The organism is Pseudomonas sp. SDO52101_S400 (assembly GCF_054071635.1).
Window position 1 is genome coordinate 1 of record NZ_JBSVWF010000015.1, and the last position, 108,632, is coordinate 108,632.

110 protein-coding genes and 3 pseudogenes are annotated in these 108,632 nt (G+C 60.5%); 56 read left to right on the plus strand and 57 right to left on the minus strand.

Annotation, left to right across the window (positions count from 1 at the left end; translation table 11 throughout):
• Positions 1 to 130 precede the first annotated feature (130 nt).
• The gene (locus ACW9HX_RS09685) at positions 131 to 1,012 is read left to right on the plus strand and encodes a carboxylate/amino acid/amine transporter (RefSeq protein ID WP_457380418.1); all 882 of its coding nucleotides are present in this window, start codon (positions 131 to 133) and stop codon (positions 1,010 to 1,012) included.
• Here the strand turns inward: ACW9HX_RS09685 and ACW9HX_RS09690 are convergent.
• Positions 957 to 1,862 (minus strand): LysR family transcriptional regulator, encoded by a 906-nt coding sequence (locus ACW9HX_RS09690; protein ID WP_085605645.1) that lies wholly within the window; start codon positions 1,860 to 1,862, stop codon positions 957 to 959. The genes ACW9HX_RS09685 and ACW9HX_RS09690 overlap by 56 nt on opposite strands.
• Before the next feature lie 169 nt (positions 1,863 to 2,031).
• On the opposite strand from ACW9HX_RS09690, the gene ACW9HX_RS09695 reads away from it, so the two are divergent.
• Entirely contained in the window at positions 2,032 to 2,673 is a 642-nt protein-coding gene (locus ACW9HX_RS09695) for a hydrolase (RefSeq protein ID WP_007956548.1), read from the plus strand.
• A 63-nt stretch (positions 2,674 to 2,736) separates the two neighbouring features.
• Here the strand turns inward: ACW9HX_RS09695 and ACW9HX_RS09700 are convergent.
• Positions 2,737 to 3,072: pseudogene (locus ACW9HX_RS09700) on the minus strand (mechanosensitive ion channel family protein); the annotation flags it as partial.
• A gap of 288 nt (positions 3,073 to 3,360) precedes the next feature.
• Between ACW9HX_RS09700 and ACW9HX_RS09705 the strand changes: the two are divergent.
• From ACW9HX_RS09705 to ACW9HX_RS09715, 3 genes and pseudogenes are all read left to right on the plus strand, one after another.
• A complete protein-coding gene (locus ACW9HX_RS09705) occupies positions 3,361 to 4,413 on the plus strand; it encodes a hypothetical protein (protein ID WP_457380419.1) in 1,053 nt (350 codons plus the stop codon).
• Positions 4,382 to 5,929: a hypothetical protein gene (locus ACW9HX_RS09710; RefSeq protein ID WP_457380420.1), complete on the plus strand. Its 1,548-nt coding sequence runs from the start codon at positions 4,382 to 4,384 to the stop codon at positions 5,927 to 5,929. Before ACW9HX_RS09705 ends, ACW9HX_RS09710 begins: the two co-directional genes overlap by 32 nt.
• 82 nt (positions 5,930 to 6,011) lie before the next feature.
• Positions 6,012 to 6,149 (plus strand): annotated as a pseudogene (locus tag ACW9HX_RS09715) (hydrolase); the annotation flags it as partial.
• Positions 6,150 to 6,297: 148 nt separating this feature from the next.
• Here ACW9HX_RS09715 and ACW9HX_RS09720 read toward each other — a convergent pair.
• On the minus strand, positions 6,298 to 7,596 hold the full coding sequence (locus ACW9HX_RS09720) for a mechanosensitive ion channel family protein (protein ID WP_457380421.1): 1,299 nt from the start codon (positions 7,594 to 7,596) through the stop codon (positions 6,298 to 6,300).
• A gap of 191 nt (positions 7,597 to 7,787) precedes the next feature.
• On the opposite strand from ACW9HX_RS09720, the gene ACW9HX_RS09725 reads away from it, so the two are divergent.
• On the plus strand, positions 7,788 to 9,128 hold the full coding sequence (locus ACW9HX_RS09725; RefSeq protein ID WP_457380422.1) for a DEAD/DEAH box helicase: 1,341 nt from the start codon (positions 7,788 to 7,790) through the stop codon (positions 9,126 to 9,128).
• Between the two features lie 60 nt (positions 9,129 to 9,188).
• Here the strand turns inward: ACW9HX_RS09725 and ACW9HX_RS09730 are convergent, their stop codons facing one another.
• The 4 genes from ACW9HX_RS09730 to ACW9HX_RS09745 all read right to left on the minus strand — a co-directional run bounded on the left by ACW9HX_RS09730 (position 9,189) and on the right by ACW9HX_RS09745 (position 11,727).
• Positions 9,189 to 9,788, minus strand: coding sequence for a hypothetical protein (locus ACW9HX_RS09730; RefSeq protein ID WP_457380423.1), 600 nt, complete (start codon positions 9,786 to 9,788; stop codon positions 9,189 to 9,191).
• A 12-nt stretch (positions 9,789 to 9,800) separates the two neighbouring features.
• Positions 9,801 to 10,385, minus strand: a complete 585-nt coding sequence (locus ACW9HX_RS09735) for a papain-like cysteine protease family protein (protein WP_457380424.1) — start codon at positions 10,383 to 10,385, stop codon at positions 9,801 to 9,803.
• Positions 10,386 to 10,635: 250 nt separating this feature from the next.
• The gene (locus ACW9HX_RS09740; protein WP_457380425.1) at positions 10,636 to 10,911 is read right to left on the minus strand and encodes a hypothetical protein; all 276 of its coding nucleotides are present in this window, start codon (positions 10,909 to 10,911) and stop codon (positions 10,636 to 10,638) included.
• A gap of 81 nt (positions 10,912 to 10,992) precedes the next feature.
• A complete protein-coding gene (locus tag ACW9HX_RS09745; RefSeq protein WP_457380426.1) occupies positions 10,993 to 11,727 on the minus strand; it encodes a DUF899 domain-containing protein in 735 nt (244 codons plus the stop codon).
• Between the two features lie 175 nt (positions 11,728 to 11,902).
• Here ACW9HX_RS09745 and ACW9HX_RS09750 point away from each other — a divergent pair, with 175 nt between their 5' ends.
• Positions 11,903 to 12,295: a transcriptional regulator gene (locus ACW9HX_RS09750; protein WP_457380427.1), complete on the plus strand. Its 393-nt coding sequence runs from the start codon at positions 11,903 to 11,905 to the stop codon at positions 12,293 to 12,295.
• An 82-nt stretch (positions 12,296 to 12,377) separates the two neighbouring features.
• Here the strand turns inward: ACW9HX_RS09750 and ACW9HX_RS09755 are convergent, their stop codons facing one another.
• From ACW9HX_RS09755 to ACW9HX_RS09765, 3 genes are all read right to left on the minus strand, one after another.
• Positions 12,378 to 13,247 carry a DUF6279 family lipoprotein gene (locus ACW9HX_RS09755; RefSeq protein WP_457380428.1) on the minus strand — a complete coding sequence of 290 codons (870 nt, stop codon included), beginning with the start codon at positions 13,245 to 13,247 and terminating at the stop codon, positions 12,378 to 12,380.
• Positions 13,248 to 13,318: 71 nt separating this feature from the next.
• Positions 13,319 to 14,035: a TorF family putative porin gene (locus ACW9HX_RS09760; RefSeq protein WP_457380429.1), complete on the minus strand. Its 717-nt coding sequence runs from the start codon at positions 14,033 to 14,035 to the stop codon at positions 13,319 to 13,321.
• A 215-nt stretch (positions 14,036 to 14,250) separates the two neighbouring features.
• Positions 14,251 to 14,439 (minus strand): hypothetical protein, encoded by a 189-nt coding sequence (locus tag ACW9HX_RS09765; RefSeq protein WP_016985943.1) that lies wholly within the window; start codon positions 14,437 to 14,439, stop codon positions 14,251 to 14,253.
• Positions 14,440 to 14,790: 351 nt separating this feature from the next.
• Here ACW9HX_RS09765 and ACW9HX_RS09770 point away from each other — a divergent pair, with 351 nt between their 5' ends.
• The 3 genes from ACW9HX_RS09770 to ACW9HX_RS09780 all read left to right on the plus strand — a co-directional run bounded on the left by ACW9HX_RS09770 (position 14,791) and on the right by ACW9HX_RS09780 (position 17,212).
• Positions 14,791 to 15,627: a CvfB family protein gene (locus tag ACW9HX_RS09770; RefSeq protein WP_096819341.1), complete on the plus strand. Its 837-nt coding sequence runs from the start codon at positions 14,791 to 14,793 to the stop codon at positions 15,625 to 15,627.
• Positions 15,628 to 15,672: 45 nt separating this feature from the next.
• On the plus strand, positions 15,673 to 16,077 hold the full coding sequence (locus ACW9HX_RS09775; RefSeq protein ID WP_457380430.1) for a DUF2177 family protein: 405 nt from the start codon (positions 15,673 to 15,675) through the stop codon (positions 16,075 to 16,077).
• A 202-nt stretch (positions 16,078 to 16,279) separates the two neighbouring features.
• Positions 16,280 to 17,212, plus strand: a complete 933-nt coding sequence (locus ACW9HX_RS09780) for a DMT family transporter (protein ID WP_457380431.1) — start codon at positions 16,280 to 16,282, stop codon at positions 17,210 to 17,212.
• Here ACW9HX_RS09780 and ACW9HX_RS09785 read toward each other — a convergent pair.
• Complete coding sequence (locus ACW9HX_RS09785; RefSeq protein WP_457380432.1) at positions 17,157 to 18,338, minus strand: MFS transporter; 1,182 nt, start codon at positions 18,336 to 18,338, stop codon at positions 17,157 to 17,159. The two genes, ACW9HX_RS09780 and ACW9HX_RS09785, sit on opposite strands and share 56 nt — an antisense overlap.
• Positions 18,339 to 18,442: 104 nt before the next feature.
• On the opposite strand from ACW9HX_RS09785, the gene ptrR reads away from it, so the two are divergent.
• Together ptrR and ACW9HX_RS09795 are read left to right on the plus strand one after the other, a co-directional pair.
• On the plus strand, positions 18,443 to 19,336 hold the full coding sequence (ptrR, locus tag ACW9HX_RS09790; protein WP_457380433.1) for a putrescine utilization regulator PtrR: 894 nt from the start codon (positions 18,443 to 18,445) through the stop codon (positions 19,334 to 19,336).
• Between the two features lie 142 nt (positions 19,337 to 19,478).
• Entirely contained in the window at positions 19,479 to 19,607 is a 129-nt protein-coding gene (locus ACW9HX_RS09795; protein WP_007914492.1) for a PA1414 family protein, read from the plus strand.
• A 106-nt stretch (positions 19,608 to 19,713) separates the two neighbouring features.
• Here ACW9HX_RS09795 and ACW9HX_RS09800 read toward each other — a convergent pair whose 3' ends face one another.
• From ACW9HX_RS09800 to speB, 6 genes are all read right to left on the minus strand, one after another.
• Entirely contained in the window at positions 19,714 to 19,962 is a 249-nt protein-coding gene (locus ACW9HX_RS09800; protein ID WP_096819337.1) for a phosphopantetheine-containing protein, read from the minus strand.
• Between the two features lie 43 nt (positions 19,963 to 20,005).
• Positions 20,006 to 20,731, minus strand: a complete 726-nt coding sequence (locus tag ACW9HX_RS09805; RefSeq protein WP_457380434.1) for an MBL fold metallo-hydrolase — start codon at positions 20,729 to 20,731, stop codon at positions 20,006 to 20,008.
• 84 nt (positions 20,732 to 20,815) lie between these two features.
• The gene (locus tag ACW9HX_RS09810) at positions 20,816 to 22,195 is read right to left on the minus strand and encodes a sodium:solute symporter (RefSeq protein WP_192563935.1); all 1,380 of its coding nucleotides are present in this window, start codon (positions 22,193 to 22,195) and stop codon (positions 20,816 to 20,818) included.
• Between the two features lie 158 nt (positions 22,196 to 22,353).
• On the minus strand, positions 22,354 to 23,865 hold the full coding sequence (locus tag ACW9HX_RS09815) for a purine-cytosine permease family protein (RefSeq protein WP_457380435.1): 1,512 nt from the start codon (positions 23,863 to 23,865) through the stop codon (positions 22,354 to 22,356).
• 55 nt (positions 23,866 to 23,920) lie between these two features.
• On the minus strand, positions 23,921 to 24,343 hold the full coding sequence (locus tag ACW9HX_RS09820; protein ID WP_457380436.1) for a YybH family protein: 423 nt from the start codon (positions 24,341 to 24,343) through the stop codon (positions 23,921 to 23,923).
• Positions 24,344 to 24,352: 9 nt separating this feature from the next.
• Positions 24,353 to 25,303, minus strand: a complete 951-nt coding sequence (gene speB, locus ACW9HX_RS09825) for an agmatinase (RefSeq protein ID WP_457380437.1) — start codon at positions 25,301 to 25,303, stop codon at positions 24,353 to 24,355.
• Between the two features lie 420 nt (positions 25,304 to 25,723).
• Here speB and ACW9HX_RS09830 point away from each other — a divergent pair, with 420 nt between their 5' ends.
• Together ACW9HX_RS09830 and ACW9HX_RS09835 are read left to right on the plus strand one after the other, a co-directional pair.
• On the plus strand, positions 25,724 to 26,617 hold the full coding sequence (locus ACW9HX_RS09830; RefSeq protein ID WP_039772530.1) for a LysR family transcriptional regulator: 894 nt from the start codon (positions 25,724 to 25,726) through the stop codon (positions 26,615 to 26,617).
• Between the two features lie 4 nt (positions 26,618 to 26,621).
• Entirely contained in the window at positions 26,622 to 27,218 is a 597-nt protein-coding gene (locus tag ACW9HX_RS09835) for a tRNA-uridine aminocarboxypropyltransferase (protein WP_457380438.1), read from the plus strand.
• Between the two features lie 110 nt (positions 27,219 to 27,328).
• On the opposite strand, the gene ACW9HX_RS09840 is transcribed toward ACW9HX_RS09835, so the two are convergent.
• The 3 genes from ACW9HX_RS09840 to ACW9HX_RS09850 form a co-directional block, all read right to left on the minus strand.
• Positions 27,329 to 28,612, minus strand: a complete 1,284-nt coding sequence (locus ACW9HX_RS09840) for an NAD(P)/FAD-dependent oxidoreductase (protein ID WP_457380439.1) — start codon at positions 28,610 to 28,612, stop codon at positions 27,329 to 27,331.
• 52 nt (positions 28,613 to 28,664) lie between these two features.
• Positions 28,665 to 30,155 (minus strand): aldehyde dehydrogenase, encoded by a 1,491-nt coding sequence (locus ACW9HX_RS09845; RefSeq protein WP_457380440.1) that lies wholly within the window; start codon positions 30,153 to 30,155, stop codon positions 28,665 to 28,667.
• Between the two features lie 391 nt (positions 30,156 to 30,546).
• Positions 30,547 to 31,923, minus strand: a complete 1,377-nt coding sequence (locus tag ACW9HX_RS09850) for a glutamine synthetase family protein (protein ID WP_457380441.1) — start codon at positions 31,921 to 31,923, stop codon at positions 30,547 to 30,549.
• A gap of 282 nt (positions 31,924 to 32,205) precedes the next feature.
• Here ACW9HX_RS09850 and ACW9HX_RS09855 point away from each other — a divergent pair, with 282 nt between their 5' ends.
• The 5 genes from ACW9HX_RS09855 (at position 32,206) to ACW9HX_RS09875 (ending at position 37,288) form a co-directional block, all read left to right on the plus strand.
• Complete coding sequence (locus ACW9HX_RS09855; RefSeq protein WP_457380442.1) at positions 32,206 to 32,967, plus strand: gamma-glutamyl-gamma-aminobutyrate hydrolase family protein; 762 nt, start codon at positions 32,206 to 32,208, stop codon at positions 32,965 to 32,967.
• 219 nt (positions 32,968 to 33,186) lie between these two features.
• Positions 33,187 to 34,329 (plus strand): polyamine ABC transporter ATP-binding protein, encoded by a 1,143-nt coding sequence (gene potA / locus ACW9HX_RS09860; RefSeq protein WP_323160936.1) that lies wholly within the window; start codon positions 33,187 to 33,189, stop codon positions 34,327 to 34,329.
• Between the two features lie 29 nt (positions 34,330 to 34,358).
• Entirely contained in the window at positions 34,359 to 35,240 is an 882-nt protein-coding gene (locus ACW9HX_RS09865; RefSeq protein WP_409318040.1) for an ABC transporter permease subunit, read from the plus strand.
• Entirely contained in the window at positions 35,237 to 36,121 is an 885-nt protein-coding gene (locus tag ACW9HX_RS09870) for an ABC transporter permease subunit (RefSeq protein ID WP_011333555.1), read from the plus strand. The genes ACW9HX_RS09865 and ACW9HX_RS09870 overlap by 4 nt, the downstream gene beginning before the upstream one ends.
• 69 nt (positions 36,122 to 36,190) lie before the next feature.
• The gene (locus tag ACW9HX_RS09875; RefSeq protein ID WP_457380443.1) at positions 36,191 to 37,288 is read left to right on the plus strand and encodes a polyamine ABC transporter substrate-binding protein; all 1,098 of its coding nucleotides are present in this window, start codon (positions 36,191 to 36,193) and stop codon (positions 37,286 to 37,288) included.
• A 253-nt stretch (positions 37,289 to 37,541) separates the two neighbouring features.
• Here the strand turns inward: ACW9HX_RS09875 and thpR are convergent, their stop codons facing one another.
• The gene (gene thpR, locus ACW9HX_RS09880) at positions 37,542 to 38,081 is read right to left on the minus strand and encodes an RNA 2',3'-cyclic phosphodiesterase (protein ID WP_457380444.1); all 540 of its coding nucleotides are present in this window, start codon (positions 38,079 to 38,081) and stop codon (positions 37,542 to 37,544) included.
• 107 nt (positions 38,082 to 38,188) lie between these two features.
• On the opposite strand from thpR, the gene ACW9HX_RS09885 reads away from it, so the two are divergent.
• A complete protein-coding gene (locus ACW9HX_RS09885) occupies positions 38,189 to 38,383 on the plus strand; it encodes a hypothetical protein (protein WP_457380445.1) in 195 nt (64 codons plus the stop codon).
• 15 nt (positions 38,384 to 38,398) lie between these two features.
• Here the strand turns inward: ACW9HX_RS09885 and ACW9HX_RS09890 are convergent, their stop codons facing one another.
• A complete protein-coding gene (locus ACW9HX_RS09890) occupies positions 38,399 to 38,752 on the minus strand; it encodes a DUF1428 domain-containing protein (RefSeq protein ID WP_457380446.1) in 354 nt (117 codons plus the stop codon).
• A gap of 18 nt (positions 38,753 to 38,770) precedes the next feature.
• Positions 38,771 to 39,835, minus strand: a complete 1,065-nt coding sequence (locus ACW9HX_RS09895; RefSeq protein ID WP_457380447.1) for a hypothetical protein — start codon at positions 39,833 to 39,835, stop codon at positions 38,771 to 38,773.
• A gap of 230 nt (positions 39,836 to 40,065) precedes the next feature.
• Between ACW9HX_RS09895 and ACW9HX_RS09900 the strand changes: the two genes are divergently transcribed.
• Complete coding sequence (locus ACW9HX_RS09900) at positions 40,066 to 40,338, plus strand: hypothetical protein (RefSeq protein ID WP_457380448.1); 273 nt, start codon at positions 40,066 to 40,068, stop codon at positions 40,336 to 40,338.
• Between the two features lie 95 nt (positions 40,339 to 40,433).
• Here ACW9HX_RS09900 and ACW9HX_RS09905 read toward each other — a convergent pair whose 3' ends face one another.
• The 3 genes from ACW9HX_RS09905 to ACW9HX_RS09915 form a co-directional block, all read right to left on the minus strand.
• A complete protein-coding gene (locus tag ACW9HX_RS09905) occupies positions 40,434 to 41,489 on the minus strand; it encodes a hypothetical protein (RefSeq protein WP_457380449.1) in 1,056 nt (351 codons plus the stop codon).
• Positions 41,490 to 41,610: 121 nt separating this feature from the next.
• Positions 41,611 to 41,817 carry a hypothetical protein gene (locus tag ACW9HX_RS09910; protein ID WP_457380450.1) on the minus strand — a complete coding sequence of 69 codons (207 nt, stop codon included), beginning with the start codon at positions 41,815 to 41,817 and terminating at the stop codon, positions 41,611 to 41,613.
• A gap of 167 nt (positions 41,818 to 41,984) precedes the next feature.
• Positions 41,985 to 42,929: an aldo/keto reductase gene (locus ACW9HX_RS09915; RefSeq protein WP_457380451.1), complete on the minus strand. Its 945-nt coding sequence runs from the start codon at positions 42,927 to 42,929 to the stop codon at positions 41,985 to 41,987.
• 112 nt (positions 42,930 to 43,041) lie between these two features.
• Between ACW9HX_RS09915 and ACW9HX_RS09920 the strand changes: the two genes are divergently transcribed.
• Together ACW9HX_RS09920 and ACW9HX_RS09925 are read left to right on the plus strand one after the other, a co-directional pair.
• Positions 43,042 to 43,812 carry an alpha/beta hydrolase gene (locus ACW9HX_RS09920; RefSeq protein WP_457380452.1) on the plus strand — a complete coding sequence of 257 codons (771 nt, stop codon included), beginning with the start codon at positions 43,042 to 43,044 and terminating at the stop codon, positions 43,810 to 43,812.
• A gap of 140 nt (positions 43,813 to 43,952) precedes the next feature.
• Positions 43,953 to 44,819: a CAP domain-containing protein gene (locus ACW9HX_RS09925; protein ID WP_457380453.1), complete on the plus strand. Its 867-nt coding sequence runs from the start codon at positions 43,953 to 43,955 to the stop codon at positions 44,817 to 44,819.
• Positions 44,820 to 44,824: 5 nt separating this feature from the next.
• Here the strand turns inward: ACW9HX_RS09925 and ACW9HX_RS09930 are convergent, their stop codons facing one another.
• From ACW9HX_RS09930 to ACW9HX_RS09940, 3 genes are all read right to left on the minus strand, one after another.
• Positions 44,825 to 45,457 carry a Vgb family protein gene (locus ACW9HX_RS09930; RefSeq protein ID WP_457380454.1) on the minus strand — a complete coding sequence of 211 codons (633 nt, stop codon included), beginning with the start codon at positions 45,455 to 45,457 and terminating at the stop codon, positions 44,825 to 44,827.
• Between the two features lie 31 nt (positions 45,458 to 45,488).
• On the minus strand, positions 45,489 to 46,700 hold the full coding sequence (locus ACW9HX_RS09935; protein WP_457380455.1) for a helix-turn-helix domain-containing protein: 1,212 nt from the start codon (positions 46,698 to 46,700) through the stop codon (positions 45,489 to 45,491).
• Between the two features lie 95 nt (positions 46,701 to 46,795).
• Positions 46,796 to 47,242 (minus strand): NUDIX hydrolase, encoded by a 447-nt coding sequence (locus ACW9HX_RS09940; protein WP_457380456.1) that lies wholly within the window; start codon positions 47,240 to 47,242, stop codon positions 46,796 to 46,798.
• A 420-nt stretch (positions 47,243 to 47,662) separates the two neighbouring features.
• Here ACW9HX_RS09940 and ACW9HX_RS09945 point away from each other — a divergent pair, with 420 nt between their 5' ends.
• Complete coding sequence (locus ACW9HX_RS09945) at positions 47,663 to 48,091, plus strand: nuclear transport factor 2 family protein (protein WP_457380457.1); 429 nt, start codon at positions 47,663 to 47,665, stop codon at positions 48,089 to 48,091.
• A 67-nt stretch (positions 48,092 to 48,158) separates the two neighbouring features.
• Here ACW9HX_RS09945 and mqo read toward each other — a convergent pair whose 3' ends face one another.
• On the minus strand, positions 48,159 to 49,805 hold the full coding sequence (mqo, locus tag ACW9HX_RS09950) for a malate dehydrogenase (quinone) (RefSeq protein ID WP_096822874.1): 1,647 nt from the start codon (positions 49,803 to 49,805) through the stop codon (positions 48,159 to 48,161).
• 432 nt (positions 49,806 to 50,237) lie between these two features.
• Here mqo and ACW9HX_RS09955 point away from each other — a divergent pair, with 432 nt between their 5' ends.
• From ACW9HX_RS09955 to ACW9HX_RS09965, 3 genes are all read left to right on the plus strand, one after another.
• Entirely contained in the window at positions 50,238 to 50,663 is a 426-nt protein-coding gene (locus tag ACW9HX_RS09955) for a nuclear transport factor 2 family protein (protein WP_457380458.1), read from the plus strand.
• 164 nt (positions 50,664 to 50,827) lie between these two features.
• Positions 50,828 to 52,075 carry a hypothetical protein gene (locus tag ACW9HX_RS09960; RefSeq protein WP_457380459.1) on the plus strand — a complete coding sequence of 416 codons (1,248 nt, stop codon included), beginning with the start codon at positions 50,828 to 50,830 and terminating at the stop codon, positions 52,073 to 52,075.
• Positions 52,072 to 52,569: a hypothetical protein gene (locus ACW9HX_RS09965; protein ID WP_457380460.1), complete on the plus strand. Its 498-nt coding sequence runs from the start codon at positions 52,072 to 52,074 to the stop codon at positions 52,567 to 52,569. Before ACW9HX_RS09960 ends, ACW9HX_RS09965 begins: the two co-directional genes overlap by 4 nt.
• 55 nt (positions 52,570 to 52,624) lie before the next feature.
• On the opposite strand, the gene ACW9HX_RS09970 is transcribed toward ACW9HX_RS09965, so the two are convergent.
• Complete coding sequence (locus ACW9HX_RS09970; RefSeq protein ID WP_457380503.1) at positions 52,625 to 53,488, minus strand: methyl-accepting chemotaxis protein; 864 nt, start codon at positions 53,486 to 53,488, stop codon at positions 52,625 to 52,627.
• Positions 53,480 to 54,238: pseudogene (locus tag ACW9HX_RS09975) on the minus strand (MCP four helix bundle domain-containing protein); the annotation flags it as partial. The pseudogene ACW9HX_RS09975 and the gene ACW9HX_RS09970, both read right to left, overlap by 9 nt.
• A gap of 247 nt (positions 54,239 to 54,485) precedes the next feature.
• On the opposite strand from ACW9HX_RS09975, the gene ACW9HX_RS09980 reads away from it, so the two are divergent.
• Together ACW9HX_RS09980 and ACW9HX_RS09985 are read left to right on the plus strand one after the other, a co-directional pair.
• On the plus strand, positions 54,486 to 54,800 hold the full coding sequence (locus tag ACW9HX_RS09980) for a DUF2388 domain-containing protein (protein WP_096822876.1): 315 nt from the start codon (positions 54,486 to 54,488) through the stop codon (positions 54,798 to 54,800).
• A 96-nt stretch (positions 54,801 to 54,896) separates the two neighbouring features.
• Positions 54,897 to 55,298 carry a hypothetical protein gene (locus ACW9HX_RS09985; protein WP_457380461.1) on the plus strand — a complete coding sequence of 134 codons (402 nt, stop codon included), beginning with the start codon at positions 54,897 to 54,899 and terminating at the stop codon, positions 55,296 to 55,298.
• Here the strand turns inward: ACW9HX_RS09985 and ligD are convergent, their stop codons facing one another.
• The 4 genes from ligD to ACW9HX_RS10005 form a co-directional block, all read right to left on the minus strand.
• Positions 55,299 to 57,818 (minus strand): DNA ligase D, encoded by a 2,520-nt coding sequence (gene ligD / locus ACW9HX_RS09990; protein ID WP_457380462.1) that lies wholly within the window; start codon positions 57,816 to 57,818, stop codon positions 55,299 to 55,301.
• A gap of 17 nt (positions 57,819 to 57,835) precedes the next feature.
• Entirely contained in the window at positions 57,836 to 58,789 is a 954-nt protein-coding gene (locus ACW9HX_RS09995) for a methyltransferase (protein ID WP_457380463.1), read from the minus strand.
• An 11-nt stretch (positions 58,790 to 58,800) separates the two neighbouring features.
• Positions 58,801 to 60,177, minus strand: coding sequence for an iron-containing redox enzyme family protein (locus ACW9HX_RS10000; RefSeq protein WP_457380464.1), 1,377 nt, complete (start codon positions 60,175 to 60,177; stop codon positions 58,801 to 58,803).
• A 168-nt stretch (positions 60,178 to 60,345) separates the two neighbouring features.
• On the minus strand, positions 60,346 to 61,080 hold the full coding sequence (locus ACW9HX_RS10005; protein WP_457380465.1) for a tellurite resistance TerB family protein: 735 nt from the start codon (positions 61,078 to 61,080) through the stop codon (positions 60,346 to 60,348).
• Positions 61,081 to 61,338: 258 nt separating this feature from the next.
• Between ACW9HX_RS10005 and pcsA the strand changes: the two genes are divergently transcribed.
• Complete coding sequence (gene pcsA / locus ACW9HX_RS10010; RefSeq protein ID WP_096822879.1) at positions 61,339 to 62,061, plus strand: phosphatidylcholine synthase; 723 nt, start codon at positions 61,339 to 61,341, stop codon at positions 62,059 to 62,061.
• A 52-nt stretch (positions 62,062 to 62,113) separates the two neighbouring features.
• On the opposite strand, the gene ACW9HX_RS10015 is transcribed toward pcsA, so the two are convergent.
• Positions 62,114 to 62,926, minus strand: coding sequence for a class I SAM-dependent methyltransferase (locus ACW9HX_RS10015; RefSeq protein ID WP_457380466.1), 813 nt, complete (start codon positions 62,924 to 62,926; stop codon positions 62,114 to 62,116).
• Positions 62,927 to 62,959: 33 nt separating this feature from the next.
• Positions 62,960 to 63,232 (minus strand): DUF4242 domain-containing protein, encoded by a 273-nt coding sequence (locus ACW9HX_RS10020; protein ID WP_169429818.1) that lies wholly within the window; start codon positions 63,230 to 63,232, stop codon positions 62,960 to 62,962.
• A 230-nt stretch (positions 63,233 to 63,462) separates the two neighbouring features.
• Here ACW9HX_RS10020 and ACW9HX_RS10025 point away from each other — a divergent pair, with 230 nt between their 5' ends.
• Entirely contained in the window at positions 63,463 to 63,924 is a 462-nt protein-coding gene (locus ACW9HX_RS10025) for a GNAT family N-acetyltransferase (RefSeq protein ID WP_096822882.1), read from the plus strand.
• An 18-nt stretch (positions 63,925 to 63,942) separates the two neighbouring features.
• Here ACW9HX_RS10025 and ACW9HX_RS10030 read toward each other — a convergent pair whose 3' ends face one another.
• The 3 genes from ACW9HX_RS10030 to ACW9HX_RS10040 all read right to left on the minus strand — a co-directional run bounded on the left by ACW9HX_RS10030 (position 63,943) and on the right by ACW9HX_RS10040 (position 65,823).
• Positions 63,943 to 65,157: a cytochrome c biogenesis protein DipZ gene (locus tag ACW9HX_RS10030; protein WP_457380467.1), complete on the minus strand. Its 1,215-nt coding sequence runs from the start codon at positions 65,155 to 65,157 to the stop codon at positions 63,943 to 63,945.
• Between the two features lie 77 nt (positions 65,158 to 65,234).
• Positions 65,235 to 65,531 carry a hypothetical protein gene (locus ACW9HX_RS10035; RefSeq protein ID WP_457380468.1) on the minus strand — a complete coding sequence of 99 codons (297 nt, stop codon included), beginning with the start codon at positions 65,529 to 65,531 and terminating at the stop codon, positions 65,235 to 65,237.
• A 28-nt stretch (positions 65,532 to 65,559) separates the two neighbouring features.
• A complete protein-coding gene (locus ACW9HX_RS10040) occupies positions 65,560 to 65,823 on the minus strand; it encodes a DUF2790 domain-containing protein (RefSeq protein ID WP_457380469.1) in 264 nt (87 codons plus the stop codon).
• 307 nt (positions 65,824 to 66,130) lie between these two features.
• On the opposite strand from ACW9HX_RS10040, the gene ACW9HX_RS10045 reads away from it, so the two are divergent.
• The 5 genes from ACW9HX_RS10045 (at position 66,131) to ACW9HX_RS10065 (ending at position 71,610) form a co-directional block, all read left to right on the plus strand.
• A complete protein-coding gene (locus tag ACW9HX_RS10045) occupies positions 66,131 to 66,871 on the plus strand; it encodes a response regulator (protein ID WP_085708690.1) in 741 nt (246 codons plus the stop codon).
• The gene (locus tag ACW9HX_RS10050; RefSeq protein WP_457380470.1) at positions 66,868 to 68,175 is read left to right on the plus strand and encodes a sensor histidine kinase; all 1,308 of its coding nucleotides are present in this window, start codon (positions 66,868 to 66,870) and stop codon (positions 68,173 to 68,175) included. The genes ACW9HX_RS10045 and ACW9HX_RS10050 overlap by 4 nt, the downstream gene beginning before the upstream one ends.
• A 37-nt stretch (positions 68,176 to 68,212) precedes the next feature.
• Positions 68,213 to 68,341, plus strand: coding sequence for a hypothetical protein (locus ACW9HX_RS10055; protein WP_457380471.1), 129 nt, complete (start codon positions 68,213 to 68,215; stop codon positions 68,339 to 68,341).
• A gap of 64 nt (positions 68,342 to 68,405) precedes the next feature.
• Positions 68,406 to 70,589, plus strand: coding sequence for a hypothetical protein (locus tag ACW9HX_RS10060; RefSeq protein WP_457380472.1), 2,184 nt, complete (start codon positions 68,406 to 68,408; stop codon positions 70,587 to 70,589).
• Positions 70,576 to 71,610: an NAD(P)/FAD-dependent oxidoreductase gene (locus ACW9HX_RS10065; RefSeq protein ID WP_457380473.1), complete on the plus strand. Its 1,035-nt coding sequence runs from the start codon at positions 70,576 to 70,578 to the stop codon at positions 71,608 to 71,610. The genes ACW9HX_RS10060 and ACW9HX_RS10065 overlap by 14 nt, the downstream gene beginning before the upstream one ends.
• A 5-nt stretch (positions 71,611 to 71,615) precedes the next feature.
• Here ACW9HX_RS10065 and ACW9HX_RS10070 read toward each other — a convergent pair whose 3' ends face one another.
• Positions 71,616 to 72,365: an HvfC family RiPP maturation protein gene (locus tag ACW9HX_RS10070; RefSeq protein WP_457380474.1), complete on the minus strand. Its 750-nt coding sequence runs from the start codon at positions 72,363 to 72,365 to the stop codon at positions 71,616 to 71,618.
• Positions 72,358 to 73,197 (minus strand): HvfB family MNIO-type RiPP peptide maturase, encoded by an 840-nt coding sequence (locus ACW9HX_RS10075; protein WP_457380475.1) that lies wholly within the window; start codon positions 73,195 to 73,197, stop codon positions 72,358 to 72,360. Before ACW9HX_RS10075 ends, ACW9HX_RS10070 begins: the two co-directional genes overlap by 8 nt.
• 1,344 nt (positions 73,198 to 74,541) lie before the next feature.
• Between ACW9HX_RS10075 and ACW9HX_RS10080 the strand changes: the two genes are divergently transcribed.
• On the plus strand, positions 74,542 to 75,588 hold the full coding sequence (locus ACW9HX_RS10080) for a class I SAM-dependent methyltransferase (protein WP_457380476.1): 1,047 nt from the start codon (positions 74,542 to 74,544) through the stop codon (positions 75,586 to 75,588).
• An 80-nt stretch (positions 75,589 to 75,668) separates the two neighbouring features.
• Positions 75,669 to 76,511, plus strand: a complete 843-nt coding sequence (locus tag ACW9HX_RS10085) for an NAD-dependent protein deacetylase (protein WP_457380477.1) — start codon at positions 75,669 to 75,671, stop codon at positions 76,509 to 76,511.
• 236 nt (positions 76,512 to 76,747) lie between these two features.
• Here ACW9HX_RS10085 and ACW9HX_RS10090 read toward each other — a convergent pair whose 3' ends face one another.
• Positions 76,748 to 77,638 carry a LysR substrate-binding domain-containing protein gene (locus tag ACW9HX_RS10090; protein WP_457380478.1) on the minus strand — a complete coding sequence of 297 codons (891 nt, stop codon included), beginning with the start codon at positions 77,636 to 77,638 and terminating at the stop codon, positions 76,748 to 76,750.
• Positions 77,639 to 77,859: 221 nt separating this feature from the next.
• Between ACW9HX_RS10090 and ACW9HX_RS10095 the strand changes: the two genes are divergently transcribed.
• Genes ACW9HX_RS10095 through ACW9HX_RS10105 form a run of 3 tightly spaced genes read left to right on the plus strand, consistent with a single transcriptional unit; the run spans position 77,860 to position 80,441 of the window.
• A complete protein-coding gene (locus tag ACW9HX_RS10095; RefSeq protein WP_007956274.1) occupies positions 77,860 to 78,558 on the plus strand; it encodes a CoA transferase subunit A in 699 nt (232 codons plus the stop codon).
• 24 nt (positions 78,559 to 78,582) lie between these two features.
• Positions 78,583 to 79,248, plus strand: a complete 666-nt coding sequence (locus ACW9HX_RS10100; protein ID WP_007956272.1) for a CoA transferase subunit B — start codon at positions 78,583 to 78,585, stop codon at positions 79,246 to 79,248.
• A gap of 11 nt (positions 79,249 to 79,259) precedes the next feature.
• A complete protein-coding gene (locus ACW9HX_RS10105) occupies positions 79,260 to 80,441 on the plus strand; it encodes an acetyl-CoA C-acetyltransferase (protein WP_085733159.1) in 1,182 nt (393 codons plus the stop codon).
• Positions 80,442 to 80,571: 130 nt separating this feature from the next.
• Here ACW9HX_RS10105 and ACW9HX_RS10110 read toward each other — a convergent pair whose 3' ends face one another.
• Complete coding sequence (locus tag ACW9HX_RS10110) at positions 80,572 to 81,270, minus strand: NADPH-dependent F420 reductase (protein ID WP_457380479.1); 699 nt, start codon at positions 81,268 to 81,270, stop codon at positions 80,572 to 80,574.
• An 18-nt stretch (positions 81,271 to 81,288) separates the two neighbouring features.
• Between ACW9HX_RS10110 and ACW9HX_RS10115 the strand changes: the two genes are divergently transcribed.
• The gene (locus ACW9HX_RS10115) at positions 81,289 to 82,182 is read left to right on the plus strand and encodes a LysR family transcriptional regulator (protein WP_457380480.1); all 894 of its coding nucleotides are present in this window, start codon (positions 81,289 to 81,291) and stop codon (positions 82,180 to 82,182) included.
• On the opposite strand, the gene ACW9HX_RS10120 is transcribed toward ACW9HX_RS10115, so the two are convergent.
• Positions 82,179 to 83,498: an Nramp family divalent metal transporter gene (locus tag ACW9HX_RS10120; protein WP_457380481.1), complete on the minus strand. Its 1,320-nt coding sequence runs from the start codon at positions 83,496 to 83,498 to the stop codon at positions 82,179 to 82,181. The two genes, ACW9HX_RS10115 and ACW9HX_RS10120, sit on opposite strands and share 4 nt — an antisense overlap.
• A gap of 76 nt (positions 83,499 to 83,574) precedes the next feature.
• Positions 83,575 to 84,114 carry a chalcone isomerase family protein gene (locus tag ACW9HX_RS10125; RefSeq protein WP_457380482.1) on the minus strand — a complete coding sequence of 180 codons (540 nt, stop codon included), beginning with the start codon at positions 84,112 to 84,114 and terminating at the stop codon, positions 83,575 to 83,577.
• 147 nt (positions 84,115 to 84,261) lie between these two features.
• Here ACW9HX_RS10125 and ACW9HX_RS10130 point away from each other — a divergent pair, with 147 nt between their 5' ends.
• Both ACW9HX_RS10130 and ACW9HX_RS10135 read left to right on the plus strand, forming a co-directional pair.
• Positions 84,262 to 85,035: a hypothetical protein gene (locus ACW9HX_RS10130; protein WP_457380483.1), complete on the plus strand. Its 774-nt coding sequence runs from the start codon at positions 84,262 to 84,264 to the stop codon at positions 85,033 to 85,035.
• Between the two features lie 86 nt (positions 85,036 to 85,121).
• Positions 85,122 to 85,688, plus strand: a complete 567-nt coding sequence (locus ACW9HX_RS10135) for a hypothetical protein (RefSeq protein WP_457380484.1) — start codon at positions 85,122 to 85,124, stop codon at positions 85,686 to 85,688.
• Positions 85,689 to 85,691: 3 nt separating this feature from the next.
• Here the strand turns inward: ACW9HX_RS10135 and ACW9HX_RS10140 are convergent, their stop codons facing one another.
• The 4 genes from ACW9HX_RS10140 to ACW9HX_RS10155 all read right to left on the minus strand — a co-directional run bounded on the left by ACW9HX_RS10140 (position 85,692) and on the right by ACW9HX_RS10155 (position 89,184).
• Positions 85,692 to 86,408: an alpha/beta hydrolase gene (locus ACW9HX_RS10140; protein ID WP_457380485.1), complete on the minus strand. Its 717-nt coding sequence runs from the start codon at positions 86,406 to 86,408 to the stop codon at positions 85,692 to 85,694.
• Positions 86,409 to 86,475: 67 nt separating this feature from the next.
• The gene (locus tag ACW9HX_RS10145) at positions 86,476 to 87,588 is read right to left on the minus strand and encodes a succinylglutamate desuccinylase/aspartoacylase family protein (RefSeq protein ID WP_457380486.1); all 1,113 of its coding nucleotides are present in this window, start codon (positions 87,586 to 87,588) and stop codon (positions 86,476 to 86,478) included.
• A 126-nt stretch (positions 87,589 to 87,714) separates the two neighbouring features.
• The gene (locus ACW9HX_RS10150; RefSeq protein ID WP_011333505.1) at positions 87,715 to 88,494 is read right to left on the minus strand and encodes an ABC transporter substrate-binding protein; all 780 of its coding nucleotides are present in this window, start codon (positions 88,492 to 88,494) and stop codon (positions 87,715 to 87,717) included.
• Between the two features lie 255 nt (positions 88,495 to 88,749).
• The gene (locus ACW9HX_RS10155; protein WP_457380487.1) at positions 88,750 to 89,184 is read right to left on the minus strand and encodes a rhodanese-like domain-containing protein; all 435 of its coding nucleotides are present in this window, start codon (positions 89,182 to 89,184) and stop codon (positions 88,750 to 88,752) included.
• 102 nt (positions 89,185 to 89,286) lie between these two features.
• Between ACW9HX_RS10155 and ftrA the strand changes: the two genes are divergently transcribed.
• Positions 89,287 to 90,276 carry a transcriptional regulator FtrA gene (ftrA, locus tag ACW9HX_RS10160; RefSeq protein ID WP_457380488.1) on the plus strand — a complete coding sequence of 330 codons (990 nt, stop codon included), beginning with the start codon at positions 89,287 to 89,289 and terminating at the stop codon, positions 90,274 to 90,276.
• On the opposite strand, the gene cobF is transcribed toward ftrA, so the two are convergent.
• Together cobF and ACW9HX_RS10170 are read right to left on the minus strand one after the other, a co-directional pair.
• Positions 90,245 to 91,000 (minus strand): precorrin-6A synthase (deacetylating), encoded by a 756-nt coding sequence (gene cobF / locus ACW9HX_RS10165; RefSeq protein WP_457380489.1) that lies wholly within the window; start codon positions 90,998 to 91,000, stop codon positions 90,245 to 90,247. The two genes, ftrA and cobF, sit on opposite strands and share 32 nt — an antisense overlap.
• Entirely contained in the window at positions 90,997 to 91,569 is a 573-nt protein-coding gene (locus ACW9HX_RS10170) for a histidine phosphatase family protein (RefSeq protein ID WP_457380490.1), read from the minus strand. Before ACW9HX_RS10170 ends, cobF begins: the two co-directional genes overlap by 4 nt.
• 318 nt (positions 91,570 to 91,887) lie before the next feature.
• Between ACW9HX_RS10170 and ACW9HX_RS10175 the strand changes: the two genes are divergently transcribed.
• The 8 genes from ACW9HX_RS10175 (at position 91,888) to ACW9HX_RS10210 (ending at position 100,145) form a co-directional block, all read left to right on the plus strand.
• Positions 91,888 to 92,742: a MurR/RpiR family transcriptional regulator gene (locus tag ACW9HX_RS10175; protein WP_457380491.1), complete on the plus strand. Its 855-nt coding sequence runs from the start codon at positions 91,888 to 91,890 to the stop codon at positions 92,740 to 92,742.
• A gap of 2 nt (positions 92,743 to 92,744) precedes the next feature.
• Positions 92,745 to 93,389, plus strand: a complete 645-nt coding sequence (locus tag ACW9HX_RS10180; protein ID WP_457380492.1) for an isochorismatase family cysteine hydrolase — start codon at positions 92,745 to 92,747, stop codon at positions 93,387 to 93,389.
• Positions 93,386 to 94,717 carry a glutamine synthetase gene (locus tag ACW9HX_RS10185; protein WP_457380493.1) on the plus strand — a complete coding sequence of 444 codons (1,332 nt, stop codon included), beginning with the start codon at positions 93,386 to 93,388 and terminating at the stop codon, positions 94,715 to 94,717. The genes ACW9HX_RS10180 and ACW9HX_RS10185 overlap by 4 nt, the downstream gene beginning before the upstream one ends.
• Positions 94,701 to 95,453: an N-formylglutamate amidohydrolase gene (locus ACW9HX_RS10190; protein ID WP_457380494.1), complete on the plus strand. Its 753-nt coding sequence runs from the start codon at positions 94,701 to 94,703 to the stop codon at positions 95,451 to 95,453. The genes ACW9HX_RS10185 and ACW9HX_RS10190 overlap by 17 nt, the downstream gene beginning before the upstream one ends.
• An 87-nt stretch (positions 95,454 to 95,540) precedes the next feature.
• Complete coding sequence (locus tag ACW9HX_RS10195; protein ID WP_457380495.1) at positions 95,541 to 96,890, plus strand: APC family permease; 1,350 nt, start codon at positions 95,541 to 95,543, stop codon at positions 96,888 to 96,890.
• Between the two features lie 118 nt (positions 96,891 to 97,008).
• Entirely contained in the window at positions 97,009 to 98,025 is a 1,017-nt protein-coding gene (locus tag ACW9HX_RS10200) for an arginine N-succinyltransferase (protein WP_457380496.1), read from the plus strand.
• A gap of 55 nt (positions 98,026 to 98,080) precedes the next feature.
• Complete coding sequence (gene astA, locus ACW9HX_RS10205) at positions 98,081 to 99,115, plus strand: arginine N-succinyltransferase (protein WP_457380497.1); 1,035 nt, start codon at positions 98,081 to 98,083, stop codon at positions 99,113 to 99,115.
• A gap of 160 nt (positions 99,116 to 99,275) precedes the next feature.
• A complete protein-coding gene (locus ACW9HX_RS10210) occupies positions 99,276 to 100,145 on the plus strand; it encodes an isocitrate lyase/PEP mutase family protein (protein ID WP_085733177.1) in 870 nt (289 codons plus the stop codon).
• Positions 100,146 to 100,223: 78 nt separating this feature from the next.
• On the opposite strand, the gene ACW9HX_RS10215 is transcribed toward ACW9HX_RS10210, so the two are convergent.
• From ACW9HX_RS10215 to ACW9HX_RS10225, 3 genes are all read right to left on the minus strand, one after another.
• On the minus strand, positions 100,224 to 100,526 hold the full coding sequence (locus ACW9HX_RS10215) for a hypothetical protein (RefSeq protein ID WP_249490144.1): 303 nt from the start codon (positions 100,524 to 100,526) through the stop codon (positions 100,224 to 100,226).
• A gap of 671 nt (positions 100,527 to 101,197) precedes the next feature.
• Entirely contained in the window at positions 101,198 to 102,427 is a 1,230-nt protein-coding gene (locus ACW9HX_RS10220; RefSeq protein WP_457380498.1) for a M20/M25/M40 family metallo-hydrolase, read from the minus strand.
• An 83-nt stretch (positions 102,428 to 102,510) separates the two neighbouring features.
• Entirely contained in the window at positions 102,511 to 103,584 is a 1,074-nt protein-coding gene (locus ACW9HX_RS10225; protein WP_457380499.1) for a diguanylate cyclase, read from the minus strand.
• 171 nt (positions 103,585 to 103,755) lie between these two features.
• On the opposite strand from ACW9HX_RS10225, the gene ACW9HX_RS10230 reads away from it, so the two are divergent.
• The 3 genes from ACW9HX_RS10230 to hglS all read left to right on the plus strand — a co-directional run bounded on the left by ACW9HX_RS10230 (position 103,756) and on the right by hglS (position 107,656).
• Positions 103,756 to 105,210 (plus strand): flavin-containing monooxygenase, encoded by a 1,455-nt coding sequence (locus ACW9HX_RS10230; RefSeq protein WP_457380500.1) that lies wholly within the window; start codon positions 103,756 to 103,758, stop codon positions 105,208 to 105,210.
• Positions 105,211 to 105,226: 16 nt separating this feature from the next.
• Positions 105,227 to 106,165 (plus strand): alpha/beta fold hydrolase, encoded by a 939-nt coding sequence (locus ACW9HX_RS10235; protein WP_102619566.1) that lies wholly within the window; start codon positions 105,227 to 105,229, stop codon positions 106,163 to 106,165.
• 111 nt (positions 106,166 to 106,276) lie between these two features.
• A complete protein-coding gene (gene hglS / locus ACW9HX_RS10240; protein WP_457380501.1) occupies positions 106,277 to 107,656 on the plus strand; it encodes a 2-oxoadipate dioxygenase/decarboxylase HglS in 1,380 nt (459 codons plus the stop codon).
• Positions 107,657 to 107,701: 45 nt separating this feature from the next.
• Here hglS and ACW9HX_RS10245 read toward each other — a convergent pair whose 3' ends face one another.
• Complete coding sequence (locus ACW9HX_RS10245; protein ID WP_457380502.1) at positions 107,702 to 108,379, minus strand: type 1 glutamine amidotransferase domain-containing protein; 678 nt, start codon at positions 108,377 to 108,379, stop codon at positions 107,702 to 107,704.
• Between the last annotated feature and the right edge of the window lie 253 nt (positions 108,380 to 108,632).

The following is a 108,632-nucleotide window of genomic DNA, read 5'->3' on the forward strand; positions in this document are numbered from 1 at the left end:
AGCCATAGATTTGTGTGCTGACACGCCCTCATCGCGGGCAAGCCCACTCCCACAGGGTCACCGTTGTCTGAGGGTTCGCGGTCTGAAGCAAAAACCGCTATCGTCGCCGCCATTCGAAATCGAGGCGACCATGGGCTATCTACTTATTGTCACGCTGATCCAGGCGTTTTCCTTCAGTCTGATCGGCGAATACCTGGCCGGGCATGTCGACAGCTACTTCGCGGTGCTGGTGCGTGTGGTGCTGGCCGGGCTGGTGTTCATCCCACTGACGCGCTGGCGTTCGGTGGAACCGGCGTTCATGCGCGGCATGCTGCTGATCGGCGCGTTGCAGTTCGGCGTGACCTACGTCTGCCTGTACCTGAGCTTCCGGGTGCTGACGGTGCCGGAAGTGCTGCTGTTCACCATCCTCACGCCGTTGCATGTGACGCTGATCGAAGACGCGCTGAACCGCCGCTTCAATCCATGGGCGCTGATCGCGGCGCTGGTGGCCGTGTGCGGTGCTGCAGTGATTCGCTATGACCGGATCAACCCGGACTTCTTCATGGGCTTCCTGTTGCTGCAACTGGCCAACTTCACCTACGCCGCCGGGCAGGTGCTGTACAAGCATCTGGTGGCCAGGCACCCAAGTGATTTGCCGCACTACCGGCGTTTCGGCTTCTTCTACTTAGGCGCGCTGGCGGTTGCGTTGCCGGCGTTCCTGCTGTTCGGCAAATCCAATTTCCTGCCCGAAGCGCCGCTGCAATGGGGCGTGCTGGTGTTCCTGGGTCTGGTCTCGACCGCACTCGGTCTGTACTGGTGGAACAAGGGCGCGTGCCTGGTCAACGGCGGCACCCTGGCGGTGATGAACAACCTGCACGTGCCGGTGGGATTGCTGCTGAACCTGCTGATCTGGAATCAGCATGAGGAACTGGGGCGGTTGTTCCTCGGTGGCGGCGTGATTCTGGCGGCGGTGTGGATCAGCCGGTTGGGGATTCGCAAGCCGGCGCCAATTGCCCCACCAGAAACTCGATAAACGCGCGGGTTTTCTGCGGCACCCGCCGCGCCGACGAGTACACCGCGTTGATAGTGATCGCCGGGGCTTGCCATTCGCACAGCACCGGCACCAGTCGCCCGGCGGCCAGCGCTTCTTCGACGATGAAGTCCGGCAGCAGCGCAATGCCCATGCCGGCCTCGGCCGCTTGCGCCAGCAAGTCGCCGTTGTTGGCGTGCAGCGGCCCGGTGACGTTGACCCGCTGCGTCTCCTTGCCGTTGCACAGTTGCAGGCTGACGCCACTCTGCAGATAGCCGTAGTTCAAGCATTGATGTGAGCGCAGATCCTGCGGGGTCTGCGGCGTACCCGCGCGTTCGAGGTAAGCAGGGGAGGCGACCATGATCCGCGGCGCTGGCGCCAGTTGTCGGGCGATCATGGTCGAATCGGGCAGGCTGGCGATGCGGATGGTCACGTCGAACCCGCCGCGCACCGGATCGACCTGCTGATCGCTGAGCACCAATTGCAACTCGATGTTCGGGTGCTGCTCGTGGAACAGCGGGATCAGTTTGCCCAGGCGCCGCAAGCCAAACGACATCGGTGCGTTGACCCGCAACACACCGCGCAATTCGCCCACCCCGTCCCGCGCCCGCTGCTCGGCCTCGTCCAGCGCCGCAATCACTTCCCGCGCCGCTTCGAAATACTCGGCGCCGGCCTCGGTCAGGTGCAGGCTGCGGGTGGTGCGTTGCAGCAGCTGCACGCCGATGGCTTCTTCCAGCGCCTGAATCTGTTTGCTGACTTTCGACCGGGGCACGTCCATGGCCCGGGCGGCGGCTGCAAAGCCGTTCTCGCCGACCGTCACCACGAAGGCGCGCATGCATTCGATGCGATCCATGATTGTCCCTTTTTTGGAATCAATGATTCTCGATTTTATGGAATTGTCCCTTTATCGGCTAGCCCCTAAAGTGACATCCAAGCCGAGACAACAACGCCGCAGACGGCAAGCCACTCGACTCACCCATTACCCAATCGAAACTCTGAATCGACATCAAAAGGAACGCGCCATGTCTATCCGTGAACTGCTGAACCCAACCAACTCCGCCCTGATCCTGATCGACCACCAGCCGCAAATGGCTTTCGGCGTGCAGTCGATCGACCGTCAGACCCTGAAGAACAACACCGTCGGCCTGGCCAAGGCAGCGAAGATCTTCAACGTGCCGACCATCTACACCTCGGTCGAAACCGAAAGCTTCAGCGGCTACATCTGGCCGGAACTGCTGGCGGTGCACCCGGAGCAGAAGCCGATCGAGCGCACCTCGATGAACTCCTGGGAAGACAAGGCGCTGGTTGACGCGGTGAAGGCCACCGGCCGCAAAAAGCTGATCATCGCCGCGCTGTGGACCGAGGTCTGCCTGACCTTTCCGGCACTGGAAGCCCTGGCTGAAGGCTACGAGGTGTACATCGTCACCGACGCGTCCGGCGGCACCACCAAAGAAGCCCACGACATGTCGGTACAGCGGATGATTCAGGCCGGCGCAGTACCGGTGACCTGGCAGCAAGTACTGCTCGAGTACCAGCGTGACTGGGCGCACAAAGACACTTATCAAGCGGTGATGGACCTGGTGCTGGAACACAGCGGCGCGTACGGCATGGGCGTCGATTACGCCTACACCATGGTGCACAAGGCTCCGCAGCGGCAGGCCTGATAAATCGGCAGGACAAAAAAAGACGCAACCTGGTTGCGTCTTTTTTTTGCGCTGAAGAAAGCTCTACATCAAATGTTTTTCGGCTTCTGGAATGTGGCTCGCGCCAAGGACTGCCGGCAATATCCCGGAGCGCAAATCCCCACCGCTCGGCTGCTGATACAGACTCAACCCGAACTCCGGCAGCACCGCCAGCAGGTAATCGAAAATATCCCCCTGGATCCGCTCGTAGTCGGCCCATACCGTGGTGGTGGTAAAGCAGTAAATCTCCAGCGGAATGCCCTGAGCCGTGGTCTGCATCTGGCGGACCATGCAGGTCATGTTCGGCTGGATTTCCGGGTGGCTCTTCAGGTAAGCCAAGGCATAGGCGCGGAAGGTGCCGATGTTGGTCATGCGCCGGCGCGCAATCCAGATAGCCCCAGATGCTTTTTCTGTTTCGAATTGACGCCTTCTCGCCGCGGGTCCCCTCCAGCGGTCATCCCAGTCCAAATGACACACGGCCTGGCATACTGGCTGCTTGCCAGTCTTTACGTATATGCTCCGACCACTGCATCACGCCCGATCCCACGTTTACGGGTATGGCACCGGCCTGTGCAAGGCTGCAATTGATGCGTCATTGCCGCCTAGGTAGCTGCCGAGGCACTTGGTTCCTCTTGCCGGGCAGGAGGGTGCTGCTTACATGGAGATCGCATGAGTTTTTTTTCGGACGAAGAAATAGATTCACTTAAGATCACTCGGATGATCCTGCACGTGGTGGGTACCAAGAACTTCGAGTCTCAGCCAGAGCGCGCTTTGGAGGAGGAAGCATTCTTTATCGATAAAATTGTAGACATGGCTGCTGCGCCGGTCTTTATGTTCAAGGCTGTATCTACGACCCGGGACGAGATTGAAGCCATTGCGGCCGGGATCACTCCGTTCGTCGATGGTGCTCAGAGCTTAGCTGCCAGCTTTAACCGAGCACACGTTGGTGGCAGTGCTGATGGGGTTTTGTTGATGTTCGAGCTGTCGGTCAAAGACCCCACTGTGAAGATTTACAGCCTGATAAAGTACGACTACAAGTTGGCTCTGGAGCAAAACGATGGTGCTCCAGGCAACAAGCTGCGCCGAATCGTTAACGCCTTGGTAGACGAAAAGAAGGCTATCCAGAAGACGGCGCTCGTCCGTGTGGTCGATGCTGTTGCTGACAAGAATGTTTCGGCCACAGACCGTACAAAGCATGGCGTAGATCTGGCAGATTACTTCGCCGACTTCCTGTCGGTGGCCAGGGATGTTTCGGACACGGAGTTGAGCGAGCTTACCCGCAAGGTGCTCAAGGGGGCACTCCAGGCCTGTATCGAGCATCTCCCAGGCAAAGACGTGGCTAAGGCCCTGAAGAAAGCCCAAGCAAACCTCGGCACTCGTACGCTGATCGATGAAAATGCGATCGTGGAGGCGGTGATGCTGGCTGCTGGTCATCCTGAAGATGAAAAGATAGCTGGTCGCCTTGAGAAAGAGACCCGCACGCGCGTTAAAAAGAGCAAGTTGCATGAGCTCAGCTTCAAGCCCGATCGCAAGATCCTCCGGCAGCCCTACATGCGCAAGATCGTCACGACAGAAGGCGTTACCATCCTGTTCCCCGACAGGGCGGAAAACCCTAACGTCAAGGTGGTGGAGCTGAAAGGGGGCAAGAAGCAAATCATCGTGGATACAGACAGAGTCACGGAGGACAGCGTTGTCACACCAAAAGCTGGCCAGCCTACTTAACGACCTGTCACGTAAAGGTCAGGCGCTGATCACTGAGGGGAATGTCACCCTCATTGTGTCTGACTTATCTGCTGGTGCTGCTCGGTCAATTGCTCAGACCGCATCCGCTGCTGCTTGGTCGATCACCATGTATGACAGCGCTGGGGGCGAAACCGAGGTCGAAGAAGGGGATGAGGATTTCGGGCCATTTCGCGCAGAGCTCGTGAAGCCGCTTCCGCGGGAACATGATCAGACTGCGGCCTTGTACGTGGCTACAGAGGCGGGTTTTAAAATTTTCCTCGAAAACGGTCATTCCGCATTACGATGGTACGTACTTGGCCTCCTGAAGCCATTCAATACTCGGGCTCGCGCGTATAGTGACTGGGGCATAAACGAGCCCTTTGTCGAATCTCAAGCGACGAAGTCGCCCAGGCTTTTGGTGAAAGAGTCAGCTGACGTCCGGACTGTGCCCGAGGATGTCAGCCACTGGTTGCTCGCAGAGGGCTATGAGCTCGATGAAGCTGACACGTTGCACATGGTCTGGGCAACTCAAGCCTTTGACGCCCTGAGCCGCTGTTTCGCGAACGAGATCGACACGACGGGGAGCAAGCTCAGTTTCAAAGGGCCGCCCAAGCTTAATCTGACGCTCGTAGAAGCGGTCGATGGCGCCGCGCAGATCAAGCTGAATGACTTCAAGGCCGTACAGGATGCCGCAATTTGGGTGTTTGACAACGCACGTGAAGCCGAAGTGAAGCATATCCTGCTGTCCGCTGAGATCGCTCGATCGGGCAGAGCGGACGGAGAGGCACTTCAGTATTTCAGGGAGAACCTTGCTGCGGCGCTGGATTGCGGAAAGATCGCTTACCAAATGGCGATCTCGGAGATCACCAAGGACACTCTCAAATCCTTGGGAGATCTTCGAAAAGCTGTTACCGAGGAGACTTCAAAGGCGACAGATGCGACCCGGCAGGCGATTGCAGCGATCTCGACGGCTCTGACGTTAGGCTTGGGCTTAATCGTTGCGCGGCTCACTCTGCAGATCAATCCATACCTCATTTCACTTGTGATGGCGGTTGCATTCGGTTATGCGACTCTGAATGTGATGTCGGGACGTAAATTTATAAGCATTCAGCAGAAGCTGCGCCTGGATTGGCAATCGAAGCTGTATCGCTTCCTCTCTGAAGTCGAATTCAAAAAAATGGTAGGCGATCCGATTGAGCAAGCAGAGAGTTTCTTTTACAAGGTCAGTTGCCGAGGCCTATTAATGCTCGGCGGCGCATCGCTGGGAATTGCAGTCTTCGCCTTCGTTTACACCACTCAGCCCGTCGTCTCGGCGGCAGCCTCTAAAGCGCCTATTGCTCCAGCAACAGTTCCTGCAAGTCCGCAGCCACCAACCAGCGAACCGCCCCCCCAACCGAAGCCGCTGCCAAAACAGAGAACTCCAGCAAAGCCGTCTGAAAAAGGAGATGCCCCCTTTTTGAGCTTTGACCAAGGCATCCTTGCCATGCGCATAGAAACGCCAGAACGGCGAAATTAATCTGCCATGTAAGGGGGCACCGTTGGTGCCTATGCCAGCTAAGACTTGCTGGCAGATGCGCCCCCAATCCCTTTTGATCTGTTATCGGCGTGACTGGGCGCACAAAGACACTTATCAGGCGGTGATGGACCTGGTGCTGGAACACAGCGGCGCGTACGGCATGGGCGTCGACTACGCCTACACCATGGTGCACAAGGCACCGCAGCGGCAGGCCAAGTAACCCGCCACTTCTGAGCTGAATGCAATCCCTGTGGGAGCGGCGGTGCGACGACTCGACTTGCTCGCGAAGGCGTCATGTCAGTCGACATTTATGTTGAATGACCTGCTGCATTCGCGAGCAAGCTCGCTCCCACATTTGATCGGTGGTTTTACATCAGATGTTTTTCAGCCTCGGGTATGTGCGCCGAGCCCAACACTGCCGGCAATATCCCGGAACGCAAATCCCCACCGCTCGGCTGCTGATACAGACTCAACCCAAATTCCGGCAGCACCGCCAGCAGGTAATCGAAAATATCCCCCTGGATCCGCTCGTAATCGGCCCACACCGTGGTGGTGGTAAAGCAGTAGATTTCCAGCGGAATGCCCTGGGCCGTGGTCTGCATCTGGCGGACCATGCAGGTCATGTTCGGCTGGATTTCCGGGTGGCTCTTCAGGTAAGCCAAGGCATAGGCGCGGAAGGTGCCGATGTTGGTCATGCGCCGGCGGTTGGCCGACATCGCCGCGACGTTGCCCTGCGCCTCGTTCCAGGCCTTGAGCTCGGCTTTCTTGCGGCCCATGTAGGCGGTCAGCAGGTGTACCTGGGAGAGTTTTTCTTCTTCATCGTCGCGGATGAAACGCACGCCGCTGGCGTCGATGAACAGACTGCGCTTGATCCGCCGCCCGCCGGACTGCTGCATGCCGCGCCAGTTTCTGAACGACTCGGACATCAGGCGCCAGGTCGGGATCGAGACGATGGTCTTGTCGAAGTTCTGCACCTTGACCGTGTGCAGGGTGATGTCGACCACGTCGCCATCGGCGCCGACTTGCGGCATTTCGATCCAGTCGCCGACCCGCAGCATGTCGTTGCTGGTCAGTTGCACGCTGGCGACGAACGACAGCAGGGTGTCCTTGTAGACCAACAGGATCACCGCCGACATCGCACCCAGACCGGACAGCAGCAACAGCGGCGAACGGTCGATCAGGGTGGCAACGATGATGATCGCGCCGAACACGTACAAAACCATTTTCGCCAGTTGCACGTAACCCTTGATCGAGCGGGTGCGCGCGTGTTCGGTGCGGGCGTAGATGTCCAGCAGGGCGTTGAGCAGGGCGCTGACCGACAGCAGCAGGAACAAAATGGTGAACGCCAGCGCCACGTTGCCGAGAAACACCATGGCGGTCTTGCTCAGTTCCGGCACCAGGTGCAGGCCGAACTGGATCACCAGCGACGGCGTCATCTGCGCCAGGCGCTGGAACACCTTGTTATGGCGAAAGTCGTTGAGCCAGTGCAGCGCGGGCTGGCGACCGAGCATGCGGCTGGCATGCAGGATCAGGTAACGCGCCACTCGTCCGAGGACCAGTGCGATCACCAGCAGCAGGATCAGTGCCAGGCCGGCGTGCAGGAGCGGGTGCTGATCGAGGGCACCCCAGAGGTCTTGGGCGTTGAGCCAGAGCTGTTTGAAATCCATGAGGGAGACGATTCTTCTGTAAGACGCGACGGGGGATTAGAGCATTTAAGACGCTGTGTATTACCGTTGGAGACAAATCGAGCAACAAAAAAGCCACTGATTACGGCTGATTTCACAAAGAAACTCGGCCTGAGCGCTCGAAACCGGTAACCTATGCAGCTGATTTTTTGCATATCTTCGAGGTAGCACCCGTGTTTTCCCAATTCGCCCTGCACGAACGCCTGCTCAAAGCCGTGGCCGAGCTGAAATTTGTCGAGCCAACGCCTGTGCAAGCCGCGGCCATTCCGCTGGCGCTTCAGGGGCGTGACCTGCGGGTGACGGCGCAAACCGGTAGCGGCAAGACCGCCGCTTTCGTCCTGCCGATCCTCAACCGCCTGATCGGCCCGGCCAAGGTTCGCGTCAGCATCAAGACCCTGATCCTGCTGCCGACCCGCGAGCTGGCCCAGCAGACCCTGAAGGAAGTCGAGCGCTTTTCGCAGTTCACTTTTATCAAGTCCGGCCTGATCACCGGCGGCGAAGACTTCAAGGTCCAGGCTGCCATGCTGCGCAAGGTGCCGGATATCCTGATCGGCACCCCGGGCCGGATGATCGAGCAATTGAACGCCGGCAACCTCGACCTCAAGGAAGTCGAAGTGCTGGTACTCGACGAAGCCGACCGCATGCTCGACATGGGTTTCGCCGAAGACGTGCAGCGTCTGGTGGACGAATGCCCGAACCGTCAGCAGACCATGCTGTTCTCCGCCACCACCGGCGGTTCCGGCCTGCGCGAGATGATCGCCAAGGTCCTGAACAACCCTGAGCACCTGCAGCTCAACGCGGTCAGCCAGCTGAACTCGACCACCCGTCAGCAGATCATCACCGCCGACCACAACCAGCACAAAGAACAGATTGTGAACTGGCTGCTGGCCAACGAGACCTATCAGAAGGCCATCGTCTTCACCAACACCCGGGCCATGGCCGACCGCATCTACGGCCGCCTCGTGGCTCAGGAATACAAGGCGTTTGTGCTGCACGGCGAGAAAGACCAGAAGGATCGCAAACTGGCGATCGACCGTCTGAAGCAGGGCGGCGTGAAGATTCTGGTGGCCACCGACGTCGCGGCCCGTGGTCTGGACGTTGATGGTCTGGATCTGGTGATCAACTTCGACATGCCACGCAGCGGCGACGAATACGTACACCGCATCGGTCGTACCGGCCGTGCCGGCAATGACGGCCTGGCGATCTCGCTGATCTGCCACGGCGACTGGAACCTGATGTCGAGCATCGAGCGTTATCTGAAGCAGAGCTTCGAGCGCCGCACCATCAAGGAAGTCAAAGGCACCTACGGCGGACCGAAAAAGGTCAAGGCCTCGGGCAAGGCCGTTGGCGTGAAGAAGAAAAAGACCGACGCCAAGGGCGACAAGAAGAAAACCGCCGCCAAGACCCCGACCAAGCGCAAGAGCGCCAACCGTCCGAAGCCGGATTCTCTGGTGAGCAGCGACGGCATGGCCCCGCTCAAGCGCCGCAAGCCGGCAGCACCTGCGGCTGAGTAAGTCGTTTCAGGCAATAAAAAAACCCGGACAGTGTCCGGGTTTTTTTATTGCCTGCGTTTGTCAGCTTCCCAACTGCCCACGGGTGTCGGCGTCAAAGCGCTGCTTTGCCTGATCCGCCTTGGGTTTGAGCTGTGCGAGCAGGGCTGCCTCGCTGTACAGCCCGGGCAGCACCAACTCCTTGGGCGTTGGCTCGATCGGGATCAGCACATCTTCACCCGCCGCGTGCAGCCAGATCGCTACAACATGCAGCGCCGAAACGAACAACACGCGCAGTTCAACGGTTTTGCCCTGCAACTGTGGCGATTGCTCGGCCAGTTTCAACGCATCGACCGTGGCGGCCGCCAGATTGCCGTGGTTCAACGAGGCAAACTCGACGTGCCCGCGGACTTCGGCCAATTGCGCATCGGCAATCGACACACCGTCGGCAAACACCAGGTAATGCCAGTCGCCGACCCGGGCGTCCTTCAGGCCTTTGCCCTGGCTCAGATCCTCCAGGCTGAGCGAGTAGCCGCGATAGGCTTCGCTCAGGCTGATTTTCGCCGGTGCAGCGCTGGCGAACTGGCGATTGATGCCAAAGCCCTGGGTCTGCAATGCGGCTTGCAGTACCGGACGCAATGTCTGTACGCCGTTGGAGGGCGCCTTTGGATAAGTCAGTTGCATGATGTTGCCCTCCTAGTTTTTCGCCGTGAAGTAAGTGTGAGTCCAGTTGCCGCCACCGTTGTAGGAACCGGGGAACGAGTTCAGTGCGCGGGTCGAGTAGCCGTAGATCGAATCCGCGACCAGCACGTAATTGCCATTGGTGCCATAGATCGTCAGAAAGTGCGCACCGCCGCCGTACCAGGCACAACGCAGGCCGACAGGCCGGCCCATGTTGATCTGGTTCTGGATGGCCGACATCTGCAACGAACCCTGATTCATCCCGTTGTAGCTGCGGGTGGTTTGCAGGGCCGAATCCAGATAGCCGTAGACGTTGCACGGCCCCGGCTGACTGCAGCAGTTGCGGTCCAGTTGAGTGCTGGCCACGCCGCACTGGGTCCAGGACCCGGTGCCGTAATAGTTGCCGACCGAAGCGGAAACCGCGGCCCAGCACCAGTTGGTCTGGGTCTGTTGCTGCATCGTGAAGTTGAGGCTAGAGGCTGCCAGCGCCTCGACCTGTGGCGCTGCTTCGACCTCGACCAGTTGCGCGTCGAGCAGATGGCCGGTCAGGCACCCGGGCAGGGTGTTGCCGGTGTATTGCGTTGTTTCAGTGGTTAACATTTTTCAATCCTCCATGAATGAAAACAAACGTCCAGCGTTGTGGATGTAGCGATTTTTTGTGAGTGATCGGCAGTGAATGGGTTGCCATCTCCGATGGCCGGTTCCGATCAGGCTCGAAGTAACCCTAGGCCTGAATATGCATTGATGCAAATATAAAAATGCATTAATGCAATTATCCGGACGGAAGGACGCAGACTTTGGCATCGATTACGAGCGGTAGATGCCAAAGCCTGCGGTGTTGAGGGGGCTGTCAGCCCTCGGTTTTCTTCTCGGCCGAATCCAGTTCCTTCAGCCGCTGATCAATCAACTGGCATTTGTCCGGCAGGTCGGCGGATGCCGTACCCAGGTCCATCTTCTGCAACTCGGCGTTGATTTCCTTGGCCTTGGCCGGGTTTTGCTCGGTGAGTTTCGCGACTTCCCTGGCCAGTTGTTCGCGCTTGGCGGTGGCTTCTTCCGGGGTGCAGGCCCAGACGGGCAGGGCGCAGGCGAGTGTGGCGGCGAGTGTGAGTTTGAGCAGGGTTTTCATGGGGGCAGGCCTCAGATCCGGTTAAGGCGGGTTAACCGGTTGAGGGCTGTGGCCAATCAAAAGTTCAGTGTCTTTGCAGGCTCAGTCTCCGTGACAGCAACTGGATTTTTGCTCTCCGTCATACCGATCATGATGCCGCACCCACTCCATGATCTCGTCCTCATTCCGGCCCTTGGGCGTGAGGTCGAGGTAGTTGTAGGCACCGACCAGCATGTCGAGTCCGCGAGCGTAGGTTGAGTAGGTGTGGAAAATCTCGCCGTTATTGGCGCGGTAGAACACGCTCAGTCCCGGCATTTCCTCTTCGCCACTGTCGGTCTTTTCGTAGTTGTACGTAGCCTTTCCGGCTTCGGCGTCTTCAGCGTGGGCGCAAACGCCGAAGTCGTAGTTGAAATCGGAGCCGTCCGACGACACCCAGTCGAATTTCCAGCCCATCCGCCGCTTGAAGGCCTGGAATTCGGCGAATGGCGCGTGGGACACCACCACCAGCGCAATGTCGTGATGGGCCAGGTGTTGATTGGCGCCGTCGATGTGGTCGCTGAGGAACGAGCAGCCCGGGCAGCCTTCCTCCCAGCCTTTGGCGAACATGAAGTGGTAAACGACGAGTTGACTGTGTTTGCCAAACAGGTCGGCGAGTTTCAGTTCACCGTTCGGCCCCATGAAGCGGTAATCCTTGTCGACCTTCACCCAGGGCAGGGCGCGACGTTTGGCGCTGAGGCGGTCGCGTTCTTTGGTGAAGGCCTTTTCATCGGCCAGATGCTGCTTGCGGGCAGCGAGCCATTCTTCGCGCGACACCACCGGATGATTCTCAACGTTCATGATGATTTCTCCTGCGGGGTTGAAACCGTCTCTCTCAGACTAGTCGCTCAACGCTGTCGGAAATCGACAGACCGCCGGTCGGTCGGGGCCGTAAATGAAGCTGAACGGCTATTGCCCGCTTGGGTCACAACCTAAGACAGCGCCATTAATCACGCGCACCGGAGGTTGAATCAGGATGACGACTTATAACTGGGATTTGATTGAACGCCTGCTGCATGAAGTGCAGAACGGCGCGGGCCACAGCTTTGCACCGCGCTCTTATGCCGAAGACTATGCAGCGGAAAAAGCGGCGGCGGGCGAGCCTATCGGGAATCTGGATCATCTGAAAACCATCGCCTGTGAGTATGAGCAATTACTGCTCCTGCGCGGTTTTATCGGGCCCCGTGGCGACGATGAAGGCAGCACCGGCAACAACTTCAGTCTGACTCCTCGCGGATCGAGTCTGTTGAGCCTGATCGACAGCAGCATTCCCGGTAACGATCATCCGCGCCAGGTGCTGGATGAACAGCTGGATGCGCTGGATGAGGCGACGTTTGATCGGGTGGCGTCGAAGGCGCAAATTGCCTGAATCCTGGAACGCAAAAGATCGCAGCCCTCGGCAGCTCCGCATATTCTGCAGGAGCTGACGAGGGCTGCGATCCGGTGGTTTTCTAATTCTGTTTAACGGCCTTCAAACACTTCAAATCATTGAAGTCCTTGCGCACCCCTTCGATCTTCTTCAACAAGCGCTGGCGTTGTTGCAGTGTGCTTTGCGCCATCAGATCGACCGCCAGCGAGCGTGCCTGGGCTTCGGTGTCGGCGTAGGCTTTGCGGTAATCGTCTGTCCATAAACGCTCGCGATAGACCAGAAGCGTCTCGATCCGCTGTGGGAATTCCGGGCTCTTGCGCTGGGCGACGGCGGCACTGAACTGTTGTTGCCAGTGAGCACGGTTGGCGATCCATTGAGTGTTCTGGTCGCCCAGGGCTGTCGACCACGCCATCACGCGTTGTTCTTGGGTAGTACTTAGTGGCCCGAGCCAGTCATTGAGGCGTTTGTCCATGCGTGCGCCACGTTCGGCAATCTGCTGGGCCAGGGGTGGCTTCACATATTCTTGCTGACGTTTGCGCAGATCCTTGGCAAACGCGTCGTTCATTTCCGCGACCTGTTTGTCATCCAGCCCTTGCAGCAACTCGATGGCCGACGGCGTGATTTCCCGGGCGGTTTCGGCAATCGCCTGCTTGGCTTCCATGGTGCGGGCCTGGAGCGCGGCGTCGGTGACCTGATTGGTCTCGACCATGGTTTGCAGGCGATCCAGCCAATCCAGATACCCCGGCAACTGCGTGGTGCAGTGCCAGCTCAGGTGTTCCTTGAGGCGTTCGTTGAACCAGCCTTTCTGCTCGCCGGTCATGTCCAGGTAGTCGCCGAGCGTCCACGGAATGATCACATCGAGATTGCGATAGGCCAGGCCAACTCGACTGCACGCGTCGAGGGCGAGGGTGAAGATCAGCAGGGTGGCGCAGTGTTTGAACCAGCGAGACATGAGCGAGTCCTTGCGAAAGCCTGGCGTCTGATTCTTATGTGAACGCAGGATGCTCCCGGCAGTTCAGCCAATCAATAGAACGCGCGTTCGGCCTTGAGCGTGACCAGCCCGTCGCATTGGCTGTTGTGCCCGGAATAGGCAGAGCAATCGCTGCCGCTGAGGCTGGAGTTGCTGTAGATCAGGTCCAGATCGACGCCCATCACCGGCCGGGAAAATTTCACTGACCAATCGGTAAAACTACTGACGTACCCACCGTCCACTGAGACCGGAGTATTGAGCTGATGGGTGGTGTATTTCATGCTGATCCCGATGCCGAACGGCTGGTTGCCGCGCAGATCGGCAAACAAGGTGTTGTTCTGTTTGTCCGGATCGTTGCTCAGCGCGATGCCGAAGCGGTTGCCGAGCAGGGTCAGGCCACCGAACAGTTCCTGGCTGTCGAGGGTGTCGACCTTGGGGTAGCTGTAATGGATCATCCCGACTTCGTAGCCGAGGGTTTGATCGAAGGGTTGTTTGAAGCCGACGTAAGAGTCGATTTCCAGGTTTTTTCCGGGCGTCAGTCCCATGCTCGGCGCGTACTGGCCGACATAGAGGCCGCTGTCATGGGTCAGATCGAGGCCGCCGTGGAACGAGCCGGCGGCAGAAGGTTTGACCAGACCCTGGGCCATGCTGCGGCTGGGCGTGGTGCCGAGCTTGAGGTCGAAGTCGCCGAGTTCACGCTGGAAAATCTGCGCGTGCGCCACCGGACTCGCCAGCAGTCCTGCAAGAAATAAACAGAGGGGTTTGAGCATGCGTCACTCCTTGAACAGCGAGCGCAGGGCGACGTACCTGCTGAAACGCTTGATCCAGACGCGTGCAAGGATACCGGCGAATGATCGGCATCGAGGGCCGTTCGTCGATTTCTGATGTTTTGTTGATTTGATTAAACGCGAAAGAAGTCTTGCGAGGGTTCCGGTCCAGACGCTTCGAAGCTCAAAGCGCCTTGGGACTGGGGTGTTGCGGGGTGTTACTTCTTGCCCAGGCTGATCTGCTTGGACGGGCCGAACGTCTGGCCGCTGACGCCCTTGGCAATTTGCTGGATTTCGCCGCCGGACTTGAGGAATGCCGCGATCTGATCGTTGATCGATTCGCTGGTTTCAACGGCTGGAGCTGGCTTTGCTTTGCTGGTGGATGCTTTTACACGCATGGCGGCCATTAACCTGTAGAAAAGTAACTCGGCCAGGCATCGTACAGGAATAACTTGACAATTGCTTGGTAAATATCCCCCGGAATAACCCAGCGTGCGGGTGGATTATTCTCGATTAATTATTCGAAATATCCCGCTAAGCTGCTGTTTTAAATAACAACATTTATCGCTTTCGGTGCTCATGACGAAGGCTTGGCCCGCCACAGAATCGTTGGGTCGGTCTGACGAGTGGCGCCCGCTCGGCGGCAAACCAAGGAAAATCAAGGCTTCGCGCAAATTTTCAGTCGGCGGAAGGATCTGCCGGCCAACGAACCCGGCAAAACCGGGTAGAATGCCGCCCACGCAATGAGGGTATTGGAAATGGCTTTAGTCGGGCGCTACAACAGTTTGCAAGTGGTAAAACACACTAACTTCGGTTTATATCTGGACGGCGGTGCCGATGGCGAAATTCTTTTGCCCAACCGTTATATCCCTAAAGATATTCCCAGCGAAGATGAAGACTGGCTCAATGTTTTCATTTATCTGGACAGCGATGACAAACTTATTGCCACCACTGAAAAACCAAAAGTTCAGGTCGGTGAATTTGCCAGTTTGAAAGTTGTTGAAGTCAACAGTATCGGTGTCTTCCTCGATTGGGGCCTGCCGAAGGATCTGCTGCTGCCTTACTCCGAAGAAAAACGCCAGATGACCGCCGGCGAATACTGCGTGGTGCATGTCTACCTCGACAAACACACCCGCCGCATCACCGCCACCGCACGTCTTGATCGCTACCTCGACAAGACCCCGGCCAACTACAGCGTGGGCCAGGAAGTTGATCTGCTGGTGGCCGAATCCACCGACATGGGTTTCAAGGCCGTCATCAACAACAAGCACTGGGGTTTGATTCACAAGAACGAAATCTTCAAGTTCATGCGTTCCGGCATGCGCGAGAAAGGCTTCATCAAGGAAGTGCGCGCCGACGGCAAGATCAGCCTGAGCCTGCAACCGGTGGGTCAGGAAGCGGCCAGCAGCCTGAGTTCGAAGATCCTCGCCAAGTTGCGCGAAAACGATGGCACCCTGGCCGTCAGCGACAAGAGCGACCCGGCGTTGATCAGCAGCCTGTTCGGTGTCAGCAAGGGTAACTTCAAGAAGGCCATCGGTTCGCTGTACAAGGAAGGCAAGATCGTCATTCATGCCGATCGCATTGAACTAACCTGAGCCTGACGTGGCCCATGTTGCATGGGCTCACTTGAGGTCGGGCAGATGAAAAAAGCACTGATTGCCTACGTCGCCACGTTGCTGACGTTTCTACTGCTCGACGGCGTCTGGCTTGGCGTGTTGATGGCGCCGACCTATCGCGAACTGCTCGGTTCGCTGATGCTCGAAAAACCGTTGCTGGCGCCAGCAGCGGTTTTTTATTGCCTGTACGTTTTCGGTTGTGTGGCGTTTGTGGTGTTGCCGGCGATGACCTGGCAACGTGCCGCCCGCATGGGTGCGTTGCTCGGGCTGATCGCGTATGGCACCTATGACCTGACCAATTGGGCGACGTTGCGCGGCTGGTCGGTGCAGGTGACGTTGCTGGATTGGGCGTGGGGGACATTCGCCACGACTGTTGCCTGTTCGGTGGGATGGAGGGTGGCTAGAAGATTTGGCCAATCCGCCGGGTAATGTTGGTGACTGAACTGACGTCATCGCGAGCCGTCAGCCATTCAGCTCTGACGCTTCAGGAGAACGAAGTGTCTTTTCCAGACGGCTTTTTCTGGCCAACTGGTTAATAATCCCCGAGAGCATTTTTCGCCCCGGACGAAGAGCCGGGGCTTTGTGTTGACCATTGGAAAACTGCCATGACGTGTGTGTTCGAGGTGTTGCGGTGAGCGTCAGTCGGCGCAGTGCCGACGGCTTTGCCCTGCAAGTGATGATCGGCCTGTGCCTGATCTGGGGCGTGCAGCAGGTGATGATCAAGTGGGCGGCGACCGATATTGCGCCCGTGATGCAGGCGGCGGGGCGGTCGGGGATTTCCGCGCTGCTGGTAGGACTGCTCATCTGCTGGAAGGGTGGCTGGGATCAGGTCGGTGCTACATGGCGTGGCGGCTTGCTGGCCGGTGCCTTGTTCGGTCTGGAGTTCCTGTTTATCTCCGAAGGCCTGCAGTTGACCACCGCAGCGCACATGTCGGTGTTCCTTTACACCGCGCCGATCTTCACTGCGCTGGGCGTGCATTTCCTGTTGCCCAGCGAGCGTCTGCGGCCGGTGCAATGGCTGGGGATCTTCATGGCGTTCGTCGGGATTGCCGTGGCGTTTGCCGGCGGTGTGTCGTGGGACAATCTCGATCACCGCATGTTGATGGGTGATGCCCTCGGCGTGCTGGCCGGTGCCAGTTGGGGCGCGACCACCGTGGTGGTGCGCGCTTCGCGCCTGTCGGAAGCACCGGTGACGCTGACGCTTTTTTACCAGTTGATCGTCGGCTTCGTCGGCCTGCTGTTGATCGCGCTGCTCAGCGGCCAGATCACCCACATCAGCCTGACCGTCGTGGCAGTGGGCAGCGTGCTGTTCCAGGGGCTGGTGGTGTCGTTCTTCAGTTACCTGACCTGGTTCTGGCTGCTGCGCCGTTATCTGGCGGCCAACCTCGCGGTGTTTTCCTTCATGACGCCGTTGTTCGGCGTCACGTTCGGCGTGGTGCTGCTCGGCGAAAAACTCAGCATGAATTTCATCATCGGCGCCGTGCTGGTGTTGCTCGGCATCACCTTCGTCAGCGCGGAACAGTGGGTGCGTCGGCGTTTGCGCAAAGCACTCGGCCAGCCGTAAGCGGTTTCCACGCCAGGCCGCCGGCAATCAGCAGACCGCTGCCGGCGACCACCAGCGCCGGTTGCAGGCCACCGCTGAAGTGGCTGCTGACCGCCGCCAGCAACGGCCCGCTGAGCTGCCCGACAGCGAAGCACGCGGTGAGCAGGCCGGCGTTGCGCTGGGTGGCGTGGGGCGCCAGTTCCCGGGAGCGTTGCATCACCAGTTGCATGCAGGCCAGGAACGGCGTGCCGCACAGGATCACGCCCAAGGCCAGACCGAGGCCGCTGCCCAACAGGCAGGCAAACACCCCGGCGGCCTGCAGCCACAACGTCGCCATCAACCAGTGACGGGTGGTGTCCGGATCGTGCCGACGCAGACTCACCAACAACACGCCAATCGCGGCGCCGAGGCCGAAGCATGGCCAGAACAGATCCGCCTGCCATTGTCCGTGAAACTGCGCGTTGGCCATCTGCGACAGAAACGTGGCCGGAATGATGTAGCCCACGCCATACAAGGCATACACCACCGCCAACCGTCCAATGCCGCGATTCGAAGAATTGGCGGCGGCAGGTGCGACGCTTGCTCCGACGACCGGTTGCGGCAGGATCCGCACGATCCCCAACAACATCACCAGCGCCACGGCGGCGTAGATCAGCCACAGAGTGGCGGACGTCTGCTGCGCCAGATGTGAGAACAGCGCCAGCAACCCCGTCAGAAAGATCCCCAGCCCCGGCCCGGCGAATACCAGTGCGCCCAACCGTGGGCGACCAGCCGCCGCAGCCAGCGGCTGACTCAGCGCAGTAATCATCACCAGCACCCAGGCACTCGCCACGCCGGTGCCGAAACGCAGCAGCAGATGCGACCAGAAATCGTTGGCCCAGAACGACGCCAGCGTCAGCAGCACGCATAGCCACAAACCGCCGTGCAGGCGACGCTGTACCTGATCGGGTCTGCGGGAAAACATCGCGTCCACGGCGCCGAGCAGATAACCGAGGTAGTTGGCTGCCGCAATCAGACCGGCGGCGGTCAGGTCGATCTGCCCTTCGCTGATCAGGTGGGGAAGTTGCGGCGTGAGGGCGAAACGCCCGATGCCCATGGCCATCATCAGGGCAATGAAACTGGCGGATAAGCGAATCAGCGGCGACATGGTCTGGATTCCGTTGGAGGTTCAATGACCGTCAGGCTAGGACTGATTGACTTTCTTTAAAATTGAATAATAGTGAGTAACTTGTTCTGTTAAGGAGAAAGGTTGTGGAGTTCAGCCAACTGCGAATTTTCCAGGCCGTGGCGGAGGAGGGCTCGATAACCCGCGCCGCCGAGCGTTTGCACCGCGTGCCATCGAACCTGTCGACCCGACTCAAGCAGCTCGAAGAGCAATTGGGCGTCGAACTGTTCGTCCGCGAGCGTCAGCGTTTGCAGTTGTCGCCTGCCGGAAAAGTCCTGCTGGACTACACCGGGAAATTGTTCGCCCTGCGTGATCAGGCCAGTGCGGCGGTGATGGGCGGGCAACCGGCGGGGGATTTCGTGCTCGGCACCCTGTACAGCACCGCTGCGATTCATTTACCGGCGCTGTTGGCGCGGTATCACAAGCAGTATCCGGCGGTGAATTTGCAGGTGCAGTCCGGGCCCAGCGGCGAGTTGCTGGAAGGTTTGCTCACCGGGCGCCTCGATGCAGCACTGGTGGATGGCCCGCCGCAGTTGGCCGGGATCGACGGAGTGCCGCTGTGCAATGAACGGCTGGTGTTGATCAGCGAACCGGATCACCCGCCGGTGCGCAGTGCCAAGGATGTCGAGGGGCGGGCGGTGTTCACCTTTCGTCATGGCTGCGCCTACCGTGCGCGGCTGGAGTCGTGGTTCGCGCACTATCACGCGGCGATGGGCCGGGCGATGGAGATCGAGTCCTATCAAGGGATGCTGGCTTGCGTGATTGCTGGTAGCGGCGTGGCGCTGATGTCGGAGTCGATGCTCGCCAGCCTGCCAGGGCGTGAAAGTGTCGCGGTGCACCCGCTGGCCGAGCCGTTTGCCAGTGCGACAACCTGGCTCATGTGGCGCCGGGGCATGGTCGGCGCCAATCTCAATGCGTGGATCGAACAGCAGCAGGCGCTCTATCCCGTGGCTGGCGAAGACACTCGGGAAATCGCTTGAACGATCGGTCAGGGATTCTGATCAATCTGGTAACAGATCATTGCGGATTTCCCTGAGCATTGCGTAGGACTTCGGACTATTATCAGTGCGAAGCGGCCTCAGAATTCCGGACGCTCAGCACCACCCTGAAGGGGGCATGACGATGAAAGAGAAAATTCAAAACTGGCTGCACGATTTGGGTGTTGCCCTCGGCTTGATCGAACCGCCTCTGCAACCGGTCCCGATTCGCACTGATGACGAACAGCGTCGGCGTCAGCAGCGTCGGCGCTAATGCCCCGATCTGAATAGCAAGGATTTGAAGTTAAAGAGATCGCAGTCTTCGGCAGCGTCTGCATGAAAATGTGCAGGCGCTGCCGAAGACTGCGATCTTTTGCTTTTCAGTGTCGCCCGATCTCGATCAGAAACCGGCTCAAGTCGTTCGCGGTTTTCGCGGTCTTGAGCATGTGATCTTCTTCGGCGGTGAATGCCGTCAGTCCGAATTCATCTTCCAGATGGAAGATCAGGTCCTCGATATCCGCCTTCTCCAGGCCCAGCTCCGCCAGGCTGGTGCGGTCATTAAATTCGCGGTTTTCCAGCAGACGCTTGATGAACCTGTGCACGGCGGCACGCACGGCAGCTCTTCTCATGGCAGATCTTTTTTCGGTGGGTCTGACTGGAGTACAGCAGGCCTCAGGCGTGCCGGCGCAACCATTCGTCAATCATCGAGCGTAAATGCGTTCCGGAGAAACTGCCGAAATGCCCGCCATGCACCGTGCGGATCGGCAGCGCCTGCAAGCGTCGCAGACTGGTGGCGTAATCCTCGAGATTCGAGTGGTAAGCGTCCTCGATCAATGGCCCATCGTAGATGATGTCGCCGCTGAACAGGGTTTCGGTGGTGGCTTCGTAGAGGCTGATCCCTCCCGGCGAATGCCCCGGCGTGTGCAGCACCTGCAACGTGCGATTGCCCAGGTCGAGCACATCTCCGTCCTCGACAAATCCGGTGGCCGGCGCAGCCTTGACCCGGTATTCGGCGTAGCACAACGGGCAATCGGGGTGGGCTTCGAACATGTCGTCGCCGACAAAGGCGCGGCTCAAGTCATTCTCGCCATCCGGCGCCGCCAGAATGTCCGCCTCGGCAGGGTGTACCAGCCGTTCGGCAAACTCGTGATGCCCGGCAATGTGATCGAAATGGCAATGACTGGCCACCGCCACCAGCGGCCGTTCAGTCAGCCACGGCAGTTGCTCGCGCAGGCTGACCAGTCCGGAACCGCTGTCGAGCAACAGATCTTTGTCACGCCCCTGTACATGCCACAGGTTGCAGCGGTAGAAGGGCCGGATGTACGGCTCGTGAATCAGGCGAATTCCATCGCTCAGGTGCTGCACCTCGAACCACTGATTGCGAGAAACAATCTTCATAAAGCATTTTCTCCAGACGAAAAAAACGGGTGTGGCAACCGACGCCACACCCGCCGAAGAAAGCATCAAGTCGTTGTGTTCAGCTTAGATCGCGCTGGCCACCACGTTTGGGCGGCGGGACATCAGGCTGACCACCACAAAACTCACCAGACCCACAGCCAGGCTGTAGTAGATCGGCGTGTTGGCGTCCAGACCGTCCTTGAACATGAACAGCAGGGCAGTGGCGAAGCCCAGGCCCATGCTGGCGATGGCGCCGGCGGTGGTGGCGCGTTTCCAGAAGATCGCACCGATCAGCGGGATCAGCATGCCGCCCACCAGAAGGTTGTAAGCGAGGGTCAGGGCGCTGATCACGTCGTTCACCACCAGAGCGATACCCAGCACCACGACACCGGTCAGCAGGGTGAACAGACGGTTCACACCCAGGCTTGATTGCTTGCCGCCACGCAGTTTCGGCAGCAGGTCTTCGGTCAGGGTAGTGGCGGCGGCGAGCAGGCCGGCGCTGGCGGTGGACATCATCGCGGCCAGGGCAGCGGCGATCACCAGACCACGGATGCCGTCCGGCAGCGACAGTTTGACGATGGCGGCGAAGGCGTTGTTGACGTTGTCCAGATCCGGGATCAGCACATGTGCAGCCATGCCGATCAGGGCACAGGCCAGGCCGTAGAGGATGCAGTAGATGCCTGCGATGCTACCGGCGTACTGGGCGACTTTGGCAGTCTTGACGGTGAACACCCGTTGCCAGATGTCCTGACCGATCAGGATGCCGAAGAAGTAGATCATGAAGTAGGTGATGATCGTGTCCCAGCCGATGGTGGTGAAGCTGAAGGCGGTGGCCGGCAGTTTCAGCACCAGTTCGTCCCAGCCGCCGACTTTGTACAGGCAGATCGGCAACAGGATAAACATCAGGCCCACGGTCTTGATGATGAACTGAACGATGTCGGTCAGGGTCAGCGACCACATGCCGCCGATGGCCGAGTACACCACCACGACACCGCCGCCCAGCAGCACCGAAACCCAGAACGGCAGGCCGAACAGCACTTGCAGCACGGTGCCGATCGCGAGGATCGAGGTCACGCCGATCATCAGCGCGTAGGCCAGCATGATCGCCGCGCTCGCCGAGCGGGCCATCGGGTTGTAGCGTTTTTCCAGGACCTGGGTAACGGTGTAGATCTTCAGTTTCAGCAGCGGCTTGGCCAGGAACAGGTTCAGCGCCACGATGCCGCAACCCAGTGCCGCGCACAGCCAGAAACCGGAGATGCCGTGCACATAGCCCAGACGCACGGTGCCGACGGTGGAGGCGCCACCGAGAACGGTCGCGGCCATGGTGCCCATGTACAGGCTAGGGCCGAGGTTACGTCCGGCCACCAGGAAGTCCTCGTTGGTCTTGGCCTTGCGCATGCCGAAGTAGCCGAGCAAGAGCATGCCGGCGGCGTAGATGAGGACGACGAATAAATCCAAAGCCATGATGGCGTGTCTCCGATTGTCTTTTTTATGGTGAAACAAAATTGGTTCTATGAGGCTGCCCTTGTGGGAGCGGGCTTGCTCGCGAAGGCGTCGGCACATTCAAAAGTGATGTGACTGACAGATCGCATTCGCGGGCAAGCCCGCTCCCACAGGGTTAATCAGGCGGCCTGACGCAGCGCCGCTTCAGCCGGCGCATCGTCGCCTTTGCTCCGTGGATCCTTCGGGCCGTAGACCAGCGCCGGTTCCGGGAACAGGCTCAGCAGCATCAGGTACATCACCGAGGCCAGGCCGAGGGTCACCAGCAGGCTGATGTCGATGCCACCGGCCAACTCACCGAGCGGACCAACGAACTGCCCCGGCAGGTTGACGAAGCACAGGCCGACCGCCGCGCTCGGGATCCACGCGCCCAGGCCGCGCCAGTTCCAGCCGTGGCTGAACCAGTAGCGTCCGCCTTGCTCGCCGCGCGTGAACACTTGCAGGTCGTCCGGGCAGTAGAAGCCGCGACGCACCACCAGGCCGATGATCATGATCACCATCCACGGGGTGGTGCAGGTGATGATCAGCACGGCGAAGGTCGACACGCTCTGCACCAGGTTCGCCGCGAAGCGCCCGATGAAGATGAAGGCAATCGACAGCACGCCGATCAGCAGCGTTGCCTTGACCCGCGACAGCAGACGCGGGAACACGCTCGACATGTCCAGACCGGTGCCATACAGCGACGTGGTGCCGGTGGACATGCCGCCGATCACCGCAATCAGGCACACCGGCAGGAAGAACCAGCTCGGCGACACCGCCAGCAGACCGCCGACGTAGTTGTTGGCCGCGATGTAGTCCGGTGCCTGGATCGCTACGATGGTCGCAGTGGTCAGGCCGAACAGGAACGGGATGAACGTCGCGATCTGAGACAGAACCACTGCCGCCATGATCCGCTGACGCGAGGTTTCACGCGGGATGTAGCGGGCCCAGTCGCCGAGGAACGCACCGAAGGAAATCGGGTTGCTCATCGCTACCAGCGCGGCACCGATGAACGCGGCCCAGAAGCCCGGCTGGCCGAGGCTGACAGTGCCGGCGTAGTGCGAATCGAAAGGACCGGCGAAGGCAAAGATGCCCAGCAGGAACAGCAGGCTCGCGCTCCACACCGCGACCTTGTTCACCCACAGCAGGAAGCGGAAGCCGTAGATGCACACGGTCAGCACCAGAATCGCGAACAGACCGTAGGCCAGGCCCAGTGTCAGGTCGGTTTCCGGCAGGCCGATCAGGCGTTTCGCACCACCGATCAGCGCATCCCCCGAACTCCACACCGAGAGCGAGAAGAAGGCGATGGCGGTCAGCAGCGAGAGGAACGAACCGACGATCCGCCCGTGCACGCCGAAGTGCGCACCGGACGACACGGCATTGTTGGTGCCGTTGAGCGGGCCGAACAGGCCCATCGGTGCGAGGATCAGCGAGCCGAGCAGCACGCCCGAGACAATCGCCCAGACGCCCGCCTGAAAGGACAGGCCGAACAGCACCGGGAAACTGCCGAGCACGGCGGTGGCAAAGGTATTCGCGCCGCCAAAGATCATGCGGAACAAGTCCACGGGACCGGCGGTGCGTTCGTTGTCCGGGATCTGTTCGACCCCGTGGGTTTCAATCTGCGTAAGGCTTTGGTCTTTGTTGTTGTTATTCATGATCTGCTCCGATCATAAAGGCGCGCTCATCGTGCGTGAGCGTCACCTGTCTTGGCTAAGGGGATGGCAGCCCTTCCGGCATTGCGGACAAATGTTCGTGGCAGGCCAGCCAATGGCCTTGTTGTTCTAGGCTCGACGCTTGTTTCTTGAAAACAATCGTCTCGCGCTCCTGGCTGAAGTGTTGCTCCCCTTGCATGCGCAGCTCGGTGGCCACGTCATGGATGAAAATCGCCACGTCACCCTGCAGGCTGACGAAGGCGTTGCTCGAGGTGCAGGACAGCACCTCGAAGCCATCCTCGGCGCGCCAGCTGTCCCACAACGCCTGATAGGCATCGCGCGACAGCAGGGGCTGTTCGAGGGTGTAGAAGACGAAGCTCGCGTCGCTGCTGAATGCACCGAAGTAGGCTTCGCGATCGTTACGGGCAAACGCCGCCACCAGATCGGCGGCCGCTTTCAAGACCTGATTGAGCTCGTTCATGACCGATCCTCAGCGATGGACCACGCCAGGCAGTACGCAGAGCATTTCGTACAGCAGGTTGGCGGCCAGCAGCGAGGTGTTGCCGGTGGTGTCATAAGCGGGCGAGACTTCTACCAGATCGCAGCCGATCAGGTCGAGGCCCTGGCAGCCGCGAACGATTTCAATCGCCTGAATGGTCGTCAGACCACCGATTTCCGGGGTGCCGGTGCCAGGCGCCCAGGCCGGGTCGATGCCGTCGATGTCGAAGCTCAGGTACACCGGGCCGCCACCGACTTTCTCGCGCACTTCGGCCATCAGCGGCGCCAGCGACTTGTGCCAGCACTCTTCGGCTTGCACCACGCGGAAGCCCTGATCGCGGCTCCAGTTGAAGTCGTCGGCGGTGTAGCCCTGCGCCCGCAGACCAATCTGCACCACGCGGTCGCAGTCCAGAAGACCTTCTTCGACGGCGCGACGGAAGGTCGTACCGTGGGCGATCTTCTCGCCGAACATGTGATCGTTGACGTCAGCGTGGGCGTCGATGTGTACCAGACCGACCTTGCCGTGCTTTTTATGGATCGCACGCAGGATCGGCAGGGTGATGGTGTGGTCGCCACCCAGGGTCATCGGGATCACGTTGTGCTCAAGAATGTTGTCGTAGGCTTCTTCGATGATGCGCACGGCGTCGAGCAGGTTGAAGGTGTTGATCGCCACGTCGCCGATGTCGGCAACCGACAGCGAGTCGAACGGCGCAGCGCCGGTGGCCATGTTGTACGGGCGGATCATCACCGATTCGGTGCGGATGTCGCGTGGCCCGAAGCGGGTGCCGGGGCGCAGCGAAGTACCGATGTCCAGTGGCACGCCAACGAAGGCAGCGTCCAGGCCGGCAGCGGTCGGTACATGGGGGAGTCGGAGCATGGTGGCGATGCCGCCGAAGCGCGGCATTTCGTTGCCGCCCAGTGGTTGGTGAAGAATCTTTTCCACGGGTAGGGCCTCATCGTCTTTGTTTTATTTATGTCGGCGCACCGCATTCGCAAGGTCACGGGCACCGCTGTGGGCCGATTCTGCGAAATGTAGTGAGGCGGAAGAATCGCTACGGGCAAATACTTAGTTCAGAAATTTCTAAACTAATGGCGACGCTGGGATTAGACTTTGTGCGCCTCGGGGTTTGTGATCGGCTGAACATCGCCGCCCTCACCCCAGCCCTCTCCCGGGGGGAGAGGGGGCCGACCGAGTTGTTCTCAGGGGCTTCATCGACCTGAAATATCGAGCCGAACTCAGAAGAGTCGTGAGGTAGACGCAGGATTTGAAAGCCATGGAGATCGGCTCCCTCTCCCTCCGGGAGAGGGCTGGGGTGAGGGTTCGATTGATCAAGCGACACATCTCTACTGCCGGGAGTAACCCATGGCCAACGCTTTACCCGACCTGAAACTTTTGCGCATCTTCGTCAGCGTCGTGCGGCATCAGGGGTTTGCCAACGCGCAGCAGGAACTCAACCTGTCGACCTCGGCGATCAGCACCTACATGAGCCAGCTCGAAGCCGCGCTCGGTCTGGTGCTGTGCCATCGCGGACGCGGCGGTTTCAGCCTGACCAGCAAGGGCGAACTGTTCCACCAGGAAACCCTGCGCCTGCTCGCCGAACTCGAAGGTTTCGAGCAATACGCCGCAGCGCTCAAGGGCGAATTGCGCGGCACGCTCAACCTCGGGGTGATCGACTCTACGGTCAGCGACAAGGCTCTGCCGTTCGCCGAAGCCATCGGCGCCTACAGTCAGGAACACCCGGCGGTGCATTTGCATCTGTCGGTGATGAGCCCCTACGAACTGCAACTCGGCGTGCAGGACAACCGCCTCGACCTGGCCATCGGCGCGTTCTCGACGCGCATGAGCGGTCTGGTGTACATGCCGCTGTACCGCGAGCAGCACTGGCTGTATTGCAGCAACCGTCACCCGTTGTTCAACGAACGGCGGATTCCCGAGCAAGTCATCACCCAGCAGCGCATGGTCGGGCGCGGTTACTGGAGCCAGGCCGAACTGGCGCGCCACGGTTTCAAACACAGCGCCGCCACCGTGGAAAGTATGGAAGCGCAGCTGATTCTGGTGCTGTCCGGCGCCTACATCGGTTACCTGCCGGAGCACTACGCCCAGGCCTGGGCCGACAAGGGTGACCTGCGGGTTTTGCTGCCGGCGACCTTCGGTTATCAGGCGCCGTTTTCCATGATCATGCGCCGTGGCCGCAGCCGCGAGCCGTTGATCCAGACCTTTCGCGATCTGCTCAAAGCGCAGCTCAATCAGGCCTAAGAACATGTCCAGACCCCAATGCCCGCGCTGCCTTCGCCCACAAACCCATTGCCTGTGCCCGCTGATTCCGAACCTCGACAGCCGCACCCGGGTGTTGCTGTTGCAGCACCCGAGCGAGGTCAATCACGCGCTCAACACCGCACGGCTGGCAGCGCTCGGTTTGAACAATGCCGAACTGATCGTCGGCGAAGTGTTCGAGGATCTGCCCGCGCTACTGAATCGGCCGGGGTATCGGGCGCGGTTGTTGTTTCCGGCGGACGATGCGCAGCCGATGCAGGCTTACGCCGCATCGGATGAGCCGCTGTTGCTGGTGGTGCCGGACGGCACCTGGCGCAAGGCGCGCAAGATGCTGCACCTGAATCCGCTGCTGGCGGCGTTGCCAAGGGTGACACTGGCTGAGGGCGGTGTTTCACGGTATCGGCTGCGCAAGGCACCAGGGCCGGGAGCGTTGTCGACTATCGAGGCGATCGTTCAGGCGTTGCAGACGCTGGAGGCGCCGGCGTCGTTCGAGCCGTTGCTCAAGCCGTTCGAGGCGTTGATCGAAGGGCAGATTGCGGCGATGGGGGAGGAGGTTTTTCAGCGTAATCATGGCGACAGATAGTTGTTGTCTGAGCTGGCCTCTTCGCGAGCAAGCCCGCTCCCACAGTTTGAGTTTGGGGTGTCAGAAAAAAACCGGCGGCGCCTGTGCGGGGCCACCGCCGGGGAGGTAAATCAGATGCCGAAACGGTCGCGCAGCGAGTAGTACACGGCGCCGAGGGCGGTCAGCGGCGCGGAGAAGGTGCGGCCGCCGATCATCGGCATGTGTGGCAGGGAGGCGAAGGCGTCGAAGCGTTCGGCGTCGCCACGGATCATTTCCGAGATCAGTTTGCCGGCCAGGTGCGAGCAGGTGACGCCGTGGCCGCTGTAGCCCTGCATGTAGTAGGCGTTTTTCTCGATGCGGCCGAATTGCGGCATGCGTGACATGGTCAGCAGGAAGTTGCCGGTCCAGCGGTAGTCGATTTTCACATCCTTGAGCTGCGGGAAGGTCTTGAGGATCTTCGGACGGATCAGGGTTTCGATGTCGTCCGGTTCACGGGCGCCGTAGACCACGCCGCCGCCATAGAGCAGACGGTTGTCGGCGGTGAGGCGGTAGTAGTCGAGCAGGTAGTTGCAGTCTTCGACGCAGTAGTTATTGGTGATCAGGCTGCGGGCCTGTTTCTCGGTCAGCGGTTCGGTGACGCAGATCTGCGAGCCGCACGGCATGCTCTTGGCGGTCACGCGGTTGTCGAGGCCTTGCGGCAGGTAGGCGTTGCCGGCGATCAGCAGGTACTTGGCGCGGACCTGGCCTTTGGCGGTGCGCACGACGTTGGGTTCGCCGTATTTGATTTCCACGGCAGCGGACTGCTCGTAGATCTTGCCGCCCAGACGCACGATGGCCGCGGCTTCACCGAGGGCCAGGTTCAGCGGGTGGATGTGGCCGCCCTGCATGTCCAGCAGGCCGCCGACGTAAGCGTCGGAACCGACTTCGCGGCGGATGTCCGCAGCGTCGAGCATCTTCAGTTTTTTATTGCCGTAACGTTCCCAACTGCGCTTCTGCTCAGCGAGGCCCTTGAGCTGTTTGTTGTTCATCGCCGCGAAGATACCGCCCGGGCGATAGTCGCATTTGATGTCGTATTCCTTGATGCGCGAACGGATGATGTCGGCGCCTTCGAAGATCATGCTGCCGAGGATTTCAGCAGTCTTGTCGCCGTAGCGCTCTTCGATCACGTCGACGTCGCGGCTGTAGGAGTTGACCAGTTGACCGCCGTTGCGACCGCTGGCGCCATAGCCGACTTTCGCCGCTTCCAGCACCGTCACCTTGTAGCCGGCTTCGGTCAGGAACAGTGCCGAAGACAGGCCGGTGTAGCCGGCGCCGATGATGCAGACATCGCACTCCACCGACTCTTCGAGGATCGGGAAATCGATCACTTCGTTGCGGGTGGCGGCGTAGTAGCTGTTCACGTGTTGTTGTTTCATTTTTTTATTCTCCGAGGGTCGCCGGTTGCAGGCGACCACCGCTGTAAAAGAGTCAGAGCTTGATCCAGGTCGCTTTCAGCTCGGTGTACTTGTCGAACGCGTGCAGCGATTTGTCGCGACCGTTGCCCGACTGTTTGAAGCCACCGAACGGCGCGGTCATGTCGCCGCCGTCGTATTGGTTGACCCACACGCTGCCGGCGCGCAGGCCACGGGCGAAGGTGTGGGCCTTGCTCAGGTTGCTGGTCCAGACCCCGGCGGCGAGGCCGAAGATGCTGTCGTTGGCGATCTGCAGCGCTTCCTCGACGGTGTCGAAGGTGATCAGCGACAGCACCGGGCCGAAGATTTCTTCCTTGGCGATGGTCATGGCGTTGGTCACACCGTCGAAAATCGTCGGTTCGACGTAGCTGCCGCCGGTTTCTTCGAGGGTGCGATGCCCACCGGCAATCAGCTCGGCACCCTGCTCCCGACCGATGTTGATGTAACGCAGCACGTTGTCCAGTTGACGCTGGTCGACCACGGCGCCGACGGTGGTCGCCGGATCCAGGGCGTGGCCTGGTTTCCACGCTTGCAGCGCTTCCACCAGCAGCGGGATGAATTGCTCGCGGATCGAACGCTCCACCAGCAGGCGCGAGCCGGCGGTGCAGACTTCGCCCTGGTTGAACGCAATGGCGCCGGCCGCTGCTTGTGCTGCCGCGCGCAAGTCCGGTGCGTCGGCAAACACCACGTTCGGGCTCTTGCCCCCTGCTTCGAGCCAGACGCGTTTCATGTTGCTTTGGCCGGCATAAATCATCAGTTGCTTGGCAATCGCCGTGGAGCCGGTGAAGGCCAGCACGTCGACGTCCATGTGCAGCGCCAGCGCCTTGCCGACGGTGTGGCCGAAGCCTGGCAGGACGTTGAACACGCCTTTCGGAATACCCGCATCCAGCGCCAATTGGGCGATGCGGATCGCAGTCAGCGGCGATTTTTCCGAAGGTTTGAGGATGAACGAGTTACCCGCCGCCAATGCCGGGGCGAATTTCCAGCTGGCCATGATCAGCGGGAAGTTCCACGGCACGATGGCCGCGACTACGCCGGACGGTTCGCGGGTTACCAGACCGAGTTGGTCGTGCGGGGTGGCAGCGACTTCGTCGTATATCTTGTCGATCGCTTCGGCACTCCAGCGGATTGCGTTGGCGGTCGCCGGGATGTCGATGCTCATCGAGTCGCTGATCGGTTTACCCATGTCGAGGGTTTCGAGCAGCGCCAGTTCTTCCTGGTGCTGCAGGATCAGGTCGGCGAAGCGGATCAGGATGCGCTTGCGCTCGGCCGGAGCCTTGTTGGCCCACACGCCGGAGTTGAAGGATTGGCGCGCGACTTCAACGGCGAGGTTGGCGTCGGCTTCATCGGTGCTGGCGACGGAGGCCAGGAAACGGCCGTCGACGGGGCTCAGGCATTCGAAAGTGTCGCCGCTGATGGCCGGGCGGTATTCGCCGTTGATAAAGGCGCGGGATTCAATAGTCAGGGACTGGAAGCGTTGTTCCCAGTCGTTGCGGGTCGTTGTCATGGTGGTGGCTCGACGCGGGGGAATTTGGGGGTGTCAGAGTCTGTGTTCGGCTTGAGATGGCTGCCCTCACCCTAGCCCTCTCCCGGGGGGGAGAGGGGACCGACCGAAGTGTCTCGGGAGATGCACCGACTTGAACGACCGAGTCGAATATGAATTCGGTAAAAATCGTTCAGGTCAGCGGATTTCTCGAGCATCCCCGGATCAGTCTCCTCTCCCAGAGGTAGAGGGGACCGACCGAAGTGCCTCGGGAGATGCACCGACTTGAGCGACCGAGTCGAATATGGATTCGGTAAAGATCGTTCAGGTCGGCGTATTTCCCGAGCATCCCCCGGTCAGTTCCCTCTCCCTTTGGGAGAGGGTTAGGGTGAGGGGCTCTTGGCTTTTTAGGGCCTCAAACCGTATGCAGATACCAGTTGTACTCAAGGTCAGAGATTGAGTTTTCGAACTCGGCCAGCTCGCTTTCCTTGCACGCGACAAACACGTCGATGTACATCGGGTCGATGTAGCGGGCCATGACTTCGCTGTCGTCCAGCTCACGCAGGGCGTCGCGCAGGTTGTTCGGCAGGCTCTGCTCGTTCTGCTCGTAGCTGTTGCCTTCGACCGGAGCGCCCGGCTCGATTTCGTTGGTCAGGCCGTGGTGGATACCGGCCAGAACGGAAGCCATCAGCAGGTACGGGTTGGCGTCGGCACCGGCGACACGATGCTCGATGCGCACGGCGTCTGCCGAACCGGTTGGTACACGAACGGCCACGGTGCGGTTGTCGATGCCCCAGCTCGGCGAGTTCGGTACATAGAACTGCGCGCCGAAGCGGCGGTACGAGTTGACGTTCGGGCACAGGAAGGCCATTTGCGCAGGCAGGGTCTCCAGCACACCGCCGATCGCGTGGCGCAGCGCGGCGTTCTGCTCGGGATCCTCGCTGGCGAAGATGTTGTTGCCTTCTTTGTCCAGGATCGAAATGTGTACGTGCAGACCGTTGCCCGCCTGGCCCGGATACGGCTTGGCCATGAAGGTGGTGTCCATCTCATGGTCGTAGGCGATGTTCTTCACCAGACGCTTGAGCAGGACGGCGTAATCGCACGCCTTGATCGGGTCGGACACGTGATGCAGGTTGACTTCAAATTGCGCCGGGGCGCTTTCCTTGACGATGGCATCAGCAGGAATGCCCTGCTCTTTCGCGCCTTCGAGGATGTCCTGCAGGCAGTCGACGTATTCGTCGAGGTCGTCGATCAGATAAACCTGAGTCGATACCGGACGCTTGCCCGAAACCGGCGAACGTGGCGATTGCGGACGGCCGTTCACGTTGTCCTGGTCGATCAGGTAGAACTCGAGTTCGAATGCGGCGCAGATGGTCAGGCCCATTTCGTCGAACTTGCGCACCACGTTGGCCAGCACTTCACGCGGGTCGGCGAAGAACGGCTCGCCTTCCAGCTCGTGCATGGTCATCAGCAGTTGTGCGGTCGGGCGCTTCTGCCAGGGCTCGATGCTCAGGGTGCCGGGGATCGGGTAGCAGATACGGTCGGAGTCGCCGATGTCCAGGCCCAGGCCAGTGCTTTCCACCGTGGAGCCATTGATGTCGAGGGCGAAAAGCGAGGCCGGCAGGTTAATGCCTTTTTCGTACACCTTATGAAGACTGGTGCGCTCGATGCGCTTGCCGCGCACCACACCGTTCATGTCTGCAATCAGAAGGTCGACGTACAAAACCTCAGGATGTTTCTTAAGGAATGCGTTTGCTTCGTTGAGTTGAACGGCACGCAGAGGGACCGACATGATGCACCTATTTAGCTGTTAATTATTATGTTCACTGCTGTTTCGCCGAGCCAGTCAACCCGAACGGCAAAGTGAAGTCAATAGCGAACACATGGCCGCTCAGCGTTTATTTTTCGGGCTTTTTTTAACACTCACGTGCCAATGCAGGCGCCAGACGCCCGGGAATCATGAAGATTTGATGAACGGCGTTTAGAATTTTTTACATGGGAGTTGTTAATTAAAATCAACGAGGCTAAGCTCCGGAAAAGCTCGTTCAAGTGTCAAACTTCGAGGTGAATAAAAATGGCATTCAAGCCATTGATCGGCGTTACTGCGTGCGTCAAACAGATTGGCCTGCACCCCTATCACATCAGCGGCGACAAATACGTTCGCGCTGTCAGCGTTGCGGCGCTGGGGTTGCCCGTCGTCATTCCTTCCCTTGGCAAACTGACTGAAATCGAAGACCTGCTGGGTCAGCTCGACGGTCTGTTGCTGACCGGCTCGCCGTCCAACGTGGAGCCTTTCCACTATCAGGGCCCGGACAGCGCTCCCGGCACGGATCACGATCCGGCGCGGGATGCCACCACCCTTCCTTTATTGCGTGCAGCCATCGCGGCGGGCGTTCCGGTACTCGGCATCTGCCGGGGCTTCCAGGAAATGAACGTGGCGTTCGGCGGCAGCCTGCACCAGAAGGTGCATGAGTTGCCGGGCATGCTCGATCACCGCGAAGCCGACAGCCCGGATGTCGCCGTGCAGTACGCCCCGGCCCACGCCGTGACGGTGCTGCCCGGTGGCGTGTTCGAAGCGCTGGAGCTGCCGGGTGAATTCAAGGTCAACTCGATTCACAGTCAGGGCATCGACCGCCTCGCTCCCGGCCTGCGCGCCGAAGCCGTGGCGCCGGATGGCCTGATCGAGGCGGTCTCGGTGGAGCACAGCCCGACCTTTGCCCTCGGCGTGCAGTGGCACCCGGAATGGCAGGTGCTGGACAACCCGAACTACCTGCGGATTTTCCAGGCGTTCGGCGAGGCTTGCCGCCAGCGTGCGGCGCGACGCAACCAGCGCTGACGCCACCCAACGATTGCAAAACCTTTTACTGCCCCCGCGGGGTCGGCGGCTGCGCACCTGCGCATCCGTCATCCGCGATCAGCAACACACCGCGAAAACAAAAAGCACCACCCGGCAGCCAGGACGGCGGCGCCGAACAACCCGCACGGTGCGGGTCTGCAATCCACTCTTAAGCCGGGCCGCGTTGGCCCGGCGACTGAAACCTGTTGGGAGTTTCACATGGCAAACGCCTCCAGCACTTACAGGAAGGCTCTTGAAGGTCATCAGCAACCGAAAAAGGTTCTGGTGAAAGTCGATCGAGTCACCAAGAAGTTCGACGAAACCACCGCTGTGGACGACGTGTCCCTGGAGATCCATCAGGGCGAAATCTTCGCCCTGCTCGGCGGCTCGGGCTCGGGCAAATCGACCCTGCTGCGCATGCTCGCCGGTTTCGAACGGCCGACGGAAGGACGCATTCTGCTCGACGGTGTCGACATCACCGACATGCCGCCATACGAGCGGCCGATCAACATGATGTTCCAGTCCTACGCCCTGTTCCCGCACATGACTGTCGCGCAGAACATCGCCTTCGGCCTCAAGCAGGACCGTTTGCCGGCCAGCGAAATCGACGCCCGCGTCGAAGAGATGCTGCGCCTCGTACACATGACCCAATACGCCAAGCGCCGCCCGCATCAACTGTCCGGCGGTCAGCGTCAGCGCGTGGCCCTCGCCCGCTCCCTGGCCAAGCGTCCGAAGCTGTTGCTGCTCGACGAACCGATGGGCGCACTGGATAAAAAACTGCGTTCGCAGATGCAGCTTGAGCTGGTGGAAATCATCGAGCGCGTCGGCGTGACCTGCGTGATGGTGACCCACGACCAGGAAGAGGCCATGACCATGGCCGAGCGCATCGCGATCATGCACCTGGGCTGGATCGCTCAGATCGGCAGCCCGGTCGACATCTATGAAGCGCCGGTCAGCCGCATGGTCTGCGAATTCATCGGCAACGTGAACGCCTTCGACGGCACCGTGGTCGAGGACCTTGAAGGTCACGCGATCATTCACAGTCCGGACTTGCAGCAAAAGATCTACGTCGGTCATGGCGTCAGCACGTCGGTGCAGGACAAGTCGATCACCTACGCGATCCGCCCGGAAAAAATGCTCGTCAGCACCCTCAAGCCAGAGACACGCTACAACTGGTCCGAAGGCAAGGTGCATGACATCGCCTACCTCGGCGGCCATTCGGTGTTCTACGTCGAATTGCCGAGCGGCAAGATCGTCCAGTCGTTCATGGCCAACGCCGAACGCCGTGGCGCGCGGCCGACCTGGGACGACAAGGTCTACGTCTGGTGGGAAGACGACAGCGGCGTGGTACTGCGCTCATGAGAACCTTCAATCAGCAATTCCTGCGCCTGGTGCCCAGCGGGCGAAAGTTCGTCATCGGCATCCCGTTCATCTGGCTGTTCCTGTTCTTCATGCTGCCGTTCTTCCTGGTGATGAAGATCAGCTTCTCGGAAGCCGCGCTGTCGATCCCGCCGTACTCGGAGATCTACACCTACGCCGAACAGAAATTCCAGCTGTTCCTGAACATCGGCAACTACACCATGCTCGGCGAAGACGAGCTGTACCTGTCGGCCTACCTCGGTTCGCTGAAGGTCGCGGCACTGAGCACGCTGATGTGCCTGGTGATCGGTTTCCCGATGGCCTACGCGATCACCAAGGCCAGCAAGGAAGCGCAAAACGTCCTGTTGCTGTTGATCATGATGCCGACCTGGACCGCAATCCTGATCCGTGTTTACGCATGGATGGGCATCCTCAGCAACAACGGTCTGCTCAACGCGTTCCTGATGTGGACCGGGCTCACCGATCACCCGATCGAGATCCTCAACACCAACACGGCCGTGTATATCGGCGTGGTCTATGCGTATCTGCCGTTCATGGTGTTGCCGCTCTACGCCAACCTGGTGAAGCACGACGGCAGTCTGCTGGAAGCCGCGCAGGATCTGGGTTCGAGCAACTTCAACAACTTCTGGAAAATCACCGTGCCGCTGGCCAAGAACGGCATCATCGCCGGCTGCATGCTGGTGTTCATTCCGGTGGTCGGCGAGTTCGTGATTCCAGAACTGCTGGGTGGCCCGGAGACCCTGATGATCGGTCGCGTGCTGTGGCAAGAGTTCTTCAATAACCGCGACTGGCCGGTGGCGTCTGCCCTGGCGGTAGTGATGCTGTTGATCCTGATTGTGCCGATTCTGCTGTTCAACCGCAGCCAGGCCAAAGAGATGGAGGGACGGGGATGAAACGCTTCGGATTTTCAAAGTTCATGCTGATCTTCGGCCTGATGTTCATCTATCTGCCGATGCTGATTCTGGTGATCTACTCGTTCAACGCCTCGAAACTGGTAACGGTTTGGGGCGGCTGGTCGGTGAAGTGGTACGTCGGCCTGCTCGACAACACCCAACTGATGGGCTCCGTGGTGCGCTCGCTGGAGATCGCCTGCTACACCGCAATCGCAGCGGTAGCGTTGGGCACCCTCGCCGCGTTCGTGCTGACCCGCGTGACGCGCTTCAAGGGTCGTACGCTGTTCGGTGGTCTGGTGACCGCGCCGCTGGTGATGCCTGAGGTGATTACCGGTCTGTCGCTGTTGCTGCTGTTCGTGGCGATGGCGCAACTGATCGGCTGGCCGCAGGAGCGTGGCATCGTCACGATCTGGATCGCCCACACCACGTTTTGTGCCGCTTATGTGGCGGTGGTAGTCTCCGCCCGCTTGCGTGAACTGGACCTGTCGATCGAAGAAGCGGCGATGGATCTGGGCGCGAAGCCGTTCAAGGTGTTTTTCCTGATCACCATCCCGATGATCGCGCCGTCGCTGGCGGCGGGCGGCATGATGTCGTTCGCCCTGTCGCTGGATGACCTGGTGCTGGCGAGCTTCGTGTCGGGCCCTGGCTCCACCACCCTGCCGATGGAAGTGTTCTCGGCCGTGCGTCTGGGCGTGAAGCCCGAGATCAACGCCGTGGCCAGCCTGATTCTGCTGGCGGTGTCGCTGGTGACCTTCCTGGTCTGGTACTTCGGCCGCAAGGCAGAAGCCAACCGCAAGCGGGCGATTCAGGAAGCGATGGATCAGACCGCCAACGAATCGTGGCAGCAACCGCAACCTCAACGAGTGGCAGCGACGGCCTAGGGCCGTCGCGTTTTACGGCTTTGCGCTTTTGCTTAAAAGCTTTTGAATAAAAAGAATGGAGTTTCACCGATGAAAATGTTTGGCAGGACTCTGCTGACACTGTCCTTATTGGGCGCAATTGCCACGGGCGCCCAAGCCAACGACAAGGTGCTGCGCGTTTACAACTGGTCGGATTACATCGCCCCGGACACCGTCAAGAAGTTCGAGGAAGAGACCGGCATCCGCGTGACCTACGATGTGTTCGACAGCAATGAAACCCTCGAAGCGCGTTTGCTCGCGGGTAAATCCGGCTACGACATCGTGGTGCCGTCCAACAGTTTCCTGGCCAAGCAGATCAAGGCCGGGGTCTATCAGACCCTGGACAAATCGAAGCTGCCAAACTGGAAAAACCTCAATCCGGTGCTGCTGAAAAACGCCTCCGCCAGTGATCCGGACAACGCCCACGCGTTCCCGTACATGTGGGGCTCGATCGGCATCGGTTTCAACCCGGCCAAGGTCAAGGAAGTGCTCGGCAAGAACGCGCCGACCAACTCCTGGGACCTGCTGTTCAAACCGGAGAACGCCGAGAAGCTCAAGGCTTGCGGCATCAGTTTCCTCGACTCGCCGACCGAAATGATCCCGGCCGCCCTGCACTATCTGGGCTATCCGGTGAATGACAAGAACACCGCGCACATCAAGGAAGCCGAGGCGCTGTTCATGAAGATTCGCCCGAACGTGGCGTACTTCCACTCGTCGAAATACATCTCGGACCTGGCCAACGGCAACATCTGCGTGGCGGTCGGTTACTCCGGTGACGTATTGCAGGCCAAGGCCCGCGCGGTGGAATCGGGCAACAACGTGGTGATCGACTACAGCATTCCCAAGGAAGGTGCCGGCAGCTTCTACGACATGGTCGCCATTCCGCGCGATGCGGCGAACGTCGAGAACGCCTACCTGTTCATGGATTTCCTGATGCGTCCGGACATCATCGCCGAGATCACCAACAGCAACGGTTACAGCAACGCCAACGCCGCCGCCACGCCACTGGTGGACGAAGCAATCCGCAACGACCCGGGCTCGTACCCGTCGCAGGAAGTGATGGCCACGCTGTATGCGGTGCCGGATCAACCGATCGCCACGCAACGGATCATGACCCGGGGCTGGACCCGCGTAAAACTCGACAGGTAAACACGGTCCAAATCCAAGTGTGGGAGCGGGCTTGCTCGCGAATGCGTCGGGTCAATCGATGCATCTGTGGCTGATACACCGCTTTCGCGAGCAAGCCCGCTCCCACAGTGGATCAGTGTTGCAACAGAAAGAATTGATGATTTTCCGTTCACGCAGCGCCTTACCACCGCTGCACCCTCGCTCTGAACGGCCTCACCTGGCCTCCCTCGGTTCAGGTGAATTCAGGCGCCCTCGGGCGCCTTTTTTTGTGGGCTCAGATCAGCGGCCAGTCGGCCAGCGAACGGTAGCGGCCCTTGTGGGATTCGAACAGCGCAAAGCGTTCAGCACGCAGGAAGAACTCCGGCGGCGTGGCGGATTCCGGTTCCGGTGCCCGATAGTCCCGAGCCAGCGTCAGGTGCGGACGATACTCACGCGTCGCCTCTTCAAACCCGAACGGCAACATCGCCTGCTCCAGCGCATAGACCAATTGCAGCAGATTCCGGGGTGCCTGCTCCGGCGCCAGCGACAACACCCCGGCGCGATGCCAGACCTGCAACCGATCCAGCGAAATCCTCAGCGCCTCGCCCGGCGTGCGTACTTTGGACGCCGCCTCACAGACTTCACCTATCTGGGCCAACGGCACCGCGCCGAGAAACAACAGCGTCAGGTGAAAGTTGTCCGCCGGCACCGGTTTGCCGGTACGCAAACCCAGTTCACTGCGCCACTGGGCAATCGCCTTGCGCTGCGCCGGCGGGCAGTCCAGGGCGAAGAACAGCCGCTTGAACGGTTGTTCGCCGTGCTTGTCATCCGTCATGGCCCCGCTCCCTTGTCGATGTCGATCCGTCGATTCTACACGGCCATTCCTGGCGACTCTCGGCGTGGGGTTTATAGTTCAACGATTACCATCAACCGGAGGACGTCATGCGCGAGATCCTCAGCAAAGAACCCTGGTGGGCCCGACCGCCGAACCCCGGACAGGATGAGAGCGAGCTGGAATGGGGCTGGCTGGTGCATTACAGCGAGGGTGAACCGCGTTTCGAATTCGTGCGCGAGCGGCCGACGGAGGAGCAGATTCGCAACCGAAAAGGCTGCCGGATCACCCCGTCGGCGGAGTGATCCGGCCGTTCTGCCTCAAGACTCGAGAATGTTCTTGAAGCCACCGAAGATCATTCGCTGCCCATCGAACGGCATCGGATTGGCGTCCGGTTGCATGCGCGGGTCTTCCATCATTTTCCCCATGCCGGCATCGCGAGTGGCCTTGTCTGGCCAGACCAGCCAGCCCGCCGACACCGTTTCGCCTTCCTTAAGTTTCACTGCCATCGGAAATGAGGTGACCTTGCCATCCGGCACGTCATCGCCCCAGCCCTGAACCACCTCCAGGGCGCCGTATTCCTTGAACAGTTTCGCGGCGATTTCGCAGTGTTTTTTGTACTGTTCGCGGTTGGCGCTCGGCACGGGTGCGACAAAAACATCAATGTAAGCCATGGTCGTTCTCCTGCGGGTTTAGGGGTCGATCTGCGGAGTAGTCGACTCGGGTGGCCGCCATTCGACAGGGTTTGCACCCAGTCCGACCGACGGTTCATCGCCCCCGCCCAGATTGCCCTCGACGTGCGCGGCCATGTGCAGCGTACCGGCCATCACGCCGGTCGTCGGGCTCTGTACCAGTTTCAGCCAGGCTTTGTCGAAGGTGTTGCCCAGACTGCTGCGGATCAACGCTTCGCTGTCGGGGCGGTCGCTGGCCTGGATAATTGCGCGAATGCCCGCCACGCCTGCCGAGATCAGTCCGCCGACGAGTTTGCCCGCCGCTGCCGCCACTGCACTCGCGGCGCCACGGGGGGCCATTTCCGCCTCCATGCGCTGGCTGGCGCGTTTGGCTACCGGGGCCATGCCCGCGTCGGTCGAGGCAATGCCCTTGGCGCCGCCTTCGGTGTGGATCTTGTCGATCAATGCTGCGTAGGCCGGCAAAGTGTTCAGCGGCTCGGTGCTGACGATCTGGTACAGCGAGGCGTCCCGGGCCGGCGGCGGGCCGAGGGCAATGGCGGGAATTTTCTGCAAGTGCCCATTGAGCTGGGCGACGGGCACGCCGTAGCGCTGGGCGATGACCGGCATCTGCTGCGCCATCAGTTGCGCGTAGAACGCGGTGGCCTGGCCGAGGATCGCGTCCGGGTCGATTTCCGCCGCGACGGGCGCCAGTACTCGCTCCTGATACTGCTCCAGCAAATACGCTGCCAAGCGTTTGGACGAAGCATCCTGCTCGCCACCGGCGCTGATGGTGTACCAACTGACCTTCATCGACAGCCATTCCTGGGTCCAGTAGCTGCTGAACCACGGGATGAATTTTTCTTCAGTTTGCTCATAGACGCGATTGCGCCAATGTTCCATCGAACCGCGGGCAAAAACCTTGACCTGCTCGGTAGACTGCCGGGAAGCGGCGACGATGTCCCGGTCGATCTGCTGCCAGGTGGCCGGCGAAACCACCACCGGCGGCGCGCTCGCCGGGCCCCGCGCCGTGTTCGCGCAGCCGGCCAGCAACATCAGTGCGGCGACGATCAGCGCACGCAGGTTCACGGTGGCAGTGTCCTTTTGTGGATCAGATCCGGAGGTAATGATTTGAGTATAGGTGCGGGTTTCAGCCGTTTGTCCGGTTGTAGGGGTCTGCGATCCCGGCGGGCGATTTCAACGTTTTTCCCAACCATCACTGACGTCGATGTTCACCATTACGACGATTGCCTTCCGCATCAAACGCGTCCGGCGCAGGATTCACCCATCCGAGACAAACACCACGAGGAGTTCACATCATGAGTCATACCGTCACCCTCGCCGTGAGTTTCCCGGTCTTCGGCAACAACTACTACGACCAGCACGCGGTGTCGCTGAAGACACAGCCGCTGGTGTTCAACGAAGATTTCGAAGATCTGCTGATGCCCGCTGCGAGCAATCATTTCAGCAATGAAGTGGTGGGCCTCAACGATCAATTCCGTTTTCTGAGCGACATACTCGCCACCCATTTGCTGGACATCGAGGCCTCCGTGCCTGCGCGATCCAGCGTCCGGGCGAACGCTCATTTTTAATCGCTGCAACCTGCTCCTCCCTTGAGGAGCAGCCATGAAAAAGCCCACTGGCCAATTCGGCTCAGTGGGCTTTTTTTGTCAGCGGCGGCGGACTGTCAACGCTTCCAGCAATCAGCGAAACGCGAGCAGACGTCGTACTGCTGCTCCATTTTCGCCATGCGGTCGAGGTGGCGATTGATGGTTTCGACCGTCACCTCTCTGTCTGTCTGGAAATAGAACACGATCATGTCTTTTTCCAGCTCCGCCGGGTACACGGGCTTGGCAGCATCACCGGTTCCTGCCCACACCTTCAATTGCTTGTCGTCTGCACTACGCAGACGTTGGCGATATTCGTCAGTCGAGCGCTGCATCACCAGCGTCTTCTTGGCGGCGAAATCTTGATCGAACGCTTCAAGATTCTGGCGATACAGCGTCCAGTATTCGTCCGGCAGGCTGAAGCCGAGTTTGGCCTTGCGTTCGCTGATCAGCGAGTCGAGCTTCTCCGGCGAGGTGCCCGCCGGTTTGTCTTTCATGGACGCAGCTGTCATCCGCACGAAAGTACTGTCGGCAATGATGCGGTCCATCATTGCCGTGCGCTCCGGCGTGTCGGGCAACAACTTCGGTGGCGTCGGAAACAGCGCGTTACGGCCATAACAGGCCGGCAGGGAATCACGCTTGAGCACCAGCGGCGTGCGCACGTCTTTGCCGTCAATTCGCTGCACCCGCTGCATCAAGGCCTTGCACTGGGTGGCAGTCACGCTGAGGCTCAACTCATACTCGCTACCGGCCTGGGGCTTGAAGCTGAAGCCCGGGCTGCAAGTGGCATAACCTTTTTGGGTGCTGACCTTCAGGAACATGTCCTTCTCGGGCGGCAACTTGATTTCCAGGTAATCGCGAGCCTTTTCCGGCGGCGCCACACTCATGCCCACGCGACGCTGGCTTTTAGCGATGAACAGATTGTTCAGCATGCCAGTGGTCAGGCCATCGCAGTGCTCGGCGTCGAAGTAACTGACGGTGGCATTGTCTGCGTTGGCCACGAAACGCAATTTGGCAGCGTCAGGCTGGGTGGCATCCTGATAAGTCCCCGTCTGGGTGCAACCGACCAGCAGAAAAGCGGCGAAGACCGAGCTGGCAAGCGCCGGGAAACAGCGCAGGAGAGAAGCGGCAGGCATGAATCATCCTTGGAGGGAGAGGCGAAAAAGCGGCGATGCTACTGAATTGCCATCACTGCGTCCATCCTCCCATGCCTGCACAACCCTGCGCTATCGGATCAAGCCGACGACCGGCTGACGATCAGTCGTCATCTCTGTAGCGGCGATGCTCTCGACGATCATCATCGCGGTCGTCCCATCGGCTGTCCCGACGGTCTTGATCGTAATAACGGCCGTGATCGCGGTCGTAGTGTCGACCATGTCGGTGGTCATCATCAAAGTCCGCCACACAGCCGCCCAGCAATACGGCGGCGGAAACAGTCAGCAGCAGCGTTGTTGCACGCATCATTCAGAATTTCCCTAAAACCAAGGTCTTGAAAACGGAAAAGGTCAGCGCAGCCCGCGCCGAAGAGGCGCGGTGCGCGCAGCCGCAGATACGACCGGGGAAACGAACGATGATTCACAGGGCGACCACGACCGTTCATCGCCCTGCCTGCCAGACTGACGCGAGCGCTGCTAACCCACCAACGCAATCAACTGCTGGCGCTGCGCATCAGTCAGCATCGGCCCGAACCCGGCGCCGGCGTTGTCAGCCATGTAGCGCGGATTGCCGGTGCCGGGGATCACGCAAGTCACGGCCGTGTTCGACAGCAAAAACTTCAGCGCCAGTTGCGGCCAGCTGTTGACCTGCACATCCGAGACCCAGCCCGGCAGCGGTTTGCTCTTGAGTCGTGTCAGCAGCCCGCCGCCGCCAAACGGCCGATTGCAGATGACCGCCACTCCGCGCTCACGGCACAACGGCAGGATGCGCTTCTCTACGCCTCGGTCATCGAGGGCATAGTTGATTTGCAGGAAGTCGAGCTGTTCGGCCTTCAATACCGCTTCCACTTCCTCGTACGCCGAGGGCGTGTAATGGGTGATGCCGATGTAACGGATGCGGCCCTGCTCTTTCCATTCGCGCAAGGTCGGCAGATGAGTCTGCCAGTCCAGCAGGTTGTGGATCTGCATCAGGTCGATGCGCTCGGTGCGCAGCAAACGGAAGGAATTTTCCATCTGCGCGATGCCCTCCTCGCGCCCACGCGTCCACACCTTGGTCGCCAGAAAGGCCGGTGAACGGGGTTCGTGGATCGACAACAGCTCGCCGGTGGTTTCTTCGGCGCGGCCATACATCGGCGAGCTGTCGATCAGCGTGCCACCCTTTCTGAACAGCTCGTCGAGTACTGTTGCCAATTGTCGATAGGCCGGATCGCCGGGCGCGACATCAAAGCCGCGATACGTACCCAGCCCGACCAAGGGCAGCAGCTCGGAGCTGGAAGGAATGGCGCGGGTCTGCATGGTCTGGCCTCCTGAGGCGCTCGTCGACGTGGCAGTGGCCAACGCCCGGTCAAACGTGAAAACCGCCGAAACCCCGGCAGCCAGCGTGAGCAGGCGGCGGCGGGAACAACCCTCAGTGTGGCTCATGCTCGCGTCTCTGCTTTATGGATCTGTTGCGCCTTGTGTTCGGCGGCGGTCACTCGGGAAGGCTCAACTACACTGCGACTGAGCACCTTCACGCCCCGTTAAAGTTAGCCGAATGTCCAGAACCCTGATGTCGCTCGTCGCTTTGATCGTTGCCGTGTACTTGATCCTGTGCGCGGCGCTGTTCGTTTTTCAGCGTTCACTGATCTATTTTCCGCAGGCCGGCTCCATGGATACGGCGGAATCGCGAATGACGCTGGCGATGCCCGACGCCGACATCCGCGTCAGTGTCCGCGAGCACTCCGGGGCAAAAGCGCTGATCTATTTCGGTGGCAACGCTGAAGATGTATCGCGCAATCTGCCGGCGTTTGCCGAGGCGTTTCCCGACTACGCGGTGTATCTGCTGCACTATCGGGGGTTTGGCGGCAGCGGCGGTTCCCCTTCCGAGGAAGCGATCGCCGAAGATGCGCTGGCACTGTTCGATCAGGTGTATGCCCGGCATCCACAGATTGCGCTGGTTGGGCGCAGTCTTGGCTCCGGTGTCGCGGTGCGGCTGGCCAGTCAGCGGCCGGTGGCACAGCTGATTCTGGTCACGCCCTACAACAGCCTTGTCGGACTCGCCGTCCAGCATTACCCGTGGGTGCCGGTGAAATGGTTGCTGAAGGATCGTTTCGAATCCGGCCAATATGCGGCGCACCTCCGCGTGCCGACTCTTTTGCTGGCCGCGAGCGACGACGAGGTGGTTTCACGGGCCAGCACCGAACGCCTGCTGCACAGTTTCCCCGAGGGTGTGGCGACGCTCAAAGTGGTGAAGGACTCGGCGCACAACTCGATTTCCGAACGGCCGCAGTACTTGCAATGGATGAAGGACGTGCTGAATCGCTGAACGGCGCTAGTGCACTTCGTCGGCGACCGGCGAAAGCCTGAGGTACCTCCTGAACCAAGTGCAAAAAGGCCAGTCCTACTCGCGCCGCTTTCGCGGCTAACTCCCTATCAGCGCTGTCTTTTTTCCGAGCTTTGCGTCCCATGCGCCACGCCGTCCGTTCGTCTCGCTTCGTTTCGCTGTGCCTGCTGATCCTGTCCCCCCTGCTCGCCCCCTCTGCCCACGCCGGTGCAGAGCGACAACTGGCGGCCGCCATCAACGACCTTCGTGCCCATCCGCAACGTTGCGACCGGCGTCCGACGCAACGCCTGGCGCCGCTGGCGTTCAAGCAGAATATTGCGTTGCCCATCGGTTATGGCTACGGCGGCGGGATGCGCGAGCAACTGAAGGCCTCCGGTTATGCCGCGGTCGCAGTGCGCAGCATCCGGATCGTCGGGGCCGAGGATGCCGAAGAGGCGTTTGATCAATTGCAGAATGAACATTGCAGCGCATTGCTGGATGCGCAGTACGCCGACATTGGCATCAGCCGCGCCCGCCGTGAATGGCAAGTGGTGCTGGCGCGTCCGGTAATCGACAGCCGCTTGGGCGATAACCGTAGCGTCGGCAAAGCCTTGCTGGCCGAGGTCAACGCCGCCCGTGCCCGCCCACGGATGTGCGGTCGCCAACGTTTCGCCGCCGCCCGCCCCCTGAGCTGGAACCCGGCCCTCGGCGCCGCCGCCCAGGGGCACAGCAAGGCCATGGCCTACGGCAACTATTTCGCTCACCAGGACCCGGACGGCGATATGCCGGCCGATCGCGCACGCGCTGCCGGCTACCGAGGCCGGCAGATCGGCGAAAACATCGCCGCCGGGCAAAGTTCACCGAGCAAGGCCATGGCCGGTTGGCTGGCCAGCCCCGGACATTGCGCCAACCTGATGAACCCGATGTTCACTCAGGTCGGCGCCGGGTTTGCCAGTGAGGTGCGCAGCGATAACGGCGTGTACTGGACAATGCTGTTCGGGGCGCCTTGAGTGCCTCACTTCGGCCGACGCACTGCCCGCACCTTGCTGCTGTTGCCGCCACCGCAGTAGAAGCGCTCACCGCCATCGGCCTCCAGTCCCGAGACGCCAATCCCGGTGGGCAACGTCAGGCTTTCCAGTACTTCGCCGTTGCCCGGATCGATCCGCCGGATCTCGCTTTCCTCACCCTCCCAAGTGCCATGCCACAGCGCACCGTCGACCCATGTCACGCCGGTGACAAAACGGTTTGATTCGAGGGTACGGAGGATTTTCCCGGTCTCGGGATCGATCTGATGAATCTTGCGATCGCGATACTGCCCCACCCACAACGTGCCCTCGGCCCAGGCCATGCCCGAGTCGCCACCGTCGCCGGGGGCCGGAATGGTGTGGAGCACACGCCCGGTGGCCGGATCGATCTTGTGGATTCGGCGGTCGGCAATCTGGAACAGGTGTTTGCCGTCGAACGCGGTTCCGCCGTCGGCGTCGACCTTGATCGTGCGCACGGTTTCGCCGCTGGCCGGGTCCAGCGCATTGAGTTGGCCGTCACTGGCGAACCAGACTTGCCGACCATCGAAAGTCACGCCGTGGACACCGTCGATGCCTTCGAACGGGCCGTATTCACGAAGGATTTCTGCGTTTGCGTGTTTCATGCTGGCTTCCTCGTTGAGTGGTGAGTCCAGCCTAGCCATTGCCCAGCGACACCGGGAGTAACAAGATCGTCGCGAAACCCGGCACCGGTGGTGTCAGCCAGCGTCGCGCACGGCCAAGCCCGAATGCCTGGACTTTGTCCTGTACCGCCAGCGTTTCCAGCGCCCGTTGTATCTGACGCTGACTGCTGCCCAGCGCAAGCGCCAGCGCCGAACTTGACCAGGCTTCGCCGTCGGCGAGCAGGGCAAGCAGCGCGGCGTTTTTGTCTTCGAGCGGTAACGTCAGTAGCGCCACGTCTTGCGCAACCAGCGCATAACCACGGGAAGTCGCAGTGATTCCGGCCAGCGGTTGCAACGCGGCACGCAACCGGCCGATCTCGACCCGCAAGCGGGCGCGGTGGGATTCATCATCAAGCTTCAAGCGAAAGGCTTTGGCGACCAGTGTCTCTCGCGGTACATCCCCGGGCCAGGCTTCGGCGAGCAGCCGAACGAGGTGAAACAGCACCGGTCGCGTGGCCAGCGCCACCGTCATGCCGGCACCCCGCACGCTGTAGCGACAGGCATCGACCACCAGCGTCGGCGAGGCAAACAATGCTTCAACCTGCGCCAGTGTCACCGTTTGCACCTGACCGCCAACGATCAATCGGGCAGCGGGCGCCTCGAGGATTTGCCGGGCATGGTCGATCTCCGCCGACAGCGCCGCAATGGCCGCCAACTGCGCCGCCCGTTGCGCACGTTCCAGCGCCATTTGTGCCTTGTGCGCCTGCACCCGACGCAAAGCGATTCCGGCGCTCATCAGTTCATGGACGGCGCGCAGAGCTGGCGGCAACGGTGCAGGATCGAGTTCAGCGAGCAACGCATCAGCGTCATCCAACTGCCCGATCAGCAACAACCGACGAATCTGCAAGTAGCGCGCGTGCGCTGCATTGAGCCAGTCACCGTGATCCTGCAAGACTCGCCGCGCCGCCTCCAGCGCCTTCACCGGCCAGCCCAGATCCCGCGCCGCCAGCGCCACTTCGGCCTCGGCCACCACGCAGCGCGCCCAGGACAATGGCTCGTTGGCACCGAACGCTTTCACCGCCCGTTGCAGCAATGCCTTGGCTCGCGCCATATCACCGAGCTGGGCCATGGCGATACCGCGCAAGGCCAGAGCGGGAGGGTCTTCGCGCAGGGCCACGAAATTCAGCGCCGCCAACGGATCCCCCGCAGCCAGCGCGCGGCCGGCGGCGTTGATCAGCGAGTCCATGGAGGGTTCGACATGGCAAGGCGCTCCGGTATCAGATCGTGGATGGAGTCTAATACCGAATGCGGTTTTGTCTGGGGGATCCTGTGACTGCGTGCTCAGTCGAGGATGGCGGCGCTCTTGAGCAATCCCTGCAATCCGACGGGCACCAGTGGTGATTGCTCAGTGAAACTTGAACTGCCTTGCCAACTTGCGGTGAACGGGGAGCCGTCGCTTTCGTGCCCGACGATCTGCAATTGCTCGTACACCTGCGCGTCTTCGAAACGGGCGTCGTACACCTGAACAATTTCATGCCCCGGTTTGCCGTTGTAGACGAAGAGGCTTTCAAGTGTGCCGAGCAGGCGCAGATCCTTCATTGAAAGGCCCAACTCCTCCTGCACTTCGCGCACGATGGCCTCGCGGCTGGTTTCGCCAAACTCGATGCCACCGCCGATGGGACGGTAGAAGGTTTGGTCTGCGACCGGGTCGTGGAAGCGGTTAACCAGAATCTTGCCGTTGTGCTTAAAGACACACAGTGCAAGTGCGCGGATACGCTGTTCGGCCATGGGGTGAAGTCCGTTTGCTGGATGAAAAGCCCGGCATTAGATCACACGCCCCATGGAGAGTGGGTCAGGTAAGCGTCAGACCGGAGAAATCGTGGCCAGAACGCCGATCATGATGGTCAACACGAGAAAGCCGCCGAGGAAAAACGCCATCTTAGCCATGAAGGCCTCCTGAATACTGAATGTCCGGCGCACCGGGCGCTTCGGAATGAAGCGCGTCGCGTATGGCCGAACGGCAAGGGTATTTTGGGCCTTTGGCTGAGACGGTTACAGATGCAGATTCAACCGTAAAAAGCGGATCAGATGGATTTGACCCACTCATGTGTCGACATTCAGACCGGTACAGAAGGTTTCCATTGCGCCGCTTTGATCTAGAGTCATAAGCGCCGCGCAAATAACAACAAAAAATACAGGAGTGAAACCATGTCCGAACTGAACCTGCACCCCAACGCCGCCAAATCCCTGAACCGTTGGCACGAGATGATCCGTACCGGCAACTTGAAAGCCCTGCCCGACCTGCTCGACCCCAAAGCCGTATTCCGTTCGCCGATGGCCCACACACCCTACCCCGGCGCGCCGGTGGTCGCGATGATCCTGAACACCGTGTTCGAAGTGTTTGAAGACTTTAAATACCACCGTGAACTGGCGACGGCTGATGGCTTGAATGTCGTGCTGGAGTTCAGTGCCAAGGTAGGGTCGAAAGAGCTCAAGGGTATCGACATGATCCGCTTCGATGAACAGGGGAAGATTGTCGAGTTCGAGGTGATGGTGCGGCCGTTGAGTGGGTTGCAGGCGCTGGGTGAGGAAATGGGGCGTCGGTTGGGGGCGTATCTGGCGGCCGCCAAGGCCTGACATCCAGGCACAAAAAAGCCCACTGACCGTTACCGGTTCAGTGGGCTTTGTGTGTCAGGCGTCTGAATTACAGAGCCATGTCACGTGCAGCGTTTTCTTTTGGAGCTTTAGCCTTGTCAGCCGCTTCTGCCGCCGGAGCTGCAGCCTGGCCAATCACCGGTGGGGTTGGCAGTTGCAGGATCTTGGCGGTGTAAGCCCACTCTTCAGCCACTTTGGCTGGATCGTTGTTCAGCTGGGTGCCGTAGCTTGGAACGATCTGGTGCAGCTTGGCTTGCCACTCAGGGGTAGCGACTTTGTCTTTGAAGACTTTCTGCAGCACGCTCAGCATGATCGGTGCAGCGGTCGATGCGCCTGGCGATGCGCCCAGCAGACCGGCGATGGAGCCGTCTTTGGAAGCAACGATTTCGGTGCCCAGTTTCAGCACGCCGCCAGCGGCTTCATCACGCTTGATGATTTGCACGCGTTGGCCGGCCTGCCACAGGCGCCAGTCTTCGGCTTTGGCGTTCGGGAAGTATTCCTTCAGCGCGTTCAGACGGTCTTCATCCGACAGCATCAGTTGACCGGCCAGGTACTCGACCAGCGGGTATTCCTTGATGCCGACCTTGGTCATAGGCCAGATGTTGTGGGTGGTGGTGCTGGTCAGCAGGTCCAGGTACGAACCTTCTTTCAGGAACTTGGTGCTGAAAGTCGCGAACGGGCCAAACAGGATGACGCGCTTGCCGTCCAGGACACGGGTGTCCAGGTGCGGAACGGACATCGGAGGCGCGCCAACCGAAGCTTTACCGTAGGCCTTGGCCAGGTGCTGCTCGGCGATGGCCGGGTTATCGGTCACCAGGAACGAGCCGCCTACCGGGAAGCCAGCGTATTCCTTGGCTTCTTCGATACCGGACTTCTGCAGCAGGTGCAGTGCACCGCCACCGGCGCCGATGAACACGAACTTGGCGTCGGTTTCAGTCTTGGTGCCGTCTTTCAGGTTCTTGTAGCTGACGCGCCAGGTGCCATCGGCGTTCTTGGTGATGTCCTGTACTTCGCTCGACAGCTTCATGCTGAAGTTAGGCTTGGTCTGCAGGTAACCGGCGAACTGGCGGGTGATTTCGCCGAAGTTCATGTCGGTACCCAGCGGGCTCCAGGTGGCCGCGATTTTCTGGTTCGGGTCACGCCCTTCCATCATCAGCGGAACCCACTTCTTGATCACAGCCGGGTCTTCGGAGTACTGCATGCCGGCGAACAGCGGGCTCGCTTGCAGGGCTTCGTAGCGCTTTTTCAGGAACTTGATGTTGTCATCGCCCCACACGAAGCTCATGTGCGGAGTGGTGTTGATGAACGAGCGAGGGTCCTTCAGGACGCCCTGCTGAACCTGCCAGGCCCAGAACTGACGCGAAACCTGGAACGCTTCGTTGATCTCCACGGCTTTCGGGATCGACACTTTGCCGTTCTCGTCTTCCGGGGTGTAGTTCAGTTCGGCCAGTGCGGAGTGACCAGTACCGGCGTTGTTCCAGCCGTTGGAGCTCTCCAGGGCGACGCCGTCGAGGCGCTCGACCATTTCCATCGACCAGGTCGGTTCCAGCTCATTGATCCACACACCCAGGGTGGTGCTCATGATGCCGCCGCCGATCAGCAGAACGTCGACTTTCTTTGCTTCTTCGGCATTGGCAGACGACATCCCCATCGCCAAAGCCAGCCCCAGCAAGGCTGTGTTCACTTTTTTAAACATCTGTTGCACCTATGATAAAACGCCTTCCGCCCGCCGCTGTTGTACGTATGAGTTCCCCTTGTTCGCGACACTCAGGCCAGCGTCGCGGGTTCCGACACACTTCAATTTTGACGGGTGGGCACACAAGGCCGACAGGCTGCGTCGACCTCAGTTATATGTCCCTTCTGAACTGACTTCTTATCATTATTGGCTTCAGCTACTTGAGCGACAGGGGTTCGGTCGGCCCGCCGAAAAGCGCGCCAGACAGAATTAGGTCAAACCAAGTGGCGCGAAGAATATCACGTCAGGGCAAACCCGCGCGTCTGTTCGCGACCGGATAGTTTTCGATAGGTTCCTGAGGCACTTTCAACTACGGCAACAACCCTGCTAAGTTGTACGACGACTGACAAATCATTCAGTCGATTCGATGACCTATAACAACAAGGAAAAACCATGAACAAAGCCAAAATGCTGCTCGGCCTGCTCTGCCTCTTCAGTGGCTATGTCGCCGCTGCGCCGGCGGAGCAAGAGGTCGCCCAGGCAGTCGACCACCTGACCCAGGCGATGCTGCACAAAGACATCGCCGAACTGAACGCCCTGACCGCCGACAACCTCACCTACGGCCATTCCAGCGGCAAGATCCAGGACAAGAAGGATTTCATTGCCGATATCGAAACCGGCAAGAGCGCATTCAAGACTCTGGAAATGCAGAAACAGACCATCACCCTTTCCGGTGATACCGCACTGGTTCGCCACCATTTTTCGGGGCAGGCAATCAAAGGGGCCGAGGTTGTACCGACTGAAATCGAAAACTTCCAGATCTGGCAGAAACAGGATGGGAAGTGGCTGTTGGTGGGGCGTCAGGCGTACAAGTTCTGATTGATTCGAACAGCTCTGTCGTTAGAAGCAGGCAGAGCTATTCACTGGCCGTGAATCAGACGTCACTTGCTCCACATCCGGTTTCATTTGCGTCTCCCCTTTCCCCCTCTCCCTGATATGCTTCACCGCATTACCGTATGAGTTCAATTTTCTTGGAGTAATCAATGCCTCGCTTACGCGTCAAGCACTTTGGCCCTATCCGTGATGGTGTAAAAAACGATGGCTGGATAGAGTTCAAGCGCGTGACCGTGTTCGTGGGTAATCAGGGCTCAGGGAAAAGCACGTTAGCCAAGCTCTTTTCGACTTTCTCGTGGATTGAAAAAGCGCTGGTCCGAGGGGATTACGATAAGAAATGGTTTGAGGAAAAGGATCGACTCACCAAACCGTTTCTAACCTATCATCGGCTCGAAAACTACGTTTCGTCTGATCAGAAAAACGAAACAGAAATCGACTATGAAGGCGATGCCTTCACGATCAAATATGTTCATGGCCGTATGCACATCACTCCATCCAAGGCAAAGGAATATCACCTGCCTCAGATCATGTATGTGCCTGCCGAGCGTAATTTCATTTCCTACGTCAGGCATACGGAGGAGCTGCGACTTTCTTCTGAGTCGCTCAAAGAGTTTCTTACCGAATTCAACTACGCCAAAGAAAACATGAAGGGATCTCTTGCACTCCCTATCAATAATGCTGATCTCGAATACGACCCGCTTACGAACACACTAAGCATTCGAGAGCCTGGGTACCAGCTGGAGTTGGCTGACGCCTCAAGTGGTTTCCAGTCTGCTGTTCCCCTCCACCTAGTGAGCCAATACCTGGTCAACAGGGTGAAAGAGCCCATAGAGAACCGCCAAGAGTCGATGAGCACCAAGGAGCTGGAGCGTTTCAGGAAAGAAGCAGAAAAGTACTTCTCTGAGTCTCTGACCATAGAGCAACGACGTGCATTTATCTCGACCTTGTCGACACGGTTCAACAAAACGGCTTTCATCAATATTGTCGAAGAACCAGAGCAAAACCTCTTTCCCAAATCGCAATGGGGTGTTTTACAGAGCCTTCTGCAGTTCAATAATCAAGGAAACGAAAACCGCCTGGTACTGACAACGCATAGCCCATATGTGGTGAATTACTTGACGATTGCAGTACAAGGCAAACAGCTCCACGACAACATCCTGAAGAAAAAACGCGACTCCGCCCTGATGCCCAAGCTCGCCAAGGTAATCCCCTTGCAAAGCCTGCTGGACGCCGGTGAACTGGCAATCTACCAAGCTGACGAGACGACTGGGAGCATTGCAGTACTGCCAATGGCTGAGGGTATCCCTTCTGATAGCAACTATCTCAACGAGTCGCTTCGCGAAGGCAATGACATGTTTGATCGTCTCCTGGATATCGAGGAGGAACTGGAGGCGTGAATTTTCTCGATACCGAGTGCCAGACAGGCCCCTTCGACGATCTAGAGTTTGGCCTTTGCGACGATCAACCCTCAGAGGTCGCTTACGTTGCTCTCAATCATCGAGAACAGTGGGTTGCCACGGTAAAGAATCCGAACCGAAAGCGTGTCACTTTTACTGCAATCGACAAGTGCGTAATCAAAGACCACGAGGAGGCTGGTCGAGGACGCTGCGACTGCATGCTCACCACCGATGCCGCGCTGTACCTTATTGAGCTAAAGGATTGGGGGCGAAGTAACTGGCAAAGCCACGCACTCGATCAACTAGAGTCGACCATCGAGTTTTTGCTTGCTACGCACGGTGAAGAATTTCTGATCAGCCACAGCCCCAAAAAAGCTTATGTATGTAACAGAAAAAAAGCACCTTTCGTTGAAATTAATAATGTACTGAAAAGGCGCTTTTCCAGACACTACAACTTCCGGCTGGACATACAGACAACGGTCCAAATCGATTGAATCGATAATGTGGCGTCGGCGATGAAAAAACAGCCGGTTTGCTTACGAATAACCTTCACAACCTGAACCGATCCACCGACTGCGCCAGCCTCCCCGCCAGACTCGACAACTCATCCGTCGTATTCGCCGTTTCGCCGATCACCTTGCTGTTGCCCTCCGACATCCCGGCAATCATCTCCACCTGATGGGCGATCTCGTTGCTGGCCTGGCTCTGTTCGCCGATAGTGCGGGTGATGTCGTTGACCAGTTGCGTGGTGTTCAACGTGGCCTCGAGGATTTCGCGGATCGCGCGCTCAACGTCGGCGGTGACCGCCATGCCTTTGTCGACCTGGGCCACGCCCGCCTCCATGCTGCTGACCGCCTCGCGGGTGCTGTTCTGGATGCGGGCGACCATCGCGGCGATTTCCTGGGTTGAAGCGCTGGTGCGGGCGGCAAGGCTGCGCACTTCATCGGCGACCACCGCAAAGCCCCTGCCCTGTTCGCCCGCCCGTGCTGCTTCGATGGCCGCATTGAGCGCCAGCAGGTTGGTCTGGTCGGCGATGCTCTTGATCACCTGAATGATGTTGAAGATGCCTTCGGACTCCTGATCCAGCGTGCGTATCACCTGCGCCGACTGCTGGGCGGAACGGGCGATGTCGTCCATATCGCTGACCACCTGATGGATCACCTGCCCGCCGTTTTTCGCCAGCGACTCGGCCTGACTGGCCATGTTCAGCGCCCGCTCGGCGTGGCGGGTGATTTCCTCGATGCTGGCGGTCATCTGGCTCGCGGCAGCGGCCATGGTGCCGGCGGCGGTACTCTGCTGTTGACTGCTGTCAGCCACCTGATGGCAGCCGTGGCTCAGTTGCTCGCTCATGCCGCTGACACCCTGGGCATTGCGGCGAACCACGTCGATCATGTCGCGCAGATCCCGTTGCATGGTCGCCAGCGTGCGGATCAGCACGCTGGCCTCGTCCTTGCCCGAAGGCTCGGCGATCGGTTCGCTGAGGTTGCCGTGGGCAATGCTTTCAGCGATACGGCTGGCGGCTTTCAGTGGCCCGGTGATGCTCAGGATTACCCAGCGCCCCTGCACCAACAGCAGCAACAGGCTGGCGATCAACACAATGCCAAGGGCGATGTTGGCATTGCGGATCGCTGCTTCGGTGCCCTGGCTGGTCTGCCGGGTATTGGTTTCGATCAATTCGCTCAAGGAAGCCATCTGTTCCTCGAGCTGACTGAATGCGGCGCTGAAGGTGCCGAGTTCCTTTTGCGCCGTGTCCGGGCTGTCCAGCGCCAGCCCGACGATCCGTTCGCCAGCGCTGATGTAGGTGTCGAGGCTCGGTCTGATCTGCTCCAGCGCAGTCCTGATCGTGGCATCGAGCGGCAGTTTCAGGTTCTCGCCCAGCACCTCGCGAAAATGAGCGGCGTGTTCTTCGACGGAGCTGCGCACCTCGTCCGCCGTGCTGGTGCTTTTGCCCAGCCCCACCAGCATCGCCGAATAGACATCGGCGCGCAGGGCGTCGTGCATCATGTCGGCTTCCATGTGGTTGCGCAGCGCGCTCATGCTGACCGCGTTGTCACTGACCGCCGAAGCCATTCGCTGGTTACCGACATAACTGACCAGGCTCACGATCAGCGCCGTCAGCAGGCTGGTCGCGATCAGCAACACCAAACGCAGTTTGATCGACACGGTGATTTCCTCCCTGGTCGCGCTGCACAGCGCTTTTCAAAGTTTCAGTTAAGCCTATTTGCGCGAATCCGCCGGGTTAGAGCGTCTCAACGTGTGTCGTCACATCCAGAAAAAAACAGACGTGTGCGGCAGTTCTCGGTTTGCAACCCGACTACTTGAACCCGCACATGGAACTCCCAAGCCACACGGCACCTCTCACATTATGTGGTACTTCCTTTTCGCTTTACGCTGCTGGAGGAACACCGTCATGCGTCGTTTATTACTCGTTTCGTCTCTTGTGCTGTGCCTGCCCTTTGGTTCGGCCTTCGCCCGTGTGGATGCGGGGGATGTCGCCACTTCAGCCGGTGTTTCAGCCTCGCTGTACTCCACCTTCAAAGATCACAAAATGGTGATTCCGGCCCGTGACGACCTGTCCGCCTTCGTCGCCAGCGGCGGTGCCATCCGTGGCGTGTATCTGGAGTCGGTGCTGCAGCAGGTGCGCCAGGACAACCCCGGCCTGAATGCCAGTGATGAAGAGCTGGCCAACGCCATCCTGGTTCATTACGAAGGCTTGTCGCAGTAAGGCCATACGCTCGATCTCGCCGATTTGCACTCTGCCGATGGACGGCAGCGGGGCGACCATGGGCAAAACCGTCGAACGGCCTCTATGATGGAGGCCATGACGATTTCCGCCCCGATCCGTTCCCCCTGCCCTCCCGGTGTCTGCGACTGCGGGCGCGATCCGCTGTTGGAAAATCCTGGTGCTGACGTACGCATCCTGTTGCTGACCCGTCAGGAGGAAAAGCGCCTGCTGGATCGTCTGGAAAACCTGCAAAGTCTGGCCGACCTTGAACGCCTGCAAGGCAGGATGTTCGAGCAGTTGGGTATTCGTGTGGAAATCTCGCCCGGTGACAACGTGGTCAAGACCATGCTCGGGATCGATATCAGGATCGACGAGCTGCCGGGCCTTTGCCGCAAGACAAAACAATCCATTCCGGCCGCCATCCGCCGCGGTCTGAAAAAGCACCCGGAAGTCGCCTACCAATTGCTCAACGCCCACGACTTGCTGCGCGACACCTGATCATTTTTTCATGCCGACCCGTTTGCGCATCTCCATCGTGATGCTCTGACGGGTTTTCTTCATATCCGCCCACGGCTCATCGCCGACTTCCGCCAGCCGTTCGTGGACGTTATGAATATTCCACTGATTGCCGCCCTTGATCTCCTTCACTTCATCGATAAACAGCGGCACCGACACCGGCAGCCCTTCGCGGGTGCGCGCCGCATAGGCACAAATCGTGGTGGCGCCGAGACCGTTGCGCAGGTAATCGATGAAGATCCGTCCCACCCGGTTCTTCGGCCCGGATACGGCCGAAAACCGTTCCGGCAAAAGCTTGGCCATGTGGCTGACGATGGCATGGCTGAAATCCTTGACCTCGTCCCAGCCATGTTTGCGGATCAGCGGCACCACCAAGTGAATGCCTTTGCCGCCGCTGGTTTTGAGGAATGCCCGCAAACCCAGTTCTTCCAGCACGGTCAGGGTCAGGGCGGTCGCTTCGACCATGCTTTTCCAGGGCAACGCAGGATCCGGATCGAGGTCGAGGACGAAGCGGTCGGGTTTCTCCAGATCCACCGTGGTGGCGTTCCAGGTGTGCAATTCGACGGTACTCATTTGCACCGCGCCGATCAGCGCTTCGGCGTTGTTGATCAACATGACCGGTTGCCCGGTGACCTTCTTGTCCAGCGTGCGGATGCCGGGGATTGTCAGGTGCTCGGCGTTCTTCTGGAAGAACAGTTCGCCAGCGATACCGTCCGGCGCGCGCACCAGCGCCACGGGGCGATCCTTGAGTTGCGGCAGGATCCACTCGGCGACGCTGGCGTAATACTCGGCCAGTTGCATCTTGGTGGTGCCGCTGCTGGCGTCGATCACCCGGTCGGGATGAGTGATCCGCACCTTGCCACTGGTCAGATCGGGCTCTAAATCAGACTGTTTCACCGTTTTCACCCTCTCTTGAGTGATGTCCCTGGCCGGTTTGTCATCACGCAAGCCATGAAACACCGCATGGCGCACCGAACCGTCCTGAGTCATCTCGGCAAACGCGACTTCCGCCAACAGGCTGGGCTTGAGCCAGTGCACGCCTTTGGCCTCGAAGCCACTCGGCGGGTTGACCACGGCCGGCTTCTTCGCCCGCAACGGTTTCAACTGCGCCAAAAGGCTTTTCAACGTAGCCTCATTGAAGCCCGTGCCGACTTTGCCGGCATAGCGCAACTCACCGCTGTCTCGATCATGCAGCCCCAGCAACAACGCGCCAAAGGCACTGCGCGAACCCTTCGGATCGGTGTAACCGACAATCACGAACTCCTGACGATGTTTACACTTGAGCTTGATCCAGTCGCTGCTGCGCCGCGACACGTAGGGCGAGCCGAGGCGCTTGCCGATCAGGCCTTCCATCTGCATCTGGCAGGCGCTGTTGAGCAACGCCTCCGGTGTTTCGTCAAAGGCTTCGGAGAAACGCAGCAAAGGATTCTTGTGCGCCTTCAATACCGTGGCCAGCGCGGCACGCCGCTCCTCCACGGGTACTTCACGAAGATCGACACCATTGAGATACGGCAAATCGAACAAGTAATAAATGATGTTGGCGCTGCGGTTCGCTTCGAACGCGCTCTGCAGCGCCTGAAAATCCGGAACACCTTCTTCGTCGGCGACGACCATTTCACCGTCAAGCCAGGCCGATTCCAGTCCCAGCGCGGCGAGTGCCCGGGCCTGTTCCGGTAGTTTGTGCGTCCAGTCATGGCCGTTTCGGGTGAACAACCGCACGTCGTCATGATCGATGCGCGCCATGATCCGATACCCGTCGAACTTGATTTCGTAGCTCCAGTCACCCTCTGGCGCACTGTCTACCAACGTGGCCAGTTGCGGCTTCAACTGCGTGGGAATCCGGGCCTTGTGTGCACCGACAAGCTTTCCCGAGGCCGGTTTGCGCGCTGGTTTTTTGAGTGGTTTGACTTGTCTGGCATCGAGCCTGGGTTTGTCGACGAGGGGGCGATCGCTGAGCACGCTGTCCGGCTCGGCGACCAGCACGTCGTAATCGCTTTGCGGCCTGGCGGCGCTGTCCTGATGCTTGATCAGAAACCACTGCTCCTGTTTGCCCGGCATGTGGGTACGCACCAGATTCCACACCCCGCCGAGCTTCTCGCCCTGCAGCTCGAACTTGAGCTTGCCCTTGGCGTAGGCCTTCTGCGGGTCTTCCAGCGGAATCCACACACCGCGATCCCACACGATCACATCGCCGGCGCCGTAATGCCCCTCAGGGATGCTGCCTTCAAAAGTCGCGTAATCCAGCGGATGGTCTTCGACGTGGACCGCCAGACGCTTGACCTTGGGATCCAGCGACGGCCCCTTGGGCACCGCCCAGCTCTTGAGCGCCCCGTCGAGTTCCAGGCGAAAGTCATAATGCAGGTGCGAGGCGTCGTGCTTCTGGATGCAGAACTGCAACGCATGATCGGCGTCAGCCTTCTTGCCCCGCCGCTTGACCGCTGCCGGTTCCGAGGTCGCCGAGAAATCGCGCATGCGGTTGTAGTCGTCGAGGTTCCTGCTCATGGCGCACCTGCCTTGTTTCATCCAGTTCGGGTCACGGTCAGCGCCACCACAGCGATTCGCTCGACCCGTTGATAGCCGACGTTCAACAACTCTTCGCCGAAGACATCGGGATCCAGCTCACGGTAAGTCCAGCCGAACCGCGTCGCGTCCAACCGTGGCACCACGGTTTCGATAAACGGATCACGGCCATCGACCATCGCCACACCGGTGTAGAGCAACAGCGAGCCTCCGGGCGTCAGGCGATTGAGTGCCTGCTCGACAATGCGCAACGACAACCCCGCGCCCAACGTCCCGCCTCCGTGGCGGTAAGCCCGCCCCGCCGGATCCGCCATGTACGGCGGGTTGGCGACGATCAGATCGAACTCGCCCTCCACGCCTTGCAACACATCACTGGCCAGCACGTCGACGTTGGCCACTTCCGCCAACACCGCGTTGATGGTGGTCAGGCGCAACGCGGCGGGGTTGATATCGAGCGCAAGCACCTGTGCCTGACGACGGGCGCGGGCTATCAGAATCGCGCCGACACCGGCGCCACAACCGATGTCCACGGCACGCCGGATCGGAGCAAAGCTCTGCTGCAAATGGCTATGTATCAGCTGGGCGAAGCGGTAGGTATCCGGGCCGAAGAACACCGAATCGGCCGCCTCGGTAGGAAATCCAGAATGCACGAACAGTAAATCGTCCAGGCTCGACCAGCGCACCCGACTCTTCAAGCGCCCATCGCACAGCTCCAGGATGTGCGCGTCCTGCAATTGCCGCTGCTCGTCGTTGGATAGCAATCCCGGTTCGAACGAGCGCGACCAGCCGAAAACATCGCGCAGGCAATCGACCGCCTGCCCTTCGTCACGCTGATTGACCCGCTGATGGGTCAGAGGCGTCGGCGTGACGAATCGATAGCCGTCTGCCTGCAAGCGCCGGCCCAGTTGCAACAGCGCGAGATCGTCGGCGCACAGCAACGCTTCCTGATTCATTGGCAAATGCCTCAATCCAGACGAGATCGGAGTTCGATGAAGCGGCGGGTTGCGAGCAACCCGGCCGGGTGCGCATGCCGGGCCGGCGCCAGCCAGGAGATCAGCACCGTCATCTGTCCGTGGCCGTCCTGCCCGTGCAGGGCAGCGTTCAATTGCTGGACATCGGGGTCCTGCGCGGACACCGAGACCAGCGGGGCGACATGACTACGGCGTCGGGCCGGAACCGGTCGCATCGCAGGCGTCCAGTCGCCGGCAATCCAGTCGTGCAGCAGCTGTTTTTCGTAGCCATTGAACACGCCGAACATCGCCGCGCCATCGCCTTCGATCAATTGCCAGAAACGGCTGGCCTGAGGGTCTTGATGGCGCACTATCCAGCCCTTGTCTTGCAGGGCCTGGAGAAATCCGGGAAGTTGCCCTGGCGCAGCCAGCCATTGGTTGACGGTCTTGCCTTCGAACCGGCAATAGTCCGAATGCATGTGCTGGCCGAAGGCACGCTTGCGTTCGAGCATGGCGAGCAACTCACGCTGCAAATCGAAACCGTCGATGATGGCGCGACTGCCCTGCCCCAGATCGTTAAGCCGATAGCCGCGCGATACCCGGCGCAGGAAATCGGCACGATCCGCCGCCAGCGGCATCAGATCCAGAGCGGCCTGCACGGCTTTGCGTGCATGGCCCGTGCTGGCGTTATCGATGGTCACATGCAGGGTGAAGTAATACGGATCGATGCCCAACTCACTCAGCTCATAACTGCTGATCAACAGGTGCAAGGGCAGTTGTTCATAGCCAAGGTTGTAGCCAATGACCTCCGGCAAAAAGTCATCGCCGCAGGCACCCAGCGCGAGTTGCAATGCACCTTGCAGGTAACGCTCGTCGGGTAAGGAATCTGCGAGCCCCAGGCCATGTTCGGCCAGCAGTTTGCGGTAGATCACCACGTGGTTTTGCGCAGGATTACCTTCGCCAAGCTCTTCCAGATAGGTGCAGATCAGGCCGCTGAAACGCGGATCGCGCCAGTGCTGCAACAGACCGTAAAGCCAGGCGCCGTCTACCCGTTTGGTCGGAGCTACCGCTTGCAGGAAATACAGCGCATGGGCTTTGCCACTGAAGAACTGCCGCGCCCCACCGTCCTTGCGCTGTTGCAGATAATCGGCATATTGCCGGGCGACCTCGGCGCATTGCGCAGCCACCCATTCGTGCCACGTCGAAGGATCCGGTGGCAGTGCCTCTGGCAATTGCGCAGCCTGCAGCAGTTGTTTTTCGAGGAAAGGTCGCGCGACAGTCCGGAGATTTCCCCCCGAGAGCAGCGTTTCATACAGGCAGCGCAGCCCCCCCTCGGGATGGATCGATTGCGCGTGGGCGGGCGTAGATTGCAGACGTGTCAGGACGGTCATGGCAGATTTCCCGGTCGATTGGCAGGGCGCTGGTTCACGCGCCTCTACAGCAGCAGAGAGGCGCTGCACCTCAAAAATTCAATCGACGTGAAATTTGCCCGGACAGACGGAGCCTTCGGCACTTCTATTTACTGAATAAAGGTTGCCGAAGGCTGGGGGAGATCGGTTTCAGGCCATGCCTTTGGCCTGCTGCTCCAGGTGCACCTGCAATTCGGGATCGATCTGCAATGCCGCCGCCAGCTCATCCAGATAGTTGCGTTCGGCGTCCTGCTGGTCGTCCACCAGCATCACACTGGCGATATACATTTCGGCGGCCACCGCCGGATCGTTGTTGGCGGCTTGTGCGACTTCGCTGGCATCGAGGGGTTTGGCGACTTCGGCATCCAGCCATTGCTGCAGGTTCGGGTCGTCGGTGTGGCGGCCGATTTCGCTGCTGATCAGGTGTTTCTCCGAGTCGTCGATCCGGCCGTCTGCCTTGGCTGCTGCGATCAGGGCACGCAGCACCGCGTGGCTGTGTTCCTCGACTTGCGGGCCGGCCAGCAAGTCAGCCGTTTGCGGCGTCTGCTGTGGCGCCGCTGACGCCTGATTGCGTTGCCAGGCCTGATACGCCTGGAACGCCATCATGCCCAGCGAGGCCAGTGCCGCGTAATTGGTGCCACCGGAGCGACTCTGCGTGCCACCGCCCAGCGCCCCGCCGCCCAATCCTCCGCCGCCGAGCAATCCACCGAGCAGGCCACCCAATCCTCCGGCAGGCGAACCGCCGCCGCTGGTGCCGCCGCCACCCAGCAGGCCGCCCAGTAAACCGCCGAGCCCGCCCAGGCCATCGCCGGCCGAAGCGCCACTTTGTTGTCCCGCCGAGGCCTGGCCTCGCAGCAGTTGTTCGAGCAGATCGCTGGTGTTCATGACGTCGTCCTCAGGCAAAGGCGTAACAGCGTCAGGCAACGATAGACCTCCGCACGCGTTGCGCCAGCACCGTTTGGCCGACGCTGCCTCGGGGAAACGATTTCGGCGTCGAAAAATTTTCCCGGCCAGCTAAGATTCATGAAGGGTGAACCTTATCCCGGCCCGACCGGTCGATAGCTGCAAACCCGACCGGTTGGCCGCCACCCTTGTTGTTCAAGCGTGATACCCGGCTCGCTTCACTTTCTGGAGAACGCCCCTGTGATATCGACCGTCCACATCGCCAGGCTCAAGGCCTGGGGCGCCCATGGTTTCACCGCGACTGGCGTGGTCACTGCCTTTCTGGCCACTCTCGCCCTGCTGGAAAACCAGCCGACCCATTGCCTGATGTGGTTGGGCGTGGCGCTGATCGTCGACGGCCTCGACGGGGCACTGGCGCGCAAGGTCAACGTGCAATCGGTATTGCCGAGCTTCGATGGATCGATCCTCGACCTGGTAATCGATTACCTGACCTATGTATTCATTCCGGCGCTGTTCATCTATCGCTACATCCCCCTGCCCGACTACACGCTGTTGCTGACGGTGTCACTGATTCTGGTGTCGTCGCTGTTCTGCTTCTGCAACGTCAACATGAAGAGCAAGGACAACTACTTCGTCGGTTTCCCGGCTGCCTGGAACGTGGTTGCGCTGTGCCTGTACATCATCGGCCCGGGGCCGTGGATCACTTTCCTGACCGTGATCGGCCTGGCGTTGCTGACCATCACCCGAATGAAATTCCTCCACCCGTTCCGCGTGCGCCGCTTCATGCCGATCAACATTGCGGTAACGGCGATCTGGTTGCTGTGCAGTCTGTCGCTGGTCATCAACCACCCGGTCATCAACCCGCTGGTGATGGGCTTGTGGTTGCTGGCGTCGGCGTACTTTCTGGGCATCTGCATCTGGCGCACGGCGCTGGAGTGGTTTGATGCTTCGCATCTGAAATAGAAGAATTTGTGGGAGCGAGCCTGCTCGCTCCCACAGTTGTTTTGCATGACGCTTAGCGCTTGGTAATCACCACCTCCAGATACTCACTCGGCACTACCATCGAACCCGGCCCTGCCCGGTTCAGCCCGTCTATCAGTTGCGTCAGATCCCCTTCCAGCGCCTGTCCGCTCTCCGGCGGCAACGCCGCGAACGCCTTGTGCACCGGCCCGTACCAGTGGCGGAAGATGTCAATGAAATGCGCCGCCGAGCGATAGCGGAAGTTGAAGTGCCGGCGAGTCACCTGCACTTGAAAGTGGCGATCATCGAACTGCGAATGCAGCCAGGCTTCCGCGCCCCAGTTCGACGGTGGCTGGGCACCGGTGGGCGGTGGCAGATGACGGCCAAGGGTCTTGAACATCTGGCCGACAAAGCCTTCCGGCGTCCAGTTGGCCAGGCCGATCCGCCCGCCACGCCGGCAGACCCGCGCCAGTTCCTTCGCAGCCTTGGCCTGATCCGGTGCAAACATCACGCCGAAGGTCGACAGCACCGCGTCGAAACTGGAATCGGCAAACGGCAGCGCTTCGGCGTCGGCAACCTGAAAAGTCACGTCCAGGTGCTCGGCCCGCGCCCGGTCCTGGCCACGCTCCAACAGCGCCGCGACATAGTCGGTGGACATCACCAGACAACCACGGCGCGCCGCCGCCAGCGTGGCATTGCCATTGCCGGCAGCGACGTCCAGCACTTCTTCGTCACAACGCAGGTCGCAGGCTTCGGCGAGGGTTTCGCCGACGATCTGCAAGGTGGTGCCGATCACGGCGTAGTCGCCACTGGCCCAGGCGACTTTCTGGCGTTCCTTCAGGGCAGTCAGATCAACGGGAGTGCTCATCGATGGATGCTCCACGACAGGTTGAATCAGGCGTCACTCGGCGGTCGTCGGATCAATGATGTTCATCACCCGGGACACACTGTTGGCCGGAAACCCGCCCAGCCGGGCATGCTCGCGCACCAGTTCTTCATTGGGGGCGATGTACACGCAATACACCTTGTCGGCGGTGACATAACTCTGCAGCCACTGCACCTGTGGCCCGAGTTCGCGCAACGCCTGGCAGGACGTTTGCGACACCGCTTTGAGTTCTTGCTCCGACAGCTTTCCGGCCCCTGGAATCTCGCGTTCAATCACGAATTTCGGCATGGCAACCTCGCTTTCTTTTTATGAGTGACAGGGCTCACTCCACCCTGCTCGTCCACTATCGCGCCGAGGCCGTCCGGCGTCCCCTCCAATCGTCTAAAGAGCCTTTAAAGCCGGGCTTTCGCCGATGAATGGCGGGGTTTTGTAAAGGCCCCGAAACACTCTCATGGGGGTTGCCAAGGTGTCGGCGGATCGGCTCTGATGCAGACCCGAACCGCGAACGGAATCCGACCATGTCCTTGCGCCTCGAATGGCTCGCTGACCACATGCAGCACAGCGACACTTACGCCGAGTGGATCCACCGCCAGTTTCACTACGAATATGCCCATCAACCGTTGGCCGAGTGGCAGCGGGAATTTGCCGAAGGGCAAACCAATGGTGACTGGCGCTGCCTGATCGCACTGGACGGCGAACGTTTGCTCGGTGGCGCGGCACTGGCTCGTGCAGATCTTGCGCAACGACCGGATCTGGAACCTTGGCTGGCCTGCGTGCTGGTCAGTCCCGAATCTCGCGGTCAGGGGCTGGCAGAAAAGTTGATCGAAGGGATTGCCGAAGAAGCAAAGAAGCGAGGCCTGCCGCGTTTCTACCTGCATACGCAAAACAAACAGGACTACTACGCCAAACGCGGCTGGACAGTGCTGGAGCGTTTTCAGGCCTGGGACAACGAACAATGGCTCATGGTGCGCGACCTGTGAGCCATTGACGTTCGCGGTTCAGGCTGCAGGTGCCTTGGCCTCTTTCAGCAGTTGCTGAATCATCTGCTCCTGAGCTTCATAGCGACCCTCGCCAAAGTGGGTGTAACGCACCTGCCCCTTGGCGTCGATCAGGTAATGCGCCGGCCAGTACTGATTGTCGAAGTTGCGCCAGATCGCGTAGTTATTGTCGATGGCCACCGGGTAGGTGATACCGAGTTTCTTCACCTGATCCTTGACGTTGTCGATGATCCGCTCGTAACCGTATTCCGGGGTGTGCACGCCGATCACCACGAGGCCGTCCTTGCCATACTTTTTCTCCCACTCTTTCACGTACGGCAGCGTGTGCTGGCAGTTGATGCAGTCGTAGGTCCAGAAGTCCACCAGCACCACTTTGCCACGCAGGGATTCGGCGTTCAGCTCCGGGGAATTCAGCCATTGAACCGCGCCGGCCAGTGACGGCATCGCGCCTTTGCCCTGCTCATCCGAAGGCGAATCCGCCCGGACTTTGCTGATGAAGTAGTCGACCACTTTCGGCGCGTTTTCCAATACGTTTTTCTCGACGCTGGCGACGCCTTCCGATGACGTGCCGGCCAGCAGGGTTTTATCAGCGCCGGTGGAGATCACCGCAGCCGCCGCCAACACCGCAACGCCCGCCCCGCGCCGGAACCAGCCGGTGAACGGGATCGACGGTTTCAACCGGTTGACCAGGCCGCGACCGGCGAAGATCAGCGTCCCCAGCGACAGCGCACTGCCCGCGCCGTAGGCCAGCAGCAACAGGCTGGTCTGGGCGTTGGCGCCTTGCAGCATGGCACCGGTGAGGATCACGCCGAGGATCGGACCGGCACACGGCGCCCACAACAGGCCAGTAGCGACACCAATCATGATCGAGCCCATGGGGCCGGCCTTCTGGCGGGTGTCCGGATCGAGCCGATTACCCAGCAATACAAACGGCCGCGCCAGCCAGTCACCGATGCGCGCGGAAATCAGCGACAGCGCGAACAGCACCATCACCACCAGCGCGATGTGGCGACCGGTGTTGTTGGCCTGAATCACCCACTCGCTGCTGACCACCGCCAGACTCGAAATCGCGGCGAAGGTCAGGGCCATGCCGCCGAGGGTCAGCAGGATCGAGGAACGGCTGCGGTCGACGCCGGCAAACAGGAACGGCACCACCGGCAGGATGCAGGGGCTGAGGACAGTCAACAGACCGCCCAGGAAAGCGATAAGGAACATGAGGTTCACCTCTTGAAGGATGGGCGGTCTGCCGATAAAACAGGTGTCTGCCGGTGACCGGCAGACACGCAAGGGGGTCAAGCGTTCTGGCTGTCCAGCCATTGGCTCTGCGGGGTTCGGCTGGCGCCGTTTTCAGCGACCATCTGGCCTTGCGGTGTATGGCTGGAGCCGTCTGCCGCGACCATCTGCCCTTGCGGCGTGCGGCTGGCGCCGTCGGCGGCGATCAAGGCATCGCTGCCCTGTTTGGCCACCGGGCTCAATTGAAAGCAGGTGCTGCCGGCGCAGCTATTCTGTTCGACGGCGCTGTTGGCATGCGCCGCGACACCGGCAAACGAGAAGGCAATGGCGGTCAAGAAACGCGATACGTTGTTCATGGCAATCTTCCTTTAAGTGGGTGGCGGATCAGTTCTGGTTGTCGCAGCCGTCAGCGAATTTGCTGTAGTCGAGAACGCGGGTCTGACCGGCCGAATCGAGGTAGGTCATGCGGGCGTCGACGATGCCGCAGGTCATCGATTTGTCCTCTTTCATCGAGATCACTTTCTGGATGTCCAGATGCGTGCCGTAGGTGTAGGTTTGCGGAGCGACAACCGCTTCGGCTCGGGCCGACAGGGTGCAGATGTTCAGGGCGGCAAACAGGCAGGCGGCGATTACGGATTTGTTGTTCATGGCAATTTCCTCAGGGCTTCAATGGGTAGGTCGTTGATTGAGCCGAGGCGCCGTGGTGTGCCTCGATGGAGCTCATTTAAAGCTCGCGAGGTATCCCGTCTGTGTCGGGAAATGGCAGGTATAAATCGCTACGTATCTCTGGTGCCGGAGGATACACAGCGATACAAAACCCTGAAAAAATCGTGTTTTTGCGTCCCCGTGTATCCGTCGTTGCGCCAGATACACTGCAATACAAAGGCAGGCAGGCGAGCCCGCGCGGGCTCTATAGACTGCGAGACATTCCCCCACTTGATAGAGGTTTGGCTCCATGGATCATGTCGATCACATTCTCATCGTCGACGACGACCGCGAGATTCGCGAACTGGTTGGCAATTACCTGAAGAAGAATGGCCTGCGCACCACCGTGGTCGCCGATGGCCGGCAGATGCGCAGCTTTCTGGAAGCCAACACCGTCGACCTGATCGTGCTCGACATCATGATGCCGGGCGATGACGGCCTCCTGCTGTGCCGCGAATTGCGCGCCGGCAAACACAAAGCCACGCCGGTCTTGATGCTCACCGCCCGCAACGACGAAACCGACCGCATCATCGGCCTGGAAATGGGCGCCGACGATTACCTGACCAAACCCTTCGCCGCCCGTGAGCTGCTGGCGCGGATCAACGCCGTGCTGCGCCGCACGCGGATGCTGCCGCCCAATCTGGTGGTCACCGAAAGCGGCCGTTTGCTGGCGTTCGGTCGCTGGCAGCTCGACACTTCAGCCCGGCATCTGCTGGACACCGACGGCACCATGGTCGCCCTCAGCGGTGCGGAATATCGTTTGCTTCGGGTGTTCCTCGATCATCCGCAACGAGTGCTGAGCCGCGATCAACTGCTCAACCTGACACAGGGCCGTGACGCCGATCTGTTCGACCGCTCCATCGACCTGCTGGTCAGTCGTCTGCGCCAGCGCTTGTTGGACGATGCCCGCGAACCGGCTTACATCAAGACCGTGCGCAGCGAGGGTTATGTGTTCTCGCTACCGGTCGAAATCCTCGGAGCCCCCGCATGACGTTTGCCCTGCACTGGCCGCGCACGCTGGCCTCTCGGTTGTCGCTGATTTTCCTGATCGGTTTGCTGCTGGCCCAGGCGCTGTCGTTCGGTGCGCAGTATTACGAGCGATATGAAAGTGCGAAAAACACCATGCTCGGCAACCTGGAAACCGACGTTTCGACCTCGATTGCGATCCTCGATCGCTTGCCGGCCGAAGAGCGTCCGATGTGGCTCGAACGCCTGGCCCGGAACAACTACGGTTACCTGTTGAGCGAAGGCGAACCGGGCACTCCGATCGGCCCGGGCGAAGTACCGATTGCCGTCACCTCGATCACCGATGCCATTGGCGAGAAGTACCCGCTGACCTTCACCGACATTCCGGGGCCGAAAAAGCACTTTCAGGGCCACCTGCGCCTGAGCGACGGCAGCCCGGTGACCATCGACGTGCGACCTTCGATGGTGCCGTTGTCGCCGTGGTTGCCCGTGGTATTGCTCGGGCAACTGGCGCTGATGATTGCCTGCACCTGGCTGGCGGTGCGCATCGCCATTCGCCCCCTCACCCGTCTGGCCAACGCGGTGGAAACCCTCGACCCCAACGCCCATCCGATCAATCTGGACGAACAAGGCCCGAACGAAGTGGTCTACGCCGCCCGTGCGTTCAACACCATGCAGGCGCGCATCGCCGCGTACTTGAAAGAGCGCATGCAATTGCTGGCAGCGATTTCCCATGACCTGCAAACCCCGATCACCCGGATGAAACTGCGCGCCGAGTTCATGGACGATTCGGCGGAAAAGGACAAGCTGTGGAACGACCTCGGCGAGATGGAGCATCTGGTGCGTGAAGGCGTGGCGTATGCGCGCAGCATCCACGGCTCGACTGAAGAGAGTCGGCGCACCAACCTCGATTCGTTTCTCGACAGCCTGGTGTTCGACTATCAGGACATGGGCAAAGAGGTGCAACTGAGCGGCAAGAGTGACGCGGTGATCGACACGCGCCCCCACGCCCTGCGCCGGGTGCTGGTCAACCTGACCGACAACGCACTGAAATTCGCCGGGGCTGCCGAATTATTGGTCGAACGCCAGAGCAACAGCCTCTCGATCAAAATCATGGATCGAGGCCCTGGCATTGCTGAAGAAGAACTAGCCCAGGTAATGGAACCGTTCTACCGCGTGGAAAACTCGCGCAACCGCAGCACTGGCGGTACCGGGCTGGGTCTGGCGATTGCCCAACAACTGGCGATGGCGCTGGGGGGTTCGCTGAATCTGAGCAACCGTGACGGTGGCGGATTGTGCGCGGAGCTCAGGTTGCCACTTCATTCGTGATGTCTGTTTAAACAACGCCGACCAGCGAATGTCCGGGATGACATCGCGCAAAGTCGGCGGCTACACCCTTCTCGGAAATGGCCGACTGTTTTTGCCCGATGTCGAACTTTATCGTTTGGTCACCACCGCCGCGATGACCACCGTTGGTCGCGACTGTCAGTTCTGACAGTCGCGATCGTCAACGGATTGATGTGCGATGGCCCCTCGTACAACCGTACTGTGGAGCGCACATGAGTCTGCTCGAATCCGTAACACGAACCTGTCAGCGATTGGCTCCAGGCGGCTGGCATTCGCTGTTGCTGGCGCACGGCCTGGATCTTCTGGCGCCGTCGCTCAAGGCTGAACTGCTCAAACCACTGACCATCGACCGGACTCTCGCAGGTTTTGAGGACTTTTGCCCCGACGGCTACCGCGCCATAGAGCCTGCCCGGCCCGCACAAAGCCTGCTCTACCATGCGCTTGCTTCACCGCAAGTCACGACCGACGAGACCGGACTGCAACTGCGGACTTTTCCGACCCTTGCTGAAATCGAGGCAGTTCTGAACTACGTATTCGGCATCCAGCCAACCACGCTCCACGACCTGCTGCAACAGGCTCAAGGTGCACCACTGTCGGTGGCAGTGTTCGCCAGCGAGTACCGCTGTGCCGCCGACACGGTTCACGGCCAGCATGCCGATCTGTGTTTCTCCCGCACCGGGATCGCCCGAACAGGCACCGCTGAAGCCCGCTATGACGAACGACTGCGGTGTTTCCTGCCCTTCGTCGACAATGATGCTCGCGGGATTCGGGTGATGCCGGTGCATTACAGCGCCTACATTGCGGTGCAGCTCAAGGGTGATGACGAGCGTTTCAAGCCTATGGACTTTCAGTCAGGGCTGGATGACGGGCTGGATTTCCAGGTGCCAGTACACAAACTTTTCAGTGGCTCCGAGTGCCTGTACGGGCTGGAACTGCCCCTGACGCTGGATAACTATCAGATCAACGAAAAGATCCGTCATGTCCACTTGCGCCACAGCGGCACCGGCTGGCAAGAGCCAGAGATATCCGAGCATCCGTTCATCATCACCAAAGGCCTTGCACGTTGGGCAACGCCGCTTGAACCGGGACTCGGCATTTTGTCCCCTGAACCCAAGCCACATCTGGTCGAGCTGGCCCATTACAAGGGGCAAGCACTGTCCTTCATGATGCCGGCCAACACCGGAGGGATGGTCCATGGCCGTCACAAAGTAGGGGACGATGGCCAGATCGAAGACCTGAATGATCGCGAGGATGTTGCCGAACTGGTCAAACAAGGTGGCTATCGCGCTCTGCATTATCAGGATGGCACCGCTGACGGTTATGTCCGGGCAATCTGTCCGCCCCTGACAGACACCCTGCCATCGAAGGCTGCCTACTCGGTCATCGGCGCCACGGATTACTTTCCGTTTTGCCATCAGCGACGGCTCCTGCACTGGGTGAAAGAGGAGCCTGCCTTTTCCAGCGCCGACATCTGGCATGCGCGGCTGGAAGCCTTATCGAATGTGCGTTACTGCGCGAACCTGAGCTTGAAAGATCAGCCCTTCACGCCTGAGGATCGCGGCATCACGGCCATTGTGGAGTTAATGCGCAAACCGAAACCGCGTCGCGGCCCTGGCATCCCGCGGCCCTCGCCCCCGCGCCCCTCTTCGTTGCCGGACGCTGCCGCCGGGATTTTTGGCCCGGGCTGGGAGGTGGGTCGGGTCCGTCAGCAAGACGCGGATGGAAACTGGATTGACACGCTGGCCGGTTATCAGATGGCCAGCCCCTTTTGTGAAGACAAGCGCATCTGTGCAGCGCTCGGTTCCTACTGGCCAGGCGTTGCGCCGGACTCCGCCCGCACCTTCGAACCACGCTCCAGCTTGCACACCATCATCCCGCTGACTGATGCGGAAACCGGCACAGGCGGTGTCGCCTGGGACAATCAGCCCGCCCCGCAGCTGATACACGACCAAGGCAAGACCTTCGTCCGTTACCACACCTACGCGTTCAGCGACTACACGGGTGTGGCTCTTGCCAACGGTTTTTCGCTGAGCCTGACCGGCCAGATCACCCAACAGGCGTATCAGGACCGCGTGCTCTCGATGTACCGCGTTTACACCGTACTTGGAGCCGGCGACAACCCAGCCCTGCGCAACCGCTGGCCATTACTGTCTTTTCTCCTGGTGCAACGTCCCGATGCGGAACTCGACATCGCGCAACAACAGTCCGGTGTCATGTTGAACGGATGGGTGCATCGCTACCAGATGTACAGGCGCGGAGCGGTGAGCCAGCCTGCTGCCAACTTCAAATGGCGGGATGTGGAGGTCGAGGAACAAGTGAGTCTCCTGGTTAGCGCCAAAGTCATGCTGATCAAGTACGGCAACGCTGTCTGGCAGCTCGCACTTGAATCGGTTTGATGCATTGGTGATCGGTGCAGGCCCGGCAGGTTGTGCGGCGGCGATCGGCTGTGCGCAGCGCGGCTTGCGGGTTGCGCTGATCGAGCGGCAACGATTTCCCCGATTCCGCCCCGGAGAAAGTCTGCACCCCGGCATCGAACCGTTGCTGGAACAGCTTGGCGTGGCCGAACAACTGTGTAGCCACCATGCCTTGCGCTTCGAAGGACACTGGATCCAGTGGAATGGTCCACTGCAGTTCATCGGATTGGGTGGCGATGACAACGGCCCCTGGCGCGGCTTTCAGATCGCCAGGGCCAGACTGGATGCGACGCTGCTGCAACAGGCAGCGGTTCTGGGCGTTACGGTGTACCAGCCGTGCCGGGCGCGCCAGGTGCTCTCGCGAGATGATCGCGTGATCGGAGTGGAAACCGACGCCGGCCTCCTGTTTGCTCCTTACCTGATCGATGGCACTGGTGGGGCGGGCTGGTTGGGTCGACAACGACGGATCGCAGTCAGAAGCTGCTCGCCGCCGTTGATCGCCTGTTTCGGATATCACGAGGGCAGCCTGCACCCCGATGAAAAGGCACCTCGATTGTCGGCCGATCCTGATGGCTGGACCTGGCTCGCCCAGGTTGAGGAGCAGCGGCTGCACTGGACGCGCCTGACATTCGAAAAGCGGAAATGCTCTTCAGCGACGATTCCCGAACGGCTGCAAACATTGCCACAATCGGCTCCGATCCGCGGCGCCGACGTCACTTGGCGCCTCAGCACGGCGTCCGCCGGGCCGGGTTATTTCATGGTGGGCGACGCCGCCAGCCTGCTCGACCCAGCCTCGTCACATGGCGTACTCAAAGCGTTGATGACTGGCATGCAGGCGGCACAAACCGTGTCCGACTGTCTCCGGCAACCGGCATGGGAAGATGCCGCGTGCCAGCAATACAGCCAATGGGTGAACGTGTGGTTCGAGCGAGACTCGGCACAACTGCGCAACTTCTACAGCCTGCATCCCTGTCCACCCGAATGGCTGTTACCCGAGAGCTGAGCCGACTACACCACGCCCAACACACCGTCCGCATGCATCTGCCGCAACAACGCCAATCCACTGTCCATGAATGATGCTGTTCCCGGCAAACCAGCCTCTTTCGCCAGCCCTTCCAGTTGCTCGCGACCACTCAGTGACGGGAACTCGCCGATGCGCTGCAACAAGCGCCACGCAAGCGGGCTCAGCTCGGAGAACTTCACACTCCAGTCCACCACACGCCGTACCAGCAACAAGGTCGGCTGGGCCGGTGGCATGGCGGGTTGATGGTCCGGCCCGAGCATTTGCACCGGCCACGCATACGCCAGTGGCCAGGCCAGCGCCGAAACCTGCAGTGGCCGCTCCAGCAGCAACCCGGGATCACTTGCCGGCAGCGGTTCGGCGTCGGATTGCTGTAACACCATCTCCACCCACTCGTAATGCGCCAGCTCCACCAGAAACGCCGGCCACTCGCCCGCACTCAGCACAGTGGGTTCCGAGGCGAGGTAACCGACAAACTCCTCGGCGATCTCGCCGAATTTCGGCGTCTGCGCCCGGTAGTCCCGCAAAAAGCCGCGAATCAGTGCGCGCCATCGCTGATCGCCGATGATCCGGATCAGCACCGGAAACGTTCCGCTCAGCAGTTGCGAGACGTTATTGAACACCAGATCGCGATAGACATTGACCCGCGCCGCGTTCATGTCGGCGGGGGCCTTCTCGCGCTCGGGATCGCGCAGGTAGCGCGTCAGGGCCCGTTGTTGCTGCTCAAGGTTATCCACGCTGGTCTCCTTGATTCTGCAAGCGGCGAATGGTCTGCAACTCGGCCACCAGTTCGGAGAAGGCCGGGAAGTTGAAGTCGCGTTCGAGCAAGGTCGGCTGCGCACCAAACCGTGCATAGGCGTCTGCCAGCAACGACCAGACCACAGGTTTCACCGAGGCGCCGTGGGTATCGATCTTCAGCGTGTCGGACTCGTCGAAATGCCCGGCCACATGCATCCCGACCACCCGGCCCGGCTCGATCCCGATCAGAAACGTCTGTGGGTCGAAACCGTGGTTGATCGAGTTGACGTAGACGTTGTTGACGTCCAGCAGCAGGTCGCAATCGGCTTCGCGCAGCACAGCGTTGGTGAAGCTCACCTCGTCCATGTCCTGCCGCGGCGCGGCGTAATAGGAAACGTTTTCCACTGCCAGACGCCGGCCGAGGATGTCCTGGGCCTGACGAATCCGCGCAGCTACGTGGTGCACGGCCTCTTCGGTGAACGGCAATGGCAGCAGATCGTAGAGATGACCGTCGTCGCTGCAATAGCTCAGGTGTTCGCTGTAGAGCGGCACGTTGTAATGATCGAGAAACACCCGGACTTCCCGAAGGAAGTCGACGTCCAGCGGCGTCGTTCCGCCGAGCGACAACGACAGGCCGTGACAGGACAAGGGATAACGCTCGGCCAGTTCACGCAACGCGGCACCGTGGGCGCCGCCGACGCCGATCCAGTTTTCCGGGGCGACTTCGAGAAAGTCGAAATCACCGGTGCGAGCGGCTTGGAGGTCCTTCATCAAGCCGCGACGCAGGCCGAGCCCGACGCTGGCCTGTAAGGTGGGGTGGGGAGTCTGCATGGGCAAGATCTCTGCTGAGGAGCCGCCGGGCGTGGCGACTGAGAGACTCAGTTAAACCGGCGGTTGTATCGCGGCTGTGTGGGCAATGCGCGGGAAGTTGCAGGTTTTGTATCGGCGGTGGGTCTGTACACAATGGGATACAGACCCACTGCCTTCTTCGTGAGCGGCATGCCTACTACCAAACAGGCGACGCTCGAAGCTCGCCCCGATTCCTGACAGTCCGAAGAGTTCAGAGCTTCCGGATGACACCTACAGATGCCGACGAAATGCCCTACATTCGCACAAGAATCAGCTGATTGAATTATCATTTTTGACAGATTTATGAGGCAAAAAAAACCCGCACCAGCCGAAACTGACACGGGTCTTCCCCCACATCAACGACCCTTACTTCAGATCGTCAAAGTGGTCTCGCAGGAACTCGTAAAAGCGAAACGCTTTCAACAATCTCCATACGAGGCTCAACGTACGCAAAAAAAGCTTCATACGTTTTGGCCTCCAAGGTTGGGGGCCAAACCTCCAGCGCACTTACCGGATCGCGCGTGCCTTTGGAAGAACACGCCAGTACTTCCGGTGAGGCGGCCGGTTGAAATCCCTCCGAAACATCATTCCGGCACGGATGCAAAACCGTGTCAGAGGGCGTGAAACCGTTAGGCCACCAGCCAAACCCTACCGCTGCACCAGGGTGTGAGCGCGCGCATGTTAACCTAGAATCGCAGGTGGTAAGTCTCGGCCAAGTGATTCTCAAACGAAAGAAGCGCGTCTTTTGTAAACTGTTATTTCTGTCAGTATCTTTCTCCGACATCAAGTACTGAAATCACTGCCCAGTGATCTCTGATACACCTACTCATGGTGGGTAAAAATTACGTTGCAAGGATAGGAAAAGCTCAATAACATGACCTCCACGCCAGTGCTTCCGGTGAGACGCACTAAGCCTCAGCCGCAACCTGAGGCTTGCTAGAAAACCGCCCCGCAAGGCGGTTTTTTTTTCGCCTGCCGTTTGCTCCTGGCGGACATGGGCCGGCGCTCTGTCTTGGCCTCAAAAAGCGAAATCGCCCTGAGTCGCATCGTTTCGAACAGGACAGGAAGCGTCGGCGGAAAATTCGGGAGCCCACGCCAGGCTGGTCTCTGTATCCACGCACCGTCGCGATACACAACGATTCACAGCCTCGAAATGCACGCAGCCCACTCCCACCGGCACCAACACCGACTAGACTCAATCAGTACCCAGTCGAGGGGGACGCAGGACAGCAGTTTCGCCCTGCCCGTTTCCACGACCACCGCCCGGTGGTGAATGCCTCGACCCCCATCACCACCGGACTGTGATCCTTGACAGGAGCACATGACATGGACGAGGCCAGACTCAACGAGTTCATGGGCAAACTGGTCAACGACATGGGCGGCGCGGCGATGCTGGCCAATGTCATCGTCGGCGAAGAACTTGGCTTGTATAAAGCCATGGCCGACAGCCAGCCGGTCTCCCCGGAAACCCTCGCCGAAAAAACCGCCTGCAACACCCGACTGGTCCGCGAATGGCTCAGCGCCCACGCGGCGTCCGGCTACATGGAGCACCTGGACGGCAAATTCCGCCTGCCGGAAGAACAGGCGATGGCCCTGGCCAAGGAAGATTCGCCGGTTTACGTGGCTGGCGGCCTCGGCGTGGTGGCGTCGTTTTTCCACGACAAGGACAAACTGGTCAAAGCCATGCGCGGCAATGGCGCCCTGCCCTGGGGCGATCACCATCCGTGCATGTTCACCGGCACTGAACGGTTCTTCCGCCCCGGCTACAAAGGGCATTTGATCGCCGAATGGCTGCCGGCGCTGGACGGCGTGGTGGCCAAACTCGAAGAAGGAGCCAAGGTGGCTGATGTCGGCTGCGGTCACGGCGCCTCCACGGTGATCATGGCCCAGGCGTATCCCAACTCGCGTTTCGTCGGTTTCGACTATCACGCGCCCTCGGTGAGCGTCGCCACTCAGCGGGCCGAAGAAGGCGGAGTGAGCAGCCGGGCGAGGTTCTTCCAGGGCACGGCGAAAAGCTTTCCCGGCGATGACTACGACCTGATCTGCTACTTCGACTGCCTGCACGACATGGGCGACCCGGTGGGCGCGGCGCGGCATGCCTACGACTGCCTGAAGGACGATGGAACCGTGTTACTGGTTGAACCCTTTGCCAACGACACACTGGACGACAACATCAATCCGGTCGGCCGCTTGTTCTATGCCGCCTCGACGTTCATCTGCACGCCGAACTCGCTGTCTCAGGAAGTGGGCCTGGGGCTCGGTGCGCAAGCCGGCGAGATGCGCTTGCGCAAAGTGTTCAGCGAAGCCGGGTTCAAGCATTTCCGGCGGGCGACGCAGACGCCGTTCAACCTGATTCTGGAGGCCCGCAAGTAAACGTCGGCACCGGGCGCCTCCATAAGAGGCGCCCGGCAGTGCTAACCTGCAAGGCACTCACAGCCTGCGGAGCGCTGACCATGCTCGACCGCCCCTTCCACGAACATCTCGATTACCTGCAACAGGCCATGGCCGACGGCGATTTCGTAGTGCTGACCGGCGCGGGCATCAGCACACCGTCGGGCATCCCGGACTACCGCGACACCAACGGCGTGCGCCGCGGCCGGCAGCCGATGATGTATCAGGAGTTTCTGTCGGCGCCGGAGTCACGCCGTCGCTACTGGGCCCGGGCGATGCTCGGCTGGCCGCGTGTGCGCCAGGCGCAACCGAACGCGGCCCACGAAGCACTGGCCAGCCTGCAAAGCCATGGCCGGATCGGCGGATTGATCACCCAGAATGTCGATACCTTGCACGATCAGGCCGGCAGCCACGATGTCATCGAACTGCACGGCAGCCTGCATCGGGTGCTGTGCCTGGATTGCGGTCAGCGCAGCAAGCGGGATTCGATTCAGCAACTGATGGAAACGCAAAACCCGTATCTGGCGGGTGTCGACGCCGTGCAGGCGCCGGACGGCGATACCCTGCTTGATCCGGCCTTCGAGGCGCGTTTCCAGGTGCCGCATTGTCCTCACTGTGAGGGCGAGCGGATGAAGCCGGACGTGGTGTTTTTTGGCGAGAACGTGGCGCAGCCGACGGCGGCTCGGGCCATGGCGGCAGCGGAAAATGCCGCCGGAATGCTGGTGGTCGGCTCGTCGTTGATGGCGTATTCGGCGTTTCGCCTTTGCCGGGTGATTGCGGATCGGGGCAAGCCGCTGATTGCGATCAATCTGGGGAAGACGCGGGCGGATGAGTTGCTGGATTTGAAGATTGAGGCGTCTTGTGAGGCGTTGTTGCCGCTGTTGGCTCAGGCGATGAATGGTTGATGCTGTGAGAGTGATGTCCGAGTGGCGATCACCCCTCACCCTAGCCCTCTCCCAAGGGAGAGGGAACTGACCGAGTTGTACTTTCGAGGGACATCGACCTGAATCACCGAGTCGAACTCAAGAGTTAAAAAGCTTGAATCCATAATCGACTCGGTGCTTCAGGTCGATGTATTTAGAAATACGACTCGGTCGGCTCCCTCTCCCTCCGGGAGAGGGCTGGGGTGAGGGAATGGATTTCAGAGACAGCCCAAATCCTCAGCCTTGAGAATGTCAAAAAGCACCTGCGCCGCCGCCGACAATTCATTCCCGGAATCAGTCAACACGCCAATCGCCCGCTCCACCACCGGCTCATGCAATGTCAGACACCGCGCCCCCAACTCCCTCATCTGCTCCGCACACAACGCCGGCACCGCACTGACGCCCAGCCCGCTGGCAACCATGCGCCCGACCGTCGCCAGTTGATGGCTTTCAAACTCCACCGGCAGTTTCATGCCCCGGGCCTGCAAATGTTCCTCCAGCATCACCCGCACCGTGGACGGTCGTTGCAGGGTGATGAACGGTTCCTGCAGCAAGGTCTGCCAGTCGATGTCGGTGCGCTGGGCCAGCGGCGAATCCTGCGGCACCACCGCAACGAAGCGATCCTTATAAAGAGGGGTGAAGGTCAGCGAGGTGCTCTGCATCGGCTCGAACGCCACGCCGAGTTCGACCTGACGATCGCGGACCATCTCCAGCACCTGTTCGTTGATCACGTCGTTGACCGTCACGTTGACGTTCGGATAGCGCGCGCGGAAGGTTTTGAGGATCGGCGGCAGCAGGTTGCCGGCAAACGATGGCATCGCCGCCAGCGTCACTCGCCCCCGTTGCAAGCTGAAGCGCTGGCGCATTTCGTCTTCGGCGTTGTCCCAGTCGGCGATCAGGCGCCGGGCCAGCGGCAGCAGCGATTCACCTTCCGGCGTCAGCGCAACGTTGCGCGTATTGCGGCTGAACAGGCGTCCGCCCAGCCCCTCCTCCAGCGCCTTGATGGTCAGGCTCAGCGCCGATTGCGACAGGTGCAGACGCTCGCAGGCCACGGCGAAGCTCAGGCTCTGGGCCACGGCGAGAAAGGCGCGGATCTGCTTGATGGTCATGGTCGTATGGCTCCAACGGCTAAGCTGAACATCCACCCGCCAACGACGGCGAGCATTTCTTGATCCTGCCCACGCTCCTGCGTGGGAACAGAGAACCAAGCCAACTGTTGAGCTTTATCAATCAATCAACCTTAAAAATCAACTTAACAAATATATCCACCAGCGAGACACTCCAACCATTCGGCTAGCCAGCCGCCCGACAAACAATAAAAGAGGTGCATATGGCAGGTTTCGACAAGCGCGTGTATTCCTACGAGGAAGCCATGGCAGGCCTTGAAGACGGCATGACCGTGATCGCCGGCGGCTTCGGCCTGTGTGGCATTCCGGAAAACCTGATCGCCGAGATCAAGCGCAAAGGCACCCGCGACCTCACCGTCGTCTCCAACAACTGCGGCGTTGATGGCTTCGGCCTCGGCGTGCTGCTGACCGACCGCCAGATCAGCAAAGTGGTCGCCTCCTACGTCGGCGAAAACAAACTGTTCGAAGAGCAACTGCTCAAAGGCGACATCGAAGTCGTCCTGACCCCGCAAGGCACCCTCGCCGAAAAAATGCGCGCAGGCGGCGCCGGCATCCCGGCGTTCTTCACCGCTACTGGCGTCGGCACCCCGGTTGCCGAAGGCAAGGAAGTGCGTGAATTCCACGGTCGCAAGTACCTGATGGAAGAGTCCATCACCGGTGACTTCGCTATCGTCAAAGGCTGGAAAGCCGACCACTTCGGCAACGTCATCTACCGCCACACCGCCCAGAACTTCAACCCGCTGGCCGCCACCGCCGGCAAGATCACCGTGGTCGAAGTCGAGGAAATCGTCGAACCCGGCGAACTGGATCCGGCACACATCCACACGCCCGGCATCTACGTCGACCGGGTCATTTGCGGCACGTTCGAAAAACGCATCGAACAACGCACCATCCGCAAATAATCCAGGCTGACGGAGAACAAGAACATGGCACTTACCCGCGAACAAATGGCTCAACGCGTCGCCCGCGAAATGCAGGACGGCTACTACGTGAACCTCGGCATCGGCATTCCGACCCTGGTTGCCAACTACATCCCCGAAGGCATGGAAGTCATGCTGCAATCGGAAAACGGCCTGCTCGGCATGGGCCCTTTCCCGACTGAAGACACCATCGATGCCGACATGATCAACGCCGGCAAACAGACCGTGACTGCGCGTATCGGCGCATCGATCTTCAGCTCCGCCGAATCCTTCGCAATGATCCGCGGTGGCCACGTCGACCTGACCGTGCTCGGCGCGTTCGAAGTGGACGTACAAGGCAACATCGCCTCGTGGATGATCCCCGGCAAACTGGTCAAGGGCATGGGCGGCGCGATGGACCTGGTGGCCGGCGCCGACAACATCATCGTGATCATGACCCACGCGTCCAAGGACGGTGAGTCCAAGTTGCTGAGCCAATGCAGCCTGCCGCTGACCGGTGCCGGTTGCATCAAGCGCGTCCTGACCGACCTCGCCTACCTGGAAATCGAAAATGGCGCTTTTGTCCTCAAGGAACGCGCACCTGGCGTCAGCGTCGAGGAAATCGTCGCCAAAACCGCTGGTAAACTGATCGTCCCGGATCACGTACCGGAAATGCAGTTCGCTGCCGAGTGAGGAATTCGAAAATGCAAGACGTCGTCATTGTTGCCGCCACGCGTACCGCGATCGGCAGTTTCCAGGGATCGCTGGCCACCGTCTCCGCCGTGGACCTGGGCGCAGCGGTCATCCGCCAGTTGCTTGAGCAGACCGGTCTGGACGGTGCTCAGGTCGATGAAGTGATCATGGGCCAGGTGCTGACCGCCGGCGCCGGCCAGAACCCGGCGCGCCAGTCGGCAATCAAGGCCGGCCTGCCCCACGCCGTGCCGGCCATGACCCTGAACAAGGTCTGCGGCTCGGGCCTCAAGGCCCTGCACCTCGGTGCACAGGCGATCCGTTGCGGCGACGCGGACGTGATCATCGCCGGCGGCCAGGAAAACATGAGCCTGGCCAACTACGTGATGCCGGGCGCGCGCACCGGTCTGCGCATGGGTCACGCGCAAATCGTCGACACCATGATCAGCGATGGCCTGTGGGATGCGTTCAACGACTACCACATGGGCATCACCGCCGAGAACCTGGTCGAGAAATACGAGATCAGCCGTGAGCAGCAGGACGCCTTCGCTGCCGCGTCGCAACAGAAAGCCGCCGCTGCCATTGAGGCCGGTCGTTTTGTCGATGAAATCACCCCGATCCTGATCCCGCAGCGCAAAGGCGATCCGGTAGCGTTCAAGGTCGACGAGCAGCCTCGCGGCGACACCACCGCCGAATCCTTGGCCAAACTGCGTCCGGCCTTCAAGAAGGACGGCAGCGTCACCGCCGGCAACGCTTCGTCGCTGAACGACGGCGCCGCTGCCGTCATCCTGATGAGCGCCGAAAAAGCCAAGGCCCTGGGCCTGCCGGTGCTGGCGAAAATCGCTGCGTATGCCAACGCGGGCGTCGACCCGGCGATCATGGGCATCGGCCCGGTGTCGGCCACCCGCCGCTGCCTGGACAAGGCCGGCTGGAACATCGGCCAGCTGGATCTGATCGAAGCCAACGAAGCCTTCGCCGCGCAATCGCTGGCGGTGGCCAAGGATCTGCAATGGGATCTGGACAAGGTCAACGTCAACGGCGGCGCCATCGCTCTCGGTCACCCGATCGGTGCATCGGGCTGCCGTGTGCTGGTGACCCTGCTGCACGAAATGATCAAGCGCGATGCGAAAAAGGGCCTGGCGACCCTGTGCATCGGCGGCGGTCAGGGCGTGGCCCTGGCGCTGGAACGCGCGTAAGCGCGTAAGCGCGTAAGCGCGTAAGCGCAAAACAGGCACAACAGCGGGCGGCGGATCCACGACATCCACCACCCGTTGGCAACAAACCCGGTGCGACTCACGTCGCACCGGGTATTTTTTTGCCTGAGCGTCAGGCGAACTTCACCAGATTCAGCACCGGCAACGGCCCGCCCGGGAACTGCACCAGCCGCGCACCCACGCTCAACTCGCCCAGATCGATACCGAAGAAGCCGAGCTGATCGATCAGCGCGCCCACTTCAGCCTTGGCCTGCGCATCATCCCCCGACAGAAACAGCACACGCTTGCCACCCTCCGACGCCGGGTCCGCTTCCAGCAAACGCGCCAGCAAATGGTTGAACGCCTTGACCACCCGCGCGCCCGGCACCCATTCAGCGAAGACTTCGCTGGACGGGCGACCCTGCAAATCCACAGGTTTGAACGACGGCGCTTCAATCGAGTTGTTGGCATCGATGACGATCCGCCCGCCAAAGTCCGGCAACCCGGCCAGCGCCGTCGGCAGTTTCGACCAGTTCACCGCGACCAGTACGATGTCCTGGGCGGCGGCTTCTTCACGGGTGACGGCGCGGGCGGTCGGGCCGAGTTCTGCGACCAGATCAGCCAAGGTCTCCGGCCCGCGACTGTTGGCGATGACCAACGGGATGCCCTGCCGCGACAAGGCTTTGGCAAACGCTGAACCGATGGCGCCAGCGCCGATGATTCCGATAGTGCTCATGGTGTTCTCCAGAAAGTTTGGTAAGACTCGAAACCAATCTTGCGCTTGCCATTCCCACTTGATTAGCCGGTAATGCCTTGAATGATCTTCAAGCATTGCTATCAGGTCGCAACCATGGAAACACTCGCCAATCTTGAATCCTTCGTCCGCAGCGCCGAAACGGGGAGCTTCTCCGCCGCCGCTCGGTTGCTGGCGCTGACCCCGGCGGCGGTCAGTCGCAACGTGGCAATTCTTGAACGCAATCTCGGCGTGCGGCTGTTTCAGCGTTCGACCCGCAAGCTGTCGCTGACCGAGGCCGGTGAAGGTTTTCTCGCGAGTATCAGCGGCAACCTTGACGCCTTGCAGGCCGCGATTGCGACCGTGGCGACCGAGCGCGGCGAGCCGGCAGGCGTGCTCAAGATCAGCCTGCCACCGACATTCGGTATCGACCACGTGCTGCCGCTGCTGCCGGAATTTCTGGCGCGCTATCCGTTGATTCGCCCGGAATGGCACTTCGAGAATCGTCAGGTGGATCTGATCGCCGAGGGCTACGACGTGGCAATTGGCGGCGGCTTCGAGCTGACGCCCGGCGTGGTTTCCCGGCGACTGGCGTCCGCTGAAATAGTGGCAGTGGCCTCACCGGCCTATCTGGCCGGGCGCGCCCTGCCCCGGCATCCGACAGACCTCGCCGACCACCAGGGCATTGTCATGCGCGGCCTGCGCACCGGGCGCATCCGCCAATGGCAGATGCACAACGGCGCCGGCGAACAGGCCAGCGCCCTGCTCAATTCGAACATCGTACTGAATGACCCTATGGCCATGCGCAAGGCAGCATTGCTCGGCCTGGGCGTGACAATGCTGGTGTTGCCCGATGTCAGCGTGCAGATCGAGCGCGGTGAACTGGTGCGGCTGTTACCCGACTGGCAGTGCGATGCCGGAGCGATCTCGCTGTACTACCCGAGCCGCACCTTGATGCCGGCCAAGACCCGGGTGTTCATTGATTTTGTGGTTGACGCCTTCGGTCGCTAGGCGGCCATCTGCAGAATCAACCAGGCGTTCGCCCCGCTAATCACCACAAACAGTCCCCACGCCAGAATCCGGGTGGGCCAGCGATTCACAAACGGCCCCATCAGTTGTTTGTCGTTGGTCATGCGGATCAGCGGGTACAGCGCAAACGGCAATTGCAGGCTCAACACCACCTGGCTCAGTACCAGCAGCTTGCCCACAGCGCCGTCGCCCATCAGCCACACGCCGATGAACGCCGGGATCAGCGCCAGCCCACGGGTAATGAGGCGCCGCTGCCAGCAGGGAATCCGCAGGTTCAGATAGCCTTCCATGATCACTTGCCCGGCGATGGTGCCGGTGAAGGTCGAACTCTGCCCCGACGCCAGCAACGCCACGCCGAACAGCACACTGGCCAGCGCGCCGCCCACCAGCGGATCAAGCAAGTGATAGGCGTCCTGAATGTCCACCACGTCGGAATGTCCGGTTTGATGGAACGCTGCCGCCGCGAGAATCAGAATCGCCGCGTTGACCAGCAACGCCAGCGCCAGCGAGCCAATGGTATCGATGCGCGCCAGGTTAACAGCGTCCTGTTTGCTCGCCAGGTCCTGGCCGATCAGCCGCGTCTGTACGATCGAGGTATGCAGGTACAGGTTGTGCGGCATCACTGTGGCGCCGAGGATACCGATGGCCAGATACAGCGGAGCCGCATCGCTGATCGCCGACAGTGACGGTTTGAAACCCTGGGCGACGTCCGGCCAGTACGGTTTGATCAGCAGCAGTTCGACAAAAAAGCACACGCCGATGGTGCCCACGAGCACCAGCATGATCGCTTCCAGCCGCCGGAAGCCACGGTTCTGCAAGGCCAGCACCAGTAACGTATCGAATGCGGTCAGGGCGATGCCGAACGTCAGCGAACAACCCAGCAACAGGTGAAACGCCAGCGCGCAGCCCAGCACTTCCGCAAGGTCGGTGGCTATGATCGAGATTTCCGCCAGCATCCATTGCAGCCGCGCCGTCGGAGTGCTGTAGCGTTCACGGGACAACTGCGCCAGATCGCGCCCGGTGGCGATGCCCAGCCGCGAACACAGGCATTGCACGACCATGCCCGCCAGACTCGCCAGCAACACCACGAACAACAGGCTGTAGCCGAAGCGTGAACCCGCCTCGATCGCCGTGGCCCAGTTGCCCGGATCCATGTAGCCGATCGACACCAGCAATCCGGGGCCGGCAAAACGCAGCACGCGTTTGAAGAACGAGGCATTCGGATCCACCGGGACACTGCCGGCCACTTCCGGCGGGCAGAACGGCGCGGTGGCGATTTTGGGCAAGCTGAATTTCACGCACACATCCAGAAACAAGTCGAAAGGCGCAGCTTAGACGTTTCAGTCGACGCGCCCAAGCGCCGAAGTGCTGCGCTCAGGGTTTGGCGGTGCCGAGCAGTTGCTGACGCAACTCGGGGCTGCGGGTGCGAGGATCGAGCCAGATATCGAAAAACGCCCGGGCGAACAACGGGTCATCGATCTCGTGCTGCAACTGCTGGCCGACAAAAAACCGTGCACCCTGCCCCGGCAGATACACCCCGGTGATCCGCGTGCCGGCCTGGACGTCGACGAACGATTGCTGCATCTGGGCTTGCCACACGGCCAGTTGCGCCGGGCTGATGGAGGACCCGGCCAGACGCTTGATCTCATCGACACTGGCCTTCACCAGATCATCGCGAGACACATTGCGCCGGTAGATCAATTCCAGGGCGAAGGGCTGACCTTCGGCCAATGGCCGCGCAGCACTCCACAACCGAGCGTTGTAGACGTCGAATCCGAACACACTGAATTCGCCGGTACCGATGATTTGCGCACCGGGCACCGCGTCCTGCCAACTGGCCCAGGTCGGCGTCAGCAACAGCGCCCACAAGCCGATTCCGCAACATCCACGCAACACCTTCGGTGTTCTGCTCATCGCGGCATCGACTCCGGTAAACCCTGATAGTCAGAGCATAGTCGGCTATCACGCCCGACACTTTGTATACATGTTTTGCGCACATGTGCAGCAATCCATTAGCGACAATGCTAACGTGGCCGTCACTGACCTGATGGAGACACCTGCGTGCTGATCCTCAAACTGCTGCTGATTCCCGGTTTCCTGCTGCTGATCTCCCTGGCTGGCAAGCGTTGGGGGCCCAGTGTAGCCGGGTGGCTGTCGGGGTTGCCGGTGGTGGTCGGGCCGATTCTGTTTTTCCTCGCCATCGAGCAAGGGCCGGCGTTTGCCGCGCAATCGGCCGTTGCGGCGCTGTCAGCCATGTTTGCGATGATCGCGTTCTGCGTCACCTACGCGCAGGTTGCGCAGCGGGCGAACTGGCCGTTGGCGCTGGTTGTTTCTTTATCGGTGTGGGCCGCGCTGGCGCTGATCCTGTCGCTGATTCCTGCGTCGCTGCCGTTCTCGGTGGCCGCCGCCGCAACCGCCCTCCTCGCCGCGCCGTACCTGTTTCCCAAGGTTCAACCGGTGGTCGGCGGCCCGGCGCCGAAGTCGGACAGACTGATCTGGCGGATGATTGCCGGGGCGGCATTGACGCTGGTGGTGACGATGCTGGCCAGCACCGTCGGCGAGCGCTGGAGCGGATTGCTCGCGGTGTTCCCGGTGTTGGGCAGCGTGATGGCGGTGTTCTCCCAGCAGACGCGCGGCCCGGCCTTCACCGCCGCGTTGCTGCGGGCGACGGCCACGGGGATGTATTCATTTTCGGCGTTTTGTCTGGTGCTGGCGCTGACGGTCCCGAGTCTGGGCTTCGGCGGCTTTGTCGTGGCAGTGGCCGTTTCGGTGGCGATGCTGGGTGTCACCCGGCAATTGCTGGCCAAACCGGCGCCTGCGCCGTCGACGAACTGAACCCGCCCGGACAAACCGCTCTGGAGTGCCGGGCATGCTCCGTGGGATGATCGCCGCCCAAGCGCGACCATCCCTCGGAGATTCGAATGTCATTGCTTAGCAAGAAAGCCGTCGTCCTGTTGCTGGCGGCGGTGGCCGGTTTCGGCGCCATCAATGCTCAGGCGGCCAAGGCCAAGGACAAAGCCCCCACCGAGAAAGTCTCGATGCTCGAAGGCAAACTCAGATTTGTCCTGCCCAAAGGTTTCGTCGGTGACCCGCTGCCGGCCGGCCCGACCGGTGCCAAAGGCACGATGTTCACCAACGACGCCACCAAGACGGTGGTCATCACCGCCGAAAACCAGATTCCCGAAGGCAACAACGTCAAGGACAACGACAGTGCGTTCCTCGACGGCACCGTGTCCGATTTCATCGAAGCCCAGCGCAAGGCGCTGCCGGACTTCAACAAACTCAGCGAAAAGAGCCTGACCCAGAAAGGCAATGGCCTGGGCCTGCGTCAGGTCGACAGCACCGCTACCCAGGGTGGCGGCCAGACTCTCAACACCACGCTGATCGCAGGTTCCGGCACGCACATGGCGCTGGTCCAGGTGATTTCCCGGGCCAGCGACAAGAGCGGTCACGATGCGCTGGTGAAAACCATCCTCAGCGAAAAATGATCCTCAAGGGTTAAGTCGCTGCAACCAGTCGTTCAGATCCCGAAGCTCGGCCGCGCTGATGCTGTGGCCGACGCCGGGATAGGCATGGAACGCCGGTTTGTAGTCCAGCTTCTCCAGCAGTTCCTTGGCCGCTGTCGCGCCACTGTAGGGGACTCGGTCATCCGCCGTGCCATGGCCGATGAAGATCGCCAGTGGCGGATGCTGTTGCTCTGACTTCAGCTCGCTTTTCAGCACCGGCAACACCCGCCCGCTCAACGCGGCGATACCACCGACAGCCGCCGGCTGCCGCAGTCCCACTTCGTAGGTCATCATCGCGCCCTGGCTGAAACCGATCAGGTACACCTTGTCCGGTTGGGCGTGGTATTTCTGCGCCGCCGCGACGATAAAGGCTCGCAACTTCTGGCTGGCGACCTTCAGATCATCGGTCTCGCCGTTGTAGGCACCTTCGCCCTTCTTGCGAAACCACTGGAAACGCCCTTCCCCCAACGCCATCGGCGCCTGCACCGACAGGTAGTTGTACTGCGGGGGCAGCTGAAATTTCATGCCGATCAGATCGGCTTCGTTACTGCCGTAGCCGTGCAGGAACACCACCAACGGACGCTGTTCGGCGTCCGGGTGAACCTGGGCAAGGTAGTTGAGCGGCAGATCGGTTTGCAGCGAGGTTTGAGCATGGACGGCGCTGGACGCCAGGAGGGTCAACAGAGCAAACACCTTCAACATAAGCCTTCCTTCACACAGTGCAGGGTTCGGGGCAGAGCCTAACACTGTGATCCGGAAGATGGGGTCATCAGTCGTTGATCAGCTTGCCCGCCCGAATCGGCTCGCGCCCCGCCACTTTCGCCTGCCAGGTGCCCGGCTGGGTGTAGCGTCCACGGTCGATGGCAAACAGTACGCCACTGGTGCCGGCGCGCACGGTGGTCACGCGATCCTTGAGCGGATCGACCACTTCGAACAGCGCATCGCCGCGCTCGACCCATTCCCCGGCATTGCGCAGGAAGCTCACTACGCCATGGTGCGGGGCGAACAGGTATTCGGTGCCTTCGAACGGCATGCCTTCACAGCATTCGTCCGGTGCCTTCGGCCATTCGCCGCTGATGAAGCCCTGCTCGGCCAGGAAGCCCAGAATTGCCTCGCAATTGGCCTGGGCCTGGTCGACCCGGGTGTCGCCCATGCTGCCCAGTTCCAGGGTGGTGGCGAGGTTGGCCGGCGGGATCGCCGCCGCCGGGAACATCCGCGCCAGTCGCAGCCACGGCGTGGAGCACGATTCATCGAACGAACTGCCGCCGGAGTCTTCACACAGCAACGCCACGCCAGCCTTCAGGCGTGCGGCCAGTGATTGCCACTGCGGCCAATGTTGCGGCAGCGCATAAATGTGAATCGCGGCGTCGAAATCGCAATGCAGATCCAGCGTGACATCGGCATCGCAGGCGTGGCGCAGCAACAGACGATGCAGCGCCTCCAGTTGTGAGGCCGGGGTCGGCAGCTCGTCGAGTACCTGGCCCATGGTCTGACGGATCAGCGCGATGTTGGCCTGAGCATCGCTGCCCAACTGATCGCCGATGCGCTCGGCCACCGGAGCGCTGAGTTCGACGAAGGAGCGGTTGAAGTTCTTGCCGCTCGCCAGCTCGAAGCGGCCCATGTGACTGCCTTGCAGGTGTTGATCGAGGCCGATGGGGTTGGCCACCGGCACCAGTTCGATCACACCTTGCAGCCGGCCTAGCTGTTCCAGTTCGTTAAGGCGTTGCTTGAGTTCCCACGCGGTGCGCATGCCCGGCAGCTCATCGGCGTGCAGGCTGGCCTGGATGTAGACCTTGCGCGGGCCGGCGCCATAACGGAAGACGCTGAGGGAACGTTCGCTGCCCAGGTGGCTCCAGGGCAGAACATGATCGATGCGTTGCATGGGGAACTCCGGAAATTCTGTAGTCGCTGCTAGACAGCGACTGCATTGAAAATGTGCTGACAGGATAAATCACAGGCGAAAAAAAAGTGGCCACCGCGTCAACGGGGCCACTTTTTTTACGGCGTATTAATGGCCGTACACGTCAAAGTCGAAGTACTTGTCCTGCACTTGCTTGTACTTGCCGTTGGCGCGGATTTCGTTGATGGCGGTGTTGAATTTCTCTGCCAGCTCGGTATCACCTTTACGCACTGCGATACCGGCGCCGCCGCCGAAGTATTTGGCGTCTTCGTAGGTCGGGCCGACGAATTCGAAGCCTTTGCCGGCGTCGGTTTTCAGGAAGCCGTCGCTCAGGTTGACCGAGTCGGCCAGCATCGCGTCGATACGACCGGACACCATGTCCAGGTTGGCTTCTTGCTGCGAGCCGTAACGCACCAGCTCGATGCCGGCCGGCACCAGCACTTCGGTGGCGTAGCGATCGTGGGTACTGGCACGCAGCACGCCGACTTTCTTGCCTTTGAGTTCGGTCAGCGGGTCTTTCACGCCGGAGCCTGCCTTCATCACGAAGCGCGCCGGGGTGTGGTAGTACTTGATGGTGAAATCGACGTTTTTCTTGCGATCGTCAGTGATGGTCATCGAGGACAGGATCGCGTCGATCTTCTTCACTTTCAGCGCCGGGATCAGGCCGTCGAATTCCTGCTCGACCCAGGTGCATTTGACTTTCATCTGCTCACACAGCGCATCGCCGATGTCCACGTCGAAACCGGCCAGTTTGCCGTCAGGGGTTTTCATCGAGAATGGCGGATAACCGGCTTCGATACCGATACGGATCGGTTTGGCGTCTTCGGCCACGGCGGTCAGGGACAACATCGACAGTGCCAGGGCACCGAACATAACCAGCTTTTTCATTTATTACTCCCGTGCGCGGAGGCTTTTATTGGCAGCTTTCGATTGTCAGGTTCGGCCTTGGGCTATGGAGCGCAAAGAAACCGAAGTGGCCGGCAGTCTATGGCGGCGCGCACGGGGCAAATTGTGTTTAAGCGACAAATACTTACAGAAAATCGGCGAGTGACATCACGTGGGAAAAGTGTGCGCCAGAGCGGTGCAAGGGTTGTAGGACAAAGCCGATAAAAGTTGCCGCCGACGGCGGCAACTCACTGAGTATCAGCAATCACAGGCAACCGGGTGGATCGCGGCTCGCGGTGCCGCGACACTCAATTCGAAGCCTTCATCGAGCCACCCGGTCACCCCGCCGATCATCTCCTTGACCGGGTAACCCAGCGCCGCCAGTTTCACCGCTGCCTTGTTGGCGCCGTTGCAATGAGGCCCGGCGCAATAGACCACGAACAGTGTGGAGGTCGGGTAGTTCGCCAGCGCTTCGACCGTCAGCAGACGCCCCGGAATATTGATCGCACCCGGCACATGGCCGCGCTCGAAGGCCAGCGGCCCGCGCACGTCAACCAGAACGAAATCGACCTCGCCCGCCTCATGGCTGCTGAAAACGTCGGAACAATCGGTTTCGAAGGTCAGACGGTTGCTGAAATGCATCAGGGCAATCGCCGAAGGTGCTGCGGGAATTTGGCGAACCAGGCTGGGCATGTGGTGTTGCTCCTACGTCTGTGAAGGGATGAACAGACTTTATCGAGCCGCCGCTTGCCGCTACAGTGGCGCACAAGACACTCACCGGGAAGTTTCCGCCAAATGCCTGATTCACCTGGATTGGTCGCGATTCTGGCCTACGACGGCCTCTGTACCTTCGAGTTCGGCATCGCCGTGGAAATCTTCGGCCTGGCCCGGCCGGAATTCGATTTCCCGTGGTACGAGCACTGCATCGCCGCCGTCGATCAAGGCCCGATGCGCGCCATGGGCGGGATTCAGGTGCTGGCCGATGGTGGTCTGGAATTGTTGGCGGATGCGCGCACCATCATCATTCCCGGCTGGCGCGACCGCAGTGCACCGGTGCCGGAAGCCTTGCTCGAAGCATTGCGTGACGCGCATTCACGCGGCGCTCGGTTGCTGTCGATCTGCTCCGGAGTGTTTGTGTTGGCAGCGAGCGGTCTGCTCGACGGGCATGGCGCTACCACTCATTGGCGCTACACCTCGGAGCTGGCCGAGCGCTTCCCGGCCATCGATGTCGATCCGGACGTGCTTTACGTCGATTCCGGCCAGTTGATCACCTCGGCCGGCAGCGCCGCGGGGATCGACGCTTGCCTGCATCTGGTGGCGCGGGACTTCGGCACTCAGGTGGCCAACTCGGTGGCGCGACGGCTGGTAATGTCGCCGCAGCGCACCGGCGGTCAGGCGCAATTCATCCCGACACCGGTCAGCCCGACGCCGCGCAGCGATCTGTCGCGCGTGATGCAATGGGCCCGCGAGCGCCTGCACGAACCGCTGGAAGTGCGCGATCTGGCCAGCGAAGCGGCGATGAGCGAACGCACCTTCCTGCGCAAATTTACCGAAGCCAGCGGCCAGTCACCCAAGGCCTGGCTGCAACACGAACGCCTGGCCCGGGCTCGGGAATTGCTGGAAAGCACGCCGCAGAACACTGAGCAGATCGCCCTGCGTTGCGGTTATCGTTCGGTGGAAAGCTTTCGCGTGGCGTTTCGCAGCGTGGTCGGGCTGCCACCGTCGGTGTATCGCGAGCGCTTTGGTCGTGAGGTCAAGGCTTTCGCAGAAGATAAGTGTCCATGATCCAGCCATGTTCGGCCCGCGCCGCCTTGCGCACCCGCTCGATTTCATCGGCAACGTCGCTGAGCTTGCCATTGATAAGGATTTCATCCGGCGTGCCGAGGTAGGCGCCCCAGTAAATTTCTGTCTCCTGATCCGCCACCTGCTGGTAGGAATCTTCGGCATCGAGCATCACCACCAGACTGTCGGTATCACTCACCTGCCCCGCCGCCAGGCGTCGGCCGGTGGTGATTTCAATTGAGCGGCCGATGGTGTTCAACGGTACCTTGTGCTGCGCCGCCAGTGCCTGAACGCTGGTGATGCCGGGAATCACGTCGAATTCAAATGCGCATCGCCCCGAGGCCAGAATCGCCTGCAGGATGCGAATCGTGCTGTCGTACAACGCCGGATCGCCCCACACCAGAAAGCCGCCGCACTGCCCGTCAGCCAATTCGTCATTGATGAGGCGTTCGAAGGTTTGCTGCTTGGCGCGGTTCAGATCATCGACGCTGGCGCTGTAGTCCACATCGCCGCGCTCGCGCTCCGGGCTGTGGGCTTCGGCGAAACGGTAGGTACGATCAGTGATGTAGCGCTCGCAGATTTCGCGACGCAGGTCGATCAGCTTGTCCTTGCTCTGGCCCTTGTCCATCAGGAAAAACACGTCCACCCGATTCAGCGCCTTCACCGCCTGCATCGTGATGTAGTCAGGGTTGCCGGCGCCAATGCCGATGACCAGCAATCGCTTCATGTACGGTCTCCTTCAAAGTCGATGCCCGACAAGCGTAGCCGCCAGCGCCCGAAGAAACGCAACTCGACCACCGCCAACGGTTCGACATCGATGCTGTGAAACGCCTGACCTTGCATGACCTGCATCAGCGCCGCACGAATGATGAACGGATGAGTCACGGCCAGCACATGGCCCGGCGTGGTTTGCAGGGTCGCCAGCCATGCGGCCACTCGCTCGCCAAGTTGCAGCACCGACTCACCACCATGGGGCGCCGCGCCGGGATCTTCGAGCCAGGTTTGCAGGGCTTCCGGCTCATCTCGCTGCAGGTCCTTGATCGACTCCCCCTGCCAGCGGCCCCAGTCGCAATCGCGCAGTGCGTCATCTACCTGGGCATCGTGACCGAACCATGCGGCAGTCTGGCGCGTGCGCAATTCCGGGCCGCAGAACAAACGGCGTGGTGCCTCGAATCGAGTAGCCAGAAAGTCAGACGCTACAGCGCTTTCTTCAACAGCTTCGTTCGTAGGAAAACGCGCCAATTTTTGTGAGACGGTTCTGGCGTGACAGATCAAGGTCAAACGGGTGGCTTGCACAATGAGTCACTCGGTCAGAAGGTAAAAAACACCCGGCAAAGTGCCGACAGCACGGCAATTGTGCCGCAAACCGGGCGGTTCCGGGGAAGGCCTTCAATCACCCTGTCAAAACAAAGCGGCAATGTCTGACACAACAATGGGCAATGGACTACACGACTGATCGATCCACGTGTAGCCCTTGTTACACGGGCATCCCGCCCCATTTTGGGGCCAGGAAAAATGCCTGGAAAATTCACTAGACATGTAGCGTGAGTTACATAAATACTGTTTTAACGGATTGTGAAGCGAATCCAACACCCCCATCCAGCAGGAGCCCGGATGCCCCCTCTCAGAGACCTGATTACTGATCCCGGCCTGGACCTTACGCCGTCAGAGCGCAAAGTCGTCCGGGCCTTGCTCGATCAGTACCCGCGCAACGGGCTCGGCCCGATGGCGCGTCTGGCCGAGCACGCCGGCGTCAGCGATCCGACCATCGTGCGCCTGGTCAAAAAACTCGGCTTTGGCGGTTACGCCGAATTCCAGGACGCCCTGCTCAGTGACATGGACCATCGCCTGCGCTCGCCGCGCACGCTGTTGCAACCGCGTTCGAAACTCAATCAGGACGATGCGTGGAGCCACTATCTGGCCCACAGCCACAACCTGCTGGCCGAAACCCAGGCCCTGACTCAACCCGAAGACGTGCGAATTCTGGCGCAATGGCTGCTCGACACCCGCCATCAGGTCTACTGTTTCGGCGGGCGCTTCAGCAGCCTGATGGCCACTTACCTGCTCAATCATTTGCGTCTTCTGCGCCCCGGTTGCTTTGCGCTGGAGGACAACGCGCAACTGCCGGATCGTCTGTTCGACCTGCAACGCCAGGACGTCGTGCTGGTGTTCGACTATCGCCGCTACCAGACCCAGGCCCTGCGCGTGGCCACGGCGGCCAAGAACAACAACGCCCGTGTCGTGCTGTTCACCGATATTTATGCCTCGCCGCTGCGCGAACTCGCCGACATGATCATCAGCGCTCCGGTGGAGTCGGCTTCGCCGTTCGACACCATGGTCCCGGCGCTGGCCCAGGTTGAAGCGCTCATCGCTTGCCTGACCCTGCGCAGCCCGGACCTGGCCGATCGCCTGGAAGGCATCGATGCCCTGCGCAACGACTTCGACACCCACTTGCTGGAGGATAAATAAGGATGTTCAGCCTTCCCCACCGCTCGCCGCGGGACCTGCCGTTTGTCACCGACCATACCGCGCTGTTGCTGGTGGACATGCAGCGTGCCTGGCTCGAACCGCAGTTCGACGCGCACCTCGAAGGCCCGGACGCCGCGTACTTCCTCAATCGCACACGCTCGCAAGTGGTGCCCAATCAGGTGCGCCTGCTCAACGCCTTCCGCGATGCACGGCAGAACGTGCTGCACACCCTGATCGAAAGTCTGACCGCCGACGGCCGCGACCGCTCGCTGGATCACAAACTGTCGGACATGCACCTGCCCAAGGGCAGCCCGCAGGCACAGGTCATCGGCGAGCTGACCCCGGCGGAAAACGAAATAGTGCTGCCCAAGACCTCCTCCGGGGTCTTCAACTCGACCAACATCGACTACGTGCTGAGCAATCTGGAAACCCGCCATCTGATCATCGCCGGCATCGTCACTGACCAGTGCGTGGACATGGCCGTGCGCGACGCTGCCGACCGTGGCTATCTGGTGACGCTGGTGGCGGACGCCTGTGCGACCTACACCGAAGCACGCCATGACGCCTGCCTGAACGCGATCAAGGGCTACTGCTGGATCACCGACACCGACACCGTACTCGGCCGCCTGCAGGAGATGCAGCCATGAGCGAACGCCTGTCGCCGTTGCCGATGACCACCATCGTCACCACCGACCTGATCGGCATCACCCGTGGCCGTTCGTTTCCCAGCGATGAGCTGGAACACTATCAAGCGGCCGGTTGCGGCTGGGTGCCGGCCAACAGCGCGCTGACGCCGCAGGACATCATTGCCTCGACCAATCCCTGGGGCGCCTATGGCGATCTGCGGCTGATTCCTGATCTGGCCAGCCGCGTCACGGTCGGCAACGGCCCGGACACCGCCGCCCCGGCGCTGGACTTCATTCACGGCGACATCCGCGAAACCGACGGCCGCCCGTGGGGCGCCTGCCCGCGCACGCTGCTGCGCGATGAAGTCGAGCGCTATCGCGATCAACTCGGTTTACAGGTCAACGCCGCGTTCGAACACGAATTCAACCTGCACGCAGGGTTCGCCGAACACCTGGCCTTCTCGCTCGAAGCCCAGCGCCAGGGCGCGGAGTTCGGCGGCTGGCTGCTCAGCGCGTTACGCGCCGGTGGTGTCGAGCCGGAAATGTTCCTGCCCGAATACGGTAAGCATCAATACGAAATCACCTGCCGTCCGACCCTCGGCGTGGCGGCGGCGGATCGCGCGGTGAATGTGCGCGAGATCACCCGCGAAATCGCCCGGCAGATGGGCCTGGACTTGAGCTTCGCGCCGAAGACCGCTGCTGAAGCGGTGTGCAACGGCGTTCACCTGCACGTCAGCCTGCTCGATCTGGCCGGTCAGCCGATGCTGTACGACGCCGGCACCAGCAATGGCTTGTCGACCCTTGGCCAGCACTGGGCGGCAGGCGTGCTGCATTACTTGCCGGCGCTGTGTGCGTTCACCGCACCGACCCCGGTGTCTTACGAGCGTTTGCAGCCGCACCACTGGAGCGCGTCCTACGCGTGCCTCGGTCAACAGAATCGCGAAGCGGCGCTGCGGATCTGCCCGACCGTGAGCCTGGGCAGCAAATCCGTGGCGAAGCAGTACAACCTGGAATTCCGCGCCATGGACGCCACTGCCTCGCCGCACCTGGCGATGGCCGCGCTGCTGATCGCCGGACGCCTGGGCATCGAGCAGCGTCTGGCGCTGAACGCGATCACCGATGAAATCCCCGATTCACTCAACGACGAACAACGCGAGGCCCGGGGCATTGTTGCCCTGCCCGCCTCATTGGCTCAGGCACTGGAATGCCTGCGTCGCAGCGAAGCGCTGATGGCAGCGCTGCCTGCACCGTTACTCGACACTTATTTCGCCCTTAAAACCGAGGAACTGGCGCTGACGGAACAGCTCTCGCCCGCTGACCTGTGTGAGCACTATGCACGCCTGTACTGAATCCGCCGAGCTTGGGTTGTACACCCGACCGGTCTACAACCTGATCCGTGAAGATTCGACGCATCCACTGATCCTGGTGTGCGAGCACGCCAGCCGCTACATCCCCGACGCCCTGAACAATCTGGGCCTGGATGACACGGCGGCGCGTGAACACATCGCCTGGGACATCGGTGCGCTGGAGCTGGCCGAGCAACTGTCGGAAAAGATCGGCGCCACGCTGCTGAGCGCCAATTATTCGCGACTGTTGATCGACCTCAACCGGCCCCGGCATGCCCCGGACAGCATTCCGGCGCAGAGCGAGATCTACCAGGTGCCGGGCAATCGCGAGCTCGACGAAGCCACCCGCGAATACCGTCGCCAGTGCCTGTTCAAGCCGTTTCACACCCGGCTGCAACAACTGATCGACGAGCGTCTGGCCGAAGGTCGGCCGGTGCGGGTGGTGGGGATTCACAGTTTCACCCCGGTGTACTACGGCCAGCCAAGGGAGCTGGACGTCGGCGTGCTGTTCGGTCAGGCCAAGGCATACGCCCGGCGCCTGCTCGATGGCCTCGACCAGCATCCGCTGAAAGTCGCGGGCAACCAGCCGTACAGGATCGACCCGCTGGGCGACATGACTGTGCCGGTGCACGGCGATGCTCGAGGCCTTGAGTCAGTGTTGATCGAAGTACGCAACGATTTGTTGCGCAGCCCGGAAGCGGTGACCCGCTGGGCAAACTATCTGGCACCACTGCTGTAACCATTACTGTTAACACTGCTGACGCTGTAAACGACGGACCGATATAACAACTAAAACGACCGATTGGCTGACAAGGAGTTGCGCTTCATGGAAATAGAAGAGTTCGGCTACAAACAGGAGTTGAAACGTAGCCTGACACTGACCGACCTGGTGGTGTACGGGATGATCTTCATGATCCCCATCGCCCCGTTTGGTGTGTATGGCTACGTCAATGCCGAAGCACCGGGGATGGTGCCCTTGGCGTACATCATCGGCATGGTGGCGATGGTTTTCACCGCGCTGAGCTACGGCAGCATGGCTCGGGCCTTTCCGATTGCCGGCTCGGTGTATTCCTACGCGCAACGGGGCCTGAATCAACACGTCGGCTTCATCGCCGGCTGGCTGATGCTGCTCGACTACCTGCTGATTCCGCCGCTGCTCTACGTTTATGCGGCGATGGCACTCAACCATTTGTACCCGGACATTCCGAAAGTCGGCTTCATCCTGGCGTTCCTGGTCAGCGCCACTTTCGTCAACCTGCGCGGCATCACCTTCACCGCCCGCATGAATATCCTGTTTCTGCTGGCACAGCTTGTCGTGCTGGGGATTTTCCTGTTCTACGCCTGGAATGCCCTGCACAACGGCGGCGGCAACGGCCAGTTGACCCTGGCGCCGCTGTATCACCCGGAAACCTTCAACTTCGCCCTGCTGATGCAAGCGGTGTCGATTGCGGTGCTGTCGTTCCTCGGTTTCGATGCGATCTCCACGCTCGCCGAAGAAATCAAGGGCGACCCGGGGCGCAGTGTCGGCAAGGCAGCGTTGATCACTCTGGTGGTAATGGGCGTGATTTTCGTCGTACAGACCTGGATTGCCACCGATCTGGCAGCGGGCATGGGCTTCAAGTCCGCCGACACCGCATTCTATGAAATCGCCGAAATCGCGGCTGGAAGCTGGCTCGCGACCCTGACCGGCGTGGCCACGGCGCTGGCCTGGGGCGTGGCGGTGGCGATCACTTCGCAAGCGGCGGTCTCGCGCCTGCTGTTCGGCATGGCCCGCGACGGCAAGCTGCCGAAAGTGCTGGCCAAGGTCCACCCGAAACACAACACGCCGTACCTGAGCATCTATCTGGTAGCCGTGCTGTCGCTGGTGATCTGCTACCTGTTCATCAACTCGGTGGACACCCTGACCTCGCTGGTCAACTTCGGCGCCCTGAGCGGCTTCATGCTGCTGCACCTGACCGTGATCAATTACTACTGGCGCCGGCAGAAGTCCGGCCAGGTGATCCGTCACCTGATCTGCCCGGTGATCGGCTTCATCATCGTCGCGGCCATCATGTACAACATGGGCGTCGATGCACAGAAACTCGGCCTGATCTGGATCGCACTGGGTCTGGTGTACCTGTTCTTCCTGAACAAGCTCGGCGCCAGTACCGCGCTGCCTGACCCGAGCAATGGCTGACAAGAAAAAGAGCGGCGTCTGACAACAAATCAGGCGACCGCCGCTTTAACGCGTGGAAACCGACAGTGATAGTCAGGTTCGGCGAATGTGCCGAACCTTTTGATACAGGAGTGCATCCATGCTGGTCTTACGCCCAGTCGAGCCAAACGACCTGCCTCAATTGCAACAACTGGCTCGCGACAGCCTGGTGGGCGTCACGTCCCTGCCGGACGACAGCGAGCGCCTGGGCGAAAAAATCGCCTCGTCCTGCGCCTCGTTCAACAGCGACGCTGCGGCTCAGGGCCCGGAGAATTACTTTTTCGTGCTGGAAGATCTGGACAGCCGTCGTCTGGTCGGCTGTTCGGAAATCCTCGCCACTGCCGGCCACAACGAACCGTTCTACAGCCTGCGCAACCGTCACTTCACCAGCGCATCGCGGGAACTGAACATCGAACATGGCGTTCCGGCGCTGTCGCTGTGCCACGACCTCAGCGGCCACACACTGCTGCGCGGCTTTCACATCGATGCGGCGCTGGTGCGCACACCGTTCTCGGAATTGCTGTCGCGGGCACGACTGCTGTTCATCGCGGCCCATGCGCCGCGCTTTGCCGAAGCGGTAATCACTGAAATCGTCGGCTACAGCGACGAGCAAGGCAACTCGCCGTTCTGGGATGCGCTGGGCAAACACTTCTTCGATTTGCCCTACGTCGAGGCCGAACGCCTGTGCGGCTTGCAGAGCCGTACGTTTCTCGCCGAGCTGATGCCGCAGTACCCGATCTACGTGCCGATGCTGCCGCTGGCGGCGCAGGAATGCATCGGTCGCATCCACCCGGACGGTCAGGAAGCCTTCGACATCCTTGAGCGCGAAGGTTTTGAAACCAACAGCTACATCGATCTGTTCGACGCTGGCCCGACCCTGTATGCGCGCACCACCAACATCCGTTCGATCGCCCAGAGCCAGAGCGCCGCGGTTCAAACGGAACCACTGATCGATGCCCGCGGTCGCTATCTGGTGAGTAACGATGCACTGCATGGTTACCGGGCGGTGGTCGCCGAGCTGGATTACCAGCCCGGCCAGCCCCTGGCGCTCACCCCGTCGCAGTGTGCGGCGCTGAACGTCAGCCATGGCAGCACGGTCCGGGTGATCGCTCTATGAACCGCGTCCGTATCCAACGTCAGTGCCCGAGCAGGCGCGCAAAAGGAGTTGCAGCATGATTGTCCGTCCGGTCCAAGTCAGCGACCTGCCAGCGTTGATGACGCTGGTGCAACAGGCCGGGCCGGGGTTCACCACCCTGCCCGCCAATGAAGATCGCCTGGCCCACCGGGTACGCTGGGCGCAGCGCGCCTTCGCCGAACAGGTCGAACGGGCCGATGCCGATTACCTGTTTGTGCTGGAGGACGACGAACAGCGAGTGGTTGGCGTCAGTGCACTGGCCGGGGCAGTCGGCCTGCGCGAGCCCTGGTACAACTATCGGGTCGGGCTGACCGTCAGTTCGGCGCCGGACCTGGGCATTCAACGGCAGATTCCGACGTTGTTCCTCAACAATGAACTGACCGGCCAATCGGAACTGTGCTCGCTGTTCCTGCGCCACGACCAGCGCCACGGTAGCAATGGACGTCTGCTGTCATTGGGGCGCTTGCTGTTTGTCGCCGAATTCCCGCATCTGTTCGGCGAAAAGATGATCGCCGAACTGCGCGGCAGTGCCGACGAGCAAGGCTGTTCACCGTTCTGGGACAGCCTCGGCCGGCACTTCTTCCAGATGGACTTCAGCCACGCCGACCACCTGTCCGGGCTGGGCAACAAGTCGTTCATCGCCGAACTGATGCCGCGCCAGCCACTGTACACCTGCCTGCTCACCGAACAGGCCCAGGCCGTGATCGGCCAGGCCCACCCCAACACCGAACCCGCGCTGAAGATCCTCCAGGCCGAGGGTTTCGCTCACAAAGGCTATATCGACATCTTTGACGGCGGCCCGGTGATCGAGTCGCCAATCCGCAATATCCGCACCGTGCGCGACAGCCTGGAACTGACCCTGAGCATTGGCACACCGGACGATCAGGCGCCGCTGTGGCTGATCCACAATCGGCGCCTGGAAAACTGCCGCATCACCGTGGCGCGTGCGCGCCGGGTCGGCAGCAGCCTGGTGATCGACCGCCTCACCGCCAAGCGCCTGCAATTGCAGCCGGGTAACTCGGTACGGGCGGTGCCACTGCCCAATCAACAGCAGCAGGCGGTGGCGGCCTGAGCGCCTCTGCCTGCAGCAAGAAAGCCTGAACAGGTTTTTCCTGGTTAACTTCCTCGTTAATTCGTCATGATCCTTGACCCATTGGCGTGATAGCCTTTTCACCTTCGGCGTTGACACCTTTGCTCAAGCCTTTCCATTCCTTTGTATTGGTGGAACTCGTATGACCAGGCTTTCTCATCAAGATTTGCGCCGTAACTTCCGTCAGCTGCTGGCTTCCGACACCTGCTATCACACCGCCTCGGTGTTCGATCCGATGTCCGCCCGCATCGCCGCTGACCTGGGTTTTGAAGTAGGGATTCTCGGCGGCTCGGTCGCCTCGTTGCAGGTCCTGGGGGCTCCGGACTTTGCCCTGATCACCCTCAGCGAATTCGCTGAACAGGCTACCCGCATCGGCCGCGTCGCCCAATTGCCGGTGATCGCCGACGCCGACCACGGCTACGGCAACGCGCTGAACGTGATGCGCACCATCGTCGAACTGGAACGCGCCGGCGTCGCCGCGCTGACCATCGAAGACACCCTGCTGCCGGCCCAGTTCGGCCGTAAATCCACCGACCTGATCACCGTCGCCGAAGGCGTCGGCAAGATCCGCGCGGCACTGGAAGCCCGGGTCGATTCGGAAATGGCGATCATCGCCCGGACCAACGCCGGCATCCTGCCGAATCAGGAAATCATCAGCCGCACCCGCCAATACCAGGCCGCCGGCGCCGACGGCATCTGCATGGTCGGTATCCAGGACTTCGATCAGCTTGAGCAAATCGCCGAACACCTGACCGTCCCGCTGATGCTGGTGACATACGGCAACCCGGCGTTGCGCGATGACAAACGCCTGGCCGAACTGGGCGTGCGCGTGACCATCGACGGTCACGGTGCCTACTTTGCGGCGATCAAGGCGACTTACGACAGCCTGCGCGAACAGCGCCAGATCTTCACCCAGGCCTCGGATCTGAGCGCCACCGAACTGACCCACACCTACACCCAGCCTGAGGAATACATCCTCTGGGCCAAGGAATACATGAGCGTCAAAGAGTAACCTCGCACCACGCTACAAAGAGGCAGAGCGGCCCGACGCCATTACGAGTCCACTCGCATGGCGCCCGCCGCGAAACCGCTAGACCGCTGTCTTGAAGCCTTCTTCCCGCTGTAATGCCCGCGTCTGAATCACGTTCAGAATGGCGCAGCCCTCTCGCATCAGCAGATGCACCGCGCTGGTAATGCGCGTCAGATCACAATCGGAAATGCCCTTGAGGTCGAGACTGGAAAAGGTGTCTGCCAGATCGCGCACGACCACAAAACGGTGCATCGCACACGCGGCCATGTCGCTGAGTTCTTTTTGAGTGTTGATGAAGAGCACCGGGGATTCGGCGTCGTAGGTGTCGATGGGGAGGTAGCGGGGGATTACTTGTTCTGACATTGGTGTAACTCCAGGTGAGGCAACCACCTTTCGCGGCCAAGCGAATAAGGGTGGCAGCTGTGAGCGGGTTGGCCGACCAGATACCTGAAAGATCCGGCACACCCTAAGGTGTCCCGCGCACAGCCGCCATAACACGTTGCCCAGAAACTGCTCTGAGCGATGGCGCTGTTACGTTTCAGGTTACCGACCGGCCAAGATCGTTCGCGGAGTTTTCCGCGAGCCAAAACTATAGGGGTCGGCACCGAAACGCGGCAACAGGGTACGTTGTAGGAAAGGTCTTGGAAATATGTGGGCTGGTTTTGATGGCAGTGTTCGGCTTGATATCTGGCCCTCACCCTAGCCCTCTCCCAGAGGTAGAGGGGACCGATTGGGGGATATTGGTGAGATACACCGACGTGAAAGATTTGCGCTGAATCCATAATCGACTCGGTGTTTCAGGTCGATGTATTACGCAACACACCTCGGTCGGCCCCCTCTCCTGCTGGGAAAAGGAACCGATTGGGGGATGCTGGAGAAGTACACCGACTTGAACGTTATGCGTCGAATCCATAATCAACTCGGTGTTTCAGGTCGATGTATAGCGCAAGACACCTCGGTCGGCTCCCTCTCCCCCTGGGAGAGGGCTGGGGTGAGGGGAAAATCTGACACGCCGCCGAATCCACTACATCCACTCACCGCCCCTTAGCCAACTCCATAATCATCCGCGACAACACATATATCCGCGGCGCCACGCTCTCCACCTCCGCGTACTCCTCCGGCGTATGAATGTTGCCGCCAACAATCCCGAACCCATCCAGCGTCGGCGTCCCCACCCCGGCCGACAGGCTCGCATCCGCCGCCCCGCCGCTGCCTTCTTCGGTCAACTTGCGGCCGATCTCGCCGTATATCCCCTGGGCCATCGCCATCAAACGATCCGACTCCGCCGTCTGCGGCATCGGTGGCAATCCGCGTTGCAGTGAAGTCTTCACCTCAGTGTCAGGAATCAACTTGTCCTGCGACACCCGCGCCAGATCCTTCTCGATCCGGTCGAACTCTTCCGGCACCGCCGCCCGCACGTCAGCCTTGGCCGTGGCCTGATCCGGAATCACGTTGGTGCGGTCGCCAGCCTTGAGCACAGTGAAATTGATCGTGGTTTTCTTCGCTTCGTCGCCGAGTTTGCCTAGTTGCAGGATCTGATGCGCCGCCTCCATCGCCGCGTTGCGCCCCAGTTCCGGCGCGACGCCGGCGTGGGCGGCCTTGCCCTTGACCTCGACCAGCGCGGTGGCGCTGCCCTTGCGCCACACCACCAGACCATCAGCCGGACGGCCCGGTTCCAGGTTGAGGGTCACGTCGTGAAGCTTGGCGGTTTTCTTGATCAGGTCGGTGGCGACATCCGAGCCGGTTTCTTCGCTGGCATCAAGCAGGAAAGTGATTTGCGCATAGTCCTTGAAGTCGAGGTTCTTCAGGACCTTCAGCGCATAAATGCCGGCGACGATCCCGCCCTTGTCGTCCATCACGCCCGGCCCGTAGGCGCGGCCATCCTTGATGTGGAACGGTCGTTCGGCGGCGGAGCCTTCCTTGAACACCGTGTCCATGTGCGCCATCAGCAGGATTTTCGCCTTGCCGGTGCCTTTGAGCGTGGCGAGCACGTGGTTGGTTTTTTCCGGGGTGTTCGGCACCAACTCAATCGTTGCGCCAAGCTTTTTCAGCTCATCGATGGCGATTTCGCTGACTTGTTTGAGGCCCGTTTCATCGCCGGAACCGGAGTCGATGTTGACCAGCCGCTCCAGCAGTTTCAGGGCGTCGGGCTTGAATTGCTCGGCATCGGCCAGCACCTGTTTATGCGGTTCGGCAAAGACACCGGAGGCTGCAAAAGCGAGGGACAGGCCAGCCAGCAGGGAACGAGGGAATTTGAACGTCATGAATCAATCCTTGTTTCGTGTCGGGTACTGAACCGTACCTGACATCGCTCCAAGGCTCTATCCCCGATGCGACACCCATCCATTCAAACCGAATCGAAAACCTCGCGCCGCGGCAGGTCATCATTACTGCAGATCACCCGGTTGCGCCCACTGGCCTTGGCCTCGTAGAGCGCCTCATCGGCGTCATTGAGCCAGCGCGTCGCATCGCCGTGAGCCGGATCGAGCGCCGCCAGGCCAATGCTCAGGCTGACTTTCAGCGCCGGGTTCTGTTCATACACCAGAAAGGAAAAACGCTCACGCAAGGCTTCCATCGCCTGCGCGGCATTGAACAGCGGCAGGTCCGGCAGGATCACGCAAAACTCGTCGCCGCCGTAGCGCCCCGCCACATCGGCCATGCGCAGGTTCTGCTTGAGCATCTTGCTCAACTGACGCAGGACGATATCGCCGGCCACATGGCCGTAGGTGTCGTTGATCGCCTTGAAGTGGTCGATGTCGATCAGCGCAATCGCCGCGCCTGTCTGCTGGCGTTTGCAGCGCTGGAATTCGACTTCCAGTTGATCTTTCCAGGCGCCATGGTTGAGCAGACCGGTGAGGCTGTCGGTGCGGCTCAACGCCAGCAATTCACGTTTGTGCAGGCCAAGGGTGTAGGCCTGGCGGAAGCAGATCCAGCCCAGCGCCAGCGGATACAGCATCAACAACGGCAGGCAGGCATAGAGCTGCGCCGGCGAGGTCGCGGGGATGAAGGCCGGGGCAAACACCACCAGCCCGACGCCGACGCCAAGCAACTGCGCCGCCGCACCGGCCAGCAGAAAACGCAGGCCACCGATGGCGACGTTGTTCATCGCCATCATTGAAATGGTCGTGGCGCTGGGCAAGGGATTGAAATGCATGGCGGCGACCCAGAAGCCACCGAGGAAGGCATCGATCAAAAGATTGCGGTGTTCGGCGTGGTACGGAACCTTAGCCCGCCGGGCCCATTGATACGCGAGGTGCGGCCAGACCAGGCCGTTGAACAACATTAGTGCCCAGACCCACGCCGGCGGATCGAGCGGGTACATCGCAACGCTCACGCAGAGAAGCCCCAGGACCAGACCGAGGGTTCGCGATGTGTAAAGCCTCCTGGCCAGTGAAAGTCCCTTTCCTCCCGTTCTTCCCATAAGGGCCTCGAGTACACCGCAAAAGGATGTGCTCGGAGTCTAACAGGGAGACGTTAAATAGCCATCACCGGCCAGCGGCCGAATACCCCGCCATTTCCATCACACGGCAGACAAATGATTGGCTATACATGAAAGGAAGAAAACGGAAAAAAGACTCTAAGAAGGAGGCCCATGCAGACCTATCAAGTGTTGATCATCGGCAGCGGGTTTGGCGGCCAGTGCGCGGCGGTCAATTTGCTCAAGGCCGGCATCGACGATTTTCGCTTGCTGGAGCGGCGGGACTTTTTCGGCGGTACCTGGTGCCAGAACACTTACCCCGGCGCGGCGGTCGATGTGCCGTCGCCCCTGTATTCACTGTCGTTCGCGCCCTACCCCTGGACGCAGATGTTCGCCGAACAGGCCGAACTGCATCACTACACCGAACATGTGATCGAGCGTTTCGGCCTGCGCGACCGGGTGGAACTGCAAGCCAATGTCGAGCGCATCGAATGGGACGAAGTCGAGAAGCGTTGGGCCGTGCACACCGGCACCAAAGGCACGTTTTACGCACGGTTCCTGATCAATGCCACCGGGCCGCTGAGCCAACCGGTCGTCCCACACTTCCCCGGTCAGGATCGTTTTCAGGGCAGGACCTTTCATACCAACAATTGGGACCACAGCTACGACTATCGCGGTAAACGCGTGGCCATCGTCGGCAGCGGCGCCAGTGCGGCGCAGGTGATTCCGACGATTGCGCCGCAGGTCGATCAACTGCACGTCTTCCAGCGAACGCCGCATTGGGTACTGCCCCGACCCGACCGCAAGTTCGGGCCTTTCCAGCGCTGGCTGTTGGGGCTGAAACCGGCCTACAAGCTGTTGCGCTGGATGATCTACTGGCAGTTCGAAACCCGGGTCATCGCCTTCAAATATTCAAAACCGGCGATTCACATGGTGCAGCACCAGGCGCTGAAATTCCTCAAACGCCAGGTAACGGATCCCGAACTCCAGAAAAAACTGACGCCGGACTTCACCATAGGCTGCAAACGGGTATTGGTCTCCAGCACTTATTACCCCGCACTGACCCGGCCCAACGTGACGCTGCACAGCCGCGAGCAAGGCATCGCCAGCCTCGACGAAACCGGCATCGTCACCACGGACGGCCAGCACATCGATGTGGACCTGATCGTGTGGTCAACCGGTTACGACGCCACCGATGGCGTGATTTCCTACCCGGTCAGCGGAAAAAACTCCGTGCAATTGCGTGATGTCTGGGCGCAATACCCGCGCGCTTACCTCGGCACCAGCCTGCCGGACTTTCCCAACCTGTTTATCGTCACCGGGCCGAACACCGGCATCGGCCATACCTCGGCGCTGTTCATCATCGAATCGCAGATGAACTACATCCTCGACTGCATCCGCACCGTGCAGGCCAAAGGTCTGCGCAGCATCGAAGTTCGCCCCGAAGCAGAACGTACCTACACTCAGATGATTCATCGGGAGATGGAGCGCACGGTCTGGAAAACCGGCGGCTGCCACAGTTGGTATCAAAGCAGGAGCGGTCATGTGATCGCGATGTTCCCCGGCTTCAGTTTCAGCTACCACCGGTTGACCCGTGCGCTTAAACCGGCCGACCACATTCTGTCTTGAACAAGGAAGACTCACGATGCTTTTGCTGTTTGTCGCCCTCGCGGTTTTCGTGGCCTGGAGCTGGTTGAGCTACCCGGCAGTCGGCCACTGGCTCTACGATCTGAGCGCAGCTTTGGAGGCGAAGCTGTACCGGTTGCACAAGATTGAAGTGCCGATTGCCGAAATGACCGTGTCGACCTGGCAAGGCGGACCCTATGAAGCGTCTAGCAGCATTCTGATGCTGCATGGCTACAGCGCGGAAAAGAACCTGTGGCTGCGCTTTGCCCGTCATTTTGTCAGTCAGTACCGGGTGATAATCCCGGATCTGGCCGGCCACGGCGAAACCGGCTTCAAGGCCGGTGGCGGCTACGACATCGCGGTACAGGCCAAGCGCATGATCCAGTTGCTCGACGTCTGCGGCGTCGAGAAAGTCCACGTGATCGGCAACTCCATGGGCGGTTACATCGCCGCGTGGCTGGCGGCGACCTACCCCGATCGCATCGCTTCGGTGGCACTGATCGACCCGGCCGGCGTCACAGCACCGGAGCCCAGCGACATGGAGCGCCACCTGGCCCGTGGGCACAATCCGTTTCTGATCAATTCCCGGGAAGAATTCCGACGCTTCTATGCGATGACCATGGCCTCGCCACCCTGGGTGCCGGGGCTGGTGCTGGATGCCATCGCCCAACGCTACGAACAACGCCGGGATGAACTGGAAGAAATCTTCCGGGATTTCCGCGCCAGCCCGCCGATGGAGCCGAAACTCCCAGACATCAAATGTCCGGGGCTGTTGCTCTGGGGCCGCAAGGACCGGTTGATCGACGTCAGCAGCGTGCCGGTCTGGAGCAAGGGCATCGCCAATCTGCGGGTGGATGTATGGGACGGCGTCGGTCACATGCCGATGGTCGAACAGCCGTCGAACACGGCACGTTTGTATCGGGAGTTCCTGGGGGAGAATTCGCGTCAGGACAGGTAAACGGTCAGTCGTTGGCAGAATGAAGTTCGTAGGATTCTTCGTTTGCCCGCGTCGGCGAAGGCTGCGATCTTTTCCCCCATCCTTTACGTGACCGTGCCAGGAATTTTTTTCATGACCGTGCAGCCGTTCGTCAGCCCCGACCTGATCCGCCAACGCTTCTCCAAAGCGATGTCCGACATGTACCGCGAAGAAGTGCCGCTGTACGGCGCCTTGATGGAGTTGGTGGAGCAAACCAACCGCGAAGTGCTGGCACGCGAGCCTCAGATTGCCCGTCAACTGCACAGCACCGGAGAAATCGAACGGCTGGACATGGAGCGCCATGGCGCAATCCGCGTCGGCACCGCCACTGAACTGGCCACCCTCGCCCGCCTGTTTGCGGTGATGGGCATGCAACCCGTGGGTTATTACGACCTGACGCCCGCCGGCGTGCCGGTGCATTCCACGGCGTTCCGCGCAGTGCATGAAGATGCGCTGCAGGTCAGCCCGTTCCGGGTGTTCACTTCGTTGTTGCGACTGGAGTTGATTGAAGATCCCGAGCTGCGGACCTTTGCTGAATCGGTACTGAATAAGCGTTCGATTTTCACGCCTTCGGCGCTAAGGCTGATCGAACAGGCCGAATCTGCTGGCGGACTGAATGAGTCCGAGGCCGGGGAATTTGTCCTGCAAGCGCTGGAGACCTTTCGCTGGCACCACAGCGCCACCGTCACCGCCGCGCAATACCAGACCCTCAGCGCCCAGCATCGCCTGATCGCCGATGTCGTCGCGTTCAAGGGCCCGCACATCAACCACCTGACCCCGCGCACGCTGGATATCGACATTGTTCAGGCGCAGATGCCCCTGCATGGCATCACGCCCAAAGCGGTGATCGAAGGGCCGCCGCGCCGGCAGCATCCGATCCTGTTGCGTCAGACCAGTTTCAAGGCGCTGGACGAACCGATCGCCTTCACCGACCAGACGCAAACTCGCGGCAGCCACAGCGCCCGGTTCGGCGAAATCGAACAACGGGGCGCGGCGCTGACTCCCAAGGGCCGGGCGCTGTATGACCGCCTGCTGAATGCCGCGCGAGATGAACTGGGCGATTTCCCCAACGAAGCCAACGCCTCACGCTACAACGCGCTGATGACTCAGCACTTCAGCGAATTCCCTGACAGCCTCGAAGGCATGCGCGAGCAGGAATTGGCGTACTTCCGTTATTTCCTGACAGACAAAGGGCTTGCGGCGAGTCGTCCCGCTGATGTTTCGCTGCAAACGCTGTTACGCGACGGGTATGTGAAAGCCGAACCACTGGTGTATGAAGACTTCCTGCCGGTCAGTGCGGCGGGGATTTTTCAGTCGAACCTGGGGGATGCGACGCAGACGCACTATGGCGAGCATTCCAATCGTCAGGCGTTCGAACAGGCCTTGGGCCGCTCGACCATCGATGAGCTGGGGTTGTATGCCGAAACGCAACAGCGTTCGGTTGAGGAATGTCTGGCCGCGTTGGCCCGATAACACTGAAAAAAGGTCGCCCGATGCCTCGGACGACCTTTCTGGACTTCAGCGCAACCGCGACAACAAGCTGAAAGCGGTCGCCTCGGACGATGCAGGATTCTGCCCCGTCAGCAGCAACCCGTCCTCCACCGTGTAACTCGCCCAATCCTCGGCCTTGGAAAAAATCCCGCCCTTGGCCTTGAGTTCGTCTTCCACCAGAAACGGCACGACATCGGTCAATTGCACCGCGTCCTCTTCGCTGTTGGTGAAACCGGTCACGCGCTTGCCTTTGACCAACGGCTGGCCGTCGGCACCCTTGACGTGGCGCAGTACGCCGGGCGCATGGCAGACAGCCGCAACCGGTTTGCCACTGTTGTAAAAGGCTTCGATCAGCGCGATGGAGTGTCGATCTTCGGCCAGATCCCACAGCGGACCATGGCCACCCGGGTAGAACACGGCATCGAAATCCGCCGCTTTGACTGAGTCGAGTTTGACTGTCGATGCCAGCGCCGACTGAGCAGCCGTGTCCGTGCGAAAGCGCTCCGTGGCTTCGGTTTGCGCATCCGGCGCATCGCTTTTCGGATCCAGCGGCGGCTGGCCGCCCTTGGGCGATGCCAAGGTCAGGTGGGCGCCGGCATCCTTGAATGCGTAGTACGGAGCAGCGAACTCCTCCAGCCAGAATCCGGTTTTCTTGCCGGTATTGCCCAGTTGATCGTGGGACGTCAGAACCATCAGGATTTTCATGTTGTTCTCACTCTGTTTGAGGAATTCTCAACCGCCATGCGGTCGTCCTGAGTGATTGACCGTAGACGTTTGCGGTTCGTTTCACCCGATCGGCGCTTGACCCCAACTGCGCAAGAAGTTGCGCAGTTGTACGTAATAAAACACCCCTGAAAACCGCTGCAAGCCACGCCGTTCATGGCCTCTAGCCAAGTGCGCAAGAAGTTGCGCAGTACTGTGCAACTTCTTGCGCACCTTTTTCCTGAAACGCTGCTCT

Excerpts from the sequence above, each read along its gene's own strand:
- ACW9HX_RS09685 (WP_457380418.1), top strand. The coding sequence starts at position 131 with ATGGGCTATCTACTTATTGTCACGCTGATCCAGGCGTTTTCCTTCAGT.
- ACW9HX_RS09690 (WP_085605645.1), bottom strand. The coding sequence starts at position 1,862 with ATGGATCGCATCGAATGCATGCGCGCCTTCGTGGTGACGGTCGGCGAG.
- ACW9HX_RS09695 (WP_007956548.1), top strand. The coding sequence starts at position 2,032 with ATGTCTATCCGTGAACTGCTGAACCCAACCAACTCCGCCCTGATCCTG.
- ACW9HX_RS09705 (WP_457380419.1), top strand. The coding sequence starts at position 3,361 with ATGAGTTTTTTTTCGGACGAAGAAATAGATTCACTTAAGATCACTCGG.
- ACW9HX_RS09720 (WP_457380421.1), bottom strand. The coding sequence starts at position 7,596 with ATGGATTTCAAACAGCTCTGGCTCAACGCCCAAGACCTCTGGGGTGCC.
- ACW9HX_RS09730 (WP_457380423.1), bottom strand. The coding sequence starts at position 9,788 with ATGCAACTGACTTATCCAAAGGCGCCCTCCAACGGCGTACAGACATTG.
- ACW9HX_RS09735 (WP_457380424.1), bottom strand. The coding sequence starts at position 10,385 with ATGTTAACCACTGAAACAACGCAATACACCGGCAACACCCTGCCCGGG.
- ACW9HX_RS09740 (WP_457380425.1), bottom strand. The coding sequence starts at position 10,911 with ATGAAAACCCTGCTCAAACTCACACTCGCCGCCACACTCGCCTGCGCC.
- ACW9HX_RS09745 (WP_457380426.1), bottom strand. The coding sequence starts at position 11,727 with ATGAACGTTGAGAATCATCCGGTGGTGTCGCGCGAAGAATGGCTCGCT.
- ACW9HX_RS09750 (WP_457380427.1), top strand. The coding sequence starts at position 11,903 with ATGACGACTTATAACTGGGATTTGATTGAACGCCTGCTGCATGAAGTG.
- ACW9HX_RS09755 (WP_457380428.1), bottom strand. The coding sequence starts at position 13,247 with ATGTCTCGCTGGTTCAAACACTGCGCCACCCTGCTGATCTTCACCCTC.
- ACW9HX_RS09760 (WP_457380429.1), bottom strand. The coding sequence starts at position 14,035 with ATGCTCAAACCCCTCTGTTTATTTCTTGCAGGACTGCTGGCGAGTCCG.
- ACW9HX_RS09765 (WP_016985943.1), bottom strand. The coding sequence starts at position 14,439 with ATGGCCGCCATGCGTGTAAAAGCATCCACCAGCAAAGCAAAGCCAGCT.
- ACW9HX_RS09770 (WP_096819341.1), top strand. The coding sequence starts at position 14,791 with ATGGCTTTAGTCGGGCGCTACAACAGTTTGCAAGTGGTAAAACACACT.
- ACW9HX_RS09775 (WP_457380430.1), top strand. The coding sequence starts at position 15,673 with ATGAAAAAAGCACTGATTGCCTACGTCGCCACGTTGCTGACGTTTCTA.
- ACW9HX_RS09785 (WP_457380432.1), bottom strand. The coding sequence starts at position 18,338 with ATGTCGCCGCTGATTCGCTTATCCGCCAGTTTCATTGCCCTGATGATG.
- ACW9HX_RS09795 (WP_007914492.1), top strand. The coding sequence starts at position 19,479 with ATGAAAGAGAAAATTCAAAACTGGCTGCACGATTTGGGTGTTGCCCTC.
- ACW9HX_RS09800 (WP_096819337.1), bottom strand. The coding sequence starts at position 19,962 with ATGAGAAGAGCTGCCGTGCGTGCCGCCGTGCACAGGTTCATCAAGCGT.
- ACW9HX_RS09805 (WP_457380434.1), bottom strand. The coding sequence starts at position 20,731 with ATGAAGATTGTTTCTCGCAATCAGTGGTTCGAGGTGCAGCACCTGAGC.
- ACW9HX_RS09810 (WP_192563935.1), bottom strand. The coding sequence starts at position 22,195 with ATGGCTTTGGATTTATTCGTCGTCCTCATCTACGCCGCCGGCATGCTC.
- ACW9HX_RS09815 (WP_457380435.1), bottom strand. The coding sequence starts at position 23,865 with ATGAATAACAACAACAAAGACCAAAGCCTTACGCAGATTGAAACCCAC.
- ACW9HX_RS09820 (WP_457380436.1), bottom strand. The coding sequence starts at position 24,343 with ATGAACGAGCTCAATCAGGTCTTGAAAGCGGCCGCCGATCTGGTGGCG.
- ACW9HX_RS09830 (WP_039772530.1), top strand. The coding sequence starts at position 25,724 with ATGGCCAACGCTTTACCCGACCTGAAACTTTTGCGCATCTTCGTCAGC.
- ACW9HX_RS09835 (WP_457380438.1), top strand. The coding sequence starts at position 26,622 with ATGTCCAGACCCCAATGCCCGCGCTGCCTTCGCCCACAAACCCATTGC.
- ACW9HX_RS09840 (WP_457380439.1), bottom strand. The coding sequence starts at position 28,612 with ATGAAACAACAACACGTGAACAGCTACTACGCCGCCACCCGCAACGAA.
- ACW9HX_RS09845 (WP_457380440.1), bottom strand. The coding sequence starts at position 30,155 with ATGACAACGACCCGCAACGACTGGGAACAACGCTTCCAGTCCCTGACT.
- ACW9HX_RS09850 (WP_457380441.1), bottom strand. The coding sequence starts at position 31,923 with ATGTCGGTCCCTCTGCGTGCCGTTCAACTCAACGAAGCAAACGCATTC.
- ACW9HX_RS09855 (WP_457380442.1), top strand. The coding sequence starts at position 32,206 with ATGGCATTCAAGCCATTGATCGGCGTTACTGCGTGCGTCAAACAGATT.
- potA (WP_323160936.1), top strand. The coding sequence starts at position 33,187 with ATGGCAAACGCCTCCAGCACTTACAGGAAGGCTCTTGAAGGTCATCAG.
- ACW9HX_RS09870 (WP_011333555.1), top strand. The coding sequence starts at position 35,237 with ATGAAACGCTTCGGATTTTCAAAGTTCATGCTGATCTTCGGCCTGATG.
- ACW9HX_RS09875 (WP_457380443.1), top strand. The coding sequence starts at position 36,191 with ATGAAAATGTTTGGCAGGACTCTGCTGACACTGTCCTTATTGGGCGCA.
- thpR (WP_457380444.1), bottom strand. The coding sequence starts at position 38,081 with ATGACGGATGACAAGCACGGCGAACAACCGTTCAAGCGGCTGTTCTTC.
- ACW9HX_RS09885 (WP_457380445.1), top strand. The coding sequence starts at position 38,189 with ATGCGCGAGATCCTCAGCAAAGAACCCTGGTGGGCCCGACCGCCGAAC.
- ACW9HX_RS09890 (WP_457380446.1), bottom strand. The coding sequence starts at position 38,752 with ATGGCTTACATTGATGTTTTTGTCGCACCCGTGCCGAGCGCCAACCGC.
- ACW9HX_RS09900 (WP_457380448.1), top strand. The coding sequence starts at position 40,066 with ATGAGTCATACCGTCACCCTCGCCGTGAGTTTCCCGGTCTTCGGCAAC.
- ACW9HX_RS09905 (WP_457380449.1), bottom strand. The coding sequence starts at position 41,489 with ATGCCTGCCGCTTCTCTCCTGCGCTGTTTCCCGGCGCTTGCCAGCTCG.
- ACW9HX_RS09910 (WP_457380450.1), bottom strand. The coding sequence starts at position 41,817 with ATGATGCGTGCAACAACGCTGCTGCTGACTGTTTCCGCCGCCGTATTG.
- ACW9HX_RS09915 (WP_457380451.1), bottom strand. The coding sequence starts at position 42,929 with ATGAGCCACACTGAGGGTTGTTCCCGCCGCCGCCTGCTCACGCTGGCT.
- ACW9HX_RS09920 (WP_457380452.1), top strand. The coding sequence starts at position 43,042 with ATGTCCAGAACCCTGATGTCGCTCGTCGCTTTGATCGTTGCCGTGTAC.
- ACW9HX_RS09925 (WP_457380453.1), top strand. The coding sequence starts at position 43,953 with ATGCGCCACGCCGTCCGTTCGTCTCGCTTCGTTTCGCTGTGCCTGCTG.
- ACW9HX_RS09930 (WP_457380454.1), bottom strand. The coding sequence starts at position 45,457 with ATGAAACACGCAAACGCAGAAATCCTTCGTGAATACGGCCCGTTCGAA.
- ACW9HX_RS09935 (WP_457380455.1), bottom strand. The coding sequence starts at position 46,700 with ATGGACTCGCTGATCAACGCCGCCGGCCGCGCGCTGGCTGCGGGGGAT.
- ACW9HX_RS09940 (WP_457380456.1), bottom strand. The coding sequence starts at position 47,242 with ATGGCCGAACAGCGTATCCGCGCACTTGCACTGTGTGTCTTTAAGCAC.
- ACW9HX_RS09945 (WP_457380457.1), top strand. The coding sequence starts at position 47,663 with ATGTCCGAACTGAACCTGCACCCCAACGCCGCCAAATCCCTGAACCGT.
- mqo (WP_096822874.1), bottom strand. The coding sequence starts at position 49,805 with ATGTTTAAAAAAGTGAACACAGCCTTGCTGGGGCTGGCTTTGGCGATG.
- ACW9HX_RS09955 (WP_457380458.1), top strand. The coding sequence starts at position 50,238 with ATGAACAAAGCCAAAATGCTGCTCGGCCTGCTCTGCCTCTTCAGTGGC.
- ACW9HX_RS09960 (WP_457380459.1), top strand. The coding sequence starts at position 50,828 with ATGCCTCGCTTACGCGTCAAGCACTTTGGCCCTATCCGTGATGGTGTA.
- ACW9HX_RS09970 (WP_457380503.1), bottom strand. The coding sequence starts at position 53,488 with ATGCAACGGGATCTGCGCGACATGATCGACGTGGTTCGCCGCAATGCC.
- ACW9HX_RS09980 (WP_096822876.1), top strand. The coding sequence starts at position 54,486 with ATGCGTCGTTTATTACTCGTTTCGTCTCTTGTGCTGTGCCTGCCCTTT.
- ACW9HX_RS09985 (WP_457380461.1), top strand. The coding sequence starts at position 54,897 with ATGACGATTTCCGCCCCGATCCGTTCCCCCTGCCCTCCCGGTGTCTGC.
- ligD (WP_457380462.1), bottom strand. The coding sequence starts at position 57,818 with ATGAGCAGGAACCTCGACGACTACAACCGCATGCGCGATTTCTCGGCG.
- ACW9HX_RS09995 (WP_457380463.1), bottom strand. The coding sequence starts at position 58,789 with ATGAATCAGGAAGCGTTGCTGTGCGCCGACGATCTCGCGCTGTTGCAA.
- ACW9HX_RS10000 (WP_457380464.1), bottom strand. The coding sequence starts at position 60,177 with ATGACCGTCCTGACACGTCTGCAATCTACGCCCGCCCACGCGCAATCG.
- ACW9HX_RS10005 (WP_457380465.1), bottom strand. The coding sequence starts at position 61,080 with ATGAACACCAGCGATCTGCTCGAACAACTGCTGCGAGGCCAGGCCTCG.
- ACW9HX_RS10015 (WP_457380466.1), bottom strand. The coding sequence starts at position 62,926 with ATGAGCACTCCCGTTGATCTGACTGCCCTGAAGGAACGCCAGAAAGTC.
- ACW9HX_RS10020 (WP_169429818.1), bottom strand. The coding sequence starts at position 63,232 with ATGCCGAAATTCGTGATTGAACGCGAGATTCCAGGGGCCGGAAAGCTG.
- ACW9HX_RS10025 (WP_096822882.1), top strand. The coding sequence starts at position 63,463 with ATGTCCTTGCGCCTCGAATGGCTCGCTGACCACATGCAGCACAGCGAC.
- ACW9HX_RS10030 (WP_457380467.1), bottom strand. The coding sequence starts at position 65,157 with ATGTTCCTTATCGCTTTCCTGGGCGGTCTGTTGACTGTCCTCAGCCCC.
- ACW9HX_RS10035 (WP_457380468.1), bottom strand. The coding sequence starts at position 65,531 with ATGAACAACGTATCGCGTTTCTTGACCGCCATTGCCTTCTCGTTTGCC.
- ACW9HX_RS10040 (WP_457380469.1), bottom strand. The coding sequence starts at position 65,823 with ATGAACAACAAATCCGTAATCGCCGCCTGCCTGTTTGCCGCCCTGAAC.
- ACW9HX_RS10045 (WP_085708690.1), top strand. The coding sequence starts at position 66,131 with ATGGATCATGTCGATCACATTCTCATCGTCGACGACGACCGCGAGATT.
- ACW9HX_RS10050 (WP_457380470.1), top strand. The coding sequence starts at position 66,868 with ATGACGTTTGCCCTGCACTGGCCGCGCACGCTGGCCTCTCGGTTGTCG.
- ACW9HX_RS10055 (WP_457380471.1), top strand. The coding sequence starts at position 68,213 with ATGACATCGCGCAAAGTCGGCGGCTACACCCTTCTCGGAAATGGCCGA.
- ACW9HX_RS10060 (WP_457380472.1), top strand. The coding sequence starts at position 68,406 with ATGAGTCTGCTCGAATCCGTAACACGAACCTGTCAGCGATTGGCTCCA.
- ACW9HX_RS10075 (WP_457380475.1), bottom strand. The coding sequence starts at position 73,197 with ATGCAGACTCCCCACCCCACCTTACAGGCCAGCGTCGGGCTCGGCCTG.
- ACW9HX_RS10080 (WP_457380476.1), top strand. The coding sequence starts at position 74,542 with ATGGACGAGGCCAGACTCAACGAGTTCATGGGCAAACTGGTCAACGAC.
- ACW9HX_RS10085 (WP_457380477.1), top strand. The coding sequence starts at position 75,669 with ATGCTCGACCGCCCCTTCCACGAACATCTCGATTACCTGCAACAGGCC.
- ACW9HX_RS10090 (WP_457380478.1), bottom strand. The coding sequence starts at position 77,638 with ATGACCATCAAGCAGATCCGCGCCTTTCTCGCCGTGGCCCAGAGCCTG.
- ACW9HX_RS10095 (WP_007956274.1), top strand. The coding sequence starts at position 77,860 with ATGGCAGGTTTCGACAAGCGCGTGTATTCCTACGAGGAAGCCATGGCA.
- ACW9HX_RS10100 (WP_007956272.1), top strand. The coding sequence starts at position 78,583 with ATGGCACTTACCCGCGAACAAATGGCTCAACGCGTCGCCCGCGAAATG.
- ACW9HX_RS10105 (WP_085733159.1), top strand. The coding sequence starts at position 79,260 with ATGCAAGACGTCGTCATTGTTGCCGCCACGCGTACCGCGATCGGCAGT.
- ACW9HX_RS10110 (WP_457380479.1), bottom strand. The coding sequence starts at position 81,270 with ATGCTTGAAGATCATTCAAGGCATTACCGGCTAATCAAGTGGGAATGG.
- ACW9HX_RS10115 (WP_457380480.1), top strand. The coding sequence starts at position 81,289 with ATGGAAACACTCGCCAATCTTGAATCCTTCGTCCGCAGCGCCGAAACG.
- ACW9HX_RS10125 (WP_457380482.1), bottom strand. The coding sequence starts at position 84,114 with ATGAGCAGAACACCGAAGGTGTTGCGTGGATGTTGCGGAATCGGCTTG.
- ACW9HX_RS10135 (WP_457380484.1), top strand. The coding sequence starts at position 85,122 with ATGTCATTGCTTAGCAAGAAAGCCGTCGTCCTGTTGCTGGCGGCGGTG.
- ACW9HX_RS10140 (WP_457380485.1), bottom strand. The coding sequence starts at position 86,408 with ATGTTGAAGGTGTTTGCTCTGTTGACCCTCCTGGCGTCCAGCGCCGTC.
- ACW9HX_RS10145 (WP_457380486.1), bottom strand. The coding sequence starts at position 87,588 with ATGCAACGCATCGATCATGTTCTGCCCTGGAGCCACCTGGGCAGCGAA.
- ACW9HX_RS10150 (WP_011333505.1), bottom strand. The coding sequence starts at position 88,494 with ATGAAAAAGCTGGTTATGTTCGGTGCCCTGGCACTGTCGATGTTGTCC.
- ACW9HX_RS10155 (WP_457380487.1), bottom strand. The coding sequence starts at position 89,184 with ATGCCCAGCCTGGTTCGCCAAATTCCCGCAGCACCTTCGGCGATTGCC.
- ftrA (WP_457380488.1), top strand. The coding sequence starts at position 89,287 with ATGCCTGATTCACCTGGATTGGTCGCGATTCTGGCCTACGACGGCCTC.
- cobF (WP_457380489.1), bottom strand. The coding sequence starts at position 91,000 with ATGAAGCGATTGCTGGTCATCGGCATTGGCGCCGGCAACCCTGACTAC.
- ACW9HX_RS10175 (WP_457380491.1), top strand. The coding sequence starts at position 91,888 with ATGCCCCCTCTCAGAGACCTGATTACTGATCCCGGCCTGGACCTTACG.
- ACW9HX_RS10180 (WP_457380492.1), top strand. The coding sequence starts at position 92,745 with ATGTTCAGCCTTCCCCACCGCTCGCCGCGGGACCTGCCGTTTGTCACC.
- ACW9HX_RS10185 (WP_457380493.1), top strand. The coding sequence starts at position 93,386 with ATGAGCGAACGCCTGTCGCCGTTGCCGATGACCACCATCGTCACCACC.
- ACW9HX_RS10190 (WP_457380494.1), top strand. The coding sequence starts at position 94,701 with ATGCACGCCTGTACTGAATCCGCCGAGCTTGGGTTGTACACCCGACCG.
- ACW9HX_RS10195 (WP_457380495.1), top strand. The coding sequence starts at position 95,541 with ATGGAAATAGAAGAGTTCGGCTACAAACAGGAGTTGAAACGTAGCCTG.
- ACW9HX_RS10200 (WP_457380496.1), top strand. The coding sequence starts at position 97,009 with ATGCTGGTCTTACGCCCAGTCGAGCCAAACGACCTGCCTCAATTGCAA.
- astA (WP_457380497.1), top strand. The coding sequence starts at position 98,081 with ATGATTGTCCGTCCGGTCCAAGTCAGCGACCTGCCAGCGTTGATGACG.
- ACW9HX_RS10210 (WP_085733177.1), top strand. The coding sequence starts at position 99,276 with ATGACCAGGCTTTCTCATCAAGATTTGCGCCGTAACTTCCGTCAGCTG.
- ACW9HX_RS10215 (WP_249490144.1), bottom strand. The coding sequence starts at position 100,526 with ATGTCAGAACAAGTAATCCCCCGCTACCTCCCCATCGACACCTACGAC.
- ACW9HX_RS10220 (WP_457380498.1), bottom strand. The coding sequence starts at position 102,427 with ATGACGTTCAAATTCCCTCGTTCCCTGCTGGCTGGCCTGTCCCTCGCT.
- ACW9HX_RS10225 (WP_457380499.1), bottom strand. The coding sequence starts at position 103,584 with ATGGGAAGAACGGGAGGAAAGGGACTTTCACTGGCCAGGAGGCTTTAC.
- ACW9HX_RS10230 (WP_457380500.1), top strand. The coding sequence starts at position 103,756 with ATGCAGACCTATCAAGTGTTGATCATCGGCAGCGGGTTTGGCGGCCAG.
- ACW9HX_RS10235 (WP_102619566.1), top strand. The coding sequence starts at position 105,227 with ATGCTTTTGCTGTTTGTCGCCCTCGCGGTTTTCGTGGCCTGGAGCTGG.
- hglS (WP_457380501.1), top strand. The coding sequence starts at position 106,277 with ATGACCGTGCAGCCGTTCGTCAGCCCCGACCTGATCCGCCAACGCTTC.
- ACW9HX_RS10245 (WP_457380502.1), bottom strand. The coding sequence starts at position 108,379 with ATGAAAATCCTGATGGTTCTGACGTCCCACGATCAACTGGGCAATACC.